The organism is Branchiibius hedensis (genome assembly GCF_900108585.1).
In the GTDB taxonomy this organism is placed as follows: domain Bacteria; phylum Actinomycetota; class Actinomycetes; order Actinomycetales; family Dermatophilaceae; genus Branchiibius; species Branchiibius hedensis.
Genome location: NZ_UESZ01000001.1, coordinates 1,372,692 through 1,488,034, shown reverse-complemented (window position 1 = coordinate 1,488,034; position 115,343 = coordinate 1,372,692). Strand labels below are relative to the sequence as shown.

The window sequence follows — 115,343 nt, the reverse complement described above, 5'->3', positions numbered from 1 at the left end:
TGCGGCGACGTGGCGGGACCAGCCGATCGACGGGGCGACGAAGACGATCATCAGCCCACCGGGTGGCCTACCGGTGTCGAACACGCTTCTGCCGCAGGCAGCCTCGCTGGGCACCAGTCTCCCGACGTATTCGCTCGCGGCGCTGCCCGGTCTCAGCGCGGCGTACGACACCCCGGCCTTTGCCGCGCAGACCAAGATCGTGGGCGCGCCACGGTTGAAACTGACGGTCCGCTCGACCGGGCCGGTCAGCACACTCTTCCTGAGCGTGTGGACGGTCAACGGCGACACCGCGACGCTGGCCCGGTCGCTGGTCGCGCCGATCCGGGTCTCGGGCGCCACGGGGCAGCCGCACACGGTCGACGTGTCGCTGCCAGCCGCCACCTGGACCTTCCCGGCGGGGACCTCGTTGCGCGTCCTGGTCACGCCAACCGACAGCACCTTCGCCAACAGCACTGTGGCGCGAGCAGATTCGGTGTCGATCAGTCAGCTGCAGCTCCCGCAGGTCGCCTCGACCGCGCTGCCCGTGGCCGGCGCAGGAGGGGTGGATCGGGAGAGCCTCGGGGTCGGTCTGGCGATTGCCGCACTGCTGGTGGTGTTCGGGTTGTGGGCGTGGCGGGACCGGCGGGCGGTGCTCCCCGCTGACGCCTCGGTGGCGGACGTGCCGCTGGTCGTGTCCGGGCTGACGCAGACGTTCAAGGACGGTCACCGGGCGGTGGACGACGTGTCCTGGCGGGCGGAGCGCGGGCAGATCCTCGGACTGCTCGGGCCCAACGGTGCCGGAAAGACCACGACGTTGCGGATGGTGCTCGGGCTGATCCGTCCGGACGCGGGGCAGACGCGGATCCTGGGCGACCAGGTCGTGCCCGGAGCCGCCGTGCTGGGCCGCGTGGGGGCGCTGGTGGAGGGCCCGGGCTTCCTGCCCCATCTGACCGGTCGGGCCAACCTGCAGGCCTACTGGGCGGCGACCGGTCGGTCGGCGACGGAGGCGCATTACGACGAAGCCTTGGCGGTGGCGGCGCTGGCTGATGCCATCGACCGGCCGGTGCGCTCCTACAGCCAGGGCATGCGGCAGCGCCTCGGGATCGCGCAGGCGATGCTCGGCCTGCCCGAGGTCCTGATCCTGGATGAGCCGACCAACGGGCTGGATCCGCCGCAGATCGCGGCGATGCGTCCGATCCTGCAGGAGTACGCCGCGGGCGGGCGCACCGTGATCGTCTCCAGTCACCTGCTGGCCGAGGTGGAGCAGACCTGCACCCACATCGTCGTGATGAACGCCGGTCGGGTGGTGACGACGGGGCCGGTCGCGGAGTTGATCGCGAATAGCGACACGACGGTCTTGGAGGTCGCCTCGCTGGACGGCCTTGATGCGCTCCGGGCCGTGCCGGACGTCGAGGTGTCCGTCGTGTCGGACACGGAAGTGGTGGTGACGTCGTCGTTGCCGCGCGCCTCGGTCGTCGCCGCTGCCGTGGGGGCCGGGATGGCCGTGACCGGTGTCAGCAGCCGCAAGCATCTGGAGGATGTGTTCCTGGGAATGATCGCGGCCTCCAGTTCAGCATCCGACATGTCGCCGGATGCCCTTCGACGGATCCGGGCCCGCTGATGGCACGCCCGTTGTCGATCAGAGCCGAGGCGCGGCGCCAACTGGGGCGTCGGCGTACGTTGTGGTCGTTCGTGCTGGTCCTGGCCCTGCCACTGATCCTGATCGGGGCGTTCGCGTTCGGCTCGCGCGGCGGATCGGGCACGTCGCTGGTGTCGCTCGCGACCAGTGGATCGGCGAATTTCGCTCTCTTCACAACGTCTTCGGCGGCGCAGTTCCTGCTGATCGTGCTGACCGCGCTCTTCGTCGGGGACGCGGTGCCGTCGGAGGCGTCGTGGTCGTCGTTGCGGTATCTGTTGGTCGCCCCGGTGCCCCGGGCGCGGTTGCTCACCTCGAAGCTGATCGTCGGGCTGTTGACGGTTGCGCTGGCGGTGGTGGTCCTGGTGGCGTGGTCGGTGTTGGTGGGCGGGCTGGCCTACGGGTGGTCGTCGTTCTCGGTGCCGGGCGGCGGGACGCTGGACTGGTCGGTCTTCGGCTGGCGGCTGCTGGGGGTCGCGCTCTATGTGATCGTGCTGATGCTGACCGTCGCAGGGATCGCGTTCTTCTTCGGGGTGCGCACGGACGCTCCGCTGGCGGCAGTGGGCGGCGCGGTGCTGGTGACGATCATCAGCACGATCCTCGGGCAGATCGAGAACCTCGGCTCGCTGCGCAACGGGCTGCCGCTGTACTACGACCGGGCGTGGTTCGACCTGCTGTCGCCCACGGTGGATTGGACTGCGATGCGGCATGGCGCGTTGTGGTCGGTGCTGTGGTTCACCGCGTTCGTGGGACTGGCGTACGCGGTGTTCCGCCGCAAGGATGTCCTGAGCTGAGGGGGCCGTGATGAGCGACGTCGATGACTACCTGGCGGGCTTCACCGGAGAGGTGCGCGCCCGGTTGGACCGGATGCGCGTGCTGGTCGGCGAGGCCGCCCCCGAGGCCGTCGAGGGCCTGTCCTACGGGTTGGTGGGCTACAAACTGCGCTGCAGACCGCTGGCCTACTTCGGCGGATTCGCCAAGCACATCGGCTTCTACGCCACGCCGAACGGGCACGAGGCGTTCGCCGACGACTTCGCCGGCTACAAGCAGGGCAAAGGCTCGGTGCAGTTCCCGCTGGCCCAGCCGCTGCCGGAGGATCTGGTACGCCGAGTGGTTGCCTACCGCGTCGAGCAGATCGAGCGTGCGGCTCCGGCGTAGCAGCACCGTTCTGCAGGAGATCGACGGTTCGGGAGGCGGATGCCGTCGGAAAACACCGGCAGAACCTCGATCGCTCCCGAATTGGCGCGCCTACAACTCCAGCTTGAAACCCAGGTGGGTCGGTGTGAAACCGAGTTGTTCGTAGAACCTGTGCGCTTCGACGCGTCCGGCATCGGAGGTGAGTTGCACCAGATCAGCACCCAACCGGCGCGCCTCCTCGATGGCCCATTCCAACAACGCGGTGCCCAGTCCAGACCCGCGTTCCCCTCCCGCCACGCGCACGCTCTCGATCTGCGCGCGGGTTGCACCTCTGCGGGAAAGCCCGGGGATGAGCGTGAGTTGCAGTGTCCCGACGATCGTTTCATCCCGCACCGCCACCATGAGGTGCTGGTGAGGATCGGCGGCGACCGCTGCGAACGCGTCAAAGTAGGCGGACAAGTCGTCAGGTGACTCACGCGTGGCGCCCAGTGGATCGTCGGCCAGGAGATGAACTATGGCCGGAATGTCGTCGCGATGAGCTCGTCGGTAGCTGATGGCGCACATCGGCCACACCGTACTGCGCGCGGCGACCGGGCATCGACGAGACCGGCGCCAGTAGTTGAGTCCTTGCGCGCTGCCACCTTCACCAGTGACGAAACTGCCAGGTTTTTCTGAGCGAGCTCACAGCTGGGCGCTTGAACTGGCCATGATGTGCTCATGGCGGATCTACTGGCGGGGCTGGCCAATTGGTGGCTGCAGGTGCTCATGGTTGTGGTCCTGGCGCTCGGGGTGCTGGCGATGGTCGCCGTCGTGGTCGTGCCCCTCGTCTTCCGGCGCACAAAGCCCAAGACCGGCGGCGGTTCGTCGCAGGGCAGTCCGCTCCGGTAGCATCGAGCGAAACCATCCTTTAACGATTCCGTCCTGTGAGGCGGCGAAGGAGGTCGACGACGCGTGTGCCCCAACACTGAGCGTTCAGACTCTGCCCTGCCCGATGACGATTCTGGCGTTGGCAGAGTCGTTTTGTCTTCGGCGGACATCACCCGCGCGATCCGCCGCATCGCCCACGAGATCCTCGAGCGCAACAAGGGCGCCGACGACCTGATCGTGCTGGGCATCCCCACCCGCGGCGCCGAACTCGCGCACCGCCTGGTCAAGGAACTGGCCGCGGTCGAAAGCGTCGACGTGCCGGTGGGCACCCTGGACATCACGATGTACCGCGACGATCTGCGCCGTCAGCCCACCCGGCCGGCGCAACGCACCGAGATCCCCGCCGCCGGCATCGACGACAAGATCGTGGTGCTGGTCGACGACGTGCTCTACAGCGGGCGCACGGTCCGCGCCGCGCTCGACGCACTGGGCGATCTGGGCCGGCCACGCGCCGTACGTCTGGCGGTCCTGGTGGACCGCGGCCACCGTGAGCTGCCGATCCGCGCCGACCACGTCGGCAAGAACCTGCCGACCTCCAGCAGCGAACGGGTCCAGGTCCGGCTGGGCGGCATCGACGACACCGAGGAGGTCCGCATCTCATGAAGCACCTGTTGTCCGCGGCTGACCTGAGCCGCGACGAGATCGGCCAGATCCTGGACACGGCCGCCGAGATGCACGACGTCCAGCGCCGCGAGGTCAAGAAGCTGCCCGCGCTGCGCGGTCGCACCGTCGTCAACCTCTTCTTCGAGGACTCCACGCGCACCCGGTCCTCGTTCGAGATCGCCGGCAAGTGGCTGTCGGCCGACGTGATCAACGTATCCGCCAAGGGCTCGTCGGTGAGCAAGGGGGAGTCGCTGCGCGATACCGCCCTGACCATCGCCGCGATGGGCGTGGACGGGATGGTGATCCGCCACCACGCCAGCGGCGCTCCACACCAGGTCGCGCAATGGGTCGACGCCGCGATCGTCAACGCCGGCGACGGCACTCACGAGCACCCGACGCAGGCGCTACTGGATGCGTACACGATGCAGCAACGGCTCGGGGACCTCGCGGGCAAACACGTCGCGATCGTCGGTGACCTGACCCACTCGCGGGTCGTGCGATCCAACCTGTTGCTGCTGAAAACCCTTGGCGCGCAGGTGACTCTGGTCGCGCCCCCGACCCTCATGCCCAGCGGGATCGTGGATTGGGCCAAGGCGGACGGCTTCACCCTGAGCGAGGACTTCGATGCGGTCCTGCCGACCGTGGACGCCGTGATGATGCTGCGGGTGCAGAAGGAGCGGATGACCGGCGGCTACTTCCCGACGCCGCGCGAATACACCGTGCACTACGGACTGACCCGCGACCGGCTGAAGCTGCTGCCCGAGCACGCGGTGATCTGCCACCCCGGCCCGATGAACCGCGGCCTGGAAATCGCTGCGGACGCCGCCGACGAGGCGCGGTCCTCGATCCTGGATCAGGTCTCGGCCGGGGTCGCGGTCCGGATGAGCGTTCTCTACTACCTGCTGGGAGGAGCGGCATGAGCATCCTGATCAAGGGCGCGAAGATCCTGGGGGAGCAGCCCGCCGACGTTCTCATCGAGGACGGTGTGATCACCTCCCTCGACGGTGGCACGGCCGACCGCACGATCGACGCCGATGGCCTGGTCCTGCTGCCCGGGCTGGTCGATTTGCACACCCACCTGCGGGAGCCGGGCCGGGAGGATGCCGAAACCGTCGAGACCGGGTCGCGGGCCGCCGCCGCGGGCGGGTTCACTGCGGTCCTGGCGATGGCCAACACCAACCCGGTCACCGACACCGCCGAAGCTGCAGAGTACGTCTACGACCTGGGCCGGCGGGCCGGGCTGGTGGACGTCCAACCGGTCGGTGCGGTCACCAAAAACCTTGCGGGAGAAGGGCTTGCCGAGCTTGGCCTGATGGCGCGGTCGCGCGCGCAGGTCCGGGTCTTCTCCGACGACGGCCGCTGCGTGCACGACGCCCGGCTGATGCGCCGAGCGCTGGAATACATCCGCAGCTTCGGTGGCGTGATCTCCCAGCACAGCCAGGACCCGCGACTGGCCGATGGTCAGGCGTGCTGCCACGAGGGCGAGGTCTCCGGCCGCCTCGGGCTACCCGGCTGGCCGGTGGTCGCTGAAGAGGTCATCGTGGCCCGCGACGTCATGCTTGCCCGGCACACCGGCAGCCGCGTGCACGTCGCGCACGTGTCGACCGCCGGGTCGCTGGACGTGATCCGGTGGGCCAAGAAGCAGGGCATCGAGGTGACCGCTGAGGTGACCCCGCACCACCTGATGCTCACCACGGATCTGCTGGCCGGGTACGACCCGGTCTTCAAGGTCAACCCGCCGCTGCGGCCCGACGAGCACGTGGCCGCGCTGCGCGAAGCTCTGGCCGACGGCACCATCGATGCCGTCGCGACCGACCACGCCCCGCACGCCCGGCACGACAAGGAACACGCCTTCGCCGAAGCCGCTTTCGGGATGCTGGGTCTGGAGCAGGCGCTGCAGGTGGTCAACACCACCATGGTCGCGACCGGCGCCATGACCTGGGCGCAGGTCGCTGATGTGATGTCGGTGAATCCCGCGCGGATCGCCGGGCTGAGCGATCACGGTCGACCGATCGCGGTGGGGGAGCCGGCGAACCTGACCCTGATCGATCCAGCCGCAACGGTCACCGTCGACGCTGACGCGTCCTACTCCCTGTCCCGCAACAACCCCTGGGGCGGAAGGGAACTCACCGGCCAGGTGCACACCACGCTGCTACGCGGCGTACCCACGTTTGAGTTCGAGAACCAGCCGCAGGAGGCCACCGCATGACCGACATCCTCACCGGCCGCCCGCCGGCCGTGCTGATCCTGGAGGACGGTACGACGTTCACCGGGCAGGCCTACGGAGCGATCGGATCGACGTACGGCGAGGCGGTCTTCTCCACGGGCATGACCGGCTACCAGGAGACGCTGACCGACCCCAGCTACCACCGTCAGGTGGTCGTGATGACTGCGCCGCACGTCGGCAACACCGGCGTCAACGACGAGGATTCGGAGTCGCGCAAGATCTGGGTCAGCGGGTACGTCGTGCGTGACCCTGCGATCCGCCCCTCCAACTGGCGCTCGACCAAGACCCTGGAGGACGACCTGCGGGACCAGGGCGTCGTCGGCATCTGCGACATCGACACCCGGGCGCTGACCCGGCACCTGCGCGAGCGGGGCGCGATGCGCGTGGGCATCTTCTCCGGTCCCGATGCGGCCGGAGCGAGCGTGCAACACGTCAGCGAGCAGCCGCTGATGGCCGGTTCCGAACTGGCTTCCGAGGTCGCCACCAAGGAGGCGTACGTCGTTCCAGCCGTAGGGGATAAGCGCTTCACCGTGGCTGCCGTCGACCTTGGCATCAAGGCGATGACCCCGGCGCTGATGGCGCAGCGGGGTATCGAGGTGCACGTGCTGCCGGCGACGACCACGATCGAGGAGATCGAGGCGATCAAGCCCGACGGTGTCTTCTTCTCCAACGGCCCCGGGGACCCGTCGACCGCACCGCAGGTGGCCCTGCTGCAAGAGGTTCTCACGGCGAAGATCCCGTTCTTCGGCATCTGCTTCGGCAACCAGTTGCTGGGCCGGGCGCTCGGCTTCGGCACCTACAAACTGAAGTACGGCCACCGCGGGATCAACCAGCCGGTGATGGACCGCTCGACGGGCAAAGTCGAGGTCACCGCGCACAACCACGGTTTCGCCGTCGACGCGCCGCTGGACATGGACAGTGACACGGCGTTCGGCCGGGTCCGGGTGTCGCACGTCAACCTCAACGACGACGTGGTGGAGGGGCTGGAATGCCTTGACACACCGGCGTTCTCGGTGCAGTACCACCCGGAGGCGGCAGCTGGTCCACACGATGCGGCCTACCTCTTCGATCGTTTTGTCGAGCTGATGAACCAGCAGAAGGAGAACAACTGATGCCCCGCCGCGAGGACATCAAGTCCGTCCTGGTCATCGGCTCCGGTCCGATCGTCATCGGCCAGGCCTGCGAATTCGACTACTCCGGCACCCAGGCCTGCCGGGTGCTGCGTGAGGAGGGCCTGCGGGTCATCCTGGTCAACTCCAACCCGGCCACGATCATGACCGACCCCGAGTTCGCCGACGCGACCTACATCGAGCCGATCAACCCCGACGTGGTCGAGTCGATCATCGCCAAGGAGCGGCCCGACGCCGTGCTGGCCACCCTTGGTGGTCAGACCGCGCTGAACACCGCGATCGCCCTGCACGAGAACGGCGTCCTGGAGAAGTACAACTGCCCGTTGATCGGCGCGAGTGTCGAAGCGATCGAACTGGGCGAGGACCGGGAGCGCTTCAAGGGCGTGGTCGAGCGCTGCGGCGCCGAGTCGGCTCAGTCCTTCATCTGTCACACCATGGACGAATGCATCACCGCCGCAAGCGAACTCGGCTACCCCCTGGTCGTCCGTCCGTCGTTCACCATGGGCGGCCTCGGTTCCGGCTTCGCGTACGACGAGACGGACCTGCGCCGTATCGCCGGCTCCGGCCTGCAGGCCAGCCCGACCACCGAGGTGCTCCTGGAGGAGTCGATCCTGGGCTGGAAGGAGTACGAACTCGAGGTCATGCGCGACCGCGCGGACAACGTCGTCGTGGTCTGCTCGATCGAGAACGTCGATCCGGTCGGCGTACACACCGGTGACTCGATCACCGTGGCCCCCGCGCTGACGCTGACCGATCGCGAGTACCAGCGGATGCGCGACATCGGGATCGCCGTCATCCGCGAGGTCGGTGTCGAGACCGGTGGTTGCAACATCCAGTTCGCGATCGACCCGGAGACCGGCAGGATCATCGTCATCGAGATGAACCCGCGCGTGTCGCGGTCCTCGGCGTTGGCCTCCAAGGCGACCGGCTTCCCGATCGCCAAGATCGCCGCCAAGATGGCCATCGGGTACACCTTGGACGAGGTCCCCAACGACATCACCAAGGAGACTCCGGCCAGCTTCGAGCCGACCCTGGATTACGTCGTCGTGAAGGTGCCGAGGTTCGCTTTCGAGAAGTTCCCCGCCGCCGATCCGACGCTGACCACCACTATGAAGTCGGTGGGCGAGGCGATGTCGATCGGGCGCAACTTCACCGAGGCTCTCCAGAAGGCGCTGCGGTCGATGGAGCGCAAGGGTGCGGCCTTCCACTGGGACCCCGACAACGAGCCGAGCAAGGAGATGGGCAGGGCGCTCCTGGAGCAGGCGAAAACCCCCACCGACGGGCGAATCGTCCTGGTGCAGCAGGCGCTTCGGGCGGGGCTGGGCGTCGAGGAGGTCTTCGATGCCACCAAGATCGACCCCTGGTTCCTCGACCAGATCGCGTTGATCAACCAGGTCGCCGCCATCGTGAAGGATGCCGCCGAACTCACGCCAGAACTACTTCGGATGGCCAAGAAGCACGGCTTCTCCGATGCCCAGTTGGCTCAGTTGCGCGCAATGCCCGAGGCGGTCGTCCGCGGTGTCCGGCACGCGCTCGGAGTACGACCCGTCTACAAGACCGTCGACACCTGTGCCGCCGAGTTTGCTGCTAGCACGCCGTACTACTACTCCTCCTACGACCAGGAGACCGAGGTGCTGCCGCGCGAGAAGCCGGCGGTGCTGATCCTCGGCTCTGGTCCGAACCGGATCGGTCAGGGCGTCGAGTTCGACTACTCCTGCGTGCACGCCTCGTTCGCATTGCGCGACAAGGGATTCGACACGGTGATGGTCAACTGCAACCCCGAGACGGTGTCCACCGACTACGACACTTCCAGCCGGCTCTACTTCGAGCCGTTGACCTTGGAGGACGTGCTGGAGGTCTACCACGCGGAGCGCACCGCGGGCCCGATCGCCGGCGTCATCGTGCAGTTCGGTGGCCAGACCCCGCTCGGCCTGGCCGAAGCCCTTGAGGCAGAGGGTGTCCCGATCGTCGGCACCTCGCCGGAGGCGATCGACCTGGCTGAGGACCGGGGTGCGTTCGGCCGGGTGCTGGCCGAAGCACAGCTGCCGGCGCCCAAGCACGGCACGGCGTACAGCGCGGCTGAGGCCGTCGAGGTGGCGCGCGGCATCGGCTACCCGGTCCTGGTGCGCCCCTCGTACGTCCTGGGCGGCCGGGGCATGGAGATCGTGTACGACGACCAGACCCTGACCGAGTACGTCACCCGCGCGACGACCGCCTCGCCGGAGCATCCGGTGCTGGTGGACCGCTTCCTCGACGACGCGATCGAGATCGACGTCGACGCGCTCTACGACGGAACGGACATCTACCTCGGCGGGATCATGGAGCACATCGAGGAGGCCGGCATCCACTCCGGCGACTCGGCGTGCGCACTGCCACCGGTCACTCTGGGCGCCGAGGAGATCGCCCGGGTGCGCGAGTCCACGCTCAAGCTCGCCGAGGGCATCGGGGTGCGCGGTCTGATGAACGTGCAGTTCGCGCTGGCCCAGGACATTCTCTACGTCCTGGAGGCCAACCCGCGGGCCAGCCGCACGGTGCCCTTCGTGGCCAAGGCGACGGGTGTGCCGTTGGCCAAGGCTGCGGCCCGCGTCATGCTCGGCGCCTCGATCAAGGACCTGCGCGCCGAGGGTTTGCTGCCCGCCGAGGGCGACGGCACGACGCTACCGCCGGACACCGCGATCTCGGTCAAGGAAGCCGTGCTGCCGTTCAAGCGGTTCCGCACCAAGGACGGTGAGGTGGTCGACAGCCTGCTCGGTCCGGAGATGCGGTCGACCGGTGAGGTCATGGGCATCGACCGTGACTTTGGCTCGGCCTTCGCCAAGAGCCAACTCGGCAGCGTCACGGGGCTGCCCCGGGCCGGCAAGATCTTCGTGTCGGTCGCCAACCGCGACAAACGCGCGATGATCTTCCCGGCGAAGCGACTGGCGGACCTCGGGTTCACCCTGCTGGCGACCTCTGGCACGGCAGATGTGCTGCGCCGCAATGGAGTTCACGCGCAAGTCGTGCGCAAGCACAGCGACGGGCGTGGCCCCGAGGGCGAGCCGACCATCGTTGACATCATCCTGTCTGGTGAGGTCGGGATGGTCGTGAACACCCCGTCCGGGCAAGGGGCCCGCGCCGACGGTTACGCCATCCGGGCGGCCACCACGAGCGTGGACCGGCCGATCATCACCACCGTGCAGCAGTTGGCGGCTGCGGTCCAGGGGATCGAAGCGCAATTGGCCGGCCCGATGCGGGTGAAGTCGTTGCAGGAGCACGCCCGTGAGCTTCGGTAAGCGACTAGGGGAGCTGGTCGACCGGTTCGGCCCGTTCTGCCCCGGCATCGACCCGCACGCCGCCCTGCTGAAGTCCTGGGGGCTGGCCGACGACGTCGCGGGACTACGCGTCTTCGCGCAGATCTGTGTCGAGGCCTTCGGCGGTCAGGTCGCCATCGTCAAACCCCAGTCGGCGTTCTTCGAACGCTTCGGCTCCGCCGGGATCGCGGTGCTCGAGGACGTCCTGGCGGGGCTGCGCGAGGCCGGCACGCTCAGCCTGCTGGACGTCAAGCGCGGCGACATCGGGTCCACGATGGGCGGCTACGCGGACGCCTACTTGAGCGACGCCTCACCCCTTCGTGCCGACGCGATCACGGTCTCGCCGTACCTCGGCTTCGGCTCTGTGCAGCCCGCGCTGGACCTGGCCGCCGACACCGGCCGCGGCGTTTTCGTGTTGGCGCTCACGAGCAACCCGGAGGCGGCGCATGTCCAGCAGGCGACGTACGACGGACGTGCGGTGGCCGCCGACGTGATCGACCGGGTCGGGCGATTGAATGCCTCCGCCGACCGGTTCGGGGACGTCGGCATGGTCGTGGGCGCGACGACGGGTAAGCAGTTGGCTGACCTGGGCCTGACCGGCGCGCTGGCCGACGCCAAGGCGCCGTTGCTGGCCCCCGGTGTTGGCGCTCAGGGAGCGACCTTCGACGATGTACGGCGCGGGTTCGGTCCCGCCGCTAGTCTCGTCTTACCTGCGAGTTCCCGGGAGGTCCTCGCCGCAGGCCCCGACGTTGCGGACCTACGCAAGGCCGCCCGAGCCGGCAACGAAGCCGCGCGGTAGGTTCGGCGGTCGGCGGCCGCCCTACCGTCCGTTGTCCTCACTACCGAACAAGGAGTCTTCGTGGCCCTTCCCAACCTCACGCCGGAGCAGCGCGCCGAGGCCCTGGCCAAGGCGGCGGCAGCCCGTCGCGAGCGCGCCGAGATCAAGAACCGGCTGAAGTACTCGCAGGGTTCGTTGCGCGAGGTCATCGAGGCCGGGCAGGAGAACGAAGTGATCGGCAAGATGAAAGTGACCGCTCTGTTGGAGTCGCTGCCTGGGGTCGGACCGGTGACGGCGCGACAGATCATGGATGAAATCGGCATCGCCCACACCCGCCGGGTCCGGGGCCTGGGGGTCAACCAGGTCACGGCGTTGCTCGAACGCTTCGAGACCAACTGAAGAGGTCAGCAACTACGTGAGCCCACTGTTCGTGCTCGCCGGTCCGACTGCGGTCGGCAAAGGCACCGTGTCCGCCTACGTGCGTGACCATTTCCCGCAGGTCTGGCTGTCGGTGTCGGCGACCACCCGCACGCCGCGGCCCGGAGAAGTGGACGGGGTCCAGTACGTCTTCCTGAGCCAGGACGAGTTCGATGACATGGTCCGGCGCGGGGAGTTCCTGGAGCATGCCGTGGTGCACGGACAGGCCAGTTACGGCACTCCGCGCGAACCGGTGGAACGGGCACGGGCGGAGGGGTTGCTGCCGTTGCTCGAAATAGATCTGCAGGGTGCCCGCCAGGTCCGCGAGGCCATGCCCGATGCGCACCTGGTCTTCCTTGCCCCACCGGATATGGACGAGTTGGTCCGTCGGTTGGTGGGTCGGGGGACCGAGGACGAGGCCGAGCGCACCCGTCGGCTACGCACCGCGGAGACCGAAATGGCCGCCATCGAGGAGTTCGATTCGGTCATCGTGAACGACGATGTTCGGCGGGCCGCCGAAGAACTCGTACACTTGATGCAGACCGACGCACACTGAAGAAACGAGATTTATCCGTGTCTGGGACCGTGGCCAAGCCGGAAGGCATCACCAACCCGCCGATCGACGACCTGCTGAAGGTCGCCGACTCCAAGTACGCCCTGGTGCTCTACGGGTCCAAGCGCGCCCGCCAGATCAACGCTTACTACTCGCAGTTGTCCGAGGGTCTGCTGGAGTACGTCGGCCCGTTGGTCGACAGCCACATCACCGACAAGCCGTTGTCGATCGCGCTGCGTGAGATCAACGAGGGCCTGCTGTCGATCGAGCCCACGACCGAAGCCTGAGCTCCTCGAAGCTGAACGGCGGAGGCGGACCGGTGCGGATCGTTCTCGGCGTTGCCGGCGGGATCGCCGCCTATAAGGCGTGCAGTCTGCTTCGCCTGTTCACCGAAGCTGGGCACGATGTGACCGTCGTACCCACGGCTTCAGCGCTGCGATTCGTCGGCGCACCCACCTGGGCCGCGCTGTCCGGCAAACCCGTCACCGACGCCGTCTGGGACGACGTGGAGCAGGTCCGGCACGTCAAACTCGGCCAGGAAGCCGACCTGGTGGTCGTCGCACCGGCCACCGCTGATCTGCTGGCCCGTGCCGCACACGGCATGGCCAACGACCTGCTCACGAACGTCCTGCTCACGGCCTCCTGTCCGGTGCTGCTCGCCCCGGCGATGCACACCGAGATGTGGCAGCACCCGGCGACCCGGGCCAACGTCGCGCTGCTGCGTGAACGAGGCGTGCTGGTCATCGATCCCGCGTCCGGGCGGCTGACCGGTAAAGACTCCGGCCCAGGACGGCTGCCAGAACCCGAGCAGATCTTCGACGCCGCGCTCGCGGCGACCCGACCCGTTGCACAAGACCTGGCCGGCGTGTCGGTGCTGATCTCGGCCGGCGGTACTCGGGAGCCGCTTGATCCGGTGCGTTACCTGGGTAACCGCTCGTCGGGGAAGCAGGGTTACGCGTTGGCGCAGGTGGCCGCCGCTCGCGGCGCCAAGGTGACGCTGGTCAGCACCGTCGATCTGCCGGCGCCCGAGGGCGTCGACGTGCAGCGGGTCGAGACGGCCGACCAACTACGCGAACGGGTGCTCGGCGCTGCGGTCGATGTGATCATCATGGCTGCAGCAGTCGCCGACTTCCGACCCGCCAAGCGTGAGTCGGCCAAGATCAAGAAGACCTTCGACCCGGCCCATCCCGACGACGCACCGACCATCACCCTGGTGCGCAATCCGGACATCCTGGCCCAGGCGGTGCAGGCCCGCGGTGCGGCGCAGTGGCCGGTTTTGGTCGGTTTCGCGGCGGAGACCGGGGATGCCGGGCACACTGTCCTCGAACACGCTCGCGCCAAGCTGGCGCGCAAGGGTTGCGATCTGCTGGTGGCCAACGAGGTCGGTGAGGACATCACCTTCGGTCAGGACACCAGCACCGTCTACCTACTGCGTGCCGACGGCGGACCCGAAATCACCGTGGGCCCCGCCGACAAGCGGGAGATCGCCGCTGCGGTGTTGGATGCCGTAGGCGATCTCATCCTTGTCCGACGCTCCGTCTAAACTCACCAGCAACCAGCCAGCAGCCGCTGCACACGAGGAGATCTCCATGGCACGCCTTTTCACGTCCGAGTCCGTTACCGAGGGCCACCCCGACAAGATCTGCGACCAGATCTCCGACAGCATCCTGGACGCGATGCTCAAGGAAGACCCGAACTCCCGCGTCGCCGTGGAGACCATGGTCACCACCGGCCTGGTGCACGTCGCCGGTGAGGTGCGCACCAAGAGCTACGTGCCGATCGCCGAGTTGGTGCGCGACACCATCGTCAAGGTCGGCTACGACACCTCGGACAAGGGATTCGACGGACGTTCCTGCGGAGTGTCCATCTCGATCGGCGAGCAGAGCTCCGATATCGCCCAGGGCGTCGACGACGCGCACGAGAGCCGCACGCAGTCCTCGGAAGAGGCCTACGACAAGCAGGGCGCCGGTGACCAGGGTCTGATGTTCGGCTACGCCTGCACCGACACCCCTGAGTTGATGCCGCTGCCGATCTTCCTGGCGCACCGCCTCTCCGAGCGGCTGACCGGGGTCCGCAAGGACGGCACGCTGCCCTACCTGCGCCCGGACGGCAAGACCCAGGTCACCATCGCCTACGAAGGCGACACCGCCGTGTCGCTGGACACCGTGGTCCTGTCCACCCAGCACGCCGATGGCATCTCCCTGGAGGGCATGCTCGAGCCGGACATCGACACCCACGTCATCAAGCCGGTCCTGGAGGAGTTGGCCGCCAACGGCACGCAGCTGCAGACCGACGGCTACCGCAAGCTGATCAACCCGACCGGCAAGTTCGTGATCGGTGGTCCGATGGGTGACGCCGGTCTGACCGGCCGCAAGATCATCGTCGACACCTACGGCGGCATGGCCCGCCACGGTGGTGGCGCGTTCTCCGGCAAGGACCCCTCGAAGGTCGACCGCTCGGCGGCCTATGCGATGCGCTGGGTTGCCAAGAACGTGGTCGCCGCAGGTCTGGCCACCCGGTGCGAGGTGCAGGTCGCCTACGCCATCGGCAAGGCGCAGCCGGTCGGCCTCTACGTCGAGACCTTCGGCACCGAGACGGTCCCGGTCGACAAGATCCAGAACGCCATCCAGACCGTGTTCGACCTGCGTCCGGCCGCCATCGTCGACGAACTGGACCTGTTGCGTCCGATCTACAAGCCGACCGCCGCCTACGGGCACTTCGGGCGCACCCGCGCCGACGGTGTCGAGGACGCCTTCACCTGGGAGCGCACCAACAAGGTCGAGGACCTCAAGCGCGCTCTGTAGCCGAGTCACCGGTGCCGCAGTTACCGGTCGCCCGAGTCGTTCTCGACGGTCCGCTGCCGCACCTGGACCGGGAGTTCGAGTACGCCGTTCCGCCCGACCTCGCGGACCGCGCCCAACCGGGGGTGCGGATCCGGGCCCGGTTCGCCGGTAAGGACACCGCGGGGTTCGTGGTGGCGCGGACCGGCCAGGCCGAGCACACCGGCAAGCTCACGCCGCTGCGCACCGTGGTCGGTGATGAGCCGGTGCTCACCGTGCACATCCTGCGGGTGGCTCGGCAGATCGCCGATCACTACGCGGGCACGCTGTCGGATGTATTGCGCCTGGCGATCCCGCCGCGGCACGCCCGGGCGGAAAAGGCCCTGACCGCCAGCGCCCCGCCACCGGTGCCGGACCGAGAAGCGACGATCTGGCGGCGTTACGACGCCGGCCCGGCGTTCCTTGACCACCTCCGGTCCGGCGGCGCCCCCGCAGCGGTGTGGACCGCCGGGCCGGACTGGCCGGACGGGATCGCGCAGGCCGCCCAGGCGGCGCTGAGCGCGGGCCGGGGGGTGGTGATCGTCGTACCCGATCACCGGGACGTGGCGCGGGTCGACGCGGCCCTCTCCGCCGCGCTGGGGCCGGACCAGCACGTCCGGTTGACGGCCGACCAGGGTCCGCAGGCGCGGTACACCGCATGGCTGAAAGCCCTTCGGGGACAGGTGAAATGCGTGGTCGGCAACCGGGCGGCAGCGTTCGCTCCGGTGCACGACCCGGGATTGTTCGTCTGGTGGGACGACGGTGACGATCTGCTGGTGGAGCCGCGGGCGCCGTACCCCCATGTGCGGGAGATACTGCGCGCCCGCGCGGCCGACGCCGGCGCAGCCCTGTTGTCCGCGGCCGTCTCCCGATCGGTCGCGGTGCAGGCCTGGCAGCTGCCGGAGATCAGCGCACGAGACGCGCATCCGACCGTGCACATCGCCGGTGACGAGGTCGAGCGGGAACGCTCCGGTCCGGCCGCGACAGCCCGGATCCCCACCCGCGCCTGGCAACTCGCGCATGCAGCGCTGAACGACGGGCCGGTGCTGGTGCAGGTGCCTCGGCGCGGATACCTGCCGGCGCTGCGGTGCGCCGACTGCGGCACCCGGGCCACCTGCGAGCGCTGCCAGGGGCCGTTGGCGCTGGCCGGTCCGGACGGGCCGGCGGTGTGCCGGTGGTGCGGCGCACAGGGTGCGCACTGCCGGGAGTGTGGCAGCACCGCCCTGCGCGCCACCGTCGTGGGTGCGCGCCGGACCGCGGAAGAGTTGGGCCGGGCGTTCCCCGGGGTGCCGGTCGTGCAGTCCGGGGCGCGGGAAGTGCTGGACGCCGTCCCTGCCTCCCCGGCTCTGGTCATTGCCACCCCGGGTGCCGAGCCGGTGGCTGAGGGTGGCTACCGAGCGGCCCTGCTGTTGGATGCGTGGGCACTGACCGAGCGCCCCACCCTGGACGCCGGGGAGGAGGCGCTACGGCGCTGGCTGGCCGCGGCGGTGCTGGTGGACCCGGCCGGTGCCGTCGTCCTCTGCGGCGTCTCGCGACAACTGCCCGTGCACCAAGCCCTCGTGCGATGGGCACCCGCGGCGTACGCCGATCGCGAACTGGCCGACCGCACGGCCCTGGGACTGCCCCCGGCGCGGTGGCTGGCGCTGTTGCGCGGCGAGGATGCGGACGTGCGGCAGTTCGCTGCGGGACTGCCCGCCGACTGGGAACGTCTACCCACCCCGACCCAGACCATCGTGCGGGCGCCGGTGGGGCTGGACGATCCGGCACCGATCCTCAAAGCGGTGCGTTCCCGGTGGTCGGCGGCCAAGTCCGGCGGCCCGGTGACCGTCCGGGTAGAACCGACCGCGGGCGAACTGTGAGGGCGCCGGTAGCCTCGTGACCATGACTGACAGTCCAGCCACCGACGCTCCCGTCGCCTACGACGTGGTGGTCTTCGACCTGGGGAACGTGCTGATCAAGTGGGACCCGGTCGAAGCCATTGCCCAGGACGTCGGCGTCGAGCGAGCCCGGCGGTTCGTGGGCGATCCGGACTTCGACTTCGCGGGCTGGAACCTGTTGCAGGACAGCGGTCGTAGCTGGGAAGACGCCGAGGCGGCAGCCATTGCCTCGCACCCTCAGTACCGCGAGGAGATCCTGGCCTACCGCAACCACTTCCAGCACTCGATCAAGGAACCGGTCGAGGGTACTCAGGAGATTTTGCGGGAACTGCACGCCGCCGGCGTCCCGTTGGTGGCGTTGACCAACTGGTCCGCCGGGATGTTCCCGGCAGCTCTGGACCGCTTTGACTTCCTGGACCTGTTCGAGGACATCGTGGTCTCGGGCGAGGAGGGGGTGGCCAAACCGGATCCGGCGATTTTTGCCGTCCTGGCCGACCGGATCCGACACCTGGGCAGCTTGGACGACGCGCTCTTCATCGACGACTCGCTGGCCAACGTCCAGGGCGCGATCGACGCAGGGTTGGATGCGATCGTGTTCACCACCGCGGCCGAATTGCGCGCTGACCTGCACGCCCGTGGGCTACCGATCAAGGAGGCGTGAGATGTCGATCACCGATATCCGGATCTTCGGCGACCCGGTCCTGCGGCAGCCGGCCGCCGAGGTCACCGTCTTCGACAAAGAGCTACGGCAACTGGTCAAGGACCTGACCGACACCATGATGGACGCGCCCGGTGCCGGTCTGGCGGCTCCGCAGATCGGCGTCAGCTTGCGGGTGTTCACCTACTACATCGACGGACAGCTCGGTCATCTCATCAATCCCGACCTGTCCTTGTCGGTCGAGCAGCAGATCGGTGACGAGGGTTGTCTCTCGTTGCCCGGTCTGGTGTTCGAGACGCCGCGTGCGCTGCGAACGGTTGCGCGTGGCTTCGACATGTACGGCGAGCCGATCACCATCGAGGGCACCGACCTGATGGCCCGGTGTCTGCAGCACGAGACCGACCACCTGGACGGGATCATCTTCATCGACCGGCTCGACTATGAGACGAAACGCCTGGCGATGAAGGCGACTCGCAATGCCCAGTGGACCGGGCAGGACGTCCCGGAGGTCCGGATCAGTCCGCACGCGTCGCAGGTGCGCCGATGAGAGTGGTGTTCGCCGGGACGCCGGAGGCCGCCGTACCGTCGTTGCAAGCGATCCTGCGCTCGCGGCACGAGGTGCTCGCGGTGCTGACCCGCCCCGACGCGCCCGCCGGGCGCGGTCGCTCAACCCGGCGGTCGCCGGTGGGCCAGGTCGCCGACGAGGCTGGCATCCCCGTCCTCACCCCGGGACGTCCGAGGGAGGTCGCGGGGCAATTGCGTGAACTCAATCCGGACGCCTGCCCGGTGGTCGCCTACGGCGCGTTGCTGCCGGGGGATCTGCTGGCCATTCCGCAGCACGGCTGGATCAATCTGCACTTCTCACTGCTGCCGGCCTGGCGCGGAGCGGCACCGGTCCAGCACGCGATCGCGCACGGTGATGAGGTCACTGGGGCGACGACCTTCGTGATCGACGAAGGGATGGATACCGGTCCGGTCCTGGGCAGGATGACCGCGGCGATCGGCCGCCGGGAGACCAGTGGCGACCTGCTGGAGCGGTTGGCCGTGACCGGGGCCGATCTGCTGGTCGCGACCCTTGATGCCCTGGAGTCGGGTGCATTGGAGCCGGATCCGCAGCCGTACGACGGGGTTTCCCTGGCTCCGAAGATCACTGTCGATGATGCCCGGATCGACTGGGGCACACCGGCGTTCGCGGTCGATCGACATGTGCGCGCGATGACACCAGCACCGGGTGCGTGGACCACCTTCCGCGGTGAGCGGCTGAAGATCCTGCCCGTATCCGTCGCTGAGGAAGAGTTGGCGCCGGGCGTGCTGAGGGTGGGTAAGCGAACCGTGCTGGTGGGTACCGCGACGCAGGCGGTCGAGTTGGGGCAGGTCCAGGCAGTCGGCAAAAAGGTGATGGACGCGGCGGCGTGGGCCCGCGGCGTACGCGATAGTGACGGTGAGGTGCTCGGTGGCTGAACGGGACGCACGGGGCCGGCAGCGGCCGGCCGCCCGGACCCAGAAGCGGGGCCAGTTCTCCACGAACCGGCCCAGCCAACGTCGGCGGGACGGGGACCCAGCCCGCCGCGCGGCCTGGGACCTGCTGCGGCGGGTGGACGGCGGCGGGTACGCCAACCTGGAGATGCCGCGATTGCTGCGCGCGGCGGGGCTGAGCGGGCGGGACGCTGCCTTCGCGACGGAGTTGGGCTACGGCACGCTGCGGATACAGGGTTTCTATGACCCGGTCATCGAGCTCTGCGCGGGTCGACCGGTCGGCACTATCGATCCGCCGGTGCTCTCGACGTTGCGGCTCGGCGTGCACCAACTGCTCGGTATGCGGGTGCCCGCGCATGCGGCGGCCTCGGAGACCGTCGGCCTGGCCCGGTCGGTGAACGGCGCGGGAGCGGCGGGCTTCGTGAACGCCGTCCTGCGGCGGGTCACGGAACGCACCCGCGACGAATGGGTCGCCGAGGTCACCGCCGGCCGGGATCCGTTGGAGGCATTGGCGATCGAGCACTCCCATCCGGAGTGGGTGGTGCGGGCACTGCGATCCTCGCTGCTGGCCAACGGGGTGTCCGCGGACACGCTGGAAGACCTGTTGATCGCTGACAACACGCCGGCCCCCGTGACGCTGGTCGCGCGGCCGGGGTTGTCGACGGTGCAGGAATTGGAACAGTTCGGCGCGGTCGCGTCGGACACCTCACCGGTCGGTGCGGTGCTGGAGTCGGGTGACCCGGGAGAGATCCCGGCGGTCCGGGACACCCGGGCCGCGGTGCAGGACGCCGGCTCGCAACTGGTCGCTCTCGCGGTCGCCAGAGCCGAAGTGACCACCCGGGCCGATCAGGAGTGGCTGGACCTGTGCGCCGGGCCGGGCGGCAAGAGCGGGCTGCTGGCGGCCCTCGCCCACCAGCAGGGCGCCGTACTCTTCGCCAACGAGGTCAGTGAGCACCGCACCGAACTCGTCCGCAAAACCCTTGTCGCAGCGATTGATTCGGGTGCCGAGGTGATGATCGGCACCGGAGACGGGCGCGATATCGGGGCCGAGGAACCCGACACCTACGACCGGGTGCTCGTGGATGCGCCGTGCACCGGACTGGGTGCGCTACGCCGCCGACCCGAAGCGCGCTGGCGGCGGACACCTGGGGATGTCGCACCGCTGACGGTTCTGCAGGGCGAACTGCTGACCTCGGCGCTGGATGCGGTCCGGCCCGGCGGCATCGTCGCGTACGTGACGTGCAGCCCACACCTGGCCGAAACCCACCAGGTGGTCTCGGAGGTGCTGGCCGGCCGGGACGACATCCGCCAGGAGGACGCGCGGCCGCTGTTCGAGCCGCTGGCCGAGCTGGGTCCCGGGCCCTCGGTCCAACTGTGGCCGCACATCCACGGCACCGATGCGATGTTCTTCGCTCTGCTGCGAAAGGTTGCTCCCTGATGTTGATCTCACCCTCGATCCTGTCCGCCGACTTCGCCAACCTGCAGGCCGAGCTGGATCGGGTCGCGAATGCCGACTGGGCGCACGTGGACGTGATGGACAACCACTTCGTACCCAACCTGACCCTGGGCGCACCGGTCGTCGAGGCCCTGGCCAAGGTGTCGCCGATCCCGATCGACGCGCACCTGATGATCGATGACCCGGACCGCTGGGCACCGCAGTACGCCGAGGTGGGGGCGCGCAGCGTGACCTTCCACATCGAAGCAGCCGCCGACCCTGTGAAACTCGCGCGAACGTTGCGCGCGGAGGGTGCCCGGGCGTCCATGGCGCTGAAGCCGGGAACTGCGTTCGCGCCGTACGAGGATCTGCTCCCCGAACTGGACATGGTGCTGGTCATGACGGTCGAACCCGGGTTCGGCGGCCAGTCCTTCATGGCCGATCAGATGCCGAAGGTGCGTCAGGTGCGCGAGGCGGTCCGCCGGTCCGGCGGCGAGATCTGGGTGCAGGTCGACGGCGGGGTCTCCGCTGCCACGATCGAACAGTGCGCCGAGGCCGGCGCGGACGTCTTCGTCGCCGGTTCGGCGGTCTACGGGGCAGCCTCTGCTGCCGACGCCGTCGCGGAGCTGCGCGCGCTGGTCGCAAAGCACTCGCATACCTGATCCCGGCACGCGGTGTAGAGTTTGGCCAAACGTGCTCCGGGGTCGGTGCAATTCCGAGCCGGCGGTGATAGTCCGCGACCCGCCTCACTCCTTCGGGAGGAAGCGGTTGACCTGGTGAAATTCCAGGACCGACGGTGAAAGTCCGGATGGGAGGCAGCACGCCAGCGTCGACGCACCCTTGTGCGCTCGGCGGTCTCTGGTCACCCCGGTGCGCCGTTTGACGACAGTCAGACGGACGACGGGAAGGTGGACCAGGTGACCTCAACGCACCTGCAGCGCGCGGTTGATCTTGCGCGCCGTGGTCCGCTTGCTGACCCCAACCCCCAGGTCGGCTGTGTCCTGGTCAAGGGCGAGCGGGTTATCGGCGAAGGCTGGCACGCGGGTGCCGGGACCGCGCACGCTGAGGTTGTCGCGTTGCGCGCCGCCGGTGACGCGCGGGGCGCGACTGCCTACGTCAGCCTCGAACCGTGTAATCACACCGGCCGCACCGGACCGTGCGCGCGGGCCCTGATCGACGCCGGGGTGGCGAAGGTCGTGTACGCCCAGGCCGATCCGAATCCGAGTGCGGCAGGGGGCGCGGCGACCCTGCGCGCGGCGGGCATCGAGGTCGAGCACGCCGCGATCGAGACCGGTCTGGGCCGCTACTGGACGTACGCCGTGACTCACCAGCGTCCGTTCGTCACCTGGAAATTCGCGGCAACTCTCGACGGTCGCAGCGCGGCCGCCGACGGCAGTAGTCAATGGATCACTGGACCGGCCGCGCGCGAGGACGTCCAGGCCAGGCGCGCGACGGCGGGGGCGATTATCGCTGGCACCGGCACTGTGCTCGCCGACGATCCGCGCCTCACGGTGCGCGGTCATGACGGCGAACCGCTGCGGGTGATCGTCGGGCACCGCGACATCCCGACGACTGCGCGGGTGAAGGTCGATGACAACTATCTGCAGATCGCCACCCACGACCCAGCCGAAGTCCTCGATGCGTTGCAGGACAGGCAGATCCGGCATGCCTGGCTGGAGGGCGGCCCGCGCCTCGCTGCGGCCTTTCTGCGGGCCGGACTGGTCGATGAGATCGTCGCCTACCTCGCTCCGGCCCTGCTCGGCGCCGGCGCGAATGCGGTCGGTGACCTCGGCATCGACAGCATTGCCGACATCCAGCGGTACGAACTGCGGGATCTGGCTCGCGTCGGTGACGACGTACGAATCGTTCTGTCCGGGAAGGGAATCTGATGTTCACCGGGATTGTGGAAGAACTCGGCTCGATCGTGGCGGTCGACAGCGATGGTGACTCCGCCAAGATCACCGTGCGTGGGCCGAAGGTGCTGGACGACGTCACCCACGGCGCCTCCATCGCGGTCAACGGCGTCTGTCTGACCGTCACCGACTGGACGAAAGACACCTTCACGGTCGACGTGATGGCCGAGACGCTGCGCCGCACCAGCTTGGGGCAGGCCGGTTCACCCGTGAATCTGGAGCGGGCGATGCGGGCCGACGGGCGCTTCGGCGGGCACATCGTGCAAGGGCACGTGGACGGTACGACGACCATCACCTCACGAGACGAACAGCCGCGGTGGACGGTGGTCCGATTCGGGCTGCCAACCCAGCTGGCGCCGTACGTCGTGGAGAAGGGGTCGATCACGATCGACGGGGTCTCGCTCACGGTCAGTGCCGTCGGCGAAGGCTACTTCGAGGTGTCGCTGATCCCGACGACCCTGGAGTTAACGACATTGGGACGTAAGGGAATCGGTGACCTGGTGAATCTCGAGGTGGACGTCTTGGCGAAGTACGTGGAGAGGTTGATGAAGTGAGCGACAGCAATATCTTCGTGACGTTGGTCAACGCCCACCTGACGATCGGCGGTCAGGCGATCACCTGGCGCGAGATCGTCGGCAACGCCTTTGGCCTGGCATCCGCGATCGGTGGGATGCGGCGCAAGGTGTGGGCATGGCCGGTCGGGATCATCGGCAACGCGCTGCTCTTCACGGTGTTCTTCGCGGTGGGCTTCACCGGTCACGGTCAGGAGAAGCTTTACGGGCAGGCCGGTCGACAGGTCTTCTTCATCCTGACCTCGATCTACGGCTGGTGGCTGTGGCAACGCACCAAGAATCGATCAACAGACCCGGATGCCCCTGCGGTGCAACCGCGGTGGGCGACCGCGCGTGAGCGACTCGGATATGTCCTGGTCTGGGCGGCGGGTGTCCTGGTGTGCCAGTGGATCTTCCGCACGATCGGTGTGGACTACTGGCATCCGCCGGAGTTCTACTGGTGGGCCGACGCGTGGATCTTCGTCGGCTCGATGCTGGCGACCTACGCGATGGCCCGTGGCTGGACGGACTTCTGGCTGATGTGGCTGGCCGTCGACATCGTCGGGGTGCCCGAGCTCATCTACTTCAAGTTCTACCCCTCCGCGGTGCTCTACCTGGTCTACGCCGGGTTCGTCGTCTGGGGCTTCTTCGTGTGGTGGCGTGCGTCCCGCGAGGAGCAGCCCGTTCTCCAACCCGCAGGGCAGGTGTGACATGACAACCCGGGAACTCGCAAGCGTCGAGGACGCGCTGCGCGAAATCGCCGCCGGGCGACCGGTTTTCGTCGTCGACGACGAGGACCGGGAGAACGAGGCCGACCTGGTGATGGCCGCCTGCGCCGCCGACGAGCGGTGGATCGGGTTCGCCGTGCGCTACGGATCGGGGGTGCTGTGTGCGCCCGTGACCGGTGAGATCGCCGACCGCCTGGCCCTGCCACCGATGGTGAGCGACAACCAGGACCCCAAGGGCACGGCGTACACCGTCTCGGTGGACGCCCGCAAGGGGGTCAGCACCGGCATCAGCGCGGCCGACCGGGCGCGGACGCTGCGGTTGCTCGCTGACCCGGCCACGTCCGCGGAGGATCTGACCCGTCCTGGTCACGTGTTCCCGTTGCGGGCGCGCGACGGGGGAGTGCTGGAGCGGCCGGGGCACACCGAGGCGGCCGTCGATCTCGCACGGTTGGCCGGTCTCGAACCAGTCGGCGCCATCGTCGAACTCGTCCACGACGACGGCTCGATGATGCGCCTGGGCGCTGCGCAGGACCTCGCCGAGCGCGAAGGGTTGCTGGTCATCTCGATCGCCGACCTGATTGCGTGGCGGCAGCGGCACGACCGGGTCCGGCGCGTGGCCAGCACCCGGTTGCCCACGGCGTACGGCGAGTTCACGGCCCACGGGTACCTCGACCTGGTCACGGGCGCCGAGCACGTCGCTCTCGTCATGGCGGGTGGCGACACGGTCCGCGTGCACTCCGAATGCCTGACCGGTGACGTCTTCGGCTCGCAACGCTGCGACTGCGGTCCGCAACTGGAGGCATCGCTCACGGCGGTCGCCCGCGACGGCGGCGCCGTCGTCTACCTCGGCGGCCACGAGGGCCGCGGTGTGGGGCTGCTGAACAAGTTGCGGGCGTACAGCCTGCAGGACACCGGCCTGGACACCGTCGACGCCCAGACCGCGCTCGGGCTGCCGGTCGATGCGCGCGAATTCTCCGCTGCCGCAGCGATCTTGCGTGACCGCGGTCTGACCAGTGTGCAGTTGCTGACCAACAACCCGGCCAAGGAGCAGGCGTTGCGCGGGGCAGGCATCGAGGTGACGGCGCGACTGCCGCTGCACGTCGGCGCCAGCGTGCACAACCTCGACTACCTGGCCACCAAACTCGAGCGGATGGGCCACCTGGCGCCCGAGCCGACCATCCTGAAAGGCGCATCATGAGTGGACACGGACCCGTCCTGGACGTCGACGCCAGCGGCCTGCGCGTCGCGATCGTCGCGGCCAGCTGGCACGACGAGGTGATGGACGGCCTGATCGCCGGGGCGCAGCGCGCCCTGGGCGGCGGCGCCGAGGTGATCCGGGTGCCAGGCACCTTCGAACTGTCGGTCGCGTGCGCGCGGCTGGCCCCGGCGTACGACGCGCTCGTCGCTCTAGGGGTTGTGATCCGGGGCGGGACGCCACACTTCGAGTACGTCTGTGAGGCCGCCACGGTGGGCATCACGCAGGTCAGCGTGCAGACCGGCGTGCCCATCGGGTTCGGCGTCCTGACCTGCGACACCGAGCAGCAGGCCCTGGATCGGGCCGGTCTGCCGGGGTCGATCGAGGACAAGGGATTCGAAGCGGCTGGGGCCGCGGTCGCGACGGCCAGTACCCTTGCCTCCTGTGAAGACGTTCGATCAGTTGTGGGTGGAGCTGGCCGCTAAGGCTCAGCAGCGACCGGAGGGTTCGCGCACGGTCGCTGAGCTCGACGCCGGCGTCCATGCCATCGGCAAGAAGATCGTCGAGGAGGCGGCCGAGGTCTGGATGGCCGCCGAGCACGAGGGCCGCGAGCGCACCGCGGAGGAGATCAGCCAGCTGATCTACCACCTGCAGGTGCTGATGCTGGCCAGCGGCATCGAGCCGTCCGACGTCTACACCCACCTCTGAGAGATCGACATGCTTCGTATTGCCATGCCCAACAAGGGCGCCCTGTCCGAACTCGCCGCGCAGATGATGCGTGAGGCCGGCTACCGCGGCCGTCGGGACAGCAAGGAACTGGTCATCTCCGACCCGGACCAGAACGTCGAACTGTTCTACCTGCGCCCGCGCGACATCGCGGTCTACGTGGGCTCGGGCACGCTGGACGTCGGGATCACCGGGCGCGATCTGATGCTCGATTCGGGCTCGCCGGCCACGGAGGTCCTGCAGCTCGGGTTCGGCTCCAGCACCTTCCGCTACGCCGCTCCGGTCGGCGCCGACCAGGAGTTGGCCGGCAAGCGGATCGCGACCAGCTTCCCGGGGCTGGTGCGCAACCACCTGGCCAGCCTGGGTCTCGAAGCCTCCGTCGTCCGGCTGGACGGTGCGGTGGAGTCCGCGGTGACCCTCGGCGTGGCGGACATCATCGCCGACGTCGTGGAGACAGGGACCACCTTGCGTAACGCCGGACTCGAGGTCTTCGGCGACCCGATCCTGGCCAGCGAGGCGGTGTTGATCCGCCCGGCCAACAGCCCGCGCAACCCGGCCGTCGATGTTCTCGTACGGCGACTGCAGGGGGTGCTGACCGCGCGCAACTACGTGATGATGGACTACGACATCGCCGTGCAGTTGGTCGAGAAGGCCTGCGAACTGACCCCCGGCCTGGAGAGCCCGACCGTCTCCCCGTTGCACGACAAGGGGTACGTCGCGGTGCGGGCCATGGTGCCCAAGGCGCAGACCAACACGGTGATGGACGAGCTCTACGAACTCGGCGCGCGCGCCATCCTGGTCACGGAGATCGCTGCGTGCCGGATCTGAGCGATCCCTACGCACCGTTCCTGCCGCGGCGGGCGCGGATCGTCTCCAGCATCGCCGCCCTGGGCGTCGTGCTGGTCTTCACCATCGTGGCGATCCACGTTCCGCAGGGTGGTTCAGCGGGCTGGACCGGCTTCGACAGCATCATGCTGATCGCCGTCGCCGTGGCGATCGCGGCGTTCCTGCTGCGCTACGCCATGGTCGGCGCCTGGCCGGACGAGGACGGTCTGCGAGTGCGCAATCTGCTGATCACCCGCCGGTTGGAGTGGGCCCAGATCGTGGCGGTGCAGTACGGCGGTGGGCAGCCCTGGGCGGTGCTCGACCTGGCCGACACCGAGCAGTTGGCAGTGATGGCCATCCAGCGGTCCGACGGCCCGGTCGCGATGCGTGAGGCTCAGCGCTTGGCGGCGCTCATTGCTGCACGTGGCGACGCTGGTAGGCGTGATAGCCAGCCGTGACCAGGACCGCGCCGACCAGTGAGCCGATGATGCCGCTGGGCCGGAACGCGAGTCCGTCGCCACTGAGCAGGCTGATCAGCAGTCCGCCGACGAAGGAACCAACCAGACCGGCCGCCAGTGCCAAGGTCCAGTTCACCGGGCGGCTGCCGAGAAGCAATTGGGCGCCGGCACCGATGATCATGCCGAACAAGATGATCCCCACGATGAGCATGCGCACACCCTATGCGGGAACTGCGGTCGCCGAGGACCAGTCCAACAACTGACGAAACCGCCATGAGTCGCTGCCCGCAGCCGTCGCGGCACCGCGACTCGTGACGACACCGCCACGAGTTCATCGGCGTTGTCATCGAACGTGACCATCCATCAGTTGCCGATGGGGCCCAGCCGGCCGTCGATGCTGACTACCTATCGACAACCCGCATCAACGCCGCAGCCAGAAAGTCGGCGACGGAGTCGTCCACTGCGCCGGGCCAGAACATCTGGTCGAAACACCGGCGCACAGCGTCCGCAGCATCGCTGGCGCTCGGAAGCTGGTCAGCCAGAATCGCTGCCTCCGCGTGGTACTCATCGCGAGGAGCACCGGACAGGCCCATCGGGTCTGCGTCGTAGAGCAGTGCTGACACTTTCGCCACCAACGCCGGTGACGGCCCGGTGTCGATCACGAGGTCCACCCACGGCGGAGGATCGGCCGGGATGAGGGCATCCTCCTGAGCGGCCCATTCCTGCCAGTGCGGCGCGAAGGCGTCCCCGTCCCTGGCCAGCGCTCGTGCCTTGCGTACCGCCACGGGCGCGGTGAGCCAGATTCGTTCGTCGTAGAACCCGCTGGCCGGGGGAGCACTGCTGCCGACCCCCTCGACCACGATCAGGTCAGCCGGTGCCACGCTCAGCTGCTCGGCGAATTCGTTTGTGTGCCAATCAAATCGACGGTACGCCGCGGGCTCGCCTCGGCGTAACGGTGCGAGGACCTGGGTCGCCAGGTCGGTGGGTGCACCCGCCAGACCCGACCACCCGGCGTACAGGTCATCCATGTGGATGACGGTCGCCCGGGGAAAGTGCTGCGTGGCGTAGGCGGTCTTGCCCGAACCGCTGCGTCCGTCGATCGCGATAAGCCGCACGCCATTACGCTAACGGTCGGCGAACCTGCTTTCTGCCAACGGTGCAGCGCACCGGCTCCGCCGGGCCTCGACCGTCGCATGATGCGACAGCACCGGGTCGTTGCCCTCTCGCTGTAATTGCCAGTACTCCAACGCCCACCAGGTCTCGAAGATCGTTTCGGTGCTGCGCAGGTTTGACTCGGTGAGCAGCTCGAACTTCTCGAGTCGGTTGCGCAGCGTGTTCTGATGGATGACCAACGCCGAGGCACAGCTGCAGACGTTCCGGTCGTGGCGTAGGTACATTCGGATGGATTCCAGGAGAGCAGGCCCATCGGTGCTTCCGGCGAGGACGGGACGAACGTACTTGTCCAGGAGTGCGTCTCCCAGCTCGCTTTCCTGGGCTACCGCGATGCGGATGCTGAGATCGGACTGGTCCACCACGCCGGTACGGGCGAAGCGGACTGCGATGCTCAGCAGCCGGGTCGCGTCCTGGAATGCCGTGTGTAGGCCGGTGAGACTGGCTGCGCCGCTGACCGCCACGACGGCGCCCATGAGGTCGGTCCGGCGGTCGGGCGGCGCGGTGAGGACGCCTGCGATGTCGCCGTCCAGCGGACCCAGCAACGGCCGGACCGTCGGGTGGTGGGTGGTCTGTTCGAGGAGGCGCAGGACCCGCGGTGCGGTGGCTGTGTCGGTCCGGCAGCGGATAACCCAGTAGTCCTGGTCGGGCATCAACCCGAAGCTGCAGCCGACCTGCGCCAGGTCCACGCCCGTCAGTCCGCCCTCCAGAACGCGGTGCAGGAAGGTCAGGCGCTCCTGCTCCTCCCGACGGGTGAGCTCGGCATCCATCTGACGGCGGGCGGCCACGAGCTCGTTGCTCAGCGCATCCGTCGTCTCCCAGAGCCCACGGGTCCCACGCAGGACGGTGTCGAACGGCAGTTCCTGGCGCTGAGCGACGTCCAGGAACGCGTCACGCAGGACCGCCATCACCAGTCGGTAGGCCGCGATGACGTCTTCAGCCGGCAGGCCCTGCAGAGCGCGATCGCGGCCCGAGCGGTGTTCGTCTTCCTCGATGGACGGCGGCAGATGGTCGATGCCTCTCAGCGTCTGAGCAACCCGCACGACGTTGCGGGCGCACGACCGCCGCAATGCTGAGGTGGGCACGCGGCGGTACGAAGCGATCGCTGTCAGGGCGTCGAGTTGACGCTGGACGAGTTGGTCGGAGGCAGACTCCAGGGCCTCAGAGACGGCCGCCAAAATGTCTCGGTCCGACTCTTCGATCGCTGTCTTCATTCCGGCGCCTCCGATCCACGGGCGGCGACGCTCGCGTGACACGGACGACGGTCACCGGGCTACGCTGCCCCGCTGCGCCACATCATGTCATCCGAAGCAGCATCGTCGTGGATCAATCCTGAAGTCATCGGCGGCGCTCCAGCACCGTCAGCGCGACGACCGCCTCCTGCTCGTCAAGAACGCCCCCGGCGTTGTGCGCCAACGCGAACCGGGCATCCGGCACCTGGCGCTCGCCGCAGCGATTGCGGAGTTGATCGACCAGTTCCACGATCTGTGCGCAGCCGGTTGCGCCGATCGGATGTCCCCTGGACAACAAGCCGCCACCGGTGTTCACCGGTAGCCGCCCGTCCGGCCCGGTCTGGTTCTCCCGGATAAGGCGCAGCGCCTCGCCGGGGGCGACGAGGCCCAGGTCTTCGACGGCGACCAGCAGTGCCGACGCGGCCGCGTCGTGGACTTCCGCAACGCCGATGTCCTGTGGCGCAACAGCGGCGTCCTCGAAAGCGCGTCGAGCGGCGACTTCGGTTGTGTTCGCAGCGGCCTGGGGGTCATGGGAGACCAGGACCGTCGCGCGCACACTCACCTGCTGCCCGCCCACCCGCTGGGCGGCGCGGTCGCTCATCACCACGAGCGCTGCGGCGCCGTTGCCCACCGGAGAGCACATGGCCAGTCGCAGTGGAGGCGCGACGAGGCGCCCCGCCATCACTTCCTCGACGGTGGTGGGCTGGCGGAACTGCGCCTTGGGATTCAGGGCACCACTGGCTCTGCTGCGGACCACGACGCGGGCGAGATCGGTGGGGTCGCCACCCCACCGCTGGAGATACGCGGCGCCCTTCGCCGCGTAGTGGGCCATGAACGGCGATGCCTCGGGCCCGGTGTGGCCGTCGGGAAGCAAGCCCAGCGCATGCGTCTGGACCAGTTGCCTCATCGCCGGTCGGCGGATCGTGTCAGTGGCGCTCGCCAGCGTGGCGAAGATGCGTGCGCGCGGCTCGACGGCCAGCTGCTCGGCGCCGACCGCCATGGCGACGTCGCATGCCCCACCGCGGACCGCTGCGACGGCCAGATGTAGGGCTGTGGACGAGGAGGCGCAGGCGTTCTCGACGTTGATGATCGCTGACCCCAAGAGGCCGGTGTCATGCAACAGCACCTGACCGCGGATCATCTCCTGCCCCTGCAGCAGCCCGGCTGCCGCGTTGCCCACGAACACCCGCTGCACGTCGCCCGGCTGGATGGCGGCGTCTCGTACCGCGAGTGACGTAGCTTCCTGCACCAGCTGCACCAACGGCGGCGTGTCACGGCCGAAGGACGTGATGCCGGTGCCGACGATCCACGCATCGGTCATATGGTGCGATCCAATCCGGACCAATACTTCTCACGCACCGCGCGTTTGGCGATCTTGCCGTACGACGTCCTGGGCAGGGAGTCGACGAAGTCAATGGCCTTGGGTTTCTTGAACCCGGCCAGGTGATCGCCGACGAACTCGATGAGGTCACGCTCGCCCACCCGTCCGGTCGCCGACACCACCACCGCGCGGACGGCCTCACCCCACTTGTCATCGGGAACCCCGATGACACAGGCTTCGACCACATCGGGATGCCTGAGAAGTACGTCCTCAACCTCGATCGGGTAGACGTTCAGGCCGCCGGAGATGATCAAGTCCTTGGCCCGGTCCAGGAGGTGGAGATATCCGTGTTCGTCCAGACGTCCGATGTCACCGGTGTGCAGCCACCCGTCGACGATGGTTTCCGCGGTCGCGTCGGGTCGACGCCAGTACCCGGTCATGAGGGTGTCGCCGCGAAGGCAGATCTCACCAGCTTGCCCGGCGGGTAGTTCCGTGCCGTGTTCATCGACGACGCGCAGTTCGATCCCGTGCCGTGCCCTGCCCACCGATACTTCGCGTCCATCGGCAACGAGCGTCGTGTGTTCATCGGCTGGTAGCACGGTGCCTGACATGGGCGACTCCGTCTGACCGAAGATCTGCACGAGCACCGGCCCGAAAGTCTGCAGGGCGCGCACCTGATCCCGCCGGTACATCGGTGCACCTCCGTACATGATCCAGCGCAAGCTGGAAAGGTCCCGCAGGTCAAGGCCGGGCACCTCGAGAAGGAGCTTGATCTGGGTCGGGACCAGGAAGACGGCCGCCACTCGGTGTCGTTCCACCTGGTCGAGGAACAGCACCGGATCGAATCCGGCGGGCCGGTGGAACACCTGCGTGCACGCCTTCATCGTGAACACCAGCGCGTTATAGCCCGATCCGTGACTCAGCGGCGCGGCATGCATGCCGACGTCGCCCTGCTCCAAGCGTTCCACATCCGCCAGAGCGGAGATCGCTTGGAACTGCAGCGCCCGGTGACTGAGCATTGCTCCTTTCGGCTGACCCGTCGTCCCCGACGTGTAGCCGAGCCAGGCCAGGTCGTCCGGTGACCGATCGACCGACCGCAGTTCGAGCGCTGAGCGGTGAGACCGCACGAGCTCCGGTACTGAGGTGTCCTCGGCTCGCGGCACGGCCTGGTCCAGGCGGTCGGGATCAAGCCAGATGACCCGCCGGAGCTCGGCACATCCATCCCTGGCATCCCCTACGGCGCGGGCACTCCCGGCATCGGTCACGAGCGCGGCGGCTGCGCTGTCGCGCAGGTGCCATGCGAGTTCGGCGCTGGTGAACGCCGCATTGAGGGGGACGATCACCGCACCGATCTTCCACACCGCGAACATCGCCTCGAGGTATTCGGGGCAGTTGCGTGCGTAGAGGGCCACCCGGTCGCCGCAGCCGACTCCGCGAGCGATCAGACCCCGGCCCAGGGCATCGACGCGGCGCAGGCTCTCGGCGTAGCTGCGGACTGATTCGTCAGTGACGAAGGCAGGGTGGTCGCCGTGCGTGGTGGCCGCTCGCGTGATGAGGTCACCGATGTTCACGGTTCGCGGTCACGCCTCGTTGACCTTGGGCATGATCTCCTCGACGAGCCGCTTCATGTCGTCCAGGGTCTTGGAAACCGGGACTTCGTTGAAGGGTGGCCACAGGATCGGCATATCCAGACCGGCGTCGCGCAGTCGCTTGAGGGTGTCGGTGATCTGCTCGGCGGTACCCACCAGGATGTTGGTCGCCTTGCCTTGAGGCGACTGGTCTGTCTTCTCGTCGGTGATGGCGAACCAAATCATGCTGCAGACCTGCAGGTCATCCAGCGAGCGTCCGACCTTTTCCAGTTCGCGTCGGATCGGTTCTCGCCACAGCTGCAGTTCTTCTGGAGTGTCCTGAATGCCGATCCACCCGGACAGGTTGTATTTGGCGACGCGCTTGGCCGATATCTCCGGATTCTTCAGACCACTGAAGTAGATCGGCGGGTGCGGCTGCTGGACGGGGCGAACCCCGAAACCGCTCGGGCCGAAATCGGCGAACTCCCCGTGGTATTCGAACAGGTCGTTGGTCCAGGCCCCGAGCATGATGTCCAGCGTCTCGCGCACCTGCTTGTGCCGTTTGTCGAAGATGTCCGCGACACCGACGGCCTGGAACTCTTCGATCATCCAGCCCGAGCCGACACCGACGTTGAGGCGTCCATGGGACAGCTGGTCGATGGTGGCGTGCTCCGCGGCCAAGATGCTGGCCGATCGGTAGGGCGTGTTGATGATGCTCATCCCGATGCGGATGGTGGAGGTTTTGGCCGCAAGCCAGGGCATCAGCGGCCAGCCCTGGAAGAAGCCACCCCGCGACTGGACGGGGATCTGGTTGGGCAGCCCGTCCATCATTCCGAAGGGGTAGGTCAGTTCACCGCTGTCGTTGGATTCGGGCACGATGACACGATCGACGGCCCACACCGAATCGAAGTCCAGGGATTCGGCCAGAAGGGCCAGGTCTTCCAGTTCCTGGACCGTGACAGCGTCACGCAAATTCGGCAGCAGGAGTGAGAGCTTCATCCGTCGATCCCTTTCTTTTCGCGGTCCACTGCTGGCCGCGTCGGTGAATGGATCGTCCATCGCTGCGGACCGGGTCGGCAATGGAGAGAGCACCAGGCTTCGGACCCCGCAGCAGGAGCCTTCTCCAGCGGGCCGGGCACCGCCGCCGGCCAGCTCGTGACCGCAGCGCGACGGCAGCCGCTCGGTCGAGGCACGCGGCATTACGCTAACGGTCGTGAGTGTCGCGGTCCGTGTCATCCCGTGCCTGGACGTCGATGCCGGCCGCGTGGTCAAAGGGGTCAACTTCGAGAACCTGCGCGACGCGGGGGACCCGGTCGAGTTGGCCCACCGCTACGACGACCAGGGCGCCGACGAGCTCACCTTCCTGGATGTCACGGCCAGCTTCGATCAGCGCGACACCACCTACGAGGTGGTCAGCCGCACCGCCGAAGAGGTGTTCATCCCCCTGACGGTGGGCGGCGGCGTACGCACGGTCGAGGACGTCGACCGGCTGCTGCGTGCGGGCGCCGACAAGGTCGGCATCAACACCGGTGCGTTGGCCCGTCCGGAGGTGATCGCGGAGATCGCCGACCGGTTCGGTGCGCAGGTGCTGGTGCTGTCGGCCGACGTACGCCGATCGCAACTGGGGCACTTCGAGGTCACCACCCATGGTGGCCGCAAACCGGCGGGCGTCGAGGCGATCGAATGGTGCGTCCGGGCGCAACAACTCGGGGCGGGGGAGATCCTGCTGAACTCGATGGACGCCGACGGCACCAAGGACGGCTTCGACCTGGAACTGATCCGGGCGGTCCGTGCCGAGGTGTCTGTGCCGATCGTGGCCAGCGGGGGAGCCGGCAAACCCGAACACTTCGTCGAGGCGATCGCTGCCGGCGCGGACGCAGTGCTGGCGGCGAGCGTCTTCCACTTCGGTGAGTTCACGATCGGTGACGTGAAAGCCGCACTGGCACAAGCGGGTTACGAGGTCCGATAGCGGGGCTCACGTCCGGGCGAGTAGACGTCGAGGCCACAGGCCCCGGCGGCATCACCGAGTCGACGATCGTAGGTGAGCACGCCTGAAGCATCGAGCCGGATTGCCGCCTCAAGGTGCAGGGCGTCGAGGGTGCGCAGGCAGGGCATCGGCAGGAATCCCGTGCGACGTGCGGTGTTCACATCCCGAGTTTGAGGCCCTCGAACGTCGCGACGTCAGCGTCGGCGCCGTCAACGGTGACCGCGTCCGTCCGCGGCCGACCGAACAGCACCAGCACGATGTCCGCGAGCGGACCGGTCAGCACCACCGAACCGTGACCGTCCTTGGGAGAGTGCAGGTTACGCCGACCAAGGCGGTCCGGCGCCGCCACCACACCCACCGGCACACTGCGCAGACTCAGCGCTGCCATCCCGGCCAGACCCGCCCACACGGCATCGGCGAGGTCCGGTGACAACTCGCGCGGGGTCCAGGTCGACGGATCGCCGCGCAGCAGATCCTCGTGGTGCACGAAGAACTCCAGCAGGTTCACCTTCTCGTCGACTGCCGGGATCGCGGTCGGACTCCACTTGGGCGGTCCGGAGCGCACCTTCTGCACCAAGCCGGGCCAATCACCGGACTTCAGCTTGTCCATCAGCTTCTGCGTATGCCCGGCTGCTGCGGGCAGCACGATGCCGATGGCGCCGTCCGGGCGGCGCTCGCGGACCACCAGGTGGGCGGCCAGATCGGCGGCGGTCCAGCCGTCGCACAAGGTGGGCGCGTCCGGGCCCAACCGCAGGAAGTCATCACACAGGGCGGCACGCTCGACTCGGGCGTAATCAGTCATGCGTCCATAATGACCCGGTGAGTAGTGCCACCCTCCCTTCCGACATCGCCGACCGTCTCAAACGGGACGAGAACGGCTTGGTCGCGGCGATCATCCAACAACACGACACCGGTGAGGTGCTGATGCTGGGCTGGATGGATGACGAGGCGCTGACCCGCACCCTCACCTCCGGTCGGGTCACCTTCTGGTCGCGCAGCCGCGGCGAGTACTGGCGCAAAGGGGACACCTCGGGCCACGAACAGCATGTGAAGTCCGTCGCCATCGACTGCGATGGCGACGCCCTGCTGGTGCGCGTGGACCAGATCGGCGCGGCCTGCCACACCGGCCACCGGACCTGCTTCTACACGGACATCAGCGCATGATCGGCTTCGGTGAGACCTGGCCGGCGCTGAACGCCTTCACCGTCCTGGCCCGGGATCGTCGTGTCATCCCCGTCGTACGCCGAGTGCTCGCCGACGGGGAAACCCCACTGGGCGTCTACCGCAAGTTGGCGGCCGACCGCCCGGGGACCTTCCTGCTGGAGTCGGCCGAGCACGGCGGGGTGTGGTCGCGCTACTCCATCGTCGGCGTCTCCAGCGCAGCGACGCTCACGGAAGTCGACGGTCAGGCGACGTGGCTCGGAACGCCGCCGGTCGGCGTACCCGAAGGCGGTTCCCCAGTGGACGCGCTACGCGACACGATCGCCCTGCTGGCCACCGATCCGCTGCCCGGGCTGCCGCCGCTCACCGGCGGGATGGTCGGCGCGGTCACCTACGACGCGGTCCGGCACTGGGAGAAATTGCCGGACACCGGCACCGACCCCCTCGGCCTGCCGGAGATCAGCATGCTGCTGGCCACCGATCTGGCGGTGTTCGACCACGCGGACGGCTCGCTGATGTTGATCGCCAACGCGATCAACTGGGACGCCAGCGACGAACGCGTCGAGCAGGCCTGGACCGACGCCGTCGAGCGGCTGGACGCGATGGCGCACGACCTGCGCAGCGCCGCTCCCAGCACGGTCGCGATCCCCAAGGCGATCGAGCAGCACCCTGCCTCCAGCCACGGCCAGGACGAATTCCACGACATGGTCGAGGAAGCCAAGGAAGCGATCCGGGCCGGCGAAGCCTTCCAGATCGTTGTCTCGCAACGGTTCTCGGTGCCCTGTGCCGCCGATGCGCTGGACGTCTACCGGATGCTGCGAGTGTCCAACCCCAGCCCGTACATGTACCTGTTGCGCGTGCCGTTGCCCGATGGCGGCAGCTACGACGTGGTCGGCTCCAGCCCGGAGGCGCTGGTCAAGGTCACCGGGCAGCGGGTCATCACCCACCCGATCGCCGGGTCGCGGCCGCGGGGCAAGAGCCCCGAGGAGGACCAGGACCTGGCCGATGACCTGCTGGGCGACCCCAAGGAGCGCGCCGAGCATCTGATGCTGGTCGACCTCTCGCGCAACGACCTGCAACGGGTCTGCGATGCCGGCACCGTCGAGACCGTCGAGTTCATGACGATCCGGCATTACAGCCACATCATGCATCTGGAGTCCACGGTGGTCGGCCAGCTCTCGGCCGGCCGATCGGCGTACGACGTGTTGCAGGCCACCTTCCCCGCCGGCACCCTCTCCGGTGCCCCCAAACCCCGCGCCATGGCGCTGATCGACCAGTACGAGGGGTTGCGGCGAGGGGTGTACGGCGGCGTCGTCGGGTATCTGGACTTCGCCGGTGACATGGACATGGCCATCGCCATCCGGACAGCGGTGATCAAGGACGGTGTCGCCCACGTGCAGGCCGGTGCCGGCATCGTGGCCGACTCGGTGCCGGAGAGCGAATACCAGGAGACGATCAACAAGGCGGCGGCGGCATTGCGCGCGGTGGCGACCGCCGGGGGGCTGACGCCGCTGTGAAACGTCTGGTCTTCGTGGTCATCGCGGTTGCGGTCGCCGTCCTGATGTTCGCCGCGACCCGCACCTGGGTCACCGGCACGGTCAGCGACGCGGTGTTGTCGGACGTCAGGGTGTCCGTCGCCGGCTCCAGCGCGGCACCGGGTGTGTTCGCGGCCGCGTTGGTCGGCGCCGCCGCCGGCATCGTGGCGCTCACGGCCGGGCGCATCGCGCGGTGGATCGCTGCTGCGTTCGTCCTGCTGTCCGGGGTGCTGGCCCTGATCAGTGTGGTCCTGGTCATCGCGAACCCGGCCGGGCCGGTCAGTGACCAGGCCGCCGCGACGACGGGCCGCACCGGCTCGGTGGCCGCCCACGGGACCTTGACGCCGTGGGTCTGGCTGGCGCTGGCGGCGGCGGTCCTGCTGGTCCTGGCGGGCATCCTGACGTTGGTCGCCGTCCGGCGCTGGGGCGGACTGTCCGGGCGGTACGACGCCCCGGCCGCCCGCGCCGAGACTCCGGTGAGCGACTGGGACAAGTTGTCGGCCGGTCTGGACCCGACCGCTGAGCACGATGGTCCCTCCGCCTGACAGAATGGGCACCATGGCTGAAGACACGCGCTCCCATTCAGTTCACGACGCTGAGGTCCACGAGGACCACGGGCACAGCGTCGCCGCATGGACCTGCGTCGGCATCCTGATGGTCGCCTCGTTGCTGATCGCCTTCGGCGTGGCCTTCGGCAACCACGTGCTCGACATCATCGGTGTCGTGCTGGTCTTCGTCGGTGTCGCCGCCGGAATCGTGCTGAGCAAGGCAGGTTTCGGGTCCGCGTCGGCGCCCGAGCGCCAGTCCGCGACCCGCGAATCCGTCTGACCGGTGGGTACTGTTCTCGACTCCATCATCGAAGGGGTTCGCGAGGATCTGGACGTACGGCGGCGCCAGGTCCCGGTGCCCGACGTCGCAGCGGCACCGCCGGCGCGCGACGCGCTCACCGCGTTCCAGAACGCCGCCCTGGGCGTGATCGCTGAGGTGAAGCGCGCCAGTCCCAGCAAGGGCGCGCTGGCACAGATCGCCGATCCTGCGTCGCTGGCCCAGCAGTACGCCGAGGGTGGCGCCACGGCGATCTCGGTGCTGACCGAGCAGCGCCGGTTCAACGGCTCACTGGCCGACCTGGACGCGGTGCGCGCACGGGTCGATATCCCGGTCCTGCGCAAGGACTTCATGGTCGACGCCTACCAGATCGACGAGGCCCGCGCCCACGGCGCCGACGTCGTGCTGCTGATCGTCGCAGCGTTGGACGACGCGCTGTTACACGACCTGTACCAGCAGGCCCATGACCTGGGGATGACCGTTCTGGTCGAGGTGCACGACGAGCAGGAGACCGAGCGGGCGGTTGATCTCGGCGCCCAGCTGATCGGCGTGAACTCCCGCAACCTCAAGACCCTCGACGTCGATCCGCAGGTGTTCGCGCGGCTGGCGCCGGCGATCCCGGACGGCGTGATCAAGGTGGCCGAATCCGGCATCACCGGACCGATCGACGTGGCGCGGTACCGCGAACTCGGTGCGCGCGCCGTCCTGGTCGGCGAGGCGCTGGTCCGCAGTGGCGACCCCCGCTGCGCGGTGCGCATGCTGATCGGGGAGGCGGCGTGAGCGGGCTGGGCCGGTTCGGTGACTTCGGGGGCCGTTACGTGCCCGAAGCGCTGGTCGCGGCGCTGGAGGAACTCGACGAGGTGCGCACCAAGGCCGCCCACGACCCGGCGTTCCTGGGTGAGCTGGCGCAGTTGCACCGCACCTACACCGGTCGGCCGTCGATCATCACGGAGGTGCCGCGCTTCGCCGAACATGCCGGCGGGGCCCAGATCGTCCTGAAACGCGAGGATCTGAACCACACCGGCTCGCACAAGATCAACAACGTGCTCGGTCAGGCGTTGCTGGCCCGTCGGATGGGCAAGAAGCGGTTGATCGCCGAGACGGGTGCCGGCCAGCACGGCGTCGCCACGGCGACCGCTGCTGCCCTGATGGGCATGGAGTGCGTCGTCTACATGGGCAAGGTCGACACCGAACGCCAAGCGCTGAACGTTGCCCGGATGCGACTGCTCGGCGCCACGGTCGTCCCGGTCGAGCACGGTTCGCAGACGCTGAAGGACGCCGTGAACGAGGCGTTCCGTGACTGGGTGGCCAACGTCGAGCACACCCACTACGTGCTCGGCACCGTCACCGGGCCGTACCCGTTCCCGGAGATGGTGCGCGACTTCCACCGGATCATCGGGGTCGAGGCCCGCGGGCAGGTGCTGGACAGCTACGGGCGGCTGCCGGACGCCGTGCTCGCCTGTGTCGGCGGCGGTTCCAACGCGATGGGCATCTTCCACCGCTTCATCGATGACTCCGACGTGCGCCTGATCGGCCTCGAAGGCGGCGGTGAAGGCGTCGAGTCCGGTCGGCACGCCTCACGGTTCAGCGGACAGGCGACCCCCGGAGTCCTCCACGGTGCGTTCACCTACGTGCTGCAGGACGAAGAAGGTCAGACCATCGAATCGCATTCGGTGTCAGCAGGTTTGGATTACCCCAGCGTCGGACCTGAGCACGCTTATCTGCGTGACGCCGGTCGCGCCGAGTACTGGCCGATCACCGACGACGAAGCGATGGAGGCCTTCGGTCTGTTGACTCGCACCGAGGGCATCCTGCCGGCCATCGAAAGCTCGCACGCCCTGGCCGGAGCCATCAAACTGGGCCGCGAACTCGGTCCGGGCGCGCTGCTGCTGGTGAGTCTGTCCGGGCGCGGTGACAAGGACGTCGAGACCGCCGCCCGCTGGTTCGGTCTGCTGGAGGGCGACGCATGACACACGTCAGTGAGGTGACAACGGCGCTGTCCGCCGCGCGGGCCGAGGGCCGTGCTGCGTTCATCGCCTACCTGCCGCTCGGTTTCCCCACGGTCGCCGACTCGATCGATGCGATGCGGGCCGTCGTCGCCGCCGGGGCCGACATCGTCGAGATCGGGCTGCCGTACTCCGACCCGCTGCTGGACGGACCGGTCATCCAGACCGCGGTCAGCAAGGCACTCGAGCGCGGATCCCACGTGCGCGACGTCTTCGCGGCCGTGCGAGCGATCCGCGAAGCCGGCGCCGCCGCTGTCGTGATGACCTCCTGGAACCTGATCCTGCAGTACGGCGTGGCCCGGTTCGCCGAGGACTTCGCCGCTGCCGGTGGCTCAGGACTGATCACCCCCGACATCACTCCCGAAGAGGCCGGCGACTGGCTGGCCGCCGCCGATAAGTACGACCTCGACCCGATCTTCCTGATCGCGCCATCGACGACGCCGGAACGATTGGTGCTGACCACTCAGGCCTGCCGGGGCTTCGTCTACGCTGCCTCGGTCATGGGCGTGACAGGTGCTCGCGAGAGCCTCGGGGAACGCGCCGCCGGTCTGGTCGAGCGGGCCAAGGCCGTGACCGACGTACCGATCTGTGTCGGCATCGGGGTGTCCAACGCGCAGCAGGCACACGAAGCCGCCCAGTTCTCCGACGGAGTCATCGTGGGCACCGCCCTGGTGCGACCGCTGGTCGATGCGGACGCCGAGGGGCGCAGTGCCGCTGAGGGGATCCGCGCGATGGTGGAGGTCGCCGAGGGGCTGTCGGCCGGCGTACGTCGTTGATGGTCACCTATCTGCCCAGCCCCACCCGCGGGGTCTTCTGGCTGGGACCGGTCCCGGTGCGGATGTACGCGCTGTGCATTCTGGCGGGTATCGCCGTCGCGATCTGGATCACCGGCCGGCGACTGGTGGACCGGGGAGCCAAGGCTGAGGACGCGCTCAGCGTGGCCTGGTGGGCGGTGCCGTTCGGCATTGTCGGCGGCCGGATCTACCACGTCATCACCAGTTGGCAGCCGTACTTCGGGCAGGGTGGCCACCCGATCGATGCGCTGAAGATCTGGCACGGCGGCCTCGGGATCTGGGGAGCGGTCGCGCTGGGCGCCCTCGGTGCCTACATCGGTTGCCGCCGGATCGGGGTGAATTTCCTGGACTTCTGTGATGCGGCCGCACCGGGGGTTTTGGTCGCGCAGGCGATGGGCCGGTGGGGCAACTACTTCAACAACGAGTTGTACGGCGGGCCCAGCACGCTGCCGTGGGCGTTACAGATCCACCAATGGGACGAGTCGTCCGGCCGCGCGGTCCTGGACGGTGCAGGTAAGCCCATCGTCCTGGGCTATTTCCAGCCGACGTTCCTCTACGAATCGCTCTACTGCCTGGTGATCGCGCTGTTCATCGTGCTGCTCGATCGGCGGCGGATCCTGGGCCGGGGGCGGGTCTTCGCGCTCTACGTGATGCTGTACCCGTGCGGACGCATCGTCTTCGAACTGATGCGTACGGACCCCGCGAACCATATCCTGGGTCTACGCGTCAACGTCTGGGTCTGCATCGTGGTGTTCGTCGCCGGTTTGATCGGCTTCATCGTGGCCGGCAAACGACACCCGGATGGGACGCGGGAGGGGCGCGAAGAAGCACCGGAAGTTCTCACAGAATGAGACGATGTTTCCCATTTGGTGAACACTCCGCCAGCCAACTAAGCTGACGGCACCCCGCTGGCCAACGTCGTCCCGCAGGGCGCACCCCCGGTGTGCCCTTGGTAGATGACGAACCGGCTCCGGCCGGAGGACGGTGAGCGGCTATGGCTTCCATCCCTTTCTCGGCGGTACCCGCTTCCACGGGGCTGTACGACCCGGCGAACGAGCACGACGCGTGCGGCGTTGCGATGGTCGTGACGATGCGGGGCACCCCAGGGCACGACATCGTCGAGCACGCGATGACCGCGTTGATCAATCTGGAGCACCGCGGTGCGACCGGAGCTGACCCGCTCGTGGGTGACGGCGCCGGCATCCTGACCCAGATCCCCGACGAGTTCTTCCGCGCCGTCGTCGATTTCGAACTGCCGGCCGCCGGTTCCTACGCCGTCGGAACCGTGTTCCTGCCCACCGACCCCGACGAGCAATGGGCCGTGGGGGAGCGGTTCGCCCAGATCGCGGCCGAAGAGGGTCTGCGGGTGCTGGGTTGGCGCGATCTGCCCACCAACCCCGATGTGATCGGCCAGGCCGCGCGCGACGTGATGCCGTCCTTCCGCCAGCCGTTCGTGACCTCCGTCGAGGGCGATCTGACCGGCGTCGAGCTCGACCGCCGCGTCTACTGTCTGCGCAAGCGCATCGAGAACGAAAAGGGCGTCTACTTCCCGTCCTTCTCCTGTCGGACCATCACCTACAAGGGGATGCTCACCACCGGACAGGTCGAGCCCTTCTACCCCGACCTGTCCGACCGGCGCTTCACCACCGAACTCGCGCTGGTGCACTCACGCTTCTCGACCAACACCTTCCCGAGCTGGCCGCTGTCGCACCCGTACCGCTACATCGCGCACAACGGTGAGATCAACACGGTCAAGGGCAACCGCAACTGGATGCGCGCGCGCGAATCCCAGTTGAGCAGCGACCTGTTCAAGGGTGACCTGTCCCGGATCCTGCCGATCTGCTCGAACTTCTCCTCCGACTCAGCCAGCTTCGATGAGGTCCTGGAGCTGCTGCACCTGGGTGGCCGCAGCCTGCCGCACGCGGTGCTGATGATGATCCCGGAGGCGTGGGAGAACCACACCACGATGGATCCGGGTCGGCGGGCGTTTTACGAGTACCACTCCACGATCATGGAGCCCTGGGACGGGCCGGCCTGTGTGGCGTTCACCGACGGCACGTTGGTCGGCGCGGTCCTGGACCGCAACGGTCTGCGTCCCGGTCGCTACTCGGTGACCGACGACGGCCTGGTCGTGCTGGCCAGTGAGGCCGGGGTCCTGGACCTCGACCCGTCCAAGGTGGTCCGGCGGGGCCGCCTGCAGCCCGGCCGGATGTTCTTGATCGACACCGACCAGGGCCGGATCGTCGGCGACGACGAGATCAAGGAAGAACTCGCCAGCGAGAACCCCTACGCCCAGTGGCTCGAGGACGGCGTCATCAAACTCGCCGATCTGCCGGAGCGGGAACACATCTGGCACACTCCCGCGTCGGTCGTACGTCGCCAGCAGACGTTCGGCTACACCCAGGAGGAGTTGCGGCTCCTGGTGGCTCCCATGGCCAAGACGGGCGGCGAGGCGCTCGGTGCGATGGGCACGGACACGCCGATCGCCGTACTCTCCGATCGGCCGCGGTTGATCTTCGACTACTTCACCCAGTTGTTCGCCCAGGTCACCAACCCGCCGCTGGACGCGATCCGCGAGGAACTGGTCACCTCCCTCGGCGGCCTGATGGGCCCGGAGAGCAACGCCCTGACCGCGGGTCCGGAGCACGCCCGGATGCTGCAGTTCGACTTCCCGGTCATCGACAACGACGAGTTGTCCAAGATCACCCACTTCGAGGTTGACGGCCGCCAGACGACGTACGTCATCCGGGGCACCTACAACGTCAACGGCGGTGTCACGGCTCTGCGGGCCCGCCTGCGCGGGATCTTCGCCGAGGTCAGCGAGGCGATCCGGGACGGGTACCAGTTCATCGTCCTGTCCGACCGGGACAGCAACGCCGAGTTCGCACCGATCCCGTCGCTGCTGCTCACCTCGGCCGTGCACCACCACCTGACCCGCGAGAAGACCCGCACCCTGGTCGGTCTGATCGTCGAGGCCGGGGACGTGCGCGAGGTGCACCACGTGGCGTTGCTGATCGGGTACGGCGCGGCCTGCGTCAACCCCTACCTGGCCATGGAGTCGGTGGAGGACATGATCCGCCGGGGTGCGATTACCGACATCACGCCCGAGAAGGCGGTCAAGAATCTCATCAAGGCGCTCGGCAAGGGCGTGCTGAAGGTGATGTCCAAGATGGGCATTTCCACGGTGGCGTCCTATCGCGGCGCCCAGGTGTTCGAGGCGCTTGGTCTGTCCCGTGAACTGGTGGACGAGTACTTCACCGGCACGGTCAGCCGCCTCGGTGGCGTCGGTCTGGACGTCATCGCCAAGGAGATCGCGGCCCGGCACGCGGTCGCCTACCCGGTCAACGGACAGCCGCTGTCGCACCGCACCCTCGAGGTCGGCGGTGAGTACCAGTGGCGCCGGGAAGGCCCGCAGCACCTCTTCGACCCCGAGACGGTGTTCCGCCTGCAGCACGCGACCCGGTCGCGCCGCTACGACATCTTCAAGCAGTACACCGCGCGGGTCGATGACCAGGCGGAGCGGTTGATGACGCTGCGCGGACTGTTCAAGTTCAAGTCCGACCGCCCCTCGATCTCGGTCGACGAGGTCGAGCCGATCAGCGACATCGTGAAGCGGTTCTCCACCGGTGCGATGAGCTACGGCTCGATCAGCAAAGAGGCGCACGAGACGTTGGCCATTGCGATGAATCGCATTGGCGCGCGGTCGAATACCGGTGAGGGTGGCGAAGACGTCGACCGTCTGCTCGACCCCACCCGGCGCTCGGCGATCAAGCAGGTCGCATCGGGACGGTTCGGTGTCACCTCGCTGTATCTGACCGAGGCTGACGACATCCAGATCAAGATGGCCCAGGGCGCCAAGCCCGGTGAGGGTGGCCAGTTGCCTGGCAACAAGGTCTACCCGTGGGTCGCTCGCACCCGGCATTCGACACCGGGCGTCGGCCTGATCTCACCGCCGCCGCACCACGACATCTACTCGATCGAGGACCTGGCCCAGCTGATCCACGACCTGAAGAACGCCAACCCGGAGGCCCGGGTGCACGTGAAGCTGGTGTCCGAGGTCGGTGTCGGCACGGTCGCGACCGGTGTGTCCAAGGCGCACGCGGACGTGGTGCTGATCTCCGGTCACGACGGTGGCACCGGTGCCGCTCCGTTGACCTCGCTGAAGCACGCGGGGGCGCCGTGGGAGATCGGCCTGGCCGAGACCCAGCAGACGTTGCTGTTGAACGACTTGCGGGACCGGATCGTCGTGCAGACCGACGGCCAGATGAAGACCGGTCGCGATGTGGTGATCGCCGCGCTGCTCGGTGCTGAAGAGTTCGGCTTCGCGACCGCACCGTTGGTCGTCAGCGGCTGCATCATGATGCGGGTCTGTCATCTGGACACCTGCCCGGTCGGGGTGGCCACGCAGAACCCGGAGCTGCGGGAGCGTTTCACCGGCAAGCCCGAATTCGTCGAGACGTTCTTCGAATACATCGCCACCGAGGTGCGAGAGCTGTTGGCGCAGTTGGGTTTCCGCAGCATCGAGGAGGCCATCGGCCAGGTCGAGACACTCGACACGACCGACGCCATCGATCACTGGAAGGCCCAGGGTCTGGACCTGTCGCCGATCCTGCGGCAGGTCGACGTACCCGAGGGCGCCGCGCGCCACCAGGTCGTTCCGCAGGACCACGGTTTGCAGAAGGCGCTGGACCAACAGTTGATCGCCATGTGTCACGACGCGTTGGAGAACCAGGAACCGGTACGCGGTGAGGTGGTGATCGCCAACGTCAACCGGACCGTCGGCACGATGCTCGGGCACGAGGTGACCAAGCGCTACCACGACGGGTTGCCGGACGGCACCATCGAACTGTCGTTGACCGGTGCAGCCGGCCAGTCCTTCGGGGCGTTCCTGCCCAAGGGCGTCACGCTGCGGTTGTACGGCGAGGGCAACGACTACGTCGGCAAGGGCCTGTCCGGCGGCCGAGTCGTGGTCCGTCCGACCCGGGATGCCTCGTTGGTGGCCGAGTTGAACGCGATTGCCGGCAACGTGATCGGATACGGCGCCACGAGCGGACAGATCTTCCTGCGCGGTCTGGTGGGCGAGCGTTTCTGCGTTCGTAACTCCGGTGCGACCGCCGTGGTGGAGGGCGTGGGTGACCACGGCTGTGAGTACATGACCGGTGGCACCGCGCTGATCCTCGGCCCGACCGGCCGCAACTTCGCCGCCGGTATGTCCGGTGGTGTGGCCTACGTGCTCGATCTGGACGAGCGGTTGGTCAACCCCGAACTGGTGGACGTCATGGCGCTGCGGATTTCCGATCTGGAGGTCGTGCACCGGCTGCTGCAGGAGCACCAGGAGTGGACCGATTCAGCGGTCGCGAGTGCGTTGCTCTCCGATTGGGAGGCCAACTCCCAGCGGTTCTCGTTGGTGCTGCCACGGGCGTACCAGAAGGTGTTGGACGTGCGTGAGGATGCACAAGCCGAGGGGCTCGACCTCGACGGCGACGAAGTCTGGGAGCGAATCATGGAGGTGAGCCGTGGCTGACCCACGCGGTTTCTTGAAGGTCCGCGAGCGAGAGCTGCCGGCCCGCCGTCCCGTCCCGGTGCGCCTGAAGGACTGGAAGGAAGTCTACGAGGAGCAGCAGTTGGGCTCCCTGCAACGACAGGCCAGCCGCTGCATGGACTGCGGAATCCCGTTCTGCCACAGCGGTTGTCCGTTGGGAAACCTCATCCCCGAGTGGAATGATCTGGCGTGGCGCGGTGACTGGTCGGATGCGATCGACCGGTTGCACGCGACCAACAACTTCCCGGAGTTCACGGGCCGCTTGTGCCCTGCCCCGTGTGAAACCGCCTGTGTGCTGGGCATTTCCGAACCCGCGGTGACGATCAAGCAGATCGAGGTCACCACGATCGAGCAGGCCTTCGAGCACGGCAACGTGACCCCGCAGATCCCCACCCGGTTGTCCGGCAAGACCGTTGCGGTCATTGGTTCCGGTCCTGCCGGGTTGGCGGTCGCGCAACAGTTGACCCGGGTCGGTCACACGGTGGCGGTGTACGAGCGCGCCGACAAGGCCGGCGGACTGCTGCGGTACGGCATCCCCGAATTCAAGATGGAGAAGGCCGTCCTGGACCGCCGGTTGGCGCAGATGGAGATGGAAGGCACCCGGTTCCGGTGCAGCACCGCGGTGGGCACCGAGGTGACCGGCGACCAGTTGCGGCAGCGTTACGACGCCGTGGTGCTGGCGATCGGTGCCACCGTGCCGCGGGACCTGCCGGTGCCGGGCCGGGAACTCAACGGCATCATGCAGGCGATGGACTTCCTGCCGCCGGCCAACCGGGTCGCGGTGGGGGAGAGCGTCGAGGGGCAGGTGACGGCCGAGGGCAAGCATGTGGTGGTCATCGGTGGTGGTGACACCGGCGCGGACTGCATCGGCACCTCACTGCGCCAGGGCGCCGCATCGGTCACGTCCCTGGAGATCATGCCTCGTCCCAGTGAGGACCGGCCGGACAATCAGCCGTGGCCGACGTACCCGATGATCTACCGGGTCGCCAGCGCGCACGAGGAGGGCGGCGAACGCACCTACGCGGTGAACACCACGGAACTGGTCGGTGACGATCAGGGCAACGTCAAGGCACTGCGACTGGTCGAGGTGCAGCGCACCGACAAGGGTTTCGAACCCGTCGCGGGCACCGAGCGGGAGATTCCGGCCGACCTGGTTCTGTTGGCCATGGGCTTCCTGGGTCCTGAAGGCGAGGGGGTCGTCGAACAACTCGGTGTGGAACTCGACGAACGCTCAAACATCAAGCGGGACAAGGACTTTATGACTTCTGTCCCGGGTGTGTTCGTGGCCGGAGACGCCGGACGTGGTCAGTCCCTGATCGTGTGGGCGATCGCCGAGGGCCGCGCTGCGGCCAGGGGCGTCGATGCCTTCCTGACCGGTGGTTCGGCTCTGCCGGCACCGATCCGGCCGACTGACCGCCCGTTGGTGGTCTGAGGTTGTTACTCGTTCGTACGACTGCTGCTCATTAGGGTTGGAACCATGCGACGCGCCAAAATTGTGGCCACTTTGGGCCCAGCCACCGATGGGCCGGAACGAACTCTTCAACTAGTGCAGGCCGGTCTGGACATCGCGCGACTGAACTTGTCACACGGTGACCATGCGGACCACGAGAAGCGGTACGTCGCGATTCGTGACGCGTCGAACCAGACCGGTCGCGCCGTGGGCATCTTGTGCGACCTGCAGGGGCCGAAGATCCGGACGGGGCGCTTCGCCGACGGTCCGGTGGAGTTGAAGAACGGTGACACGTTCACGATCACCACCCGCGACGTGCCCGGCACCAAGGACATCGTGTCGACGACGTTCAAGGGTCTGCCGGGCGATGTCCGCGTGGGTGACCGGTTGCTGATCGACGACGGCAAGATCGAGTTGCGGGCCGTGTCGGTCTCGGGCGAGGACGTCGTCACGACCGTGGTTGAAGGCGGCATCTGCTCCAACAACAAGGGCATCAACCTGCCCGGCGTCGCGGTCAGCGTCCCCGCCCTGTCCGAGAAGGACGAAGACGACCTGCGATTCGCACTGCGCCTGGGCGCGGACCTGATCGCCATGTCCTTCGTGCGCGAACCCTCCGACATCGACCGGGCCCACGAGATCATGCGTGAGGAGGATCGCTTCGTCCCGGTGATCGCGAAAATCGAGAAGCCGCAGGCGGTTTCGAATCTGCGCGCGATCGTTGACGCGTTTGACGGGGTGATGGTGGCCCGCGGTGACCTCGGTGTGGAGATGCCGCTGGAGGAGGTCCCCATCGTGCAGAAGCGTGCGGTCGAGATCTGCCGTCGCGCCGCGAAGCCCGCGATCGTGGCGACCCAGGTGCTCGAGTCCATGATCGAGAACCCGCGCCCGACGCGAGCGGAGACCAGCGACTGCGCGAACGCTGTCCTGGATGGTGCGGACGCGATCATGCTGTCGGGGGAGACCAGCGTCGGTGCGTGGCCGCTGGAGGCGGTGCGGACGATGGCGAAGATCATCGAGAGCACCGAGGAGCACGGTCTGGAGCGGATCCGCCCGCTGGGGACCAAGCCCAAGACCAAGGGTGGGGCCATCACGGCCGCTGCGGCCGAGGTTGGCGAGCAACTGGACGTGAAGTACCTGGTCACGTTCACCACCTCGGGTGACTCGGCGCAGCGACTGGCCCGGGTGCGTTCGAAGCGACCCATGTTGGCCTGTACGCCGTTCGAGGCCACCCGCAACCGGCTCGCCGTGGTCTGGGGTGTCCAGACGTTCCTGATGCCGCAGGTGAAGCACACCGACCAGATGGCTCGGCAGGTCGACGAGATCCTGCTGACCAGCGGATTGTGCGAGGAAGGCGACGAGGTCGTCATCGTGGCCGGAGCCCCGCCCGGCATCCCCGGGTCCACGAACGCCCTGCGCGTGCACCGGGTCGGCGACGCCGTGAACAAGGTGGCTGCGGCGTACGAGGACGACTGAGCGTCGGGTTTCGCGGTAACCCCAGTGCTCGTTTATGCTGGGGCCCGCCCTGCCGGGGTGGTGGAATGGCAGACACGGAGCACTCAAAATGCTTTGCTCGCAAGGGCGTGCGGGTTCAAGTCCCGCTCCCGGCACTCGCTGAGCTTCGGCTCGCACCAACAGACAACGGCCGGACCTGCATTCGCAGGTCCGGCCGTTGTCTGTTCGCCTCAGAGCAGAGCGGTCACTTCGGCGTTTGCCGCCTCGCGTACGGCGGCCTGGGCGTCCCCGGCGGACCGGGCGTCGCGCGCGATCGCGGCCAGGCGTTGGCAATCGGACAGGCTGTGCTTGGACAGGGCGTAGCGCACCATCGGCACCTTGGCCGGGGCCATCGACAGGCTTTGGACGCCCAGCCCGGTGAGCACGAGAGCCAGGAGCGGGTCGCCCCCGGCCTCCCCGCATACGCCCATCGGTTTGCCTTGGTGGGCGGCGCCATGGCAGGCGGCTGCGACCACGTCGAGGACGGCGGGCTGCCACGGGTCCAGCAGATCAGAGAGGGCACCGTGCATCCGGTCGGCGGCCATCGTGTACTGGCCCAGGTCATTGGTGCCCAGACTGCCGAAGTCGACTTCAGCCAGCACGTGCCGGGAGCGCAGGGCAGCCGCGGGAACCTCGATCATCACTCCGGATTTCGGCAGTCCGTTCTCCTGCACCCGCCGCGCGAACCACGCGGCTTCTTCAGCGGTGGCGACCATGGGCGCCATGACCCGCACGTCGGCGCCAGTGTCCTTGGCCGCGACCGCCAGAGCTTCGAGTTGCGCATCCAACAGGTCAGGACGCACCGCGGACAGCCGTAGTCCGCGCTGACCGAGCGCCGGATTCTCCTCCGGTCCGAGGTCGGCGAACGCCAACGGCTTGTCCGCGCCCGCATCGAGGGTGCGTACGACGACCCGACGGCCCGGGAACGGCGCGAACACCTGGCGGTAGATGTCCGCCTGCTCCTGCACGGTCGGCGCCTGGGTGGCGGACAGGTAGACGAATTCAGTACGGAACAGCCCGACGCCCTCCAGGTCCTGGGCGCCGGCGTCGACGGCGTCCGCGACGCCACCGATGTTGGCCAGAAGGGCCACGGGGTGACCGTCCTGGGTCCGGCCCGGGCCGGCGGAGGTGGCGAGGGCCGCCGTACGTCGATCGCCCCGCTCGCGCAGTCGCTCGACCGTTTCGTGCGAGGGGGACAGGAGCACCTCACCGGAGTCGCCATCGACGGCGACCATGCTGCCCGGTTCGAGATCCAGCGCACCCTCGCAGTTGACGACCGCCGGGATCGCCATCTGGGCCGCAAGGATCGCGGTGTGGCTCGTACGTCCACCTTCGGCGGTCACGATTCCCGCGACCAGGGAACGGTCAAGAGTCGCGGTCTCAGCGGGGGCCAGGTCCTGCGCGACGATCACGCTGGGCTGGGTGAGTTCGGGTACGCCGGGTGCGGGCACCCCGAGTACCGCTGCGACGGTGCGGGATCCCACGTCCCGCAGATCGGTGACGCGCTCGGCGAAATAGCCACCAAGCGCTTCGAACTGGGCGGCGAACTCCTCCACCCCTGCGGCCACCGAGGTCGCCGGGCCCTGCCCCGCGGCCAGGTGTTTGCCCACCGCCTTGTGCAGACTCTTGTCCCGGGCGATCAACGCCGTGGCGGTGAGGATCTGCTGTGCCGTGTCGTCGGCGTGCGCTGCGCGGGTATCGAGGTCCGTGGCGACCTGTTCGAATGCCGCCTTGACCCGGACCAATTCGGCGTCCGGATCCGTGGCCGCCGGCTCGTTCTCCGGCGGCCGGACCGCCGGAGAAACGAGCACGACCGGTCCGTACGCCGCTCCGGCGCTGACCCCGATACCTCGCAGTGCAGTCATCGGCTCAGGCGTCCAGGTCCTGCGACAGCAGGTCGACCAGGCTGTCGAGAGCCTCGTCGGCGCCCTCGCCGTCCGCGGTCAGGACGACTTCTTCGCCGTGTTTGGCGCCAAGGGCCATGACCCCCAGGATGCTTGTGGCATCCACCGGGTCCTCGCCCTTGCGGCCGATCTCGATGTCCAGTCCACTTTCGGACGCCGCTTGGACGAACAGCGCGGCGGGTCGAGCGTGCAAACCAACCGCTGACGCGATGGTGACGGTGCGTTCTGCCATGGGAGTCACTCCTTGATGATTGATGAAAGTGGCGTTGTTCAGACAGTAGCCGCGGCGTCCACCTGCTGGCGGCTGCGGTCGCCCGATTTCAGGGCCACCACCAGGGCCGTCGTGACCAGTACGCCGATCACCAGAGCCACCAGGAAGAGCAGGAAGTTGCCGATCAGCGGCAGCACCCAGATACCGCCATGCGGTGCGCGCAGAGTGGTACCGAACTGCATGGCCAACGCGCCGGTGACCGCTGAGCCGGCAACGGAGGACACGATGACCCGCCACGGATCGGCCGCAGCGAACGGGATGGCGCCCTCACTGATGAAGGACAGCCCCAGCAACCACGCCGCCTTGCCGTTCTCCCGCTCCGGTTCGCTGAACAGACCCGGTCGCAGAGTCGTGGCCAGCGCCATACCCAGCGGGGCCACCATGCCCGCGGCCATCACGGCCGCCATGATCTTCAACTGGGGAGCGTTCGTCGCGGTACCCGCTGCTGCAAGACCGGTGGTGGCGAAGGTGTAGGCCACCTTGTTGACCGGACCACCCAGGTCGAAGCCCATCATGGCGCCGAGGATCGCGCCGAGAACCAGTGCGCTGGTGCCGGACATGCCGTTCAGCCAGGAGGTCAGGCCATCGGAGATGCCCTTGATCGGTCGGCCGAGCACGGTGATGAACAGGCCCACGGTCAGCAACGTCGACAACAGCGGGATGACAACGACTGGCATCACGCCACGCACGCCCTTGGGAACGGCCCAACTGGAGATCCACTTGGCCAGGAAGCCGCCGAGGAAGCCGGTCACGATGCCGCCGATGAATCCGGCGTGCATGGTCACCGCAACGGCGCCACCGACGATGCCGGGCACCAGACCCGGCCGGTCGGCAATCGCGAACGCAATGAACCCGGACAGGATCGGGACCAGGAAGCCGAACGCGGCCGCTCCGATCAGGAAGAACAAGGCAGCCCAGTGCATCCCGTTGGTCGGATTGAAGCTGTTCTGCAGGATCGTGACGCCCTGGGCCGTGGAGGTCGGGTCCAGGGTGAAGTTCTTGGTCACCTCGATCGCGCCGGTCTTACCGCCGGCGAACTGGGCGATCATGAAGCCCAGGGCGATCAGGATGCCGCCGGCGGCGACGAACGGAATCATGTACGACACACCGGTCATCAGGATCTGCCGGATGCGGGTACCCCAGCCGGCGTTCTCGTCGACCTTGGTGGCCATGCTCGCCCCGCCGGTCAGGGCAGCGGCTGCCGCGGCCTTGCTCGGGTCGGCCTTCCACGCTGCAGCCAGCGCGGCTGCCTCATCGATCAGGGCCGGTCCGTCGCTGATCGCCTTCTTGACCCCGACGTCGATCAGCGGCTTGCCGGCGAACCGGTCGCGCTCGCGGACCTCGACATCGTGGGCGAAGATCACCGCGTCGGCCGCGGCGATCTGCTCCGGGGTGAGTTTGGTCAGACCTGCTGAGCCTTGCGTCTCCACGGTCATCGTGTGTCCGGCTTCGCGGGCCGCGTTCTCCAGCGCCTCGGCGGCCATGTAGGTGTGCGCGATCCCGGTCGGGCAACTGGTCACTCCGACCAGGGTCAGCGACGCGGGTGCGTCGGTGGCCTGCGCAGGTGCGGCTGCCACCGCGCTCGTTGCTGACGCGGTCTCGTCGAGCGACACGTGCTCGTTGACGAGATCCACGACCTCCTGGTTGGAGGTCGCTGCGTCGAGACGGGCGCGGAAGTCCTTGTTCATCAACGCTTTGGCCAGTTTCGGCAGCATCTGCATATGTGCCTCGCCACCGTCTACGGGCGCGGCGATGAGGAAGATCAGGTGTGCCGGGCCATCCTTGGCGCCCCAATCGATGCCGTCACGGGAGCGAGCGAAGGCCAGCGACGGCTCGGTGATGGCGGCGCTGCGCGCGTGCGGGATGCCGATCCCGCCGGGCAGTCCGGTGGCCATCTTTGCTTCCCGTTCGCGGACATCGGCCAGGAAGCCATCGACATCCGTGCAGCGGCCCGAAGCGGCCAGGGTCTGCGCCAACCGGGTGGTGGCGTCCTCCCTGCTGGTGGAGTCCAGGTCCAGCAGGACCTGGTCGGTGGTGATGAGCGACACGGCTGTGTGTCCTTTCGTGGTGCGGCCTGGACCGCGGATGGGGTGGTGGTTGGAACTACGAGATGGGGATCGTGGGGTCGGGGTGGTGGGAGATCGTGACCTCGATGTCCTGCAGGTCAGCGGTGGTGGGCACGACGCTGCCCGGCAGCCGGACGGCCGCCGCACCCCACGTGGTGCCCGCGACGAGGGCGCGCTCGGGATCGTGGCCGGTCTGGAGTTCGGACAGCAGCCCCGCCAACAGGCAGTCGCCGGCGCCGACGGTCGACAGTGGTTTGGTGACCCGGGCACCGGCCCAGACGCATCGCTCGGAGTCGACCAGGACCGCCCCGTCGGCTCCCAGGCTGACCACGACTGCACCAACCCCGCCGGCGACCAGTTCGTGTGCGGCGTCGATGACCTCGCCGAGCGTGGTCAGCGGCGTTCCGACCAGCTCCGCGAGCTCCTCGTGGTTGGGTTTGATCAGGTCCGGCCCGGCCGCGACGGCGGCGGCCAGCGGCGTACCTGAGGAGTCGACGGCGACGCGCACTGCGTGCTCGCGGCCCACGGTCACGAGCCGGGCGTAGAAGTCATCGGGTACGCCGGGTGGCAGGCTCCCGCAGGCGACCAGCCAGTCGGCCGAGGGTAGTTCGAGCGCCAGCTGCTGCAGCAGGGCTGCGGTGTCGGTCCCTTCGAGGACGGGACCGGCTTCGTTCAGCTTGGTGGTCGTGCCGTCGGGTTCCACGGCGGCGACGTTCATCCGGGTCTGACCGACGATCGGCACGGCCCGGTAGGCGACCCCGGCGCGAGTGAGCAGTTGCGTCATCAGCTGCCCCTCCGGGCCGCCGGTCGGCAGCACGGCCAGTGACGGGCTGCCCAAGGAGGTCAGGGCCCGGGTGACGTTGATTCCCTTGCCGCCAGGATCGATCCGACTGGACAGCGCCCGGTTGACTTCGCCCACCCGCACGGCCGGCACGGTGATCGTGCGGTCGACGCTGGGGTTGGGGGTGACGGTGACGATCATGCGAGCACCACTTCCGGTCCGGCTTCGGCGATCTCGGTGGCCGCGGCCGCAGCCAGGCCGCGGTCGGAGATGAGGACATCGACCCGGCTCAGGGGAGCGAACGAGTGGAACTGATCGGCGCCGTACTTGGTGGAGTCGGCCAGGACCACCACACGTCGGGCGGCGTCGATGATGGCCTGTTTGGAGGTGGCCTCAGCCTGGTCCGGGGTGCTCATCCCGTGCCGGACGCTGAACCCGTTGGTGCCCAGGAAGGCGACGTCGGCGGTGATGTTGGCCAGCGCGTCGGTGGCCCACCGTCCGACCGTGGCTCCGGTGAGTCGACGAACCCGGCCACCGACCACGAACAGATCGACGCCCGGAAAGGTCGCCAGCGCCGTCGCGGCGGACACCGAATTGGTCACGACGGAGAGTTCGATCTCGCGAGGCAGGAGTTCGACCAGGGCCTGGGTCGTCGTACCCGCATCGAGCACGATCGTTCCGCCGGCCGGGATCTCGTCCAGGGCACGGGCGGCGATGGCTCGCTTCTGGCTGGTCAGTCGACCGGCACGGACGTCGACCGCTGATTCCGGCGTGAACCGCTCGATGGGGATGGCGCCGCCGTGGACCCGCCGTACCGCACCGCGCTGCTCGAGCACGCGCAGATCACGGCGCACGGTCTCACTCGTGACGCCGAGGGTGTGCGCGATCGCGCTGACTTCCACGCGGCCTGCAGTACGAGCCTCGTTGAGGATGTGCTCGTGTCGCTCCGTTGCGTACATGCAGTAAGGAAACCACACAAACGGATCGAGAACAACACAAACGGGCATTTGAATGGGTGGGAAATTGGGGGCGGCTGTGTCCGGGGCCACGGGACCGCGGGAAACCAGCGATCTCGAAGTGCGGTCTCTCACACGCCGTAAGGTTGAAACCGTGGATCAGCGCCAACACCGCCGTCTGCTGGCTCAGGCGCGGGAAGCGTTCTTGGCCCGGGCCGAACCGCCCGCGGTCCGCGACATCGTGCTGGACTCCTGGAAGCGTTCGCTGTCCAGTGGCCTTGACCCGGAGGCGGCGGTCGACCAGCCGACGTTGTCCGAGCAGGATCTGATCGCGTTGCAGGCTGCCCACCCGCTGGGTGAGTTCATGCCGTTGATCCGTCAGTTACTCGTCGAAGGCGCCAGCGAGGCCGGCATGCTGGTCGCGGTCAGTGACGCCGCAGGCCGGCTGCTGTGGGTCGAGGGCGACCGGGGGCTGCGCAGCCGCGCGGAGTCCATGCTTTTCGTCCCTGGCGCGACGTGGAGCGAGCAGGCGGTGGGCACCAACGCTCCCGGCACGGCCCTGGCGCTCGACCAGGCGGTGCAGATCCGGGCTGCCGAGCACCTTGCTCGCCAGGTCACCCGCTGGAGTTGCTCGGCGGCGCCGATCCATGACCCGGAGACCGGCGCGATGCTCGGGGTCCTGGATCTGACCGGTGACGACGACGCTGCCAACCCGCAGAGTCTGTCGATGGTGCGAGCGACCGTTGCCGCCGTCGAGGCTCAGCTGCGCCTGGCCCGGCTGTCGCGGTGGGCTGACCTCTCGACGTACGCCGTGCCCGCACTCAGCCTGCAGCGGCACCTGCAGGTGTTGGGCGCCCGGGCCGGCTTGCTGACCGAGCCACACGGGGTGCGCCGGCTCAGTCTGCGGCACAGTGAACTCCTCCTGCTGCTGAGCCTGGCGCCCGACGGTCTGACGACCGAGGAGATTGCCGTCGCCCTCAGCGATCGGGAGATTCCTGCCGTCACCGTGCGGGCCGAATTATCCCGGCTACGAGCCGTGCTCGGTGACGAGACCATCGCATCGCGGCCCTATCGGATCGCGGGTCCGCTGACCACCGACCTGGCCCACCTGCGGGAGGTGTTGACCCATGGCTCAGTGGCCGAGGCGGCCCAGGCCTACCGTGGCCCGCTGCTGCCGACGTCGGAGTCGCCGGCGATCAGCGAACTTCGCGATGAGCTGCACATGCAGGTACGCGGGGCGGTGCTGCGCTCCGCCGACCCGGACGTGCTGCTCCGGTTCGCCGACACCGACTTCGGCCGTGACGACCTGGAGTTGTGGGAGGTGGCGCGGCGGCGGCTGCCGGCCGATTCGCCGCGCATGGTGAGTGTCGAAGCCCGCATCCACGCGCTGTCGTTCGGCGACTTCTAGACCCGGTCGCTGCGTTGTGACGTGTGCAACGTTGTTGCAACGCCCTCCTTCGTAACGTGCGTCACATTCCGGCAAGGCTGCCGGAGCAGACCACGAAAGGCACTTTCCGATGACTGTTTACGCCGCGCCCGGCCACGAGGGCAGCAAGGTCACGTACAAGTCGCGCTATGACAACTTCATCGGCGGACAGTGGGTTCCGCCGGTCAAGGGCCAGTACTTCGAGAACGTCTCGCCGGTGAACGGCAAGGTGTTCTGCGAGGTCGCGCGTTCCACCGCCGATGACATCGAGAAGGCGCTCGACGCCGCGCATGCCGCCGCGCCCGCGTGGGGCAAGACCTCGGTCGCCGAGCGTTCGAACATCTTGAACAAGATCGCCGACCGGATCGAGGCCAACCTCGAACTGTTGGCGGTGGGTGAGACCTGGGACAACGGCAAGCCGGTCCGTGAGACCCTCGCCGCCGACCTGCCCCTCGCGGTCGATCACTTCCGCTACTTCGCCGGCGCGTTGCGCGCCCAAGAGGGTCACATCTCCCAGATCGATGACAACACCGTGGCCTATCACTTCCAGGAGCCGCTGGGTGTGGTCGGTCAGATCATCCCGTGGAACTTCCCGCTGCTGATGGCGGTCTGGAAGCTCGCGCCGGCCCTGGCTGCTGGCAACGCGGTCGTCATCAAGCCGGCTGAACAGACACCGGCCTCGATCATGTTGCTGATGGAACTCATCGGCGACCTGCTGCCCGCCGGTGTCGTCAATGTCGTCAACGGCTTCGGCGTCGAGGCAGGTAAGCCGCTGGCCTCGTCCAAGCGGATCCGCAAGATCGCCTTCACCGGTGAGACCACCACGGGCCGGTTGATCTCGCAGTACGCCTCCGAGAACCTCATCCCGGTCACCCTGGAACTCGGCGGCAAGAGCCCGAACATCTTCTTCGAGGATGTCGCCAGCCAGCAGGATGCCTTCTACGACAAGGCTCTCGAGGGTTTCGCGATGTTCGCGTTGAACCAGGGCGAGGTCTGCACCTGCCCGAGCCGCGCCCTGATTCAGAAGTCGATCTTCGACCCGTTCCTGGGCGACGGCATCGACCGCGTCAAGGCGATCAAGCAGGGCAACCCGCTGGACACCGACACCATGGTCGGCGCGCAGGCCTCCAACGACCAGTTGGAGAAGATCCTGTCCTACATCGACATCGGCACCCAGGAGGGTGCTCGCGTCATCACCGGTGGCGAGCGCGTCGACCTCGGCGGTGACCTGTCCGGTGGGTACTACGTGGCCCCAACGGTTTTCGTGGGCAACAACAAGATGCGCATCTTCCAGGAGGAGATCTTCGGCCCGGTCGTGTCCGTGACGGAGTTCGACGACTACGACGACGCGATGTCCATCGCCAACGACACCCTCTACGGCCTCGGCGCCGGTGTGTGGTCCCGGGACATCAACACCGCGTACCGCGCGGGTCGGGAGATCCAGGCCGGTCGGGTCTGGACCAACTGCTACCACGCCTACCCGGCGCACGCCGCGTTCGGCGGGTACAAGTCCTCCGGTATCGGCCGCGAGAACCACCTGATGATGCTGGACCACTACCAGCAGACCAAGAACCTGCTGGTGTCGTACGACGCCAACAAGCTCGGGTTCTTCTAAGAATCATGACCGGATTCGTCACTGTCCCAACACCCGTCGAACGGGTGGCGGTGACCAGCGAGGGTCTGTCCGAAACTTTGTGTAAGTGGCTTGGCGTGACGTCCCTGGCTTTGGCTGGGGCGGAAGGAAGATCGCGTCATGTCTGATGAGCAAGCGCATGGTGAGTTGGTGGCGAGGTCGTCGGCCGAGTCGGTTGACGTTGATGATCTGGCGCAGCAGCTGGTCGCTTCGGCGGTCGAGCGGCAGGTCGCTTTGACCGGTGAGGGTGGGTTGTTGACGACGCTGACGCGGCGGGTCCTGCAGGCAGCCCTGGAGGCCGAGATGAGCGCCCACCTGGGGTATGACAAGCACGCGGTCAACGGCCGCGATGGCGGCAACTCCCGCAATGGCTCCAGCCCCAAGACGGTGCGCACCGAGATCGGGGACGTGCAGATCCAGGTTCCGCGGGATCGGGCCGGCACGTTCGAACCGCAGATCGTGCCCAAGCACCAGCGCCGCCTGGCCGGGTTCGATGAGGCCGTGATTTCGCTGTACGCGAAGGGCATGACCACCGGGGACATCGCCGCTCACCTGTCCCAGGTGTACGACACCGATGTTTCCCGGGACCTGGTCTCGCGGGTCACCGACCAGGTCCTGGGTGACATGAAGGCGTGGTCGGCGCGTCCGTTGGACGCGATCTACCCGGTGATCCTGATCGACGCGATCGTGCTGAAGGTCCGCGAAGGGACGGTCGCGAACCGTCCGGTGTATGTGGCAATCGGTATAGACCTCAACGGTTTCCGCGATGTCCTGGGGTTGTGGGTCGGCCCATCGGGTGGGGAAGGAGCCAAGCAGTGGATGAACATGCTGTCGGACTTGAAGAATCGTGGCATCCTCGATGCGTGCATCGTGTGCTGCGACGGCCTCAAAGGCTTGCCCGAGGCGATCACGGCGACCTGGCCGGCCGCCACGGTGCAAACGTGTGTGGTGCATTTGGTCCGCAACAGTCTGCGGTACGCCTCCAAGAAGTACTGGCAGGCCATCACCCGCGACCTCAAGCGGATCTACACCGCCCCGTCGCTGGCGGCGGCCGAAACCGAGTTCGAGACCTTCGCGCAGCAGTGGGAACCGCTGTATCCGGCGATGGTGCGGATGTGGCGCAACTCCTGGACCGAGTTCATCCCGTTCCTGGACTTCCCTGTCGAGGTCCGCAAACTGATCTATACGACCAACGGGATCGAGTCGTTGAACGCCCGGTTCCGGGCAGCGACACGTCGACGGGGCCATTTCCCGGACGAGCAATCCGCGTTGAAGGTGCTCTACCTCGCGGTGTTGGAGCGGCAGAAGAACCGACCCAACCCCACCGGGCAGATCGCCGGCTGGAAGAACATCCTGAACGTACTATCCATGACCTACGGCGACCGCCTAGGTCTGAACTAGCCGATGCCACTTACACAAAGAATCAGACGGACCCACCAGCGAGGCTGCGCTGCTGCTGCGCAGCCTCGCTGCGGTCAACGGGCCGTTGATGTTCCACCAGTCCGGCGGCTGCTGCGACGGCTCGGCGCCGATGTGTTTCCCGCAGGGTGAGTTCAAGCTGGGTGGCGCTGATGTGCACCTGGGGGACGTGAACATCGCCGACGCGGGGGACAGTCCGGTGTTGGTACCTGTGTGGATGTCCAGGGAGCAGTTCGAGGTGTGGCAACACACCCATCTGACCATCGACGTGGTCGTTGGCCGGGGCGCAGGCTTCTCGTTGGAAGCGCCGACCGGCAAGCGGTTCCTGATCCGCTCCCGTCTGATGTGAGGTGTGCGACCTACGACTGACACGTTGGTGTAACACGATCGTGCTTGAGTACTGGTTGTGAGCACCGTCGACACCGCACCGCCACGGATCCTCGTCGCTGAGGACGAGGCCATCATCCGCCTGGACCTGACCGAGATGTTGACCGAATCCGGGTACGACGTCCTGGAGGCGGTCGGGGACGGCCGGGCGGCCGTCGAGCGAGCAACCGCCCTGCAACCCGACCTGGTCGTCATGGACGTCAAGATGCCCGTGCTGGACGGGATTTCGGCTGCCGAGCAACTCGGTACGAGCGGTGTGGCGCCAGTCGTCATGTTGACCGCGTTCTCCGACAAGGACCTTGTCGAGCGCGCCTCGGATGCCGGTGTGATGGCCTACGTCCTCAAACCGTTCACGATCGACGACCTCCGACCGGCGATCACGATTGCGCTGCATCGGTGGAACGAACGCAAGGCGCTCGAGGTGGAGATCGCCGACCTGGGCGAGCGTCTCGAAACCCGCAAGCGGCTCGACCGCGCCAAGGGCATCTTGATGGCTCGTCTCGGTCTGGATGAACCCGGTGCCTTCCGGTGGATCCAGAAGACGGCGATGGACCGTCGCCTGGGGATGCGCGACGTAGCGGACGCGGTGATCGCGGGCGGGGCTGCGCCCGTCACCCCTACCCGCACACCTGAGGATCCGGCTGCCCGACCGGCCGGGGAACGCCCCAAGCCGGCCCCGCCACGCGCCCCGGCGGACGGCAAAAGGTAACAAACAGGACTCGAACCCGTGTGTGTCACAAGAAGGCACCCGGATTCGGCTTAGTGTTCATCGGCAGACGACTGCGCGGGCAGTTGTTTCGTGTTACAGAAGGAGTTCCAAGTGCGTTCTTTGATGAAGGTGGCGGTTCCAGCCGTCGCGGCGGGTCTGGCGCTCGCCGGCTGCGCCAACAGCAGCTCCGGCGGCGGGGGCACGTCTGCCGCGGCTGCCGGCAACAATCTGACCCAGCTGCCTGCGGTCACGACGATCGATGTTCCGAAGGACGCAGTGCTGCCCGCCGGTGACGGCAAGGCGACGTGCGCTTCGACCACGACGCTGGCCTACATCGGTGCGGAGACCGGTGCGAACGCGCAGCTCGGTATCAACATCTACAACGGCGTGCAGCTGGCGATCGACCAGCACAACAAGGCCAACCCGGGCTGCCAGGTGCAGTTCAAGAAGTACGACACCGAAGGTGACCCGACCAAGGCGACCGGCCCGGTCACCCAGGCGGTCAACGACGCGAGCATCATCGGCGTCATCGGTCTGCCGTTCTCGGGTGAGTCCAAGGCCACCGGCAAGATCTTCGAGCAGAACGATCTGGCTCACATCACGCCGTCGGCCACCAACCCGACGCTGACCCAGAACGGCTGGACGACCTTCTTCCGCGGTCTGGCCAACGACAACGTCCAGGGCCCGGCGGCTGCCAACCTGGCCGAAAAGCTCGGCGCCAAGAAGGTCTTCGTCGTCCAGGACGACTCTGACTACGGCATCGGTCTGGCCGGCACGATCACCAAGGCGCTCGGCGACAAGCTGGCCGGCACCGACAAGGTCACCACCGGTCAGAAGGACTTCTCCGCTACCGCGCAGAAGGTCATCAACTCCAAGGCCGACGTGGTCTTCTACTCCGGTTACTACGCCGAGGGTGCGCCCTTCGACCAGCAGCTGGTGCAGAAGGGCTTCAAGGGCGTCTTCATCGGCCCCGACGGTGTGAAGGACGACGAGTTCATCAAGCAGGCCGGAAGCGCCAGCGCGAACGCCTACTTCACCTGCCCCTGCATCCCCGGTGAGCTGATCCCGTCCTTCTCCAAGGAGTACGCGACGGTCTCCGGTGGTAAGGCTCCGGGTACCTACTCCGTTGAGGGTTACGACGCGGCGACGATCCTGTTGACCGGTATCGACAAGGGCAACACCACCCGCGCCAAGTTGAAGGAATTCGTCAAGACCTACGACGCGGACGGTCTGTCCAAGCAGTACAAGTGGAGTTCGACCGGTGAACTCGAGGCTCTGCCGGTCTACGGCTACAAGGTCGAGAACGGCAAGATCGTCTCGGTCGGTGTGATCAGCCAGTAACAGCCCCATCCGGGCGCACCACGATTGCGGCCCCGCCAGTCACCCGGCTGACGGGGCCGCACCGCTGGTGTCCCGAACCCCTGATCGAACCCCCAGGAGCCATTTGTGCACACCCTCGCTCTGGCCGTCGCGACGGACGACAGCTGGATCCAGTTCGACTGGACCTATCTCTTCCAGAACTTCTGGACCGCGACCTTCGATGGATTGACGTTCGGCGCGATCTACGCGCTCGTGGCGCTCGGGTACACCTTGGTGTACGGCGTCCTGAACCTGATCAACTTCGCACACTCGGAAGTCTTCATCTCCGGTGCTTACGCGGTGGTGTTCACCCTGTCGGCGTTGGGCTTCGGGCCCAACGCACCGAACCTGCCCCTGGTCTCGATCATCCTCGACCTCGTGCTGGCCTGTCTGGCCGCGATGCTGGTCAGCGGTCTGGTCGCGCTCCTGGTGGAGCGGATCGCCTACAAACCCCTGCGAGATCGGGGGGCGCCACGATTGGCGTACCTGATCAGCGCGATCGGTGCTTCGTTCGCGATCCAGTACCTGTTGTTCAACTGGCGCGGCTCGAACGCTGAGCCGGCGGTGATCATGTTCACCCCCAAGCCGGTCTTCGACGTGTTCGGCACCATCATCGACAGCCAGCAACTGACCATCGTCATCGCGGCGATCGTGATGATGGTGGCGGTCGATCAGTTCATCCGCCGCACCCGGCTCGGCCGCGGAATCCGCGCCGTCGCCCAGGACCCCGACACGGCGACCCTGATGGGCGTCAACAAAGAGCGCATCATCATGTCGACGTTCCTCATCGGTGGCCTGCTGGCCGGCGCCGCGGCATTGTTCTACGTGATGAAAGTTCCGGCGGGCGTGATCTACAACGGTGGATTCGTCCTGGGCATCAAGGCGTTCACCGCCGCGGTGCTCGGCGGTATTGGCAACATCCGAGGGGCGTTGCTCGGTGGTCTGCTGCTGGGGATGATCGGTAACTACGGCCAATACCTGCTGGGCGATGCGCAATGGACCGACGTGGTCTGCTTCGTGGTCCTGGTGCTGGTCCTCATGGTCCGGCCCGAGGGCATCCTCGGCTCCAGTCTGGCGAAGGTGCGTGCGTGATGAGTATGGGTCAAGCCCCCATGGGCGGCGCCGCCGAGGCGCAGGAGATGCAGGACGACCAACTCGAGGAGTCGACCCGCAAACCAGGTCGGTTCCACAAGATCCAGGAGAAGTGGAACAGCCTCGAGCGTTGGCAGCAGTGGGTCTTCCTAGCTGTCTTCGGGCTGATCGTGTTCTTCCTGCCGGTGCTCAACCCGCCGATCATCACCACCGAACCGGGCACCGACTTCCCGTTGGCCTGTTTCGACATGGCCCGGTTCGCCCTTGCCGCGCTCGGCCTGAACGTCGTGGTCGGCCAGGCCGGTCTGTTGGACCTGGGGTACGTCGGCTTCTTCGCGGTCGGTTCGTACGTGGCAGCGCTGTGGACCAGCACCGATTCCACGATGGTGCACATTCCCTACCTGTGGACGCTGCCGCTGGCGATGATCGTCACGGTGGTCTTCGGTGTCCTGCTGGGTGTGCCGACGCTGCGACTACGCGGTGACTATCTGGCGATCGTGACGCTCGGCTTCGGCGAGATCATCCGCCTGTTGGCCAGCATCATTCCGCCGCTGCGCGGCAACGTCGGCTTCCAGAACGTCGGGGCACCCCCCGGTGAACACAACGGTCAGCCGATCTTCGACAACAGCCACGGCACGCCCTGGTACATGTTCACCGTCGTCATCATCGTCGTGGTGATGGTCCTGCTGGGCAACCTCGAACGTTCGCGCGTCGGCCGGGCGTGGGTGGCCATCCGCGAGGACGAGGATGCCGCCGAGACGATGGGCGTGCCCACGTTCAAGTTCAAGCTGTGGGCGTTCGGTACCGGTGCCGCCATCGGCGGTCTGTCCGGTGCGATCTTCGCCGGTCAGGTCGGCTTCGTGAACAACCAGAAGTTCGACGTCGCAACCTCGATGCTCTTCTTGGCCGCTGTCGTCCTGGGTGGCGCGGGTAACAAGTTCGGTGCAGTGCTGGGTGGTGCGCTGGTGTCCTACCTGCCGAACCGGTTCTTGTTCATCGCCGATTGGAAGTACTTCATCTTCGGTGTCGCGTTGATCGTGTTGATGATCTTCCGGCCACAGGGTCTGCTCGGGGTGCGCAACCACTTGCTGGCGGCGACCCGACGGCTGAAGCAATGGGTCAGCACCGCACCACCGGTGGCAGCGACCAGTCCGGCCACGGCCTCGGGGGAGGAGCAGCGATGACCAATCCGCACGACGATCCTGACGCAACACCACCGGCAGAGGGACACCTGAGCCCGGAGGTCGAGGTCACCGTCCCCGATGACCTGCCTGACATCGCCGAAGTCGTCGCGCCGGATCGCACGATCCGGGTCGACGTCGGTGAGCCGTTGGTCTCGCTGAATGACCTGACGGTTACCTTCGGCGGTCTCACCGCGCTCGACCATGTCACCTTCGACATCCTGCGCGGCGAGATCCTCGGCCTGATCGGACCCAACGGTGCGGGCAAGACGACCTGCTTCAACGCGATGACCGGTGTCTACCGCCCCTCCGCCGGCACCGTGACCATGGAGGGCAAGTCCCTGGTCGGCAAGAAGAAGCACGCCATCACCCAGGCCGGTATCGCCCGGACGTTCCAGAACATCCGGCTGTTCGGTGAGATGACCGCACTGGAGAACGTGGTGGTCGGTCTGGACGCCCGGCACCGCACCAGCGTTCCGGGCGCGATCTTCCGCACCGCGCGGCACCGCCGTGAGGAACGCGAAGCCATCGACCGGGGCATGGCCCTGTTGGAGTTCGTCGGCATCGCGGACAAGGCCACGGCGCCGTCGCGCAGCCTGCCCTACGGATACCAGCGCCGGTTGGAGATCGCCCGCGCCCTGGCGACTGAGCCGAAGCTGCTGTGTCTGGACGAACCGGCCGCCGGCTTCAACCCAGCCGAGAAGCAGGAGCTGATGGCGCTGATCCGCTCCATCCGCGACGACGGGTACACCGTGCTGCTGATCGAGCACGACATGAAGCTGGTGATGGGCGTCACCGACCGCATCGTCGTCCTGGAATTCGGTCGCAAGATCGCGGACGACGTCCCGGCCAAGATCCAACAAGACCCAGCGGTCATTGCGGCGTACCTGGGCACCGACGAAGAGGACGAAGACGATGGCGCTGCTTGAGCTGGACGACGTCAGCGTCCACTACGGGCGCATCCAGGCGATCCACAACATGTCGATCCACGTCGACGAGGGTGAGATCGTCAGTCTGATCGGCGCCAACGGCGCCGGCAAGACCACCACCATGCGGTCGATCGCCGGTCTGTTGTCGTTGTCCGGCGGCAGCATCACCTTCGACGGCGAAGACATCTCCAAGACCAAGGCGCATCTGCGGGTCGTCAAGGGCATGTCACTCACCCCCGAGGGCCGGGGCATCTTCCCCTCGCTGACGGTGATGGAGAACCTCGACATGGGGGCCTACACCCGCAGCGACAAGGCGGGGATGGCGGAGGACCTGGACCGGGTCTTCGACCTCTTCCCACGGCTGAAGGAACGGCAGAAGCAGTCCGGCGGCACGATGTCCGGTGGTGAGCAGCAGATGCTCGCGATCGGCCGGGCGCTGATGGCCCGCCCGAAACTCCTGCTGCTGGACGAGCCGTCGATGGGCCTGGCACCGCAGTTCATCCGGCAGATCTTCTCCATCGTCAAGCAGGTGAACCAGCAGGGGACCACGGTGTTGCTGGTGGAACAGAACGCCAATCAGGCGCTCAAACTGGCCCACCGCGCCTACATCCTGGAGACCGGTCGGATCACCCGCGAGGGGCCGGGCCGCGAGCTTGCCTCGGACGACGCGGTGCGGGCCGCCTACTTGGGCGCCTGACTCCCCAGCCGGGGCCGAGCGCGAGTATTGTCTGACGCGTTCTGTCGTGATCGGCCCGAGGAGTTGTGTGTTGGCTGCGAACCTGACCGTTTGTCGCATCGGAAGCGCCGATCACGACATACTCGCCCCGCTGTGGGTTTCCTCGGTCAGTGATGACGGACACCGCACGCACTTCGCCGAGCGGCAGGTGACCGAAGGTCGTCTTGCCAATGCCCTTGCGCGAGAAGAGGTTTCGATCTATCTCGCACGGGTGGACGACGTTCCGGCCGGCTTCACCGTTCTGACGCTCGACCAGTTGTCCGGTCTGACCGTTGAGCCGACCTTGTGGCTGGAGCAGCTGTGGGTCGTCCCCGAACTGCGCCGGCGTGGCGTTTCGCGGGTGCTGTTGGCCGCGGCGGTCTCCCGGGCCGAACAGGTCGGTGCCACGTCGCTAGTGTCCTGTGTGCCCGCTGCCGGCCGCGACGAGCAGCGCTTCCTCGCCCGGCTGGGCTTCGGCCCCTACGTCAGCGCTCGCAGCGTGGCGCCCGCCGCCTTGCGGCGGCGGCTGGCCACCGACGACCACCGCGAGACCGTGGCGACGGCGCTGGTGCGCCGCCGCCGGTCGTTGCGGGCGCGGGCCGCCTTACCCCGCCTTTGATCCCGGTGCGGCATCGCGCAGCAGACAGGTGATGCGCGCCGTACACACGCGTTTGCCGTCCTCATCGGTGACCACCACGTCGTAGGACGCCAGGGTGTTGCCCAAGGACAGAGCCGTCGCGGTTCCCGTGACGACCCCGCCGCGCGCAGCCCGGTGGTGGGTGGCGTTGATGTCCAGGCCCACGGCGATCCGGTTCTCGCCGGCGTGCAACGCAGCACCCACCGACCCGAGCGTCTCTGCCAGCACGACACTGGCGCCGCCGTGCAGGAGACCGTAGGGCTGGGTGTTGCCGTCAACCGGCATGGTGCCGACGATGCGTTCTGGGCTGGCTTCGAGCAGTTCGATGCCCATCCGCTCGATCAGCGTGCCGGTAGTGGAGTAAGAGGTGTCAGTCATAACGCCTAGGCTGCCATGCGTGAAGCGTTTGCTACTGCTCGACGGACATTCGCTGGCCTATCGCGCGTTCTTCGCGCTGCCGGCAGAGAACTTCTCGACCACCACTGGGCAGACCACGAATGCGGTCTACGGCTTCACCTCGATGCTGATCAACGTGCTGCGGGACGAGGAGCCCACGCACATCGGGGTGGCCTTTGACGTCTCGCGACAGACGTTCCGGGCGGCGGAGTATCCCGAGTACAAAGCCGGGCGGTCCAAGACCCCGGACGAGTTCAAGGGCCAGGTGTCGCTGATCCACGAGGTGCTGGCGGCGCTGCGGGTCCCGTACGTCGAGTCCGAGGGCTACGAAGCCGACGACATCATCGCGACGCTGACGACCCGCGCCGTCGCGGAAGGATTCGATGAGGTCCTGATCTGCTCCGGGGACCGCGACGCCATCCAGTTGATCAGTCCGCAGGTCACGTTGCTCTACCCGCGCAAGGGCGTGTCCGACCTGGCCCGGATGACGCCCGATGCGGTGCAGGAGAAGTACGGCGTGCCTCCCGAGCGGTACAGCGACCTGGCGGCGCTGGTGGGGGAGACCTCCGACAACCTTCCCGGCGTGCCGGGCGTGGGGCCCAAGACCGCGGCCAAGTGGATCGGCCAGTACGGCGATCTGGGCGGCCTGGTCGCGCACGTCGGCGAGATCAAGGGCAAGGCGGGCGAATCGCTGCGCGAGCACCTGGACGGGGTGCTGCGTAATCGTCGGCTGAACCAGTTGCTGCGCGATCTGGATCTGCCGGTCGGCCCGGCGGATCTGGCCCGCCAGGTGTGGGACCGCGACGAGGTGCATCGGGTGTTCGACGGGCTGGAGTTCCGGGTGCTGCGGGACCGGCTCTTCGCGACCCTGGAGGCGGCCGAGCCCGAAGCGCAGGAGGATGTCAGCGTTGACGGTGCCGTCCTGGCGGCCGACGAGGTGGCGGGTTGGTTGGCCGAGCAGGTGCCGGCCGGTTCGCGGGCCGGGGTGCAGGTGGTCGGTTCGTGGGCGCAGGGCACCGGTGATCCCCGGGGGATCGCTCTCGCGGTCGGTGAAGGGCAGCACGCCGGCGCCTACATCGACCTGGCCACGTTGACCCCCCAGGCTGAGGACGCGGTCGCTCAGTGGGCGGCTGATCCGTTGCGGGAGAAGGTTTTCCACGAGGTCAAGGGCCAACTGCAGGCGTTGGCAGCACGCGGGCTGCGGGTTGAAGGGGTGGTCAGCGACACGGCGCTGGCGGCCTACCTGGTGCGTCCGGATCAGCGTTCCTACGACCTGGCTGATCTGGCGCTGCGGCATCTGAAGGTGGAGCTCAACCCGTCCGGCGCCAACCCCGACCAAGGATTGTTGGCGCTTGACGGGATGGACGACGAGGCCCAGCAGGCGATGCGCAACGCGAGCGCCGTGCTGGACCTGTCCGTGGCCCTCGATGAGGAGTTGGTGGCCACCGGGGGCGCGGCACTGTTGCGCGACGTCGAACTCCCCCTCGCCGGGGTGCTCGCCACGATGGAGAAGGACGGCATCGCGGTGGACACCGACCTGCTGGCCGAGCTCGAGGATGGCTACGCCGACGGCGTGCACCAGGCCGCGCAGGATGCGTACGAAGCCATTGAGGGCAAGCAGATCAACCTGGGTTCGCCCAAGCAGTTGCAGACGGTGCTCTTCGATGACCTGGGGATGCCCAAGACCAAACGCACCAAGACCGGTTACACGACTGATGCCGACGCGCTGACCGAGTTGTACGCCAAGACCGGGCACCCCTTCCTTGAGGCACTGCTACGCCATCGTGACGCGACCCGGTTGCGGGTGACGGTCGAGGGGTTGCGCAAGTCGGTGGCCGACGATGGACGGATCCACACGACGTACCAGCAGACGATCGCGGCGACCGGCCGGCTGTCGTCCACGGACCCGAACCTGCAGAACATCCCGATCCGCACCGAGGCCGGCCGACGGATCCGGGAGGTGTTCGTCGTCGGTCAGGGTTACGAGTCGTTGATGTCCGCCGACTACAGCCAGATCGAGATGCGGATCATGGCGCACCTGTCCGGCGACGCGGGCCTGATCGAGGCCTTCCGCGGCGGGGAGGATCTGCACCGGTTCGTTGGCTCACGGGTCTTCTCCGTGCAGCCGTCGGAGGTGTCGCAGGAGATGCGGGCAAAGGTCAAGGCGATGTCGTACGGGCTGGCCTACGGGCTGTCCGCGTTCGGTCTGTCCAAGCAGTTGTCGATCTCCACCGGTGAGGCGTCGGGGCTGATGGAGGAGTACTTCGCGCGCTTCGGTGGGGTGCGTGACTACCTCCACGAAGTCGTCGAGCAGGCCCGCAAGACCGGCTACACCGAGACGATGCTGGGTCGACGCCGCTACCTGCCCGACCTCACTTCGGACAACCGGCAGCGCCGCGAGATGGCTGAGCGGATGGCGCTCAACGCGCCCATCCAGGGTTCGGCCGCCGACATCATCAAGCTGGCGATGTTGCGGGTGGGCGCGTCGTTGCAGCAGGCGGGTCTGCGGTCGCGGATGCTGTTGCAGGTCCACGACGAGCTCGTGTTGGAGGTCGCACCGGGGGAGTTGGCCGAGGTCGAGCAGATCGTGCGCGACGACATGGGCAAGGCCGTCGCCATGGATGTGCCGCTGGACGTCAGTGTCGGCGTGGGTCGGTCCTGGCACGACGCGGCGCACTGAACGCAGTCGTCACAGATCACCGCCAGCGGCGCGGTAGGCCTCGATCGCACCCAGGTCCACCCCGGGCGACTCGTCCACGACGGCGAGCAGCCGGGTGCCTTCGCTGATCAAGCGGGGGAGAACGTCGCGCTCCAGGCTGAGCGACCACCCCGACGGATCAGCGTCGCGAGCCTGACGAATGTACCCACGGATCCGTTGCACAGCAGTCGGATTGAAGACGTAGCAGCCAGCATTCGCTAGCCCAGGGCCACCAGCGACAGGTTTTTCGACGAACGAGATCACCGCATCGCCGTGACCGACCTCGACGGCACCGAACGCGCGACGATCAGGGACCGTGCGCACGTGCAGGCTCCCGTCCCAGGCGCGCTCAGCAGTCACCGCCAGTTGGGTAACCAAGTCGTGGCTGCCGTGCTCGTCGGCGTTCAGCACGAGCACCGGATGGTCGGTGGCCTTGAGTTCAGCGAGGGCACCGCCCGTACCGCGCGGGACTTCCTCGACGGTGTAACTCAACCGAACGCCGTACGTGCTGCCGTCCCCCAGGGTCGCCGGGAACTGGCCGGCGAGATATCCGGTGCTGATCACGATGTCGCGGATTCCTGCGGCGGCCAGGCGACGAAGCGGTTGGGCGATCATGGGCTCGCCGTGCATCGGTAACAGCGGTTTGGGGCAGTCGTCGGTGAACGGCGCCAGGCGAGTGCCTCGGCCGCCGGCGAGCAGGACGGCGATGGTCACAGTTGGTTGGCGATCCAGCGCCATACGATGGGCGCCGACTGGGCAGTGAAGTGCAAACCGTCTTGCCACAACGGTTGGCCGTTGATCACGTCGCGGTACCCGTCGGAGCACAGGAACGTATAGAGGTCGAGCACCTGTACGTCATGCTGCCGGGCCCAGGTGGCGGCAACGGAGTTCACGTGCTGCACCTTGGCATCGTCATTCACTGCGGTGAGTTCCGAGTTTCCCGAAGCATTCGGCATGCGGTGACACGAGAGGTTCAGCAGGACGAACCGGTGCGCTCCAGCGTGCGCCGCTCCCGAAGCCACGTGGTCAAGCGAGGACTTGATGAATGCGTCGTGAGCAGGCGTCCCGAAATCCACCGGGTGGCCATCGACCTGGAAGTCGTTGACGAAGGCCTGGGAGACCGGATAGATCACCGTTTGCGGGTTCTGCGCTGCTAGTTGGTCCGGCCAGGTGTTTTGCCATTGGGGGCACTCCGCAAGCGCCGGTTGGACCGATCCGTCGATGATCCGCTTCCCGGCCCACGGCTCGCAGCCGAAATTGCTCACGGCCTGCACGGTGAGCGTCGGGATCTGGCCAGCGGGAAAGTACACATAGAGGCTGTACGGCACGGAGTTGCCGATCACGCTGACGCGCACGGGCGGTCCGCTGGCTGGCGGCGCCGGCTTGGTGTACGTGATCTGCGGTCCCGAGACTGCGAGGGCGTCACTGCTACTGCGGCCAAGCGCCACCATGCCGATAGCAAGGGCGGGAACCGAGCACCAGGCAATGACCCGACCGATCTGGGGCTGCGCGGGTACCAATGCTCGCAGGCCACCTTTTCTGATCGGTTGCTCGATGAATCGGTAGCTGCAGTAGGCGATAGCGAGCGACAAGGAGAACTGGATGATGGCAACGACCAGCGGTGGGAGCCCCAGCCGATCGCGGGTGAGGAAGACGATCACGGGCCAATGCCATAGATAAAGGGAGTAGCTGACAGTCCCCAGCCAGCGCAGCGGCTCGAAGGCAAGCGCCCGTTGAATCGGGGTGGACAGTACTGCGGCGCCTGCACTGACCGGGAAAACGATGAGCAGGCACAGAAGTACCAGGCCGCCGCGGAATATCCACGTCGCGGTCTCGTCCGCAAGGGCGAAGGCTGAGAGCACCAGGATCGCGGCCAGAATGCCTATCCGACCCAACCAGGGGTCTACCCGGCGGGGCATAGTGCTGGCCCCGGAGCGACGACCGAACTCGTGCGGTCCCCACCAGATTCCCGCGACGGCGCCGATCAACAACTCAAAGGCACGGGTGGCCGTCGAGTAGTAGACGCGAGTGGGCTCGGTGCCGGGAACATACTGCACAGCCATCCATACCGCGGATGCTGTCGCCAAGACGACGAAGACCGCCGTCGCAGGCAGCCGCGGCCTGCGAGGACTCAGCCGCCAGGTCACCGCGAGGATGGCCACCAGCAGAAGGGGGAACACCAGGTAGAACTGCTCCTCGATGGCCAATGACCAGGTATGGCGCAACGGCGAGGGCATTCCGAGGGTACTTCCGAAGTAGGCGTCATCGGACAGGAGAAGGCGCCAGTTGGAGACGTAGAGCACGGTCGCGAGGCCGTCCCAGGCGATGGGTACGCGTCGGGATGGCTCGGCCCATAGACGACTCAAGACGAGGACGGCCGCCACGACAAGAAGTAAGCCCGGCAGCAAGCGACGGGCTCGTGCCAACCAGAATCCGATCAGGTCGATCGATTGTCGTCTGCGGTACTCCGCCAGCAGCAGTGAACAGATCAGGAACCCGGACAGAACGAAGAACACGTCGACGCCCAGCCAGCCGCCCGGCAACCACCGGTTGTTCAGGTGGTAAACAACCACTGCGAGGACTGCCACCCCGCGGATACCGTCTAGCGCGGGCCGATAGCGAAGTGACCGATGTGGCTGCCGATCGGCCCTGTGTTGCACGCCACTAGGGTAAGGGACCATGTCCGATCAATCCGCGTCACCCGATGCGACCCGCACCGCCGTCAGCCTGCGTACTGGGTCCAAAGTCTGCATTCTGCTTGCCTTGGCCGCCCTTGCCGTTGCGGTCTATTTCTACGCTGTCCCGATGTCGGTCCGCACTCAGACCGGAGCGGTGTTCTCCTGTGGATCCGCCTCCAGTCCGCCCGATCAGGAGTTCCAACGCAACGTCTGCGCCAACCTCACCGATATCGGACTGTTCCGGGCCTATCTCTTTGTAGCTCTGGCGTTGATTAGTGCGGTCGTCGGTGTGCTCCTGTTCGGGATCGAGCGCAGGGCCGTCCCGCGCCGCTCACGCGGCTACATCAGTGAGGACGGCCAATTCCGGCGCGGCCGGGACGGCGGCTCTCCGCAGGACAGCGACCAGGCCACCGATGTCGTCGCCACACCCGCCGGTGACGGTGATGGTGACGAGTCGAGTACGACGGGACGCAGCTGAGTGGACACCCAGGCATTTCTCGCCAGCGTTCCGTCCCTCTTCCAGGGTGACCCGCGCAGCACACCGCCCGCGGATGCACGCTGGCAGGGCTTTGTCGACGGTCCGGAAGCGGTGACGGGTTTCACCGGGCCGAATGAGTTGGCGGTGCTGCACCGGGCGGCGAGCCTGTTGCCGCCCGACGAGGTCTACCTGGAGGTAGGCACCTTCAAGGGTCGCTCGTTGTGTGCGACCGTGCAGGATGCCACGGACCAGAAATTCTTCGCGATGGAGAACTTCCTGGAATTCGGGATGGCTGGGCAGGAGGCGCGGGCCGAGCTCGAGGCCAACCTGGCGCGGTGGGCCGGTTCGGCCGACGTGACCCTGCTCGAAGGTGACTGCTTCAAGCTGATGGCCGAGCCGGGGCTGCTGCCCGACCCGGTCGGGGTCTACTTCTACGACGGCGAACACACCCTGCTGTCGCACTATCTGGCGCTGGCCGTCGTCGAGCCGCTGCTGGCCGACGAGGCCCTGGTACTGGTCGACGACGCCACCTGGCCGGTGGTCCAGCGTGCCCACCATCAGTTCATCAAGCGGCACAGCGGCTGGCAGGTCGTGGAACGCTGGGATGCTCGGGAGGCCGACGACCCGCTGTGGGCCAACGGACTGCATGCGCTGGTCTATCGTCGTCCACCGGGCGCGCGGCGCACGCTCGGCCGCACCGACGAGGTGCTGCGCTACTACCAGGCACATGTGCAGGACCGCCTCAACAGCGTCGCCTGGAAGGCCGCCGCACGGTTCCCCGGGCCGGCTAAGGAAGCGGCGCGCTGGGTGATGGGCCGCTCGCGCAAAATCGACTGACCCCAAGCTCCCGCTGGTTCATCGCCGCAGTCGCAGGTCCACCAGGCCGGCGACGGCGATGATGCCGGCGCCCACGCCGCACACCAACGCGATCTGGGCACCTGAGCCGTGCATCCACAGCGAGATCACCGCGATCTGTCCGGCGGTCACCAACCAGGTGAGGGCACCGAGGGCTGCACGGCCCCGGCTCATCTCGGAGAACAACCACACCTGGGCCAGGGCCCAGGCGATCCCCAACAGGACGCAGGCCAGGGCGAGGGGTCCGTACTCGGCGTACTCCTGGCCGCCGGCCGCCGTGACCCAGAAGCGCGGGTTGATCGCCACGATGGCAAACCCGGTCAGGCCGATCAGGACCACCAGACCGGTGGCCCGCAGGAGGGCGCGGGTGGCATCGACGCGATGCATGCGGGGGACCACGATCAACGCGATGAACTGGGTGCCCCAGAAGATCGCCCGCGCGAAGGTGGACGCCAGCGCGTAGCCACCCGACTCGTGGGGGCTCAGGAAGTGTCGGGCCAGCAGGACGTCGACGTTGGTCAGCGCGATGAAGGCGGCGAGGGAACTGTTGGAGCGCAGCATCTCGGTGACCAGGCCGTGGCCGGTGGCCGGTAGCGCGCGCAACTCGCGCCGGCACAGCCAGGCACCGATCAGGACGGTCAGGACGTTGGCGATCAGCATCGCCGCCATGACCCCGGTGACGTCCGTGCGCGCCGCTGCGGCGACGAAGGCCGCGATCAGCCGGGTGACCGCTGTCGCGACGTAGAGCAACGCGAGGGCGGGCAGGCGGTGACTGCCGAGCAGGATTCCTTGCAAACAGCCGGTGATCAGCATCCCCGGCAGCATCGCGGCCAGCAGCACCACGGCCCACACCGACGAGAGATGGAACACCCCAGCCAGCACGGGCGCAAGGGCGACGGTGATGACGCTGGCGAGAGCGGACAGCAGCAGCGTGGCCCGCAGCCCCGAGGTGATCTCGCCGATCCGGTTGACCGCGATGCGACGAGCAACGATGACCTGGAAGGCGCCGGCGGGGATGGACAGGAGGACGCCGTACGCACTGAGGGCGCTGTACCCGCCGAAATCGGCCGCACCCAGGGATCGGGACAGCAGCAGCACCACCAGGTAACCGACTGCGTTCGCCACGCCCATCGCGACACCGAGCGCCGCACTCATCCCGCGACCTGGCACGACCGGTGCGGGCGCCGGGGGTTCGGCTACATCGCGACGGGGCACAGTGATGCAGGTTACTCCCGGGTTATATTGGCGCGACTGTCCGCCAATATCTGGAGCTTCGTTCACCGTGCGACGTGTGTTGAACCCGTACCGGTTCGCCGTCGGGGTCGGGACCATCGTGCTCGCCGCGATCGTCTTTCTGAACGGGTTGGGCACGTTCAACACCGACATCAAGCCGGAGATCTACCTGGATCCGTGGCGTACGGCGGGCAGTTACCTCAGCGCGTGGATCTCCTCTCCCTTCCTCGGCTCCCCGAACTTCAACGTCGGCGTCGTACCGGTGCTGGCCGTGACCGGCGTGTTGCGCACGATCGGTTTGTCGCCGGAATGGACCTTCAAGGTGTTCCACCTGGGGCTGTGGCTGATTGCCGCCTGGGGCGCCAACCGGCTGCTGCGGGAATTGAGCCCCAGAATCAGCCGGTGGGCGGCACTGGCCGCCGGTGTCCTGTACCTCGCCAACCCCTATACGGTGCAGGCCGGGTCGACCCTGGCGATCGCGCTGCCGCTGGCCTTCCTGCCGTGGCAGTTGCTGTGTTTCCTGCGGGCGCTGCGGGCCGAGACCAGGTGGGGCAGGTTGGCCTGGGCCGGACTGTTCGGGCTGTGCTTCTTCGCGATGAGCGGGATGAACGCCGGCGTGGTGCCGGTCCTGCAACTGTTGGCGTTGCTGCCGCTCATCGTGTTTGCGCGGTGGCAGTGGCAGATCGGCTGGGGCCGGATCGCGCTGACCGTGCTGCGCTGCGCTCTGTTCGTGATCGGTGTCTCCGCCTACTGGCTGGTTCCGGCAATGTCGGCGTCCGCGACCGGGGCATCGATCACCGCGGCCTCGGAAACGATCGACGGCATCGCGAAGGTGTCCTCCTACCCGGAGGTGCTGCGCGGCATGGGGTTGTGGCCGCTCTACGGTTTCGACGCCGACGGCGCGTGGATCCCGCAGTACACCGCCTACGTCACCAGTCCGCTGATCATGCTGCTGACGATCGTCTGGCCGGCGCTGGCCTTGGTGAGCCTGCGGTGGTCGCGGGGGATGGCGCGGTGGTTCGCGACCGGGGCCATCGCGGTGGCGGCCGTGGTCATGGTGGGTGCGTATCCCGGAACCCAGCCGGCCTCTCCGTTCGGTGCGCTGCTGAGCCGGGCGCTCGCCGTACCTGCGTTGTCGGCGTTCCGGACCACCAACAAAGTCGGCGCGGTGCTCGCCCTGGCCTTCGCCATGGCGTTGGGTGCGGGAGCGTGGGCGCTCGCCCACCGACTGCGGTCCTTGCCGGCGATAGCGCCGATGGTCGGCGCGGGCGCTCTGGCACTGGTGACCGCCTGGACGCTGCCAGCCGTCACCGGCAACCTCTACATCTCGCCGCTGGACATTCCCGACTACTGGAACCAGGCCGCGGCTGCCGCGGACGCCGGGAACCCTGACTCCGCGGTCCTGATGTTGCCCGGGCAGGTCAGTGCCCGCTACCGGTGGTCGACCAACCGACCGGACGATCTGGCCAATGCGTTGTTCACCCGGAACGTGATCATTCCCTACACCACCCCGAACGCGTCCGCGCCGGCCGCGAATTACCTTGCGGCACTTGATGACACGTTGCAGTCGGGGACGGCACCCACGGACTTCGTGTCCACCGCGGCGCGTTACCTGGGCGTCGACAAGGTCCTGCTACGTCATGACATCGACTGGCAGACCGACGGTGGTGCGTCGCCGCTGCAGACGGCCGCGACCCTGGACGACGATCAGGGGCTGACCGGCGAACGCAACTTCGGCGAGCCGGGGGAGTACCTGTTCGCGGGCGCCTCCGACGTCGACGAGCAGACGGCGAAACTCACTCCGCTGCAGTTGTTCTCGGTGAAGGACTCGCGTACGACGCTGCGGGCCGAGAGCGCGCAGGGCTCGCTGCTGGTGGCCGGCGACGGCTGGGCGATCCCGCAACTCAGTGCCGCTGGTGAGCTGCGGACCACGCCGAGCTTCGAGTACGCCGCAGGCCTGAGCACCCAGCAGTTCCAGCATCGGTTGGCCACCACGGGACGGTTGGTCCTCACCGACACGAACGCTCGCCGCGACACCCTGACCAGCCGACTGACCAACGGCCAGGGTGCGCTGCTGGCCGCTGATGAACCGCTTGATGTCACGCGAACCCTCGGCACCAACACCGATGATCAGACCGTGCTCGTGCGCTCGGGCGCGCGGGTGACTGCGTCGTCCTACGGGGGCGCGTTCGTCGGTATGCCGTACGCCGTCCCGGAGAACGCGGTCGACGGTAATCCGCAAACCGCTTGGCTCTTCGGTGATTTCGGCCGCGCGGACGGGCAGTGGCTGCAGATCGCGTTGCCGCAGCAAGAAGACCTGCACACGATCAAGATCGCTCAGGTGTCCGGGGACGCTGGGTTGCGGATCGACAAGGTCACGGTCCAGGCCGGCTCCGTGCGTCGGACAGTGTCGTTGCCGGACAGCGGATACGGCACGGTCGACCTGGGTGGGGTCCGAGCGAGCACGGTGCGGATCACGATCGACAGCACTCGGGGCAGCGGTTTCAACGTGGTCGGCATCCGGGATGTCGAGCTGGGCGGTGCCGTGGCAGTGCGGGCGGCGCGCACCCCGCTGACGTTCAGCACGACGTACGCCGCCCTGGACTCCGCGGGTCGGCGGGAGTTCGACGCCACACCGCTGGACGTCCTGTTGACCCGGGTGCGTGGCACGGCCGCTGGCAACGACGACCCGGAAACCGGACTGCAACGCATCGTCACCCTGCCGGATGCCCGCACGTTCAGCGCAACGGCCACGATCCGGGTGACCAACGCGCAAGAGCGGCAGCGGCTGGATGACGACCTGGCCGGGTACGCGACCGACGTGCGGGTGACGGCGTCGGGTTCCGCCTTCGACCAGGCCGGGTTGCGGCCCTCGCAGGCCGCCGATGGATCGTCGGCGACGGCCTGGGTGCCGGCCAGCACCAGTTCAGGTGTGACCTCCTTGGTGGGCGCGTGGTGGCAGATCGATACCGCCCGCCGTCCGATCCGTACGGTCACCATCGACCAGCAACGCGGTGCCGGCGATGACACCGGCGTCAGCACTCGCTGGGCTGATCGTGTGGCGGTGTTGGTCGACGGCAAGCAGGTCGCAACAGCAACGCTCAAACACGACGGTACGACGACCATCCCGATCCCGGGCAACGTCCAGGGATCCTCGGTGCGGGTGCGCATCCTGACTGATTCGGGGGCGCCAGCCGGTCCGGCCGCGCGGTTCGCCGCGATCGACACCGGGGCCACGGTTCACGCCGGCAGCGGCGCGACGGCGCCCGACCCATGCCGCTCCGTCACGACCGTTGATGGCACTTCGCTCACGATGCGCCCGGCCACGGACGCGGTCTCGGCGTCCGGCTCGACCTGGCGTCTCTGTGACCCGACGGTCGCGCTGACCGCGGGGCAGCACACCATCGCGCCCGTGCAGAATTACGTCCTGGACTCCTTGCGGTTGCGTGATCAGCAGACGGTGCGGACTGCCGCGGGCATCACCCCGAGCCAGCAGATCATCCGCAACGACGCCACGCACAAGACGATCGCCGTTCACGGGCAGGGGACGGTGAACGTGCTGATCGGCCAGAGTTACGACAGTCGATGGACGGCGACGGCCAACGGCAAGAGTCTTGGCGCACCGCAGGTGATCGACGGCTACTCCACGGGTTGGCGGGTGACCACCTCGGGCGACACCATCGTGGACATCCACTACGCACCGCAGACCTCCGCCAACCTGGCCCTCGCCGGTTCGGCCGGATTCCTGCTGGCGGCGCTGCTTCTGGCGAGTCGTCGGTCGCGGTTGTTCGCACTTGCGGCGGTCCCGGACGGCACGTGGCGTGCGCCGTCGTTGACGTCGCGCAGACGCTGGCTGCTGGCGGGCGCCCTGGTGGTGGTCAGCGGCTTCTTCGTCGGCGTTCCGGGGCTGGTGGCCGCGGTAGGCACGATTGCGGCCGTGCGGATCTGGCGACTGCCGGGCCGAGTGCTGCAATGGGCGGGAGCTGCGGCTATCGGGTGCTCGATGGTGGTCTACCTCGTCGTGCTCGGAGACGCCCGAGGCACGCAGAACGCGACCGCGGTCGGCAGTCACCTCTGGCCGCACTATCTGGCCGGTGCTGGGTTGGTCGTGGCGCTGGCCGGTACGCTGCGCACGCTATGGCGGGACGGTGACGAGGATGACTGACGTGTCCGAACGGGTGAGTGTTGTTGTCCCTACGCGCAACAACGAACGGACCATCGCCGCCTGCTTGGCGTCCGTGCGTGCGCAGGACTACGCGGATGTGGAACTCGTCGTCGTCGACAACCACAGCTCCGATGCGACCCAGCAGATCGCGCGGAAGTACGCCGATCGGTTGGAGATCGCCGGGCCGGAGCGGTCGGCACAACGCAACGTGGGTATCGAGGTCGCGACCGGCACCTGGATCATCTGGCTGGACAGCGACATGATCCTGCCGCCGCAGGCGGTGTCAGCCGCGGTGGCCACTGCACATGAAACCGGGGCAGCAGGCGTCGCATTGCCGGAACGCACTGTGGGCCAGGGATTTTGGACAGCGTGCCGAGCGCTGGAACGTGAGTGCTATCTGGATCAGCCAGGACTGCACAACCCGCGGCTGTTGAAGCGCGACTATCTGCGCAAGGACGGCGGTTTCGATCCGGCGATGTCCGGGCCGGAAGATGCTGATCTGCGGTTGCGAATGCGACAGCGCGGCGACCAGATCGCTTTGGCCCCGGTCGTGATCGACCATGACGAGGGTCGACTGACCCTGCGGGACATCTGGACCAAGCGCTACTACTACGGCTTGAGCATTCCCGCTCTGCAGGATGAGCACGACGGCGCCGTCAGTGGGCAGGGCCGGGCGCTGCTCACGGCGTACGTCGATAACCGGCGCAGGCTGGCGCGGCGCCCGGTGCACGCCGTTGGCATGGTGGTGATGCGCGGAATGGAGGCGGCTGGCTACCTGGCCGGTGCGCGGGCGGGCCGGCGCCGGCGATGAGTCGCCGTCTGCTCTGGGTGTCGTTGCCGGACCAGCGTGCGCGGCGCGAGTTGTACTGGATGTCGAGGATGCCGGGGACGAGCGTCACGGCCCTGGCCCGGCAGGAACCGGTCGGTGATATCGAATGGGTCCCCACGACGTACCGTCGGCCGATCAAGCGGTTCATCGAGGCGGGGGCGTTCGCGTGGGCGCGCGGTCTGGACCGGCAGGATCCGGGCGCCTACGACTGGGTGGCCTCGCTGGAACTGTGCTCGCTGGTCACCGGGCAGGCCAGCCGGTGGCGGCGGGCCGGGAGGCCGCTGCAGGCGGTCATCACGTGGGAGAACCTGCCCGACCAGCCGCTCTACAAGATCCCGCCCTACCGGCAGGCGGTGAACTCGTGCCGGGACGCCGATCTGTTGCTGTGCATGGTCGATGCGGCCCGGGATCACTTGCTGGCCAACGGTTTTGACGACGAACGGATCCGGGTGGTGAAGCCCGGTGTCGACACCGAGCTCTTCACCCCGGCCGCGGCGCCGGCCGCCGACCCGCAGGTGGTTTTCATCTCGCCGCTGGAGCCGAACAAGGGCATCGACCGGGTCCTGCACGCGATGACGATCGTGCGACGGACCGTTCCGGAGGCGTCGTTGATCGTGGCCGGAAGCGGTTCGCTGCAGCCGATGGTCGAGGCCGCTGTAGCCGACCCGCTGCAGCGGGTGACGCTCACCGGTTACCTTGACGCGGCGGCCGTCGCCGACCTGCTGCGATCCTCCGCGGTGTTCACCACCGCACCGCGGCCGACGTGGAAGTGGACCGAGCAGCTCGGCCTGGCCTACCTGGAGGCGCAAGCGTGTGGACTGCCTGTCGTGACGACTCGTTGCGGCACGAACGACGAGGCGGTCCGCGCGCCCAACCTGCTGGTCGACGACGACGCCGAAGCGCTGGCTGAGGGGCTGCTTGACTTCCTGACCGATCCGGCTCGGCGTGCCGAGGTGGGCGCGGCGAACCGTGTGCGGATGGTCGCCGAGCATGACCTGAGCACCCAATGTGCCCGGATGGGAGCGGCGTTCGCGGATATCGAGGCTCAGCAGTGAGCGCAGCGCCGGGGCGACAGCGCCGTTGGATCGGCGCCGGCGTGGGACTGCTGACCGCGGTGCTGGTGCTCGGCCCGGCGTTGAAGCCGGGCTATTTGCTGTTCTACGACATGGTGTTCGTGCCGAGGCTTGGCCTGAGCGAGCGCACGCTGGGGATCGACGGCTCGGTGCCGCGCGCCGTACCCAATGATCTGGTTGTCGCTCTCGCCTCGCACGTCGTACCCGGCTGGGTGGTGCAGCACGTGCTGTTGGTGCTGGTGTTCGTCGGCGCCGGGGCGGGGACGGCGGCGTTGGCGCGGACGCCGTGGGGTGCGGCTGCGGCAGCGCTGGCGGCCACGTGGAATCCCTGGGTCGCGCAGCGGTTGGCGATTGGGCACTGGGGATTTCTGCTCGGTTACGCGTGTCTGCCCTTCGTCGCGTACGCCGCCCAGCAGCTGCGTCGCGAACCGAACCGGAACGCTCGGATCCGCTTGGGCGTCTGGATCGTGCTGGCTGCGCTGACCGGCTCGACGGGGGCGATCCTGGCCGCGCTGGTCTTGCTGGCGGTGCTGCTGGTCCCGGCGGCTGCCCGACCGGCGTGGCGCGAGCTGCGCTGGATCGTTCCGGTCTTCCTTGTGGCGAACGCGGCGTGGTGGTGGCCGTTCCTGACGCTCGCGCCCTCGGGTGACGCGGATCCTGCTGGGGCACAAGCATTCATGGCACGACCGGACACGCCGCTGGGGGTGTGGGGCTCGCTGTTGAGCGGGGGAGGCATCTGGGGGCAGGCGTGGTGGTTCGCTACGCGACAGGTGTTTGTGGTGGCGGTCCTGACGCTGATCGTGGTGGCCGCGTGCGTCGTCGCGCTGTTGCGACGGGCTGACAATCGCTCTGACCCGCTGGTGCGCGGCCTGGTAGCGGCGGCGGTGGTGGGTCTGGTGATCGCCGGTGCGAGTGCCGTCCCAGGTGGGGAACAGGTGGTGGGGTGGGTCATTACGCATGTTCCCGGTGGCGGTCTGATCCGGGACGCCCAGAAGTTCGCCGCGATGTGGATGCTGGTTGTCGCGCTCGGCGCTGGTGCGCTGATCGAGTGGCTCATCGCCAGCGGGCGCCGGGTGGGCGTGCCGAAGGTGGGAGTGGGCGTCGTAGCGTTCGCGGTCGCGATGTGGCCGGTCGCAACCCTGCCGGGGATGGCCTGGGGCGGTGGCCGGACCTGCACGGTGTGGTCGTCCGCGGAGCCCCAGCAGTGCGCTGAAACGGCCCCCAGGTGGGCGGCGGTGCAGTATCCGCGGTCCTTCCTGACGATGGCGGATCGCCTCAATGAAGCCGAACCGGGGGCAGTGGCTGTGTTCCCGTGGACGCTGTACCGCAAGTACGCCTGGAACGCGGATCGCACCGTCTTGGACCCGTGGCAACGGCTGGTGGATCGGCAGGTTCTCGTCAACGATGACCTGCCGTTGTCCGACCGGATTGTGCGCGGTGAGAGTGCGGCCGCCGCGGCCATCAGCTCGGCCCTTGCCGACGGGAACGTGGTAGCGGCCCTGCGGTCGCAGGGCGTGCGCTGGGTGTTGGTGCAAACCGACCAGCCCACCCTCGACCGACTACCCGATCTGGGTACGCCGATCGCAACGGATGGCGCGCTGCGTCTGTACGATTTGGGCCCAGTGGCCGCCGTTCCGGGAACAGCAGGGTGGTGGCGGTGGCTCGGACTCGGCGGGCTCGCCGTAGCAGTCGTCGGCGCGGCGGCCGGGACAGTTTTGCGGGTGCGTCGGAGCGTCAAGTGCGCACGAATGTGATGTCTATGACTATGATGACGGTTAAGTAACTTCTGCGATGCTGTCGCGGACGAACGGATGGAGACCAGCAGTGGGCAATGGCGGCAACCGCGCGTTGTGGATTATTGGCGGCACCCTCGGCGGGATCGTGATCGCCGCTGGCTCGGTCTTCGGCATCGTGGCTCAGCAAAGCTCGATCCAGCAGCCGCAGAAGTACAGCAAGGTCATCAGCTACGACCAGTAGGTCGATTCGCTTCAAAGCGGGCGTGTCTCCCACCTCGGGAGACACGCCCGCTTTCTATGCCACCTGTGACCGTTGTCCGTGCGAACGCACCGGGGGTCAGTCGCCGGGGTTCGTTTCGTAGGTGTGGCCGGCGGGGCTGGTCCAGGTGCAGATGCCTTCGGGTGTCATGGTGACGTGCCAGCCGCCTTCGTGTTTGGCGCGGTGGTGGTGGCGGCATAGGCATTGCAGGTTGTCCGCGGCGGTGTCGCCGTCGGGGTAGCGGATCACGTGGTCGATGTCGGACAGGGTGGCGAGTCGGGTGCAGCCGGGGAACCGGCAGTGCTGGTCGCGGGTTTTGACGAACCGGGCCAGTCGGGCACCGGGACGGTAGGACCGGTCCGCGGTTTCGACCACGGTCCCGGTAGTCGCGTCAGTCAGCGCCCGGGTCAGCTTCACCCCCAACACTTGCGCCAACTCGGTGATCACGGCGGCGGGGATGACCCCGACCCGAGGCAGCAACACATCACCGATACCAGCCACGTGTCTGGCGTGGCCAGTCGGGGGCGACATCATCGAGTCCACCTCGGGCGGCCCAGTCTGTGGTGGGTCCCCATCGGCGTGTTCGTTGCCCACGCTGGCGTTGAGGTCTTCGAGTTCTTCGGCGATCAGGGCGCGTAGTTCTTCATCGAGTTGATCCAACCCGTTGATCGGGGTCAGGCCGGGTTCGTGCCAGTCGTAGTCCACTGACGCCTCATCGAACCCGTCGACCAGGTCATCCCAGTCCGGCTCCTCGAACGACAACCCCGCCACTCCCGCGTCTTCTGCTATCGCCGGTGCCGTTTCAGGAGCGGTGACGGGGATCGTGAACGTCAACTGGGTGTCTACCCCGACCCCGGTCAAGACCAGGTCGGTCAGGGCATCGACCCGGCACTGCGGCAACGTCTTGTTCGTGGTGGTGACCTGGTGTAGTTCCCGGGCCAACTCATCGACCGCCGCCATCAGTTTCGCCGCCTCCAGGGTGGGCAGGACAGCGGTCAGCTGGGACAGGCCAGGTTCGTGATGCGGGGACACCCACACCCCCACCTGCGAGCGACGCCGTGCCCGGGCGGCCCGGTCAGCACCGACCGGGTCCAGCCGGGCCCGTAACCGGCGCGCTTTCGCCCGCAACCGCACCGCCGTCATCCCTTCGGGGTCGTCGGCCAGGATCCGGTCCTCGATTTGGCGGGCGACGTGGTCGGGGGCTTCGGTGGTGACCTGCGCGACCGCGCAGGCTTTACCCGGGTCCAAGGTCCCGGACCCGACCCGGTCCACCAACCGCGGACACCGCTCAACCGTGTCCAACGCTTCACCAAGGCGGGTGTTGCTCTGCCGATCCGACCAGCCCAACCGGGTCCCGGTTTCCAGGGCGAACCATTCATCCACGAACGAGCCCGGGGCATGCCGGATCACCCGGTGAATCAGCAACGGATAAGCACCCTCGATGGGGTTCGGGTCATCCCGGTGCTCGATCGCCGCCGCCTGCGTCAACCGGTGCGACTGGATCGCCCACGCACTGTTCTGCACGTGCTGCGCCGCGACAATATCGCCCATCAAGTCTTCCTCGGACAACCCCGCATAATCACCCGCCACCCGGGCGTACGCGGCCTGCAACAACCCCGCCGCCGCGCCCAACAACTCCGCCACCGACGCGTCCTGAACCCCCGGTGACAAGGTCACCGGGGTAGGAGCCGTGGCGGTCAACGTCATACCCCGATTGTACTGGTGTACGAACCCCGAAAACAGATATACACAACCCAAAATTCGCGGCACGGCCCAGCTGATGCGGGAGTCCCGCCGTCGGTGCTCGAACCGCGACGAGGACAGCCGCACCCCAGGTGGGCTCAGGCGACCGAGGACTCGCGGTCCGGGCCGATCGGCGTCGGCAGAGATGATTCCGAACTGCCGAGGCGGTACGACGTCGCCGCGCTCACCGGCCGCGGCGCACGACCCAGCACCGACAGCAGGGTCTGCTCCAGCGCGATGCCGGTGTCCAACCAGTCGAAGCTCATCGCGAACTCGCGAGCGTTCGCGCCGAGCGCTGACCTCAGGTCCGGATCATCGAGCAACTGCTGCGTCCGCTGCGTCATCTGGGAAACGTCATCGACCAGATACCCGGTGACGCCGTCGACGATGGATTCCCGCGGTCCGCCGGCGTGATGGAAGGCGATCGTCGGAGTGGCGTGCAGCCCGGCCTCGACGATGGTCAGGCCCCAGCCCTCCTTACCCGACGGCATCAGCACCACCCAGGCTGACGCGAGGAGACTGTGTTTGACGTGCTCGTCGACGAAACCGTGCATGGTGACCAGATCTGCAACCCCCCGGGCAGCCGCGTGCTGCTCGAGCGCGTCCTGCCAATAGCCGCCACCCACGATGTGCAGGTCGACGTCCCTGCCCGAAGCCTGCAACGCAGCGACGACATCGATCGCCAGCTCGACCTGCTTGTGCGGCACCAGCCGACCCAGAACCACGATGCTCGGTCGCGGACTGCGCGGCAGCACGGCGTACTTCTCGAGGTTTTCGGGCTGGTCGTTGCCCGAGTAGATGAGGTCTACGCGGTCGGGGGCGATGCCCAGTTCGGCCAGTTCTTCGCGGGTCGCCTCGGAGACCGTGACGTAACGGCTGCCCCGGTAGACGCGCGGCGCGACCCGCGATTCCAGGAACCAACCGAGTGCGGCGATAGGCCGAGCGAAGAAGGTGTGCCACTGGTCGCGATGGACGTGGTGCACGACGTTGACCACCGGCACCGCCGCTGCAAGCGGAGACCAGAACGGCACCCCGTTCTGGACGTCGATCACGATGTCGTAGTCATGACGATGGCGCGCCGTATGCATCAGACCGGCCAGGTAGGTGCTGAACCGGTTACCGCGGCGCAGCACGCGCACGTGACCGTGCCGGGTCTCGCGGTCGGCGCCGGGAAAGCGACTGGTGAAGAGCGTGACGTCGTGGCCTTGGCCCGTCAGGACTTCCGCGGTGCGCTCGACGAACGTTTCCGAGCCGCCCGCCTCCGGATTCTCCCGGTCCCGCCATGAGAGGTAGAGCACCCGCAGGTGCGGCACCTCCGCCGCCTTCTCGCCCACCGTTTGCTCCATGTGATTCAAAACACTACCGGCCAGTAGAGTACGCCAGGAACGCCCGCACGTCGGCATTTGCCGGAGGCACGTCAGGATGAGGACATGGATTCGCGGTGTGAGGTCTGCGGTGCGCCTACCGCACAGTGGGTCCTCGACGCCGACAACCAACTGACCCGGTGTACGGCGTGTGGCCACCTCACGCGCGACCTCACCGAGGCCCCGGCGCACCACCGCGCCGCCGCGTACGGCGGTGAACCCCATCTGGACCGGATGCGGCTGCGGCTGACCCATCGGTTGCTGGAGCAGGCGTGCCCCGTCCGGCCGTCCTCGGTCTTCGAGATCGGCTACGGCAGCGGACAGCTGTTACGCGCTTTCGCCGATGGGGGCGCACAGGTAGGCGGCGCCGACCCCGACCAACTCGAGGTCGCGGTCGACCCCGTCGTCGCTGCGGGCGGTGGCCTGCACCCGGTGGCCGTCGAAGACCTCGACGAAGACGTCGTCGATCGCACTGCCGCCGACCTGGTCTTCGGCGTCCACGTCGTCGAACATGTCCGCGACCCGGCCCGCACCATGCAGGTAGCCGCCCGGCTGGCCCGCCCCGGCGGCACCCTCGCCTTCCTCACCCCGGCCGGCGACAGCGACGGGTTGCACCGCTGGGGCAGCGACTGGTGGATGCTGGAGGACCCGACGCACGTGCGGTTCTTCACCGCCGACAGCCTCACCCGTCTCGCGCTCAGTGCCGGGTTGCAGGATGTGCAGGTGCATCGCCCCCGGTTGGACTCCCTGGTCACCGACGCCGCCAGCGCCGCCCGTCGGCGGGGGACCGGGCCCGCGGGTGCGCTGGCGGCGCGCTCTGTCTTGGCCCGCGCAGCGCTGTCCGCCCCCTGGGTCCTCACCCGCCGTACCGTGCAGCCACGCAGCCGCCCCTCACTCCTGCTGGTCGCCCGGAGGCCCACGTGACCCGGCGCCGCACGCTGCGTCGGTCGGTGCACCTGTTCCGGTCCTTCCTGGTCGAGCAGACGGAGCCGGAGGTCTTCTACGGTGCGTTGGCGCAGGACTCGGTGGCCGACGTACGCGAATGGACCGACCCGGCGGGGCAGACCGTCCTGGATGTCGGCGCGGGGCCGGCGGAGTTCGCCCGGGCGTTCCGAGCGGCGGGCGCGCACTACATCCCGCTGGACCACGACCCCGGCGTCGCCTCCGTCCACGACGGCGGGATCGTCGCGGAGGCCGGCCAGTTGCCGTTCGCCGACAACAGCGTCGACATCGTCTTCAGCAGCAACCTGTGGGAGCACGTCGCCGATCCCAACGCGGTCGCCGATGAGTTCCTGCGCGTGGTCCGTCCCGGCGGCCTGCTCCTGCTGTCCTACACCAACTGGCTCTCGCCCTGGGGTGGGCACGAAACCTCGCCCTGGCACTGGCTGGGCGGGGAGTTCGCCGTACGCCGATACGAGACTCAGCAGGGCCACGCACCCAAGAACCGGGTCGGGTCGACACTCTTCAAGGTCAGTGTCGCGACCGGGCTGGACTGGGCCCGCACGCAACAGGCCGCCGATGTCCTGGCGGCCCGACCGCGCTATCTGCCTGACTCGTTGCGCTGGGTGCTGCGGGTGCCCGGCCTGCGCGAGATCGTCACGTGGAACCTGCTGCTGGTGCTGCGGAAACGATGACCGCCCGACTGGACCGGCTGGGGGAGTGGGCCCGCCGCGGCTGGGTGCTGGTCGCGGTCGCGGTCCTGCCCTGGCTGGTGGCGCCGCGGCTGATCCAGCCGGACACCAAAACCGACCTGACCATCTCGCCGGTCCGCTATTTGGCTCGCGCGCTCACCGCCTGGAACGACCACGCCGGTCTCGGCGAGCTGCAGAACCAGGCCTACGGCTACCTCTTCCCGATGGGCCCGGTCTTCGCGATCGGGCAGTGGCTGCACGTGCCGGCCTGGATGACCCAGCGGGTGTGGTGGTCGCTGCTGCTGGTCGTCGCCTGCGCCGGCGTCATGCGGCTGACCGCGCGCCTGGGCCTCGGCACCCCGCAGGCCGGTTCGGTCGCCGGTCTGGCCTACGCCCTCAGCGCCCGGATCCTGACCGTCCTGGCCAACAACTCCATCGAGGCGTGGCCGATGGCGGTGGCGCCCTGGCTGGTCGTCGCCGCGGTCGGGCTGATCGATCCGGCGGCGACCCGGCGGCAGAAACTGCACGCGGCCGCAGCCACCGGCCTGCTGACGACCGCCCTCGGGGGAGTCAACGCCGTGGCCTCCGGCACCGTCCTGGTGTTGCCGGCCCTCTTCCTGCTCACCCATTCGACCGGCCGGCGCCGCCTGGGCTGGTGGGCCGGCGGCGCCCTGCTCGGCGCGCTGTGGTGGCTGATCCCGCTGCTGGTGCTGGGCCGCTACGGCTACCCGTTCCTGGACTTCATCGAAACCTCCTCCCTGACGACCGCCGTCACCTCCGCGCCCAACACGCTGCGGGGTGCCAACGACTGGGTCGCCTTCATCCTCGACGCCGAGAACCACCCGGTCTGGCAGAGCGGCTGGGTGCTGGCGCAGACCGTCGTCGCGATCCTGGCCACCTGCGCCGTCGCCGCGGTCGGGATCATCGGCATCTTCCGGTTGCGCGGCCACCTGGCCCGCTGGGCATTGCTCAGCGTGCTGATCGGCGCGCTCGCGATGGTGGTCGGGCACGACGGGGTCGTGGGCTCGCCGATCGCCGGGCCGGTGCGCGAGCTGCTGGACGGGCCGCTCGCGCCGTTGCGCAACGTGCACAAGGCCGATCCGCTCCTGCGGCTGCCGTTGTGCCTGGGTGTGGCGGTTGTGTGGACGGCCTGGCAGCGCTGCGGCCACCGGCGAATCGCCCTGCGCCGCTTCGGAATCGGGGCCCTCGTCCTCGTCGCCGCAACTCCCGTCTGGGTGGGCCGACTCGGCGACGCCGCTGCCTACGAGGCGATCCCGGCGTCCTGGCAGCAGGCCGCCGCTGCCGTCGATGCGGCCGCCGACCACGACGGCGGCTCGACGCTGGTGCTACCCGCCGCGCGCACCGCGCAGTTCGTGTGGGGCAAGACCACCGACGAACCGCTGAGCGCCCTCGCGACCTCGCCGATCGTGACCCGGGCCGCCGCCCCGCTCGGCCACCCAGGAGCGACCCGGTTGCTCGACCGCATCGACCAGTTAGCCGCCAGCGGGGTGAGTCAGCCGGACCTGGCGCAGACCCTCACCCGCATGGGGATCACCCGGGTACTGGTCCGCCACGACGTCGCGACCGCCGCGCGGGCGCTGCCGGCGAACCGCGTCGAGACCACCCTGGCGCGGTCGACGGGCTTCCAACGCACCGGCAGCTACGGCACGGGCGACGAGCGCATCGACCTGTGGGACGTGACCACCCCGGCGCCCACCAGTTACACCGGCGCGATCCGGGTCGCCGGCAGCCCGGAGTCGGTCACCGACCTGCTGGGGACCGGTCTGCTGGGCGCTGACCAGGCGTTGCTGCTGACCGGCGAGCACCCCCAGGTCGTCAGCGACACCGCTCGCTGGCGGGCGTACAACAACGGAGTGCCGGCGCAGCTCGCCTTCACACCCACCCTGCCCGGCACCGACACCAGCCCGACCCGGGTCGGGGCGCTCGACCTGGCCTCCAGCAACGACCCCGCCGACCACACCACCCGGGTGTTCGAGGGGTTCACCGACATCACGGCCACCTCCGACGCCGCCGACCCGTTCGCCGACGGTTACGCCGGTCCGACGTACGCCCCCTGGTCCGCCCTCGACGGCGACCCCGCCACCGCATGGCGTACCGCTGACCATTCGGGTACGGCGACCCTCGCCTTCCGCATCGACCCGTCCGTGACCGTGCGGCAGGTGACGATCCTCCTGGCCCGGGGCGATGGTCTCGCCCTGCCCCAGCAGGTGACGCTGCACGTCGGCGACTGGTCGCAGTCCGTCGCGGTCGACGGGCACGAGACCCTCACCTTCGGCGTCCCGGCCGTCACCGCGGGACCGATCTCGATCACCATCGACAGCGGTCACGGCGACGACTCCGATCAGGCACCAATGGGGATCACCGAGATCAGCATTCCCGGCACCCACTTCGGCACCGCCCTGCGGCTGCCCGGGAAGGTCGACATCACCCGGCAGGCCGTGCTGCTCACCCGCGCCGCCGAGGACCCGGCCACCTTGAAGCGGCAGGTCCAGGTCACCATCGGCGGATCCGCCCCGGTGCGGGCCTGGGTGACGGCGACCGCAGCCACCCGGGCCGGTGAACTCACCTGCGGTGCAGCCGGATCCATCACCGTCGGTAACAGCCGGATCCCGCTGTCGGCGACGTTCACCTCCCAGCAGATCACCGACGGTGAGCCGGTCGAAGCGAAGCCCTGCGGTGATGGCAGCAGCGCCGAAATCCCCACGGGCACAGTCGCCGTCGAGGCCAGCGGCGGCAGTGGCGCCCTGGTGCAGCAGGTCGTCCTCGGCGCGAACCCCAGCGCGAGCGCCGGTCATTACCTGGTCACCCATCAGGGTGCCAACGCCGGCTGGCAGGCGCAGGCGCAGGCGAGCGGACGATCCCTCACTGCCGTGACGCTGGACGGCTGGCAGCAGGGATTCGTCCTGCCGGCGGGCGTCGAGGCGAGGGACGTGACGGTCACCTTCGCGCCGAACACCGCGCACCGGATCGGCCTGGCGATCGGCGCCCTCGCCGTGCTGGCCCTGCTGGTGCTGTGGGGGTGCACCCGTGGTCCGCGACCGGGTCGAGTGTCCTGCTCCGGTGAGGGTGAGGAATCGACGCCGGAGCCGGTCGGGAGCGGGTCGAGTGTCCCGGTCCGGTCACGCATGCCTGCAGTCGCCCTGTCCGCGCTCGTCGTCGCGGTCCTGGCCAGTGGGCTCTGGGGAGTTGCGGCGGCAGCGGTCGCACTCGCCGTACCCGCGCGATATCGCGGTCAGGCGGCGGCCGGCGCCCTGGTGCTCTCCGGGGTGTTGCTGTCGGCCTTCGGGGTGGTGGACCGGTACTCGTTCGGCGCGATCAGCGGGCAACTGGTGTCGACGGTGACGTTGGCGCTGTTGGCCGCCCGGTGGGCCACCGGCGATGCGCCCAGCGCAGCAACGGTTGCTCCACCAAGTACACCGAGGCCGAGGCCACCAGCAGTGTGACCGCGCTGACCGCGATCAGCACCAGCCAGAACGACCCCGTCAGCACCGGTTGCCCCGTCAGGACGTAGAGCACCTGCAGCGCGAGGACCTGCCACAAGAACACGGCGTACGACATGTCGCCGGCCCAGCGCGCCAGCCCGGTGTCCACGACGGCCGTGGTCACATCACCGCGCGGTCGGCCCATCGCGGCGAGCACCAGCAGCCCCGCGAACACCGCGTAGGCGGTCTCTTTGAACGCGGCCTGCGCGGGCGTGGGCAGGTGCAGATCCACCGGTCCGCCCAGCGGTGTGGCGGTCACCAGCAGGACGCACAGCGCGACCGCCGCGCACGCCGCCGGCCGGGCAGCGACCCGCTCCCAGCGGTCCCGCGGGCCGCTGACCAACAAGGCGATCGCGGCACCGGCGGCGTACCAGGCCAGGTGGCCGAGCACGCTGCGGCCGAGAACCCCTGCACCCCAAGTGTTCCCGGACCGGGACCACACCGTGGACAGGGTCTGCAACAGCACCCCGAGTACGCCGATTCCAGCCAGGGTGCCGAAGACCACCCGGTCGCGGCACCGGGCCAGGCGGCCAAGGGCGATGCCGATCACGGGCACCAACAGATAGAACGTGATCTCGGTGGTGAGGCTCCAGGTCTGGGTGAACGCCTGGTACTGGTCGTCGGTGTAGCCCTGCAGGAAGAACAGGTGCGCCACCACTTTGCCCGGGCTGCCCAACCCGCCGGTCTGCCCGGGCAGCAACGCTGCGACCAGCAGGACACCGGCCAACCCCAGCAGATAGGCGGGATAGATCCGGATCAGCCGGTGTATCCAGTAGGTGCGGGCGGCGGTCCGCCCGGTGATCCAGGGGCGCAGCAACAACATCGCCGACAGCACGAAGAAGATCGCCACACCGCTGTCGCCGCGGGCCAGGATCGCGCCAGGCACGTCCAATGCGCTCGTGCCGGTCCAGAAGGACACGTGTGCGACCAGGACGAAGACCGCGGCCAGGCCACGGACCGCGTCCACTAACGGGAAGCGCCCGCCGCCTCCGGTACCGTCGTGCCGAGCCATCAACTGGAAGGTACCGGAAGCCGCGTCATGACTGGTGTTGAAGTCAGCGTCGCCACGCCCGCTGGAGCGCATCATCCGACGCGTCCGGTGCTGCGAGCGCGTGCGCCGCTGCGGTTGTCCTTCGCGGGCGGTGGCACCGACGTTGCCCCGTTCCCGCAGCGGGAAGGCGGGGCGGTGCTGTCGGGCACGATCTCCGCGTTCGCGTTCTGCACTCTGCGTCCCCGCATCGACGGCCGGATCTCGGTGCACTCGGTCGACTTCGGCACCGCGGTTGGTTTCGGAGTGGACGAGGACGTCGAGTTCGACGGCAACCTGGACCTGCCGAAGGCCGCGATCGCCCGGCTGCGCGACTTCGAGGGTGCCATTCCGACGTCCGGCTTCGACCTGTTCATCCACACGCAAGCACCACCCGGTTCCGGTCTGGGCTCCTCCAGTGCGGTGATGGTCTCGGTGATCGGCGTGGTGGCGGCGCACTGCGGAGTCGACCTCACGCCGTACGAGATCGCCGACCTGGCCTACCGGCTGGAACGCGAGGACCTCGGGGTCCCCGGTGGCTCGCAGGACCAGTACGCCGCGGCGTTCGGCGGCTTCAACTTCATCGAGTTCTCCGGCGACCAGGTCCTGGTCAACCCGTTGCGGGTGCGGCCCGGCACCGTCCACGAACTCGAGCACAACATGTTGCTGGCCTTCACCGGTGCCACCCGGGTCAGCGACCACATCATCGACGACCAGGTGCACCGCTACGAGACCGGTAACGCCGAGGCGCTGGAGGGCCTGCGGGCTCAGAAACAACTCGCGGTCGCGATGAAGGAGGAGCTGGTCCGCGGCAACGTCGACCAACTGGGCCGGCTGCTGGGTCAGGCGTGGGCCGAGAAGCGCAAGATGTCCGCCCGGATCGCCACGCCGCTGATCGACGAGGCGATCGCCCGCGCCCTCGCCCATGGCGCCCTCGGCGGCAAGGTCACCGGCGCCGGCGGCGGCGGCTATCTGCTGTTCATCTGCGAATTCGAGCGCCGGCACATCGTTGCCGCACAATTGCTGGAGCTCGGCCTGCGCCTGGAGGAAGTCACCTTCAGCGGCGAGGGCGTCACCACGTGGCGAGGACAACGATGAACCACCCATTGACCCGGCGAAGCAGCGGTGACGTCGATCACACGGTCGCTGCCGTATCAGCCGACGCCGTCCGGGCCTGGCAGGACCTGGCGGCCGCCCTCAGCGCACCTGAGCTGACCGCGCAGGTGGATGCGGCCGGCGCCGCTCTGGTGGGGGCACTGGCCGGTGGGGGAGCACTGCTGGTGGCCGGCAACGGCGGCAGCGCTGCGATCGCCAGCCACATCGCGGCGGAGTTCATCGGGAAGTGCGTCCAGGACCGCCCGCCGCTACCGTCGATCAATCTGGCCGAGTCGCTCTCGTCAGTCACGGCCGTGGCCAATGACTACGGCTACGACCAGGTGTTCTCCCGTGGCGTCCAGGCGCACGGCCGTCCCGGCGACGTATTCCTCGCGATGACGACCAGCGGCACCAGTCCGAACGTCCTCGCCGCCCTCGACGCGGCCACCCAGCGTGGGCTGATCACGATCGTGCTCACCGGCGCCAAGGGCGAGGGTCTGCACGGTCGGGCCGATCACGTGCTGATCGTGCCGAGCGACCAGACCCCGCGGATCCAGGAAGTGCACCTGCTGTGGGCACACGCCTGGTGCGAGGCCGTCGACGCACTGAGCCAGCCCTGACCCTCAATCACAGCGTGAGCCTTTCCGACGCGGAACTCCTCGGCCGGGGCACTGACCTGATCGCCCCGGCCAGCCCGGGGGCGCCGTACGACCTGGTCTTCCTCGACCGCGACGGGACCCTCAACGAGCACCGGCCCGGGTACGTCGATCGGCCGGGTGACCTGATCCTGTTGCCTCACGCGGTGGCCGCGGTCCGTGCCTTCAACGACGCCGGTGCGCGGGTGGTCCTGGTGACCAACCAGCGCGGTATCGCGACCGGGGTGCTGCACGAGGCTGACCTGCTGGCGGTCCAGCGGGAACTCGTGCGGCAGTTGGCAGCGGGCGGGGCACACCTGGACGCCGTCCAACTGTGTCCGCACGAGCAGGCAACCTGCGCCTGCCGTAAACCAGCCCCCGGGCTGCTCCTCACCGCGCTGAACCGGGCGCCCTGGGCGGATCCGGCGCATTGCGTGCTCTTCGGCGACCAGGACTCAGACCTGCGCGCCGCCCGCGCCGCGGGGGTGCGCGGGGTCCGGGTCGGACCGGCCGGACTGGCGGTGCCATCGGTTCGCGGCCGGGGTTCGCGCGCCCTGTGACATGGATCGCATTGATCCTGCTACTGTCCGGTAAGAAATTCCGTCCGGCGTTGGAGGTTCCGCAGCATGCTGCGCAAGTTGGCACTCCCCTTCCTTATCGGCTTGGGGGCCTTCCTGGTTGTCATGGCTCTCGGCCTGAAGTTCTGGGCCCCGAACAAATTAGCGATCATTCCGCTGGATCAGAACACCCGCCAGGTACTCGATGACAAGGACGCGAAGTTCTTCGACGCGGACACGTTGTCGTACAAGGAAGGCACCGTCACCACGACTCTGGTGGTTGCCGGGGACAAGGCGGCCAGCGAGAAGCTGGGCGACAACAAGGTGATCCTGAACAAGTGGCAGGTCACCGACAACAACAACACGCCGCCGCCGATGGACGCCAACACCATGACGTACGCCGTGGATCGCAACTCGGGCCTGCCCGTTGCGTGGGACGGCACCACCGTCGATGACGGAGTCAGCGAGCCGACGCATCCCAAGATCGAGGGCTACACGATCAAGTTCCCGTTCGGCACCGAGAAGAAGACCTACCAGTACTGGGACACCACGCTCAACAAGACGATGGACATGAAGTACGTGTCCACCGAGAGCATCAACGGTCTGCAGGTCTACAAGTTCGAGGGCACCGTCCCGGAGACCACGTTCCGGATGCAGGAAGTGCCCGGTTCGATCTTCGGCCTGGGCGCCAGCAGCGCGGGACAGAACGCCGAGCGCACCTACGCCAACACCCGCATCATCTGGGTCGAGCCGCAGACCGGCGTCTTCATCAAGGTCTCCGAGCACCAGATCCAGGAGTTCAAGATCCCCGGCCACGACCCGGCCCTGGCGATCAACACCACGCAGGTCATGACACCGGCCACGGTCAAGGAGAACACCGACTACTGGGGCCAGAAGGCGTTCCTGCTGAAGGTCTTGCACATCATGCCGTGGATTCTCGGTCCGCTCGGTGTGCTGACCCTGATCGGAGCACCGCTGGTGTCCCGGTTGCTGAACCGGCGTGACGAAGAGGACTACTCCGAGTGGTCCGATGGTGTCGACGATGACGATGACCGGTCGGCCCGCCGCGTCGCCCAGTCCGAGCCGGAGGCCCGGCAGGACGGCAGCTACGTGCACGCCGACGAGATCTGGGACGAGGAACCCGCCACTCGCGCCGAGCGCCGGGGCGGGACGGGTGACGACACGATCGAGTTGCGCAAGAAGTGACGTCTCGTGTTGTGGTGACCGGTGGGGCCGGTTTCCTCGGTTCCCACCTGTGCCAGACCCTCCTCGCCCGGGGTGACACCGTTGTCGCAGTCGACAACCTGTGCACCGGCCGCGCAGCGAACGTGGCTGCGCTGCAGGCCAATCCGCGGTTCTCATTGATCACGGCCGATGTGGTCGACGGCCTGACGATCGATGGCCCGGTGGACCTGGTGTTGCACTTCGCCAGCCCGGCCTCGCCCGTGGACTACCTGCGGTTGCCGATCGAGACCCTGCGCGTCGGATCCCAGGGCACGATGCACGCCCTGGATCTGGCGCGCGAGAAAGGCGCCCGGTTCCTGTTGGCCTCCACCTCGGAGGTGTACGGCGATCCCGAGATCCATCCGCAGCGGGAGGACTACTGGGGCAACGTGAACCCGGTCGGCCCCCGGGGTGTCTACGACGAGGCCAAACGCTTCGGTGAGGCCATGACGATGGCCTACCGATCGACGTACGACGTGGACACGGCGATCGTGCGGATCTTCAACACCTTCGGCCCCCGGATGCGGCCCAATGACGGCCGCGCCATCCCCAACTTCATCCGGCAGGCACTGGCCGGAGACCCGGTCACCGTGAGCGGCGATGGTCTGCAGACCCGGTCGATCTGTTACGTCGATGACCTGGTCGCTGGCATCGTGGCCCTGGCGGGAAGCGGCGAGCCGGGACCGATGAACATCGGCAACCCGCACGAGGTCTCCATGCTCGACCTGGCCGGCTGGGTCGTGAAGCTGACCAACTCGACCTCACCCATCGTGCACATCGAGCGACCGGTCGATGACCCGACCGTGCGCCGACCGGACACCACGAAGGCGCATCAGGCGCTGGGCTGGTCGCCGCAGGTGGATATCGAGGACGGACTGGAACGCACCATTGCGTGGTTCCGCGAGCACGAGGTCGAAGACCAGGTGCTCAGCCCGGAGCAGACCGAAGCGATCCTGACCCGCGGCGAACCGGGCCAGCCCGTCGAGTAGGCGGGGAGAACCTCACCCCGGTCGGTGGGCGACGAAGATCGCCGTCCCTGGAATCAGCCGGCCCCGCAGCGGACTCCAGCCACCCCAGATCTCCTCGTTGCGCGCCGGCCACTCCGGTTCGACGACGTCATCGATGACGAAACCCGCCGCGGCGAGCTCGCGGATCCGATCGCCCATCGTGCGGTGGTGTTCGACGTACGTCGCCCGGCCGGCGCCGTCCTGCTCGACGTACGGCGTCCGGTCGAAGTAGCTGGTGTGCACGGTCAGCCCCTCCGGGCCGGGCGCATCCGGAAAGGCCCAGCGGATCGGGTGAGTCGTGGCGAACACCCAGCGGCCACCGGCATCGAGCACACGGTAGACCTCGCGCATCACGGCCGCCGTGTCGGCGATGAACGGGATCGCGCCGTACGCCGTGAACACCACATCGAAACTCCGGTCGGCGAACGGCAGGGCGGTGGCATCGCACTGCAGCAAGGGCAGGCGGGTTCCGCAGCTGCCGTCGATCAGGCGGGCCTGCTCCAGCATCCCCGCTGACAGATCGGTGGCGACCACTCGACGTACGCCGATGGTCTGCAGGTAGCGGCTGCCGTGCGCGGCGCCAGCGCCCACTTCGAGGACGCGGGAGTCGGGCCGGGCGCCCAGCAGTTCCAACTCCGGCTCGGTCCAGCCCTCCGGGCCCCAGACGAGGTCGGCATCGCCGAGGAACTCGCCGTGCTCGGCGACGTAGTCGGCCGATTCGCGATCCCACCAGACCCGATTCGCCTGAATCGTCTCAGCCTGACCGGCCGTGCGGCGGGCTACCGTATCACTCATTTTGACCCGGTACTCCCAACATCAGTAGGCTTGCCAGGTGCGCCGTGTGTGCACACCCAACTCAATTCCTGTTTCATTCCACTTGATCTAAAGGTTTCCTACTACATGACTGCCACTACTACCTCTCCGATCGCGATCAACGACATCGGGTCGGAGGAAGAGCTGCTCGCCGCGATTGACGCGACGATCAAGCACTTCAACGACGGCGACATCGTCGAAGGTGTCATCGTCAAGGTCGACCGGGACGAGGTCCTGCTCGACATCGGGTACAAGACCGAGGGTGTCATCCCCTCCCGCGAACTCTCCATCAAGCACGACGTCGACCCCGGCGAGGTCGTTTCCGTGGGTGATGAGGTCGAGGCCCTGGTTCTCCAGAAGGAGGACAAGGAAGGTCGACTGATCCTGTCCAAGAAGCGCGCTCAGTACGAGCGGGCCTGGGGCGCGATCGAGAAGATCAAGGAAGAAGACGGCGTTGTCACCGGTACCGTCATCGAGGTCGTCAAGGGCGGCCTGATCCTGGACATCGGTCTGCGTGGCTTCCTGCCCGCCTCCCTGGTCGAGATGCGTCGGGTGCGCGATCTGCAGCCGTACGTCGGCAAGGAGATCGAGGCCAAGATCATCGAGCTCGACAAGAACCGCAACAACGTGGTGCTGTCCCGTCGTGCGTGGCTCGAGCAGACCCAGTCCGAGGTCCGCACGACCTTCCTCAAGGAACTGCAGAAGGGTCAGATCCGCGACGGTGTCGTCTCCTCGATCGTCAACTTCGGTGCGTTCGTGGACCTCGGCGGTGTCGACGGTCTGGTGCACGTGTCCGAGTTGTCCTGGAAGCACATCGACCACCCGAGCGAGGTTGTCGAGGTCGGTCAGCCGGTCACCGTCGAGGTGCTCGACGTCGACATGGACCGCGAGCGGGTTTCGTTGTCGCTGAAGGCGACTCAGGAAGACCCGTGGCAGCACTTCGCCCGCACCCACGCCATCGGCCAGGTTGTACCGGGCAAGGTCACCAAGCTGGTGCCGTTCGGTGCGTTCGTGCGCGTCGAGGACGGCATCGAGGGTCTGGTGCACATCTCCGAGTTGGCCGAGCGTCACGTGGAGCTGCCGGAGCAGGTCGTCACCGTTGGCCAGGACATCTTCGTCAAGGTCATCGACATCGACCTGGAGCGCCGCCGGATCTCGCTGTCCCTGAAGCAGGCCAACGAGGCCGCCGACGGTGCCACCGAGTTCGACCCGACGCTCTACGGCATGGCCGCCGAGTACGACGAGCAGGGCAACTACAAGTACCCCGAGGGCTTCGACCCGGAGACCAACGAGTGGCTCGAAGGCTTCGACGCCCAGCGCGAGAAGTGGGAGAAGGAGTACGCCGAGGCGCACGCCCGCTACGAATCGCACCAGGCGCAGATCGAGGCGGCTCGCAAGGCCGACGCCGAGGCCGCGGACTCGCCGGCCACGACGAGCTCGTTCTCCTCGGAGTCAGGTTCCGACGCTGGTGCCGCGGCACCGGTCGAGGGCACGCTGGCCTCCGACGAGGCACTGGCTGCACTGCGCGAGAAGCTGACCGGCAACTGACGGTCCACCTGGTCACACGCACGACGCCCGTTCCCGCTCCGGCGGGGGCGGGCGTCGTCGTGTGGCGGCGGTTGTCGCGTCTCGTCACGCGTGGCTGTTGTCCAGTTACGCGTCAGTAACGCTAGGTTGGTGCCAACGTTAACTGGGTCACACCGCCACCCCCTGGCGGTGTTGTTGTGAAGGGGCATCAAATGAGTGACGTGACGAGCGTCCGGCGTCCGGTATCGGTCGGGGTGGTCTCGATCTTCCTGCTCGTGGCCGGAATCCTGGAGATCATCGCCGGCATCCTGCTGATCGTGCATCACAACGATGCGGACGCCCAAGCGCATCTGGGCACCGCGAGCCCGGACGTACCGCACGCAACCACCTTGCTGTTGCTGGGCATCGCCGCGATCGTCATCGGCCTGATGTACATCGCCGCCTCGCGTGGCCTATGGGTCGGTGACGACACCTGGCGGGTCATCGTCATCTTCGTCTCGGTCCTGAACATCATCGGACTGATCATGGCGACCATCTTCGTGATCGACACCACGAGCCGGATCGTCACCATCGTCACGGCCATCGTGGCTGCGCTGGTGATCGCGGCTCTGGCGTCGCCGAAGTCCAAGGAGTTCTTCGGCGCTTAGGCCCCGTCTGACCCGCTGCACTACGGTCGGTGCATGCTGCGGATCGGACTGACCGGCGGAATCGGCTCCGGCAAGTCAACGGTCGCCGCGCGTCTCCAGGCGCGTGGCGCGGTTGTCGTAGATGCCGATCGACTGGCCCGTGAAGTCGTCGAACCGGGCGCACCTGGATTGGCCCGGATCACTGAGGAATTCGGCTCCGCGGTGATCGCTCCTGACGGCTCGCTCGACCGGGCCGCGCTGGGAGCGGTGGTCTTCGCGGACCCGGCCGCTCGGCGTACGTTGGAGTCGATCACCCACCCGCTGATCCAGGCTCGGACCCGGGAGTTGTTCGCGGCCGCACCCCGGGAGTCCGTCGTCGTGCACGACGTGCCCCTGTTGGTGGAGTTGGGGATGGCGCCGGGCTACCACCTGGTGGTGATGGTGCACGCCGACGAGCAGGTGCGGCACGAGCGCCTGGTCAGCGATCGGGGGATGGACCCGCAGGCGGCCCGGTCCCGCATCGCGGCACAGGCGGGCGTCGCGCAACGCCGCGCGGTCGCCGACGTGTGGCTGGAGAATCACGGCTCCCGCAAAGAACTGGCGGCCAAGGTCGACGACACCTGGGACCGGCGCCTCGCGCCGTACAACCAGAACCTCCTGACCGGCACCCGGGCCCGGATGACCGGTCCCGCGCGGCTGGTGCCGCCGGACCCCACCTGGCCGGCGCAGGCAGCCCGGTTGATCGCCCGGCTCAAGCACGTCCTCGGTGATCGTGCCGTCGTGATCGAGCACATCGGCTCCACCTCAGTGCCGGGGTTGGCCGCCAAGGACGTCATCGATCTCCAGTTGGGTGTCAGCCACCTGGCCGATGCCGACGATCCCGCCTTCATCGCTGATCTCGCGGCGGCCGGATTCCCGCGGATGGACGGCAACACCTGGGACTCGCCGAAGTCGTGGGACCCGGACATTGCGCACTGGCAGAAGCGATTTCACGGCGGCAGCGACCCGGGCCGGATCGTGCACCTCCACATCCGTGAGGTCGGCTCCGCCGGATGGACTGCGGCGTTGGTCTTCCGGGACTGGTTGCGCGCGGAACCGCGCGAGCGACGCGCGTACGAAGCGATGAAACGGCAGTTGGCCGGTGCGACCGACAGCACGGGGGAGTACGCCGAGGCGAAGGAGCCGTGGTTCGATGCGGCGTTCGACCGGGCCAGACAATGGGCGATGGCCACCGGCTGGCAATCAGCTTGACCATTTGTTGACCGTTCGTTCACCGGTTGCTCGCCGGGAGATGCCGTTCTGGTCACCTATGCACACCAGGCTCGGCGAACGTGCCCGGCCCCCATCGCCCCATCGTGCGGAGGGGGCAGCTACAGTCGGCGACTGTGAGCCAGATCACGACGGCACCGGAGCCGACCGGCCCCCCGCCGCGCCGCAGAGGGCGACCGGTAGGGGAGTGGCTGCTTGCTCTCGCCCTGTTGTTGCCGAACCTGGTGCTGCTCATCGTCTTCACCTACCGGCCGTTGTTGGACAACATCCGGCTGTCCTTCACGGACTGGAACATCGCGGCGCCGTTGGCCAACTACATCGGTCTGGAGAACTACCGCACGTGGCTGTCCGACCCGAATTCGCATCTGGTGCTGCGCAATACGCTGATCTTCACGGTCGCGACGGTCGGCTTGTCACTGCTCATCGGGTTGGCGCTGGCCATGTTGCTCGACCAGAAACTGCGCGGCCGGAACCTGGTGCGCTCGGCGATCTTTGCCCCGTTCGTCATCTCCGGTGCAGCAATCGGCATCGCCTTCCAGTTCGTCTTCGACCCGAACTTCGGGATGGTGCACGACTTGCTGGCGCGGGTCGGCATCAATACTCCTGACTTCTACCAGGAGCCGGGCTGGGCGCTGGTAATGGTGACGGCCACCTACGTGTGGAAGAACATCGGCTACACCTTCGTGATCTACCTGGCCGCGCTGCAAGGGCGTCGAACCGACCTGGACGAGGCAGCCGAGATCGACGGAGCGTCGGCCTGGCAACACTTCCGGCGGGTGCTCTTGCCGCAGCTGCGCCCCACGACGTACTTCCTGTCGATCACGGTGCTGCTCAGTTCGGTGCAGGTCTTCGACATCATCAACGTGATGACCAAGGGCGGTCCGCAGGGATACGGCACGACCACGATGGTCTACCAGGTCTACCGGGAGACCTTCGTGAACAACAAGGCCGGTTACGGCGCGACGGTGGCCACCATCATGTTCCTGATCCTGCTGGTCGTCACCGTGGTCCAGGTGCGAGTCATGGATCGGGGGCAGCGCCGTGACTGAATCGACCTTCCAGGCCACCGAGCTGCGAGACATCGAAACGAGCCTCGTCGACGATGGTCCCGAACTGAACGTGTCCACGGCCCGCAAGGTCGTGGGGTACGCCGGGATGCTGATCGCGTTCCTGATCGTGGCGGTGCCGCTCTACTGGATCGTTGTCACGTCGTTCAAAGAGCGGCCGGACATCTACACCCAACCCGCCCAGTGGTGGCCGAAACACTTCACGACCAAGAACTACCCGGCGGCGACGACCGAGATCGACTTCTGGTCCTACCTGCGCAACTCGGTCTTCATCACCGCGGTGCTGTCAGTGGCCAAGATCATCCTGGGCGTGCTGTCGGCATATGCGTTGTCGCTGTTGCGTTTTCCCGGCCGGTCGCTGGTCTTCATCGTGGTCATCGCCGCGCTGATGGTGCCCAATCAGATCACCGTGATCTCCAACTACGCGCTGGTCAGCCAGTTGGGTTGGCGAGACACCTACCAGGGCATCATCATCCCGCTGGCCGGTGTTGCCTTCGGGACATTCTTGATGCGCAACGCTTTCCTGGCGGTGCCGCACGAGATCGTCGAGGCGGCGCGGATGGACGGCGCCGGACCGTTGAAGCTGCTGTGGCGTGTGGTCCTGCCGATGACCTGGCCGACGCTGATCGCCTTCGGGCTGATCACCGTCGTCAACGAGTGGAACGAATACCTCTGGCCCTACCTGATGGCCAGCGACAGCCGGGTGGGCACGTTGCCCATCGGTCTGACCCAGTTGCAGAACACCGACGGGATCAGCAACTGGGGTCCGGTCATGGCGGCCACCGTGCTGGCGATGTTGCCTGTGCTCGCGCTCTTCCTTGTCCTCCAACGTCACATGATCAAGGGCCTGACCGCGGGTGCGGTCAAAGGCTGACAACTCGAAAGGACTGTGTCCGTTATGGATTCAACGCTCTCCCGTCGCAACCTCCTCGGCCTGGGTGGAGGTGCACTAGTCGCTGCCGGTCTGTCGGCGTGTGCCGGCACCGGCTCGTCGACCACGGACAACGGCGGCGGTGGCACGGCCGGGTCGGGGACCATCGACTTCTGGAGCAACCACCCCGGCAAGTCGAAGGCAACCGAGCAGAAGATCATCGCCGCCTTCGAGAAGGCCAACCCGGGCCTGAAGGTGAAGCTGACCGACGCGGGTAAGAACTACGAAGAGGTCGCGCAGAAGTTCAACGCCGCGCTGTCCGGTGGGTCGCTGCCGGACGTGGTCGTCGTCTCCGACGTCACCTGGTTCAACTTCGCGATCAACGACCGGTTGACCGACATTGCCGCGCTGGCCGCCGCGAACAAGGTGGACACGGCCGACTACGTCGAGGGCCTCTACAACGACTACCAGTACGACGGGAAGCACTACGCCGCGCCGTACGCCCGTTCGACCGTCGTCTTCTACTGGAACAAGGAGATGTTCAAGAAGGCCGGCCTGCCCGACCGCGCACCGACCTCGTGGGACGAATTCACCGAATGGGCACCGAAGCTACAGTCGGCGATCGGCAGCGGTAAGTCGCCGATCATCCTGGACGACGGTTCGAACTACCTCGACTGGACCTTCCAGAACATCGTCTGGAACTACGGCGGCGCGTACTCCAAGGAATGGACGCCGACCTTCACCGACCCCGGGACCGTGAAGGCAGCGACGTTGCTGCAGTCGTGGGCCAAGAACAAGTACCTCAAGACGTCGGCGGACTCCGCGGCTGACTTCAGCGCGGGCCTGGGTGCGGTGCTGATGGAGTCCACCGGCGACCTCGGCGGTTTCAAGGAGTTGCCGTTCGAACTGGGTGTGGGCTTCGTTCCGGCGCCCGAAGGCGTCAAGACCTGCCCGACCGGTGGTGCGGGAGTTGCTGTGCCGCAGGGCATTTCCGATGCTCGAAAGGTGAACGCCATCAAGTTCATCGACTTCCTGACCAGCACGGCGAACACGGCGACCTTCACGCAAGCCACGGGCTACATGCCGGTGCGCACTTCGGCGACCTCCGACCCGTCGGAGGCTGCGTACCTCAAGGCGAACCCGAACTACGAGGTCGCCGTGAAGCAGCTGCCCAAGACCCGGCCGCAGGACTACGCACGCGTGTTCATCCCCGGCGGCGGCACGATGATCGGCGAGGCGTTGGACAAGATTGTCGCCGGCTCGGACGTCAACAGCACGTTCAGCGCGCTCAACCAGCAGATCCAGTCGGCGTACGACAGCCAGCTGAAGTCGAAGGTGCAGAAGTAGGGCCAATGGCATCAGTCTTCTTCGACAAGACCACACGGCGGTACCGCGGCAACGATCGTTCCGCGGTGGATGCGCTCACCCTCGACGTTCCGGACGGCGAATTCCTGGTGTTGGTAGGACCGTCCGGCTGCGGTAAGTCCACGACGTTGCGCATGCTGGCCGGCCTGGAGCCGGTCAACGGCGGCCGGGTGCTGATCGACGGTCACGACCAGGACGGCGTACGGGCCAGGGATCGGGACGTGGCGATGGTCTTCCAGAGCTACGCCCTCTACCCGAACATGACGGCCGAGGAGAACATGGCGTTCGCGCTGCGCAACGCCGGAGTCTCGAAGGCTGACGCACACGCCCGGGTGGCGGACGCCGCGAAGATCCTGGAGTTGGAACCGTTGCTGGATCGCAAACCCGGTCAACTCTCCGGTGGCCAGCGGCAGCGGGTCGCGATGGGCCGGGCGATCGTGCGGCAGCCGAAGGTCTTCTGCATGGATGAGCCGCTGTCGAACCTCGACGCCAAGCTGCGGGTCTCGACCCGGGCCCAGATCGCGCAACTGCAACGTCGGCTCGGTGTCACCACGGTCTACGTCACGCACGACCAGGTCGAGGCCATGACGATGGGCGATCGGGTCGCGGTGCTGAATGAAGGTGTGCTGCAACAGGTTGCGCCTCCTCAGGAGCTGTACGACAACCCGGCGAACACGTTTGTGGCGTCGTTCATCGGCTCACCCGCCATCACGTTGTTCGACTCCGCGGTCACCGATGGGACGGTCGACATCTTCGGGCTTGCGACGGCTCTGCCGCGTGAGCAGGCACAAGCCTCCACCGTGACCGTCGGGGTGCGCACCGAGGGCTGGCACCTGGTCGGTGAGGGTGATGAGGGCGTTTCGATCACCGTCGAGTTGGTCGAGGCGCTCGGCGCGGAGTCTTTCGTCTACGGGCGGCCGGGTGGTGACCCCGAAGCGCCGCGGATCGCCGTACGTGTCGACAAACGCGTTGCGCCCGCGGTCGGTTCGCAGGTTCGGGTGGCGATCGATCCGCAGGAGATCCACGTTTTCGACGCGGAGAGTGGCGTGCGGCTCTGATCCGGGTCACGGCACGTACGGCGGGTACTCGACGTTGCCGCCGGGTACCTCCGCCTGCGGGTCGAGGATGACGATCTGGGCCGCCTCGGGCGGTGCCCAGTCGGGGATCGGTAGGTGCAGCCCGTACGTCGCGGCCGGACAGAATCCGAATCGTCCGTAGTACTGCGGTGAGCCTTCGAGGATGACGAAGGTCACTCCATCGTCGGAGGCTTTCCGGAGGACGGCGCGCACGAGTGCCGATCCGACGCCGGTGCCCTGCGCTGTGGGGTGGACGGCGAGCGGTGACAGCATGGTGATCGTGCGGGTGGTGCCGTCGGGAGTGTGCACCGAGGTCCCGCTGAGACAGACCTGGCCGACGACGTGGCCATCGCGTTCGGCGACGAGTTCGTAGTCCGGGTAAGCGAACTCGGCCGTGCGGATACTGCGAACCATCGCAGCGACCGCGGGTCCCTCGTCGGTGCCGAACGCTTCGCGGAGGACGTCGTCGATGGCGTCGTAGTCGGTGGCTGCGGCGCGGCGGATGGTGACGGTCACCTGCTGAACCTCGTCTACTCGGGCGACACAGTCAACGGCATTTTGGCCCGACGTCGTACTGTCGGGGCGTGACACGGTCGGTGAGCGGTGAGCAGGTTGACGAGGCGATCGGTCATGATCGGCGTTACCTCATCCTCACGATCTGCGCACTCAGTCTCCTCATCGTGGGTATCGACTCGACCGGGGTCAACCTAGCGCTGCCGGACATCTCGCGTGAACTGGGCGCGACGGACGCCCAACTGCAGTGGGTCGTGGACGCCTACACGCTGGTGCTGGCCGCCGGACTGATGCTGGGCGGCTCGATGGGGGACCGGTTCGGCCGGCGGCGAGTGTTCCAGATCGGCCTGACCATGTTCGGACTCGGCTCCCTGCTGTGTTCCCTCGCGCCCAACCCGGAGCTGCTCATCGCCTCCCGCGCTGCGCAGGCCGTCGGTGGCTGCATGCTGAACCCGGTGGCGATGGCGATCATCACCAACACCTTCCGCGAGCCGGGTGAGCGGGCGAAGGCGATCGGCATCTGGGGCGCCGTGTTCGGGGTGAGCATGGCGCTGGGGCCGGTGGTCGGTGGAGCGCTCATCGCGGCCATCGACTGGCGGGCGATCTTCTGGCTGAACATCCCGATCGTCGTGATCGCGACGTCGTTGACGGCGAAGTTCGTGCCGGAGTCGCGGGCGGATCGGGTGCGCCGGTTCGACCCGGCCGGGCAGCTGCTGGTGATCGTCTTCCTCGCCACCTTGGTTTTCGCGATTATTGAAGGTCGGCGTCTGGGCTGGACCTCGCCCGCGATCGTCGGCTGTTTCGCGGTGGCAGCTGTGTCGTTGCTGGCTCTGGTGCTCGTCGAATCCCGGGTGCGCGAGCCGCTGATCGATCCGCGGTTCTTCCGGAGCGTGACCTTCAGCGGGGCGGTGGTCAGCGCAGTGCTGGCGTTCTGCGCGATGGGCGGCTTCCTCTTCCTGACCAGCGTCTACCTGCAGAACTCCCGGGGTCTGTCGGCCCTGCATGCCGGTCTGATGACGCTGCCCATGGCGTTGGTGATGGCCGTCTGTGCACCCATCTCGGGTCGGCTGGTCGCGGCCCGCGGTGCCCGGTTGCCCACCCTCATCGGCGGGTTGGCGACAGCGGTTGCCGGGTTGCTGTTGGTGGGTCTTGCCGCCGACACCGCCTGGGCGTACCTGATCGTGGCCTACATGTTCTTCGGCCTCGGGGCCGGCCTGCTGAATGCACCGATCACCAACTCGGCGGTCGCGGGAATGCCTCGGTCGCAGGCCGGTGTGGCCGCCGCGATCGCCTCGACGAGTCGGCAGGTGGGTACGTCGTTGGGCGTGGCGATCCTGCCGGCCGTGACCTATGCCGGGCTGGACGCCGCGCACGGAGACTTCGCGGTCGCCTCGCGGCCGGCGTGGGCGATCACTGCGGCCATCGGCCTGATCCTTGCGGTCGTGGCCCTGGTGATCGGGTCGGCATGGGCGGTGCGCAGCCAGGGTCGGGTCGCCGACTTGTTCGACTAGGCACTTACGGTGGTCGTATGCGCGGTGAGTACAAAGTCGTCGGTGGCAAGCTCGTAGCAGTGCAGCTGGAGGTCGAAAACGACCGTCTGGCAGACGTTTCCGTTTCGGGAGACTTCTTCCTCGAACCCGACGACGCCTTGGAGGACATCGACGCGGCGTTGGACGGTATGCCGGTCGACGCGTCCGTCGAACAACTGGCCCATGCCATCGAAGGGGCTCTGGACCCGAGCGTGCGGCTGATCGGGTTCAGCCCCGAGGCGGTGGGGATCGCCGTACGTCGAGCATTGGGCAAGGCGACCGGGTGGGACGACCACACGTTCGACGTGATCCCGCCGGTGGTCTTGCCGCCGGTCATGCACGTCGCGCTGGACGAGGTCATCGCACGTGAGGTCGCGGCGGGCACCCGCAACCCGACGTTCCGCTTCTGGGACTGGGATTCGCCGCTGGTGGTGATCGGCTCGTTCCAGTCCTACAAGAACGAGATCGACGCCGACGGCGCGGCGAAATACGACATTGGTGTGGTCCGGCGGATCTCCGGCGGCGGCGCGATGTTCATGGAGCCGGGCAACTGCATCACCTACTCGCTGGTGGTCCCGACCTCGTTGGTGGAGGGATTGTCCTTCGAGCGGTCGTATTCGTTCCTGGACGAATGGGTGATCGCTGCACTGGCGGAGGTAGGGGTCAACGCGCATTTCGTGCCGCTCAACGACATCGCCTCCGACCAGGGCAAGATCGGTGGGGCGGCGCAGAAGCGGTTCGCCGCGGGGGCTGTGCTGCACCACGTGACGATGTCCTACGACATCGACGCCGACAAGATGCTGCAGGTGCTGCGGATCGGGCGGGAGAAGATGTCCGACAAGGGCACCAAGAGCGCCAACAAACGGGTCGATCCGATGCGGTCCCAGACGGGTCTGGCCCGCGAAGAGATCCTTTCCTCGTTCCAGCGCTCGTTCATGGCGCGGTACGCAAGCCACCTCTCGACGTACACACCGGCGGAACTGTCCGAAGCGGAACGGTTGGTGCAGGAGAAGTTCGGAACCACGGAATGGACCCACCGCGTTCCTTAGGTTAGGCAACCCTTATACGTCTGTTATGGTCGGGGCATGACCGCGACGGACCCATCAGTCCTTTCCGAAGTCCGACCATACGAGTTGTACGACGTGCGCGTCCTGCGCCGCGAACGGCTCTCGCCACACCTGGTGCGGGTGACGTTCGGTGACGTGACCCTGACCGACGGGGATCCGTGGATCGCGGACGCGGGTTACGACCAGCGGATCAAGCTGATCTTCCCGGCGCCCGGCTGCAGCCTGGACGAATTCCCCAGGGGCGAGGACTGGTTCACGGTCTGGCGGCAGCTGCCCGACGAGGAACGCGCGGCGATCCGGACCTACACGTTGCGGCAGGTCCGTCGCTCACTCGGTGAGTTCGACGTGGACATGGTGGATCACGGCGACAGCGGACCGGGGTCCCGGTTCGCGGGGTCGGCGGCGGTGGGCGACCGGCTGCTGGTGCTGGGGCCGAACGACGCATTCGAGGGCGACGCGGGTGGCTTGGAGTTCCACCGCGAAGCGGCGGCCGGGACCCACCTGCTGGTCGGTGACGAAACAGCGATCCCGGCGATCTGGGGGATCTGCGAACGGCTGCCGCAGGCGGCTCGGGGGCTGATCTGTGTTGAAACCGCTGACGCTGCCGACGTGGTCGACCTGCCGTGCCCACCCGGCCTGGAGGTCAGTTGGGTGCGTTCGGCGCCCGCCCGCGGCGAGTTGCAGACGCAGGTGGTAGGCCGATGGCTCGCCGCCCATCCGGAGCTGACCCATTTCGTCGGCCCGAAATCAGGGGACACGACGGTCTACTTCGACGGTGCCGAGGATGCGTACTGGGAGACGACGACGGACCAGGATCCGCGGTTCTCGGTGTGGATCGCGGGGGAGTCGTCGGTGGTGAAGTCGCTGCGGCGGGTGCTCGTCAACGAGTTCGAGGTGCCGAAGTCCGCGGTCGCGTTCATGGGGTACTGGCGCGAGGGTCGCGCCGAGAACTGAGATCTCCCCGGCCTGTGGATTGCGTGGCGGGGACTCGAGTTGTCCACACCGGCCGACTGTGGTCTGGTCGGTGCCGGATGGTGCACGTACGTTCGAGGTGTGACCAAGCCCGTTCCACCGCTGCAGGTGCCTTCGTCGTGTGACGAATCATCCTGCGCTGCTTCGTCTCTGGGCTTGGCATCCGCTGAGGCGGACGCAGTCATCGCGCCCTTCGTGGGTCTCGGCGCGGCAGGGTTGGACGCCGTGCGTGGCGGTGCCGCGGTGATGGCGGCATGGCTGCCAGAGCAGGAGCTGGACCCGGTACTGGGAGCTGCGAGCCGATGGAGCGAGACGGCGCTGGTCGGGGCGTTGGATGCCATCGGGGTGTCACGCGCGGCGCTGGACCGTCTGGAAGTGGAGCTGGTCCGGGAGGGCATGGCACGGGGTTTGCATACGGAGCAAGGCCATTCGGCTGCGGACTGGATGTGCGTGGTCGAGGGCGTGCACGCGCCGCCGCCGGACCGCACGCACGCAAGCCGGGTGGTCGCGATGGCCACCGCAGCGAACGCCGCAGCCGCTTCGAACGATTCGTCACTGGTCGACACCGTCGTGTCCGCGGTGGGCGAGGGCCGGCTGTCCGTGGTCAAGGGAGCGCAGATCGTCCGGTTCCTCGATGACGTGGTGCCGGTGGCTGACGGGCAGGAGCTCTCGGAGGTCGTCAGCACCATGGTTGCCGCAGCAGTCGACGCGCCGGAAGCGCCACTGCGAGCGGCCGCTCCGGGTGAGTCGTGGCTGGGATCGTGGGGGCTAACCTCCCGGGAGTTGGCCACAGTGATCAACAAGACGCGGCAGGTGCTCAAGCCGAACGACCTTCTCGCGGAAGAAGAGGCAGCGGCCCGGCGGGGCCGGGCGTTGCACACGTTGCCCGGGCCAGGCGGACTGACCGAGTACCGGCTGACGGTCGAAGCCGAAGCGGCTGCGGTCATCGATGCCGCGGTAGCGGCGTTGTCATCCCCGGTGCCGGGTCCGAACGGCGAGCCGGATCCGCGACGGGCCGCGCACCGCCGCGCGGATGCGTTGATGGACGTGATCACCAGGGGTGTCGAGGCCGGTGGCAAGGTGCCCCGTTGGTCACGCGCGCAACTGCTCGTGACGATCGATCTGGACTCACTGCGCGGCGTCACGGACACGGCAGGAGTCACGGGAACGGGCCAGGTGTCGTCGGCGGCAACGGTCCGCCGCACAGCGTGCGACGCGGGGATCATCCCCATGGTGCTCGGCACGGCAGGGCGGGCGCTGGATGTCGGCCGGGAGAAGCGGCTCTTCACCGAAGCGCAACGTCTGGCGGTCTGGCGACGCGATACTCACTGCACCTTCCCGGGCTGCACTGTTCGTGCCTCGTGGTGCGACCTGCACCATCTGATCGCATGGGCCACGGGCGGACGGACCGACCTGACGAACTGCGCGTTGTTGTGCCAGCGGCATCACACCCTCGTCCACGAGCAGGAATTGACAGCAGCGGTGACCGCGATGGGCGTTCGCTGGAACCTTCGGCCGTGACGAAGAGTCAGCCCTGAGGTCCGTAGCCTGTTCCCTGTGGGTATGGGTGCCCGGGACATCGCTGCAGCGCTTCAACATCAATTGCCAGACCTGGTCGTCGGGAGTCTGTGCATGTACGGCGAGTGGTTCGGTCGTCCGCTCGACAACCAGCACACGATCGTCGACGTCAGCGTCGAGAACGGCGACGTCCTGGTGTTGTCCTTCAATGAGGGAGAAGCGCTGCACGTCTGGTCGCCACAGCTGCTGACGACAGATCCGTATCAGCTGCGGATCGACCGGGCAGATCAGGTCCGGTGGGACTGGTACTCCTACGGATCGCCTCAGGTTGAGGCAAACCACCAGTGGATTGATCACCGTGTCGAGTCCCGTGACTCCGACGGGTTGTGGCTGGTGAGCGAAAAGGGCCATCGGAAGTCGCGGCGTCGCGTCAGCGACGATGTGCCCGCAGTGAGCATTGCCAGCTGGCTGGGCCGGGTCGGCCACGACCGCGACTGACCGCGACTGACCGCGACTGACCGCGGCGTCTGACGTGCATGCCGCCGCTGTCTTGGGTCGGGGAACCGCGTTCAGGCAGTCGTCTATGTGTAGCAAGAGGACGGCAGTGTTCAGGCGCTTGCGGGAGAGCCGTCGTTGCGCCGGACACCGGGGGTCTGGCGTCAGCCGCGTTGGCGGGCAGCCTCGTACAGCACGATGGACGTCGCGTTGGCCGCGTTCAACGACGAAGCGTGGCCACCGATCGGGATCTTGGCGATGACATCACACGCCTCGCGCCAGCCGGCTGACATCCCGGTCTTCTCGGTGCCCGTCACGATCAAGGTGGGCCGGGTCAGGTCGACCCGCTCGATGGGGTGCGTGCCGGTCTCGTCGGTGCCGACGACCTGCACCGGTACGCCGCTGCCCCGCAGAGCGGAAACCCAGGCCATCGCGTCGGCCGGGCCCGCGAGCCGCACCGAAGGGATCGTGAAGATCGAGCCGGTCGAGGCCCGCACTGCCCGCGGGTCGTACGGATCAGCGCCGTGCCCGGTGATGATCACGCCGTGAGCGCCGAAGGCATCCGCTGAGCGGATGATTGACCCCACGTTCCCGGGAGAGGCCGGGCGGTCCAGCGCGACCGCGAGAAGGTCTGGAGCCAGGCTGATCCGGGCCGGGTCATCGTGCGGGATCTCCACGGTGATCAGCAACTCCGGGGTGCGGTCCTCCTGCTCGCCGAGTTCGGCCAGCAACTCGGGCTCAAGAAGGTACTCCGCCGCGCCGGCGGCTCGTGCGTGGTCCGCCACCTCCTGCGCCCAGCGTGAGCGGGTGCCACTGTCGGCGACCAGCAGCGAGCGGATCGGTGTCTGTGCCGCGAGCGCGAGATCGGTCGGACGGACGCCCTGCACGACCAGTTCCCGGGCGCGACCGCGCTTGTTCCGGTTGGTCAGCAGGGTCTGCCAGTACTGGAACGTCGCGTTGCGCGAGCGAACTCTGGTGACGGACACGATCAAGTCCCTTGCCGTCAGGTCCGGGGGAGCGAGCCGTAGCCGAGAATGCCTGCGTCCGTGACGTTCTGGGTCGTCACGGTGATGCCACCGGGCTGGTTGCCGCCGACGGTGGTGAAGGAGTCGCCCGAGGTGGCCACCACGAGATTGGTGTGGTTCCCCCAACGGTTCGGCGTGTCGTACATGACGACGTCACCGATCACGGGACGGTACGCGGAACCGCCACGGTGGAACCGGCCCACCTTGGTGAAGTAGTCCTGCAGCGTGTAGACGCCAGGGATCCGCCACCCGCCGGAGTTGGGGTTGCGCAGCGGGGTGCCCGCGGTCTTCATCACCCAACTGACGAAGTCCGCGCACCACGCCTCGTCCACACCTTGGGAGTAGGTGGTCGCGCTCTGCGGGTGTTCGAACTGTTCGCGGGCGACGGTCACGACCCGAAGTTGGGTGGCGGTCAACCCGCGGGTCGCCGGAAAACCAGCAGTGCTCCCGGTCGCCGACGGCAACGCCGGGAAGGTCGCCGACGTCTCCGGCGTGCCGGAGCAGCCGGCCAGCAGCGCGGCACAGGTGAGACCGAGCGCGACGACGCTCCGACGGGACATGGATCAGAGCGTACGGCGCGTTCCCGCCCGCCGCCGGAATGTGGCTGTCGGTGGTGGCGTTTACCGTTGCAATATGCGACCGACAACTGATCTGCAGCGCCGGGTGGCGCCCTTCGAGGTCGTCTCGGAGTACTCGCCGAGCGGTGACCAGCCGACGGCTATCGCCGACCTGACCCGCCGAGTGAAGGCGGGCGAGCAGGACGTGGTGCTGCTGGGCGCGACCGGCACCGGTAAGTCGGCGACCACCGCCTGGTTGATCGAGCAGGTCCAGCGGCCCACCTTGGTGATGGCGCCCAACAAGACCCTGGCTGCCCAGTTGGCCAACGAGTTCCGCGAGTTACTGCCGAACAACGCCGTCGAGTACTTCGTGTCGTATTACGACTACTACCAACCCGAGGCGTACATCCCGCAGACCGACACCTACATCGAGAAGGACTCCTCGATCAACGAGGAGGTCGAGCGCCTGCGGCACTCGGCGACCAACTCGCTGCTCACCCGTCGCGATGTGATCGTGGTGGCGTCCGTGTCGTGCATCTACGGTCTGGGGACGCCGCAGGAGTACGTCGATCGGATGGCTCGGCTGCGCGTCGGCGACCGGATGGACCGGGATGACCTGCTGCGCCGGTTCGTGCAGATGCAGTACACCCGCAACGACCTCGCCTTCACCCGCGGCACATTCCGGGTGCGCGGCGACACCGTCGAGATCATCCCGGTGTACGAGGAGTTGGCGATCCGGATCGAATTCTTCGGCGACGAGATCGAGCGCATCTACACGCTGCATCCGTTGACCGGGGAGGTCGTGCGCGAAGAGGAGGAGATGTACGTCTTCCCAGCCTCGCACTACGTCGCCGGGCCGGAGCGGATGGAACGTGCGATCAGCGGCATCGAGGCCGAGTTGGAGCAGCGGCTCGGCGAGCTCGACCGCCAGGGCAAGTTGCTGGAGGCGCAGCGGCTGCGGATGCGCACGACGTACGACATCGAGATGATGCGCCAGGTGGGCTCTTGTTCGGGGATCGAGAACTACTCCCGGCACATCGACGGCCGGTCGGCTGGTTCGGCGCCGAACTGCTTGCTGGACTACTTCCCCGAGGACTTCCTGCTGGTCATCGACGAGTCGCACCAGACCGTCCCGCAGATCGGTGCAATGTACGAAGGCGACATGTCCCGCAAGCGGATGCTGGTCGACCACGGATTCCGGCTGCCGAGTGCGATGGACAACCGACCGCTGAAGTGGGAGGAGTTCCTGGAGCGGATCGGTCAAACGGTCTACCTGTCGGCGACTCCCGGCGATTACGAGGTGGCCAAGGCCGACGGCGTCGTCGAGCAGGTCATCCGCCCGACCGGTCTGGTGGATCCGGAGATCGTCCTGAAACCGACCAAGGGCCAGATCGACGATCTGCTCGGCGAGATCCGTGATCGGGTGGGCCGTAACGAACGTGTCTTGGTCACGACCCTGACCAAGAAGATGGCCGAAGACCTGACGGATTACTTGTTGGAGAAGGGTGTCCGGGTCCGCTACCTGCACTCAGAGGTCGACACCCTGCGTCGCGTCGAGTTGCTGCGCGAGTTGCGGTTGGGCGAGTTCGACGTGCTGGTCGGCATCAACCTGTTGCGCGAGGGTCTCGACCTGCCCGAGGTGTCCTTGGTGAGCATTCTCGACGCCGACAAGGAAGGCTTCCTGCGCTCGGCGCGATCGCTGATCCAGACGATCGGTCGTGCTGCCCGCAACGTTTCCGGTCAGGTGCACATGTACGCCGACACGGTGACGCCATCCATGCAGCAGGCGATCGACGAGACCCATCGGCGTCGGGAGAAGCAACTGGCCTACAACACCGAGCACGGCATCGACCCGGAGCCGCTGCGCAAGAAGATCGCCGACATCACCGATCTCCTGCAGCGCGAGGACGCCGACACCGATGCCCTGATCGGCAGCGGCCGAACCCAGTCGCGCGGTAAGGCGACCGGGCGGGGTCGGGGTG

105 protein-coding genes, 1 tRNA gene, 1 pseudogene and 1 riboswitch (2 of these 108 cut by a window edge) are annotated in these 115,343 nt (G+C 67.6%); of the genes and pseudogenes, 82 read left to right on the top strand and 25 right to left on the bottom strand.

Annotated features, from left to right (window positions below; all coding sequences use genetic code 11):
• The 3 genes in view from DR843_RS07275 to DR843_RS07265 are tightly spaced (at most 10 nt apart) and all read left to right on the top strand, a layout consistent with a single transcriptional unit that may run on beyond the window.
• On the top strand, positions 1-1,600 hold the 3' portion of the coding sequence (locus DR843_RS07275) for an alpha/beta fold hydrolase (RefSeq protein ID WP_109684764.1). It extends 1,115 nt beyond the left edge of the window; the window shows 1,600 of its 2,715 coding nt (coding positions 1,116-2,715); its start codon lies beyond the left edge, outside the window; the stop codon is at positions 1,598-1,600.
• On the top strand, positions 1,600-2,409 hold the full coding sequence (locus tag DR843_RS07270; protein WP_109684763.1) for an ABC transporter permease: 810 nt from the start codon (positions 1,600-1,602) through the stop codon (positions 2,407-2,409). Before DR843_RS07275 ends, DR843_RS07270 begins: the two co-directional genes overlap by 1 nt.
• Positions 2,410-2,419: 10 nt before the next feature.
• Positions 2,420-2,773, top strand: coding sequence for an iron chaperone (locus tag DR843_RS07265; RefSeq protein ID WP_109684762.1), 354 nt, complete (start codon positions 2,420-2,422; stop codon positions 2,771-2,773).
• Positions 2,774-2,863: 90 nt separating this feature from the next.
• Here DR843_RS07265 and DR843_RS07260 read toward each other — a convergent pair whose 3' ends face one another.
• The gene (locus DR843_RS07260; protein WP_109684761.1) at positions 2,864-3,316 is read right to left on the bottom strand and encodes a GNAT family N-acetyltransferase; all 453 of its coding nucleotides are present in this window, start codon (positions 3,314-3,316) and stop codon (positions 2,864-2,866) included.
• A gap of 153 nt (positions 3,317-3,469) precedes the next feature.
• Between DR843_RS07260 and DR843_RS20005 the strand changes: the two genes are divergently transcribed.
• The 26 genes from DR843_RS20005 (at position 3,470) to DR843_RS07135 (ending at position 27,338) form a co-directional block, all read left to right on the top strand.
• Positions 3,470-3,640 carry a hypothetical protein gene (locus DR843_RS20005; RefSeq protein WP_170119773.1) on the top strand — a complete coding sequence of 57 codons (171 nt, stop codon included), beginning with the start codon at positions 3,470-3,472 and terminating at the stop codon, positions 3,638-3,640.
• A 132-nt stretch (positions 3,641-3,772) separates the two neighbouring features.
• The gene (pyrR, locus tag DR843_RS07255; protein ID WP_170119772.1) at positions 3,773-4,282 is read left to right on the top strand and encodes a bifunctional pyr operon transcriptional regulator/uracil phosphoribosyltransferase PyrR; all 510 of its coding nucleotides are present in this window, start codon (positions 3,773-3,775) and stop codon (positions 4,280-4,282) included.
• Positions 4,279-5,202, top strand: coding sequence for an aspartate carbamoyltransferase catalytic subunit (locus DR843_RS07250; protein WP_109684760.1), 924 nt, complete (start codon positions 4,279-4,281; stop codon positions 5,200-5,202). Before pyrR ends, DR843_RS07250 begins: the two co-directional genes overlap by 4 nt.
• Positions 5,199-6,491, top strand: a complete 1,293-nt coding sequence (locus tag DR843_RS07245) for a dihydroorotase (protein ID WP_109684759.1) — start codon at positions 5,199-5,201, stop codon at positions 6,489-6,491. Before DR843_RS07250 ends, DR843_RS07245 begins: the two co-directional genes overlap by 4 nt.
• Entirely contained in the window at positions 6,488-7,621 is a 1,134-nt protein-coding gene (gene carA, locus DR843_RS07240; protein WP_109684758.1) for a glutamine-hydrolyzing carbamoyl-phosphate synthase small subunit, read from the top strand. The genes DR843_RS07245 and carA overlap by 4 nt, the downstream gene beginning before the upstream one ends.
• A complete protein-coding gene (carB, locus tag DR843_RS07235) occupies positions 7,621-10,911 on the top strand; it encodes a carbamoyl-phosphate synthase large subunit (RefSeq protein WP_109684757.1) in 3,291 nt (1,096 codons plus the stop codon). Before carA ends, carB begins: the two co-directional genes overlap by 1 nt.
• Positions 10,898-11,728 carry an orotidine-5'-phosphate decarboxylase gene (gene pyrF / locus DR843_RS07230; RefSeq protein ID WP_109684756.1) on the top strand — a complete coding sequence of 277 codons (831 nt, stop codon included), beginning with the start codon at positions 10,898-10,900 and terminating at the stop codon, positions 11,726-11,728. Before carB ends, pyrF begins: the two co-directional genes overlap by 14 nt.
• Positions 11,729-11,788: 60 nt before the next feature.
• Positions 11,789-12,106 carry an integration host factor, actinobacterial type gene (gene mihF / locus DR843_RS07225; protein ID WP_109684755.1) on the top strand — a complete coding sequence of 106 codons (318 nt, stop codon included), beginning with the start codon at positions 11,789-11,791 and terminating at the stop codon, positions 12,104-12,106.
• A 16-nt stretch (positions 12,107-12,122) separates the two neighbouring features.
• A complete protein-coding gene (gmk, locus tag DR843_RS07220) occupies positions 12,123-12,680 on the top strand; it encodes a guanylate kinase (protein ID WP_245934046.1) in 558 nt (185 codons plus the stop codon).
• A 17-nt stretch (positions 12,681-12,697) separates the two neighbouring features.
• Entirely contained in the window at positions 12,698-12,964 is a 267-nt protein-coding gene (rpoZ, locus tag DR843_RS07215) for a DNA-directed RNA polymerase subunit omega (RefSeq protein ID WP_109684753.1), read from the top strand.
• A 32-nt stretch (positions 12,965-12,996) separates the two neighbouring features.
• The gene (coaBC, locus tag DR843_RS07210) at positions 12,997-14,220 is read left to right on the top strand and encodes a bifunctional phosphopantothenoylcysteine decarboxylase/phosphopantothenate--cysteine ligase CoaBC (RefSeq protein ID WP_109684752.1); all 1,224 of its coding nucleotides are present in this window, start codon (positions 12,997-12,999) and stop codon (positions 14,218-14,220) included.
• A 46-nt stretch (positions 14,221-14,266) separates the two neighbouring features.
• The gene (gene metK / locus DR843_RS07205) at positions 14,267-15,481 is read left to right on the top strand and encodes a methionine adenosyltransferase (protein WP_109684751.1); all 1,215 of its coding nucleotides are present in this window, start codon (positions 14,267-14,269) and stop codon (positions 15,479-15,481) included.
• Between the two features lie 11 nt (positions 15,482-15,492).
• On the top strand, positions 15,493-17,355 hold the full coding sequence (locus tag DR843_RS07200) for a primosomal protein N' family DNA-binding protein (protein ID WP_109684750.1): 1,863 nt from the start codon (positions 15,493-15,495) through the stop codon (positions 17,353-17,355).
• A 22-nt stretch (positions 17,356-17,377) separates the two neighbouring features.
• The gene (locus DR843_RS07195; protein WP_109688688.1) at positions 17,378-18,034 is read left to right on the top strand and encodes an HAD family hydrolase; all 657 of its coding nucleotides are present in this window, start codon (positions 17,378-17,380) and stop codon (positions 18,032-18,034) included.
• Between the two features lies 1 nt (position 18,035).
• Positions 18,036-18,578, top strand: coding sequence for a peptide deformylase (gene def, locus DR843_RS07190; protein WP_109684749.1), 543 nt, complete (start codon positions 18,036-18,038; stop codon positions 18,576-18,578).
• Entirely contained in the window at positions 18,575-19,492 is a 918-nt protein-coding gene (gene fmt, locus DR843_RS07185; RefSeq protein WP_109684748.1) for a methionyl-tRNA formyltransferase, read from the top strand. Before def ends, fmt begins: the two co-directional genes overlap by 4 nt.
• Entirely contained in the window at positions 19,485-20,945 is a 1,461-nt protein-coding gene (locus DR843_RS07180; RefSeq protein WP_109684747.1) for an RsmB/NOP family class I SAM-dependent RNA methyltransferase, read from the top strand. The genes fmt and DR843_RS07180 overlap by 8 nt, the downstream gene beginning before the upstream one ends.
• Positions 20,945-21,604 (top strand): ribulose-phosphate 3-epimerase, encoded by a 660-nt coding sequence (gene rpe, locus DR843_RS07175; RefSeq protein ID WP_109684746.1) that lies wholly within the window; start codon positions 20,945-20,947, stop codon positions 21,602-21,604. The genes DR843_RS07180 and rpe overlap by 1 nt, the downstream gene beginning before the upstream one ends.
• 27 nt (positions 21,605-21,631) lie before the next feature.
• Positions 21,632-21,768, top strand: a riboswitch (FMN riboswitch).
• A 91-nt stretch (positions 21,769-21,859) separates the two neighbouring features.
• Complete coding sequence (gene ribD, locus DR843_RS07170; RefSeq protein ID WP_245934045.1) at positions 21,860-22,831, top strand: bifunctional diaminohydroxyphosphoribosylaminopyrimidine deaminase/5-amino-6-(5-phosphoribosylamino)uracil reductase RibD; 972 nt, start codon at positions 21,860-21,862, stop codon at positions 22,829-22,831.
• Positions 22,831-23,409, top strand: a complete 579-nt coding sequence (locus DR843_RS07165) for a riboflavin synthase (protein WP_109684745.1) — start codon at positions 22,831-22,833, stop codon at positions 23,407-23,409. The genes ribD and DR843_RS07165 overlap by 1 nt, the downstream gene beginning before the upstream one ends.
• A complete protein-coding gene (locus tag DR843_RS07160) occupies positions 23,406-24,116 on the top strand; it encodes a nicotinamide mononucleotide transporter family protein (RefSeq protein WP_245934044.1) in 711 nt (236 codons plus the stop codon). The genes DR843_RS07165 and DR843_RS07160 overlap by 4 nt, the downstream gene beginning before the upstream one ends.
• Before the next feature lies 1 nt (position 24,117).
• Positions 24,118-25,332 (top strand): bifunctional 3,4-dihydroxy-2-butanone-4-phosphate synthase/GTP cyclohydrolase II, encoded by a 1,215-nt coding sequence (locus DR843_RS07155; RefSeq protein ID WP_109684744.1) that lies wholly within the window; start codon positions 24,118-24,120, stop codon positions 25,330-25,332.
• Positions 25,329-25,814 (top strand): 6,7-dimethyl-8-ribityllumazine synthase, encoded by a 486-nt coding sequence (ribH, locus tag DR843_RS07150; RefSeq protein WP_109684743.1) that lies wholly within the window; start codon positions 25,329-25,331, stop codon positions 25,812-25,814. Before DR843_RS07155 ends, ribH begins: the two co-directional genes overlap by 4 nt.
• Positions 25,774-26,037, top strand: a complete 264-nt coding sequence (locus tag DR843_RS07145; protein ID WP_109684742.1) for a phosphoribosyl-ATP diphosphatase — start codon at positions 25,774-25,776, stop codon at positions 26,035-26,037. The genes ribH and DR843_RS07145 overlap by 41 nt, the downstream gene beginning before the upstream one ends.
• A 9-nt stretch (positions 26,038-26,046) precedes the next feature.
• Complete coding sequence (gene hisG, locus DR843_RS07140) at positions 26,047-26,883, top strand: ATP phosphoribosyltransferase (protein ID WP_109684741.1); 837 nt, start codon at positions 26,047-26,049, stop codon at positions 26,881-26,883.
• Entirely contained in the window at positions 26,871-27,338 is a 468-nt protein-coding gene (locus DR843_RS07135; protein WP_245934043.1) for a PH domain-containing protein, read from the top strand. The genes hisG and DR843_RS07135 overlap by 13 nt, the downstream gene beginning before the upstream one ends.
• On the opposite strand, the gene DR843_RS07130 is transcribed toward DR843_RS07135, so the two are convergent.
• The 6 genes from DR843_RS07130 to DR843_RS07105 all read right to left on the bottom strand — a co-directional run bounded on the left by DR843_RS07130 (position 27,292) and on the right by DR843_RS07105 (position 33,628).
• Positions 27,292-27,549, bottom strand: coding sequence for a GlsB/YeaQ/YmgE family stress response membrane protein (locus DR843_RS07130; RefSeq protein ID WP_109684740.1), 258 nt, complete (start codon positions 27,547-27,549; stop codon positions 27,292-27,294). The genes DR843_RS07135 and DR843_RS07130 overlap by 47 nt on opposite strands.
• Before the next feature lie 190 nt (positions 27,550-27,739).
• On the bottom strand, positions 27,740-28,453 hold the full coding sequence (locus DR843_RS20270; protein ID WP_174888826.1) for a nucleoside/nucleotide kinase family protein: 714 nt from the start codon (positions 28,451-28,453) through the stop codon (positions 27,740-27,742).
• A gap of 9 nt (positions 28,454-28,462) precedes the next feature.
• Positions 28,463-29,722 (bottom strand): PucR family transcriptional regulator, encoded by a 1,260-nt coding sequence (locus DR843_RS07120; protein WP_109684739.1) that lies wholly within the window; start codon positions 29,720-29,722, stop codon positions 28,463-28,465.
• Positions 29,723-29,846: 124 nt separating this feature from the next.
• On the bottom strand, positions 29,847-31,061 hold the full coding sequence (locus DR843_RS07115; RefSeq protein WP_109684738.1) for a thiolase family protein: 1,215 nt from the start codon (positions 31,059-31,061) through the stop codon (positions 29,847-29,849).
• Positions 31,058-32,632 carry an acyl-CoA synthetase gene (locus tag DR843_RS07110; protein WP_109684737.1) on the bottom strand — a complete coding sequence of 525 codons (1,575 nt, stop codon included), beginning with the start codon at positions 32,630-32,632 and terminating at the stop codon, positions 31,058-31,060. The genes DR843_RS07115 and DR843_RS07110 overlap by 4 nt, the downstream gene beginning before the upstream one ends.
• 9 nt (positions 32,633-32,641) lie before the next feature.
• Positions 32,642-33,628 carry an LLM class flavin-dependent oxidoreductase gene (locus DR843_RS07105; RefSeq protein ID WP_109684736.1) on the bottom strand — a complete coding sequence of 329 codons (987 nt, stop codon included), beginning with the start codon at positions 33,626-33,628 and terminating at the stop codon, positions 32,642-32,644.
• Between the two features lie 214 nt (positions 33,629-33,842).
• Here DR843_RS07105 and hisF point away from each other — a divergent pair, with 214 nt between their 5' ends.
• Entirely contained in the window at positions 33,843-34,598 is a 756-nt protein-coding gene (hisF, locus tag DR843_RS07100; protein WP_109684735.1) for an imidazole glycerol phosphate synthase subunit HisF, read from the top strand.
• On the opposite strand, the gene DR843_RS07095 is transcribed toward hisF, so the two are convergent.
• Positions 34,583-34,777: a PIN domain-containing protein gene (locus DR843_RS07095; protein ID WP_109684734.1), complete on the bottom strand. Its 195-nt coding sequence runs from the start codon at positions 34,775-34,777 to the stop codon at positions 34,583-34,585. The genes hisF and DR843_RS07095 overlap by 16 nt on opposite strands.
• Entirely contained in the window at positions 34,774-35,418 is a 645-nt protein-coding gene (locus tag DR843_RS07090; RefSeq protein WP_109684733.1) for a TIGR03085 family metal-binding protein, read from the bottom strand. Before DR843_RS07090 ends, DR843_RS07095 begins: the two co-directional genes overlap by 4 nt.
• Positions 35,419-35,435: 17 nt before the next feature.
• Here DR843_RS07090 and hisI point away from each other — a divergent pair, with 17 nt between their 5' ends.
• From hisI to DR843_RS07030, 12 genes are all read left to right on the top strand, one after another.
• Positions 35,436-35,780 (top strand): phosphoribosyl-AMP cyclohydrolase, encoded by a 345-nt coding sequence (gene hisI, locus DR843_RS07085; RefSeq protein ID WP_109684732.1) that lies wholly within the window; start codon positions 35,436-35,438, stop codon positions 35,778-35,780.
• Positions 35,777-37,294 (top strand): anthranilate synthase component I, encoded by a 1,518-nt coding sequence (locus DR843_RS07080; RefSeq protein ID WP_109684731.1) that lies wholly within the window; start codon positions 35,777-35,779, stop codon positions 37,292-37,294. The genes hisI and DR843_RS07080 overlap by 4 nt, the downstream gene beginning before the upstream one ends.
• The gene (locus DR843_RS07075; RefSeq protein ID WP_109684730.1) at positions 37,291-37,857 is read left to right on the top strand and encodes a Trp biosynthesis-associated membrane protein; all 567 of its coding nucleotides are present in this window, start codon (positions 37,291-37,293) and stop codon (positions 37,855-37,857) included. The genes DR843_RS07080 and DR843_RS07075 overlap by 4 nt, the downstream gene beginning before the upstream one ends.
• A 13-nt stretch (positions 37,858-37,870) precedes the next feature.
• Positions 37,871-38,140, top strand: coding sequence for an HGxxPAAW family protein (locus DR843_RS07070; RefSeq protein WP_109688679.1), 270 nt, complete (start codon positions 37,871-37,873; stop codon positions 38,138-38,140).
• A 3-nt stretch (positions 38,141-38,143) separates the two neighbouring features.
• Positions 38,144-38,917: an indole-3-glycerol phosphate synthase TrpC gene (gene trpC / locus DR843_RS07065; RefSeq protein ID WP_109684729.1), complete on the top strand. Its 774-nt coding sequence runs from the start codon at positions 38,144-38,146 to the stop codon at positions 38,915-38,917.
• On the top strand, positions 38,914-40,107 hold the full coding sequence (gene trpB, locus DR843_RS07060; protein ID WP_109684728.1) for a tryptophan synthase subunit beta: 1,194 nt from the start codon (positions 38,914-38,916) through the stop codon (positions 40,105-40,107). The genes trpC and trpB overlap by 4 nt, the downstream gene beginning before the upstream one ends.
• Positions 40,104-40,919, top strand: coding sequence for a tryptophan synthase subunit alpha (gene trpA / locus DR843_RS07055; RefSeq protein WP_109684727.1), 816 nt, complete (start codon positions 40,104-40,106; stop codon positions 40,917-40,919). Before trpB ends, trpA begins: the two co-directional genes overlap by 4 nt.
• Positions 40,919-41,788: a prolipoprotein diacylglyceryl transferase gene (gene lgt / locus DR843_RS07050; protein ID WP_109684726.1), complete on the top strand. Its 870-nt coding sequence runs from the start codon at positions 40,919-40,921 to the stop codon at positions 41,786-41,788. Before trpA ends, lgt begins: the two co-directional genes overlap by 1 nt.
• A 143-nt stretch (positions 41,789-41,931) precedes the next feature.
• Positions 41,932-46,461 (top strand): glutamate synthase large subunit, encoded by a 4,530-nt coding sequence (gene gltB / locus DR843_RS07045; protein WP_109684725.1) that lies wholly within the window; start codon positions 41,932-41,934, stop codon positions 46,459-46,461.
• Complete coding sequence (locus DR843_RS07040; protein ID WP_109684724.1) at positions 46,454-47,911, top strand: glutamate synthase subunit beta; 1,458 nt, start codon at positions 46,454-46,456, stop codon at positions 47,909-47,911. Before gltB ends, DR843_RS07040 begins: the two co-directional genes overlap by 8 nt.
• Positions 47,912-47,956: 45 nt before the next feature.
• Positions 47,957-49,402: a pyruvate kinase gene (gene pyk, locus DR843_RS07035; RefSeq protein WP_109684723.1), complete on the top strand. Its 1,446-nt coding sequence runs from the start codon at positions 47,957-47,959 to the stop codon at positions 49,400-49,402.
• A 51-nt stretch (positions 49,403-49,453) separates the two neighbouring features.
• A tRNA-Leu gene (locus DR843_RS07030) sits at positions 49,454-49,536 on the top strand.
• A gap of 75 nt (positions 49,537-49,611) precedes the next feature.
• On the opposite strand, the gene ptsP is transcribed toward DR843_RS07030, so the two are convergent.
• The 5 genes from ptsP to DR843_RS07005 are packed head-to-tail and all read right to left on the bottom strand — an operon-like array spanning position 49,612 to position 55,401.
• Positions 49,612-51,285, bottom strand: coding sequence for a phosphoenolpyruvate--protein phosphotransferase (gene ptsP, locus DR843_RS07025; RefSeq protein WP_109684722.1), 1,674 nt, complete (start codon positions 51,283-51,285; stop codon positions 49,612-49,614).
• 4 nt (positions 51,286-51,289) lie between these two features.
• Positions 51,290-51,556, bottom strand: a complete 267-nt coding sequence (locus DR843_RS07020; protein WP_109684721.1) for an HPr family phosphocarrier protein — start codon at positions 51,554-51,556, stop codon at positions 51,290-51,292.
• A 38-nt stretch (positions 51,557-51,594) separates the two neighbouring features.
• Positions 51,595-53,643 carry a PTS fructose transporter subunit IIABC gene (locus tag DR843_RS07015; RefSeq protein ID WP_109684720.1) on the bottom strand — a complete coding sequence of 683 codons (2,049 nt, stop codon included), beginning with the start codon at positions 53,641-53,643 and terminating at the stop codon, positions 51,595-51,597.
• Between the two features lie 55 nt (positions 53,644-53,698).
• Positions 53,699-54,643, bottom strand: a complete 945-nt coding sequence (pfkB, locus tag DR843_RS07010) for a 1-phosphofructokinase (RefSeq protein WP_109684719.1) — start codon at positions 54,641-54,643, stop codon at positions 53,699-53,701.
• Positions 54,640-55,401 (bottom strand): DeoR/GlpR family DNA-binding transcription regulator, encoded by a 762-nt coding sequence (locus tag DR843_RS07005; RefSeq protein WP_109684718.1) that lies wholly within the window; start codon positions 55,399-55,401, stop codon positions 54,640-54,642. Before DR843_RS07005 ends, pfkB begins: the two co-directional genes overlap by 4 nt.
• Positions 55,402-55,552: 151 nt before the next feature.
• Here DR843_RS07005 and DR843_RS07000 point away from each other — a divergent pair, with 151 nt between their 5' ends.
• The 11 genes from DR843_RS07000 to DR843_RS06950 all read left to right on the top strand — a co-directional run bounded on the left by DR843_RS07000 (position 55,553) and on the right by DR843_RS06950 (position 66,867).
• The gene (locus DR843_RS07000; protein WP_211310197.1) at positions 55,553-56,806 is read left to right on the top strand and encodes a GAF domain-containing protein; all 1,254 of its coding nucleotides are present in this window, start codon (positions 55,553-55,555) and stop codon (positions 56,804-56,806) included.
• Positions 56,807-56,915: 109 nt separating this feature from the next.
• Positions 56,916-58,439: an aldehyde dehydrogenase gene (adh, locus tag DR843_RS06995; RefSeq protein ID WP_109684716.1), complete on the top strand. Its 1,524-nt coding sequence runs from the start codon at positions 56,916-56,918 to the stop codon at positions 58,437-58,439.
• Between the two features lie 138 nt (positions 58,440-58,577).
• Entirely contained in the window at positions 58,578-59,858 is a 1,281-nt protein-coding gene (locus tag DR843_RS06990) for an IS256 family transposase (protein WP_172461486.1), read from the top strand.
• A 49-nt stretch (positions 59,859-59,907) separates the two neighbouring features.
• Positions 59,908-60,225: a DUF779 domain-containing protein gene (locus tag DR843_RS06985; RefSeq protein WP_245934218.1), complete on the top strand. Its 318-nt coding sequence runs from the start codon at positions 59,908-59,910 to the stop codon at positions 60,223-60,225.
• A gap of 57 nt (positions 60,226-60,282) precedes the next feature.
• Positions 60,283-60,972, top strand: a complete 690-nt coding sequence (locus tag DR843_RS06980) for an ANTAR domain-containing response regulator (protein ID WP_245934042.1) — start codon at positions 60,283-60,285, stop codon at positions 60,970-60,972.
• Between the two features lie 111 nt (positions 60,973-61,083).
• Entirely contained in the window at positions 61,084-62,313 is a 1,230-nt protein-coding gene (locus DR843_RS06975) for a branched-chain amino acid ABC transporter substrate-binding protein (protein WP_245934041.1), read from the top strand.
• A gap of 105 nt (positions 62,314-62,418) precedes the next feature.
• Positions 62,419-63,423, top strand: coding sequence for a branched-chain amino acid ABC transporter permease (locus DR843_RS06970; RefSeq protein WP_109684713.1), 1,005 nt, complete (start codon positions 62,419-62,421; stop codon positions 63,421-63,423).
• Positions 63,423-64,607, top strand: a complete 1,185-nt coding sequence (locus DR843_RS06965; protein ID WP_109684712.1) for a branched-chain amino acid ABC transporter permease — start codon at positions 63,423-63,425, stop codon at positions 64,605-64,607. Before DR843_RS06970 ends, DR843_RS06965 begins: the two co-directional genes overlap by 1 nt.
• Positions 64,604-65,533 carry an ABC transporter ATP-binding protein gene (locus DR843_RS06960; protein ID WP_109688677.1) on the top strand — a complete coding sequence of 310 codons (930 nt, stop codon included), beginning with the start codon at positions 64,604-64,606 and terminating at the stop codon, positions 65,531-65,533. The genes DR843_RS06965 and DR843_RS06960 overlap by 4 nt, the downstream gene beginning before the upstream one ends.
• A complete protein-coding gene (locus tag DR843_RS06955) occupies positions 65,520-66,230 on the top strand; it encodes an ABC transporter ATP-binding protein (protein WP_109684711.1) in 711 nt (236 codons plus the stop codon). Before DR843_RS06960 ends, DR843_RS06955 begins: the two co-directional genes overlap by 14 nt.
• A 70-nt stretch (positions 66,231-66,300) precedes the next feature.
• Entirely contained in the window at positions 66,301-66,867 is a 567-nt protein-coding gene (locus DR843_RS06950) for a GNAT family N-acetyltransferase (protein ID WP_170119771.1), read from the top strand.
• Here the strand turns inward: DR843_RS06950 and DR843_RS06945 are convergent.
• Positions 66,853-67,263 carry a PaaI family thioesterase gene (locus DR843_RS06945; RefSeq protein WP_109684709.1) on the bottom strand — a complete coding sequence of 137 codons (411 nt, stop codon included), beginning with the start codon at positions 67,261-67,263 and terminating at the stop codon, positions 66,853-66,855. The two genes, DR843_RS06950 and DR843_RS06945, sit on opposite strands and share 15 nt — an antisense overlap.
• A 19-nt stretch (positions 67,264-67,282) precedes the next feature.
• Between DR843_RS06945 and polA the strand changes: the two genes are divergently transcribed.
• Positions 67,283-69,961 carry a DNA polymerase I gene (polA, locus tag DR843_RS06940; protein WP_109684708.1) on the top strand — a complete coding sequence of 893 codons (2,679 nt, stop codon included), beginning with the start codon at positions 67,283-67,285 and terminating at the stop codon, positions 69,959-69,961.
• 9 nt (positions 69,962-69,970) lie between these two features.
• Here the strand turns inward: polA and DR843_RS06935 are convergent, their stop codons facing one another.
• Both DR843_RS06935 and DR843_RS06930 read right to left on the bottom strand, forming a co-directional pair.
• A complete protein-coding gene (locus DR843_RS06935; RefSeq protein ID WP_170119770.1) occupies positions 69,971-70,693 on the bottom strand; it encodes a nucleotidyltransferase family protein in 723 nt (240 codons plus the stop codon).
• On the bottom strand, positions 70,690-72,660 hold the full coding sequence (locus tag DR843_RS06930) for an acyltransferase family protein (protein ID WP_109684706.1): 1,971 nt from the start codon (positions 72,658-72,660) through the stop codon (positions 70,690-70,692). The genes DR843_RS06935 and DR843_RS06930 overlap by 4 nt, the downstream gene beginning before the upstream one ends.
• Here DR843_RS06930 and DR843_RS06925 point away from each other — a divergent pair.
• Together DR843_RS06925 and DR843_RS06920 are read left to right on the top strand one after the other, a co-directional pair.
• The gene (locus DR843_RS06925; RefSeq protein WP_109684705.1) at positions 72,659-73,135 is read left to right on the top strand and encodes a hypothetical protein; all 477 of its coding nucleotides are present in this window, start codon (positions 72,659-72,661) and stop codon (positions 73,133-73,135) included. The two genes, DR843_RS06930 and DR843_RS06925, sit on opposite strands and share 2 nt — an antisense overlap.
• On the top strand, positions 73,136-73,972 hold the full coding sequence (locus DR843_RS06920) for a class I SAM-dependent methyltransferase (RefSeq protein WP_109684704.1): 837 nt from the start codon (positions 73,136-73,138) through the stop codon (positions 73,970-73,972).
• Positions 73,973-73,990: 18 nt separating this feature from the next.
• Here DR843_RS06920 and DR843_RS06915 read toward each other — a convergent pair whose 3' ends face one another.
• Positions 73,991-75,145, bottom strand: a complete 1,155-nt coding sequence (locus DR843_RS06915; RefSeq protein WP_170119768.1) for an oligosaccharide flippase family protein — start codon at positions 75,143-75,145, stop codon at positions 73,991-73,993.
• A 136-nt stretch (positions 75,146-75,281) separates the two neighbouring features.
• On the opposite strand from DR843_RS06915, the gene DR843_RS06910 reads away from it, so the two are divergent.
• From DR843_RS06910 to DR843_RS20000, 5 genes are all read left to right on the top strand, one after another.
• Positions 75,282-79,388: an alpha-(1->3)-arabinofuranosyltransferase domain-containing protein gene (locus DR843_RS06910; RefSeq protein ID WP_170119767.1), complete on the top strand. Its 4,107-nt coding sequence runs from the start codon at positions 75,282-75,284 to the stop codon at positions 79,386-79,388.
• Positions 79,381-80,199 (top strand): glycosyltransferase family 2 protein, encoded by an 819-nt coding sequence (locus DR843_RS06905; protein WP_109684702.1) that lies wholly within the window; start codon positions 79,381-79,383, stop codon positions 80,197-80,199. The genes DR843_RS06910 and DR843_RS06905 overlap by 8 nt, the downstream gene beginning before the upstream one ends.
• Before the next feature lie 68 nt (positions 80,200-80,267).
• Positions 80,268-81,272, top strand: coding sequence for a glycosyltransferase family 4 protein (locus DR843_RS06900; protein ID WP_245934040.1), 1,005 nt, complete (start codon positions 80,268-80,270; stop codon positions 81,270-81,272).
• The gene (locus DR843_RS06895) at positions 81,269-83,044 is read left to right on the top strand and encodes an MmpA family trehalose lipid delivery protein (RefSeq protein WP_109684700.1); all 1,776 of its coding nucleotides are present in this window, start codon (positions 81,269-81,271) and stop codon (positions 83,042-83,044) included. Before DR843_RS06900 ends, DR843_RS06895 begins: the two co-directional genes overlap by 4 nt.
• Before the next feature lie 70 nt (positions 83,045-83,114).
• Positions 83,115-83,267: a hypothetical protein gene (locus DR843_RS20000; protein WP_170119766.1), complete on the top strand. Its 153-nt coding sequence runs from the start codon at positions 83,115-83,117 to the stop codon at positions 83,265-83,267.
• Between the two features lie 96 nt (positions 83,268-83,363).
• On the opposite strand, the gene DR843_RS06890 is transcribed toward DR843_RS20000, so the two are convergent.
• Positions 83,364-84,992 carry an HNH endonuclease signature motif containing protein gene (locus DR843_RS06890; RefSeq protein ID WP_109684699.1) on the bottom strand — a complete coding sequence of 543 codons (1,629 nt, stop codon included), beginning with the start codon at positions 84,990-84,992 and terminating at the stop codon, positions 83,364-83,366.
• A gap of 134 nt (positions 84,993-85,126) precedes the next feature.
• Positions 85,127-86,362: a glycosyltransferase family 4 protein gene (locus tag DR843_RS06885; RefSeq protein WP_245934039.1), complete on the bottom strand. Its 1,236-nt coding sequence runs from the start codon at positions 86,360-86,362 to the stop codon at positions 85,127-85,129.
• A 96-nt stretch (positions 86,363-86,458) separates the two neighbouring features.
• Here DR843_RS06885 and DR843_RS06880 point away from each other — a divergent pair, with 96 nt between their 5' ends.
• The 3 genes and pseudogenes from DR843_RS06880 to DR843_RS20530 form a co-directional block, all read left to right on the top strand.
• On the top strand, positions 86,459-87,316 hold the full coding sequence (locus DR843_RS06880; protein WP_109684697.1) for a class I SAM-dependent methyltransferase: 858 nt from the start codon (positions 86,459-86,461) through the stop codon (positions 87,314-87,316).
• The gene (locus tag DR843_RS06875) at positions 87,313-88,026 is read left to right on the top strand and encodes a class I SAM-dependent methyltransferase (protein ID WP_109684696.1); all 714 of its coding nucleotides are present in this window, start codon (positions 87,313-87,315) and stop codon (positions 88,024-88,026) included. Before DR843_RS06880 ends, DR843_RS06875 begins: the two co-directional genes overlap by 4 nt.
• Positions 88,023-89,885, top strand: a pseudogene (locus DR843_RS20530) (alpha-(1->3)-arabinofuranosyltransferase domain-containing protein); the annotation flags it as partial. The gene DR843_RS06875 and the pseudogene DR843_RS20530, both read left to right, overlap by 4 nt.
• A 1,474-nt stretch (positions 89,886-91,359) precedes the next feature.
• On the opposite strand, the gene DR843_RS20525 reads toward DR843_RS20530, so the two are convergent.
• Positions 91,360-92,538: an acyltransferase family protein gene (locus DR843_RS20525; RefSeq protein WP_245934038.1), complete on the bottom strand. Its 1,179-nt coding sequence runs from the start codon at positions 92,536-92,538 to the stop codon at positions 91,360-91,362.
• 27 nt (positions 92,539-92,565) lie between these two features.
• Between DR843_RS20525 and DR843_RS19765 the strand changes: the two genes are divergently transcribed.
• The 5 genes from DR843_RS19765 (at position 92,566) to DR843_RS06845 (ending at position 97,053) form a co-directional block, all read left to right on the top strand.
• Positions 92,566-93,651 (top strand): GHMP family kinase ATP-binding protein, encoded by a 1,086-nt coding sequence (locus DR843_RS19765; protein WP_146202506.1) that lies wholly within the window; start codon positions 92,566-92,568, stop codon positions 93,649-93,651.
• Entirely contained in the window at positions 93,648-94,268 is a 621-nt protein-coding gene (locus DR843_RS06860) for a D-sedoheptulose-7-phosphate isomerase (protein ID WP_109684693.1), read from the top strand. The genes DR843_RS19765 and DR843_RS06860 overlap by 4 nt, the downstream gene beginning before the upstream one ends.
• Positions 94,269-94,282: 14 nt before the next feature.
• Complete coding sequence (locus DR843_RS06855) at positions 94,283-94,843, top strand: D-glycero-alpha-D-manno-heptose-1,7-bisphosphate 7-phosphatase (RefSeq protein WP_170119765.1); 561 nt, start codon at positions 94,283-94,285, stop codon at positions 94,841-94,843.
• Between the two features lie 66 nt (positions 94,844-94,909).
• The gene (gene pgfA, locus DR843_RS06850) at positions 94,910-96,046 is read left to right on the top strand and encodes a cell envelope lipid trafficking protein PgfA (protein ID WP_109684691.1); all 1,137 of its coding nucleotides are present in this window, start codon (positions 94,910-94,912) and stop codon (positions 96,044-96,046) included.
• Positions 96,043-97,053, top strand: a complete 1,011-nt coding sequence (locus DR843_RS06845; protein ID WP_211310196.1) for a UDP-glucuronic acid decarboxylase family protein — start codon at positions 96,043-96,045, stop codon at positions 97,051-97,053. Before pgfA ends, DR843_RS06845 begins: the two co-directional genes overlap by 4 nt.
• Before the next feature lie 12 nt (positions 97,054-97,065).
• Here DR843_RS06845 and DR843_RS06840 read toward each other — a convergent pair whose 3' ends face one another.
• On the bottom strand, positions 97,066-97,866 hold the full coding sequence (locus tag DR843_RS06840; protein WP_109684689.1) for a class I SAM-dependent methyltransferase: 801 nt from the start codon (positions 97,864-97,866) through the stop codon (positions 97,066-97,068).
• Positions 97,867-97,971: 105 nt separating this feature from the next.
• On the opposite strand from DR843_RS06840, the gene rpsA reads away from it, so the two are divergent.
• The 7 genes from rpsA (at position 97,972) to DR843_RS06805 (ending at position 105,667) form a co-directional block, all read left to right on the top strand.
• Positions 97,972-99,432 (top strand): 30S ribosomal protein S1, encoded by a 1,461-nt coding sequence (gene rpsA / locus DR843_RS06835; protein WP_109684688.1) that lies wholly within the window; start codon positions 97,972-97,974, stop codon positions 99,430-99,432.
• A 191-nt stretch (positions 99,433-99,623) separates the two neighbouring features.
• Entirely contained in the window at positions 99,624-100,058 is a 435-nt protein-coding gene (locus DR843_RS06830) for a hypothetical protein (protein ID WP_146202505.1), read from the top strand.
• A gap of 33 nt (positions 100,059-100,091) precedes the next feature.
• Entirely contained in the window at positions 100,092-101,288 is a 1,197-nt protein-coding gene (gene coaE, locus DR843_RS06825; RefSeq protein ID WP_109684686.1) for a dephospho-CoA kinase, read from the top strand.
• A 134-nt stretch (positions 101,289-101,422) separates the two neighbouring features.
• On the top strand, positions 101,423-102,355 hold the full coding sequence (locus DR843_RS06820; RefSeq protein ID WP_211310195.1) for a carbohydrate ABC transporter permease: 933 nt from the start codon (positions 101,423-101,425) through the stop codon (positions 102,353-102,355).
• Positions 102,348-103,247: a carbohydrate ABC transporter permease gene (locus DR843_RS06815; protein WP_342767172.1), complete on the top strand. Its 900-nt coding sequence runs from the start codon at positions 102,348-102,350 to the stop codon at positions 103,245-103,247. Before DR843_RS06820 ends, DR843_RS06815 begins: the two co-directional genes overlap by 8 nt.
• 24 nt (positions 103,248-103,271) lie before the next feature.
• Positions 103,272-104,591: an ABC transporter substrate-binding protein gene (locus DR843_RS06810; protein WP_109684685.1), complete on the top strand. Its 1,320-nt coding sequence runs from the start codon at positions 103,272-103,274 to the stop codon at positions 104,589-104,591.
• 5 nt (positions 104,592-104,596) lie between these two features.
• Positions 104,597-105,667 carry an ABC transporter ATP-binding protein gene (locus DR843_RS06805; RefSeq protein WP_109684684.1) on the top strand — a complete coding sequence of 357 codons (1,071 nt, stop codon included), beginning with the start codon at positions 104,597-104,599 and terminating at the stop codon, positions 105,665-105,667.
• Positions 105,668-105,673: 6 nt separating this feature from the next.
• On the opposite strand, the gene DR843_RS06800 is transcribed toward DR843_RS06805, so the two are convergent.
• On the bottom strand, positions 105,674-106,201 hold the full coding sequence (locus DR843_RS06800) for a GNAT family N-acetyltransferase (protein WP_170119764.1): 528 nt from the start codon (positions 106,199-106,201) through the stop codon (positions 105,674-105,676).
• Between the two features lie 68 nt (positions 106,202-106,269).
• Here DR843_RS06800 and DR843_RS06795 point away from each other — a divergent pair, with 68 nt between their 5' ends.
• The 5 genes from DR843_RS06795 to DR843_RS06775 all read left to right on the top strand — a co-directional run bounded on the left by DR843_RS06795 (position 106,270) and on the right by DR843_RS06775 (position 111,782).
• Positions 106,270-107,709: an MFS transporter gene (locus DR843_RS06795; RefSeq protein WP_109684683.1), complete on the top strand. Its 1,440-nt coding sequence runs from the start codon at positions 106,270-106,272 to the stop codon at positions 107,707-107,709.
• 17 nt (positions 107,710-107,726) lie between these two features.
• The gene (gene lplAB / locus DR843_RS06790) at positions 107,727-108,776 is read left to right on the top strand and encodes a lipoate-protein ligase LplAB (protein WP_109684682.1); all 1,050 of its coding nucleotides are present in this window, start codon (positions 107,727-107,729) and stop codon (positions 108,774-108,776) included.
• 36 nt (positions 108,777-108,812) lie between these two features.
• On the top strand, positions 108,813-109,748 hold the full coding sequence (locus DR843_RS06785) for a siderophore-interacting protein (protein ID WP_109684681.1): 936 nt from the start codon (positions 108,813-108,815) through the stop codon (positions 109,746-109,748).
• Positions 109,749-109,922: 174 nt separating this feature from the next.
• The gene (locus DR843_RS06780; RefSeq protein WP_109684680.1) at positions 109,923-111,287 is read left to right on the top strand and encodes an HNH endonuclease signature motif containing protein; all 1,365 of its coding nucleotides are present in this window, start codon (positions 109,923-109,925) and stop codon (positions 111,285-111,287) included.
• A 42-nt stretch (positions 111,288-111,329) separates the two neighbouring features.
• A complete protein-coding gene (locus tag DR843_RS06775) occupies positions 111,330-111,782 on the top strand; it encodes a hypothetical protein (protein WP_146202503.1) in 453 nt (150 codons plus the stop codon).
• A 161-nt stretch (positions 111,783-111,943) separates the two neighbouring features.
• Here DR843_RS06775 and DR843_RS06770 read toward each other — a convergent pair whose 3' ends face one another.
• Together DR843_RS06770 and DR843_RS06765 are read right to left on the bottom strand one after the other, a co-directional pair.
• Positions 111,944-112,765, bottom strand: a complete 822-nt coding sequence (locus tag DR843_RS06770) for a TrmH family RNA methyltransferase (protein ID WP_211310194.1) — start codon at positions 112,763-112,765, stop codon at positions 111,944-111,946.
• Positions 112,766-112,782: 17 nt separating this feature from the next.
• On the bottom strand, positions 112,783-113,364 hold the full coding sequence (locus DR843_RS06765; RefSeq protein ID WP_109684678.1) for a CHAP domain-containing protein: 582 nt from the start codon (positions 113,362-113,364) through the stop codon (positions 112,783-112,785).
• Positions 113,365-113,437: 73 nt separating this feature from the next.
• Here DR843_RS06765 and uvrB point away from each other — a divergent pair, with 73 nt between their 5' ends.
• Positions 113,438-115,343, top strand: partial view of an excinuclease ABC subunit UvrB gene (gene uvrB / locus DR843_RS06760; protein WP_109684677.1) — the 5' portion only. 212 nt of this gene lie beyond the right edge of the window; 1,906 of the gene's 2,118 nt are visible here — the first part of the coding sequence; the start codon lies at positions 113,438-113,440; its stop codon lies off the right edge, out of view.

Bases quoted from the DNA above. Each gene is read 5' to 3' on its own strand.
- lplAB (WP_109684682.1), top strand. From the start codon at position 107,727: ATGCGCGGTGAGTACAAAGTCGTCGGTGGCAAGCTCGTAGCAGTGCAG.
- DR843_RS07120 (WP_109684739.1), bottom strand. From the start codon at position 29,722: ATGAAGACAGCGATCGAAGAGTCGGACCGAGACATTTTGGCGGCCGTC.
- DR843_RS06915 (WP_170119768.1), bottom strand. From the start codon at position 75,145: ATGAGTGCGGCGCTCGGTGTCGCGATGGGCGTGGCGAACGCAGTCGGT.
- DR843_RS06965 (WP_109684712.1), top strand. From the start codon at position 63,423: ATGAGTATGGGTCAAGCCCCCATGGGCGGCGCCGCCGAGGCGCAGGAG.
- DR843_RS06810 (WP_109684685.1), top strand. From the start codon at position 103,272: ATGGATTCAACGCTCTCCCGTCGCAACCTCCTCGGCCTGGGTGGAGGT.
- pfkB (WP_109684719.1), bottom strand. From the start codon at position 54,643: ATGATCGTCACCGTCACCCCCAACCCCAGCGTCGACCGCACGATCACC.
- DR843_RS06775 (WP_146202503.1), top strand. From the start codon at position 111,330: ATGGGTGCCCGGGACATCGCTGCAGCGCTTCAACATCAATTGCCAGAC.
- fmt (WP_109684748.1), top strand. From the start codon at position 18,575: ATGAGAGTGGTGTTCGCCGGGACGCCGGAGGCCGCCGTACCGTCGTTG.
- DR843_RS07260 (WP_109684761.1), bottom strand. From the start codon at position 3,316: ATGTGCGCCATCAGCTACCGACGAGCTCATCGCGACGACATTCCGGCC.
- DR843_RS06955 (WP_109684711.1), top strand. From the start codon at position 65,520: ATGGCGCTGCTTGAGCTGGACGACGTCAGCGTCCACTACGGGCGCATC.
- DR843_RS07270 (WP_109684763.1), top strand. From the start codon at position 1,600: ATGGCACGCCCGTTGTCGATCAGAGCCGAGGCGCGGCGCCAACTGGGG.
- trpA (WP_109684727.1), top strand. From the start codon at position 40,104: ATGACACACGTCAGTGAGGTGACAACGGCGCTGTCCGCCGCGCGGGCC.
- DR843_RS06805 (WP_109684684.1), top strand. From the start codon at position 104,597: ATGGCATCAGTCTTCTTCGACAAGACCACACGGCGGTACCGCGGCAAC.
- DR843_RS07005 (WP_109684718.1), bottom strand. From the start codon at position 55,401: ATGTACGCAACGGAGCGACACGAGCACATCCTCAACGAGGCTCGTACT.
- DR843_RS06880 (WP_109684697.1), top strand. From the start codon at position 86,459: ATGGATTCGCGGTGTGAGGTCTGCGGTGCGCCTACCGCACAGTGGGTC.
- DR843_RS07245 (WP_109684759.1), top strand. From the start codon at position 5,199: ATGAGCATCCTGATCAAGGGCGCGAAGATCCTGGGGGAGCAGCCCGCC.
- gltB (WP_109684725.1), top strand. From the start codon at position 41,932: ATGGCTTCCATCCCTTTCTCGGCGGTACCCGCTTCCACGGGGCTGTAC.
- def (WP_109684749.1), top strand. From the start codon at position 18,036: ATGTCGATCACCGATATCCGGATCTTCGGCGACCCGGTCCTGCGGCAG.
- DR843_RS06925 (WP_109684705.1), top strand. From the start codon at position 72,659: ATGTCCGATCAATCCGCGTCACCCGATGCGACCCGCACCGCCGTCAGC.
- DR843_RS07090 (WP_109684733.1), bottom strand. From the start codon at position 35,418: ATGACTGATTACGCCCGAGTCGAGCGTGCCGCCCTGTGTGATGACTTC.
- DR843_RS07115 (WP_109684738.1), bottom strand. From the start codon at position 31,061: ATGACCGATGCGTGGATCGTCGGCACCGGCATCACGTCCTTCGGCCGT.
- DR843_RS06830 (WP_146202505.1), top strand. From the start codon at position 99,624: ATGAGTGACGTGACGAGCGTCCGGCGTCCGGTATCGGTCGGGGTGGTC.
- DR843_RS06765 (WP_109684678.1), bottom strand. From the start codon at position 113,364: ATGTCCCGTCGGAGCGTCGTCGCGCTCGGTCTCACCTGTGCCGCGCTG.
- DR843_RS07105 (WP_109684736.1), bottom strand. From the start codon at position 33,628: ATGAAGCTCTCACTCCTGCTGCCGAATTTGCGTGACGCTGTCACGGTC.
- DR843_RS07070 (WP_109688679.1), top strand. From the start codon at position 37,871: ATGGCTGAAGACACGCGCTCCCATTCAGTTCACGACGCTGAGGTCCAC.
- DR843_RS19765 (WP_146202506.1), top strand. From the start codon at position 92,566: ATGACTGGTGTTGAAGTCAGCGTCGCCACGCCCGCTGGAGCGCATCAT.
- DR843_RS07195 (WP_109688688.1), top strand. From the start codon at position 17,378: ATGACTGACAGTCCAGCCACCGACGCTCCCGTCGCCTACGACGTGGTG.
- metK (WP_109684751.1), top strand. From the start codon at position 14,267: ATGGCACGCCTTTTCACGTCCGAGTCCGTTACCGAGGGCCACCCCGAC.
- DR843_RS06840 (WP_109684689.1), bottom strand. From the start codon at position 97,866: ATGAGTGATACGGTAGCCCGCCGCACGGCCGGTCAGGCTGAGACGATT.
- DR843_RS06900 (WP_245934040.1), top strand. From the start codon at position 80,268: ATGCCGGGGACGAGCGTCACGGCCCTGGCCCGGCAGGAACCGGTCGGT.
- DR843_RS06990 (WP_172461486.1), top strand. From the start codon at position 58,578: ATGTCTGATGAGCAAGCGCATGGTGAGTTGGTGGCGAGGTCGTCGGCC.
- DR843_RS06785 (WP_109684681.1), top strand. From the start codon at position 108,813: ATGACCGCGACGGACCCATCAGTCCTTTCCGAAGTCCGACCATACGAG.
- rpe (WP_109684746.1), top strand. From the start codon at position 20,945: ATGTTGATCTCACCCTCGATCCTGTCCGCCGACTTCGCCAACCTGCAG.
- DR843_RS07265 (WP_109684762.1), top strand. From the start codon at position 2,420: ATGAGCGACGTCGATGACTACCTGGCGGGCTTCACCGGAGAGGTGCGC.
- DR843_RS06860 (WP_109684693.1), top strand. From the start codon at position 93,648: ATGAACCACCCATTGACCCGGCGAAGCAGCGGTGACGTCGATCACACG.
- DR843_RS06945 (WP_109684709.1), bottom strand. From the start codon at position 67,263: ATGACTGACACCTCTTACTCCACTACCGGCACGCTGATCGAGCGGATG.
- DR843_RS07250 (WP_109684760.1), top strand. From the start codon at position 4,279: ATGAAGCACCTGTTGTCCGCGGCTGACCTGAGCCGCGACGAGATCGGC.
- coaE (WP_109684686.1), top strand. From the start codon at position 100,092: ATGCTGCGGATCGGACTGACCGGCGGAATCGGCTCCGGCAAGTCAACG.
- ribH (WP_109684743.1), top strand. From the start codon at position 25,329: ATGAGTGGACACGGACCCGTCCTGGACGTCGACGCCAGCGGCCTGCGC.
- hisG (WP_109684741.1), top strand. From the start codon at position 26,047: ATGCTTCGTATTGCCATGCCCAACAAGGGCGCCCTGTCCGAACTCGCC.
- carA (WP_109684758.1), top strand. From the start codon at position 6,488: ATGACCGACATCCTCACCGGCCGCCCGCCGGCCGTGCTGATCCTGGAG.
- DR843_RS06930 (WP_109684706.1), bottom strand. From the start codon at position 72,660: ATGGTCCCTTACCCTAGTGGCGTGCAACACAGGGCCGATCGGCAGCCA.
- DR843_RS06890 (WP_109684699.1), bottom strand. From the start codon at position 84,992: ATGACGTTGACCGCCACGGCTCCTACCCCGGTGACCTTGTCACCGGGG.
- adh (WP_109684716.1), top strand. From the start codon at position 56,916: ATGACTGTTTACGCCGCGCCCGGCCACGAGGGCAGCAAGGTCACGTAC.
- carB (WP_109684757.1), top strand. From the start codon at position 7,621: ATGCCCCGCCGCGAGGACATCAAGTCCGTCCTGGTCATCGGCTCCGGT.
- DR843_RS06960 (WP_109688677.1), top strand. From the start codon at position 64,604: ATGACCAATCCGCACGACGATCCTGACGCAACACCACCGGCAGAGGGA.
- pgfA (WP_109684691.1), top strand. From the start codon at position 94,910: ATGCTGCGCAAGTTGGCACTCCCCTTCCTTATCGGCTTGGGGGCCTTC.
- DR843_RS20525 (WP_245934038.1), bottom strand. From the start codon at position 92,538: ATGGCTCGGCACGACGGTACCGGAGGCGGCGGGCGCTTCCCGTTAGTG.
- pyk (WP_109684723.1), top strand. From the start codon at position 47,957: ATGCGACGCGCCAAAATTGTGGCCACTTTGGGCCCAGCCACCGATGGG.
- DR843_RS07165 (WP_109684745.1), top strand. From the start codon at position 22,831: ATGTTCACCGGGATTGTGGAAGAACTCGGCTCGATCGTGGCGGTCGAC.
- DR843_RS20005 (WP_170119773.1), top strand. From the start codon at position 3,470: ATGGCGGATCTACTGGCGGGGCTGGCCAATTGGTGGCTGCAGGTGCTC.
- DR843_RS06905 (WP_109684702.1), top strand. From the start codon at position 79,381: ATGACTGACGTGTCCGAACGGGTGAGTGTTGTTGTCCCTACGCGCAAC.
- DR843_RS07130 (WP_109684740.1), bottom strand. From the start codon at position 27,549: ATGCTCATCGTGGGGATCATCTTGTTCGGCATGATCATCGGTGCCGGC.
- DR843_RS07155 (WP_109684744.1), top strand. From the start codon at position 24,118: ATGACAACCCGGGAACTCGCAAGCGTCGAGGACGCGCTGCGCGAAATC.
- rpsA (WP_109684688.1), top strand. From the start codon at position 97,972: ATGACTGCCACTACTACCTCTCCGATCGCGATCAACGACATCGGGTCG.
- DR843_RS07020 (WP_109684721.1), bottom strand. From the start codon at position 51,556: ATGGCAGAACGCACCGTCACCATCGCGTCAGCGGTTGGTTTGCACGCT.
- ptsP (WP_109684722.1), bottom strand. From the start codon at position 51,285: ATGACTGCACTGCGAGGTATCGGGGTCAGCGCCGGAGCGGCGTACGGA.
- lgt (WP_109684726.1), top strand. From the start codon at position 40,919: ATGGTCACCTATCTGCCCAGCCCCACCCGCGGGGTCTTCTGGCTGGGA.
- DR843_RS07080 (WP_109684731.1), top strand. From the start codon at position 35,777: ATGATCGGCTTCGGTGAGACCTGGCCGGCGCTGAACGCCTTCACCGTC.